Annotated in this window: 74 protein-coding genes and 2 riboswitches (2 of these 76 only partly in view); of the genes, 35 read left to right on the top strand and 39 right to left on the bottom strand. The window is 41.5% G+C overall.

What is annotated here, in order from left to right; all coding sequences use genetic code 11:
* The 6 genes from RB604_RS04040 to RB604_RS04015 all read left to right on the top strand — a co-directional run.
* Positions 1 to 530, top strand: partial view of a polysaccharide lyase family 8 super-sandwich domain-containing protein gene (locus RB604_RS04040; protein ID WP_055293902.1) — the 3' portion only. Its footprint begins 1,858 nt before the window's first position; the window shows 530 of its 2,388 coding nt (coding positions 1,859-2,388); the start codon falls outside the window, past its left edge; the stop codon is at positions 528 to 530.
* A gap of 158 nt (positions 531 to 688) precedes the next feature.
* Entirely contained in the window at positions 689 to 2,506 is a 1,818-nt protein-coding gene (locus tag RB604_RS04035; protein ID WP_309008674.1) for a glycoside hydrolase family 35 protein, read from the top strand.
* A gap of 227 nt (positions 2,507 to 2,733) precedes the next feature.
* Positions 2,734 to 5,820 carry a SusC/RagA family TonB-linked outer membrane protein gene (locus tag RB604_RS04030; protein ID WP_005928075.1) on the top strand — a complete coding sequence of 1,029 codons (3,087 nt, stop codon included), beginning with the start codon at positions 2,734 to 2,736 and terminating at the stop codon, positions 5,818 to 5,820.
* A gap of 6 nt (positions 5,821 to 5,826) precedes the next feature.
* Positions 5,827 to 7,530, top strand: coding sequence for a RagB/SusD family nutrient uptake outer membrane protein (locus tag RB604_RS04025; protein WP_055293900.1), 1,704 nt, complete (start codon positions 5,827 to 5,829; stop codon positions 7,528 to 7,530).
* 27 nt (positions 7,531 to 7,557) lie between these two features.
* Positions 7,558 to 10,545 carry a SusC/RagA family TonB-linked outer membrane protein gene (locus RB604_RS04020; protein ID WP_005928080.1) on the top strand — a complete coding sequence of 996 codons (2,988 nt, stop codon included), beginning with the start codon at positions 7,558 to 7,560 and terminating at the stop codon, positions 10,543 to 10,545.
* A 13-nt stretch (positions 10,546 to 10,558) separates the two neighbouring features.
* Positions 10,559 to 12,301, top strand: coding sequence for a RagB/SusD family nutrient uptake outer membrane protein (locus RB604_RS04015; RefSeq protein WP_005928082.1), 1,743 nt, complete (start codon positions 10,559 to 10,561; stop codon positions 12,299 to 12,301).
* Positions 12,302 to 12,976: 675 nt separating this feature from the next.
* Here the strand turns inward: RB604_RS04015 and RB604_RS04010 are convergent.
* Both RB604_RS04010 and rbr read right to left on the bottom strand, forming a co-directional pair.
* Complete coding sequence (locus tag RB604_RS04010) at positions 12,977 to 17,089, bottom strand: hybrid sensor histidine kinase/response regulator transcription factor (RefSeq protein ID WP_229103641.1); 4,113 nt, start codon at positions 17,087 to 17,089, stop codon at positions 12,977 to 12,979.
* A 174-nt stretch (positions 17,090 to 17,263) separates the two neighbouring features.
* Complete coding sequence (gene rbr, locus RB604_RS04005; RefSeq protein WP_002558465.1) at positions 17,264 to 17,842, bottom strand: rubrerythrin; 579 nt, start codon at positions 17,840 to 17,842, stop codon at positions 17,264 to 17,266.
* 266 nt (positions 17,843 to 18,108) lie between these two features.
* Here rbr and RB604_RS04000 point away from each other — a divergent pair, with 266 nt between their 5' ends.
* Complete coding sequence (locus RB604_RS04000) at positions 18,109 to 19,794, top strand: SulP family inorganic anion transporter (protein ID WP_055293898.1); 1,686 nt, start codon at positions 18,109 to 18,111, stop codon at positions 19,792 to 19,794.
* A gap of 202 nt (positions 19,795 to 19,996) precedes the next feature.
* Here the strand turns inward: RB604_RS04000 and RB604_RS03995 are convergent, their stop codons facing one another.
* Both RB604_RS03995 and RB604_RS03990 read right to left on the bottom strand, forming a co-directional pair.
* Positions 19,997 to 20,770, bottom strand: a complete 774-nt coding sequence (locus tag RB604_RS03995) for a radical SAM protein (protein WP_309008664.1) — start codon at positions 20,768 to 20,770, stop codon at positions 19,997 to 19,999.
* A 131-nt stretch (positions 20,771 to 20,901) separates the two neighbouring features.
* Positions 20,902 to 22,932 carry a helix-hairpin-helix domain-containing protein gene (locus RB604_RS03990; protein WP_055293897.1) on the bottom strand — a complete coding sequence of 677 codons (2,031 nt, stop codon included), beginning with the start codon at positions 22,930 to 22,932 and terminating at the stop codon, positions 20,902 to 20,904.
* 95 nt (positions 22,933 to 23,027) lie between these two features.
* Here RB604_RS03990 and RB604_RS03985 point away from each other — a divergent pair, with 95 nt between their 5' ends.
* Positions 23,028 to 23,633 (top strand): DUF4294 domain-containing protein, encoded by a 606-nt coding sequence (locus tag RB604_RS03985; protein ID WP_005928099.1) that lies wholly within the window; start codon positions 23,028 to 23,030, stop codon positions 23,631 to 23,633.
* 102 nt (positions 23,634 to 23,735) lie between these two features.
* Here RB604_RS03985 and RB604_RS03980 read toward each other — a convergent pair whose 3' ends face one another.
* Positions 23,736 to 24,266, bottom strand: a complete 531-nt coding sequence (locus RB604_RS03980) for an RNA methyltransferase (RefSeq protein ID WP_055294008.1) — start codon at positions 24,264 to 24,266, stop codon at positions 23,736 to 23,738.
* Between the two features lie 455 nt (positions 24,267 to 24,721).
* On the opposite strand from RB604_RS03980, the gene nadA reads away from it, so the two are divergent.
* Positions 24,722 to 25,660, top strand: coding sequence for a quinolinate synthase NadA (nadA, locus tag RB604_RS03975; protein WP_005928104.1), 939 nt, complete (start codon positions 24,722 to 24,724; stop codon positions 25,658 to 25,660).
* A 60-nt stretch (positions 25,661 to 25,720) separates the two neighbouring features.
* Here the strand turns inward: nadA and porZ are convergent, their stop codons facing one another.
* Both porZ and RB604_RS03965 read right to left on the bottom strand, forming a co-directional pair.
* A complete protein-coding gene (porZ, locus tag RB604_RS03970; RefSeq protein ID WP_007479588.1) occupies positions 25,721 to 28,036 on the bottom strand; it encodes a type IX secretion system anionic LPS delivery protein PorZ in 2,316 nt (771 codons plus the stop codon).
* Between the two features lie 68 nt (positions 28,037 to 28,104).
* The gene (locus RB604_RS03965; protein ID WP_007479589.1) at positions 28,105 to 28,689 is read right to left on the bottom strand and encodes a non-canonical purine NTP diphosphatase; all 585 of its coding nucleotides are present in this window, start codon (positions 28,687 to 28,689) and stop codon (positions 28,105 to 28,107) included.
* Between the two features lie 177 nt (positions 28,690 to 28,866).
* On the opposite strand from RB604_RS03965, the gene RB604_RS03960 reads away from it, so the two are divergent.
* The 7 genes from RB604_RS03960 (at position 28,867) to RB604_RS03930 (ending at position 34,928) form a co-directional block, all read left to right on the top strand.
* Positions 28,867 to 29,121: a hypothetical protein gene (locus RB604_RS03960; RefSeq protein WP_007479590.1), complete on the top strand. Its 255-nt coding sequence runs from the start codon at positions 28,867 to 28,869 to the stop codon at positions 29,119 to 29,121.
* A gap of 186 nt (positions 29,122 to 29,307) precedes the next feature.
* Positions 29,308 to 30,129, top strand: coding sequence for a tail fiber domain-containing protein (locus tag RB604_RS03955; protein ID WP_007479591.1), 822 nt, complete (start codon positions 29,308 to 29,310; stop codon positions 30,127 to 30,129).
* Positions 30,130 to 30,181: 52 nt separating this feature from the next.
* Positions 30,182 to 31,273 carry a leucine-rich repeat protein gene (locus RB604_RS03950; protein WP_122282026.1) on the top strand — a complete coding sequence of 364 codons (1,092 nt, stop codon included), beginning with the start codon at positions 30,182 to 30,184 and terminating at the stop codon, positions 31,271 to 31,273.
* 8 nt (positions 31,274 to 31,281) lie between these two features.
* Positions 31,282 to 32,244: a C25 family cysteine peptidase gene (locus RB604_RS03945; protein ID WP_007479593.1), complete on the top strand. Its 963-nt coding sequence runs from the start codon at positions 31,282 to 31,284 to the stop codon at positions 32,242 to 32,244.
* A gap of 79 nt (positions 32,245 to 32,323) precedes the next feature.
* Positions 32,324 to 32,914, top strand: coding sequence for an FG-GAP repeat domain-containing protein (locus RB604_RS03940; protein WP_055293895.1), 591 nt, complete (start codon positions 32,324 to 32,326; stop codon positions 32,912 to 32,914).
* A 139-nt stretch (positions 32,915 to 33,053) separates the two neighbouring features.
* Positions 33,054 to 33,263 (top strand): hypothetical protein, encoded by a 210-nt coding sequence (locus RB604_RS03935; protein WP_055293894.1) that lies wholly within the window; start codon positions 33,054 to 33,056, stop codon positions 33,261 to 33,263.
* Between the two features lie 342 nt (positions 33,264 to 33,605).
* A complete protein-coding gene (locus RB604_RS03930) occupies positions 33,606 to 34,928 on the top strand; it encodes an ATP-binding protein (protein ID WP_055293892.1) in 1,323 nt (440 codons plus the stop codon).
* Between the two features lie 70 nt (positions 34,929 to 34,998).
* Here the strand turns inward: RB604_RS03930 and RB604_RS03925 are convergent, their stop codons facing one another.
* On the bottom strand, positions 34,999 to 35,895 hold the full coding sequence (locus RB604_RS03925) for a YitT family protein (protein ID WP_005928123.1): 897 nt from the start codon (positions 35,893 to 35,895) through the stop codon (positions 34,999 to 35,001).
* A gap of 12 nt (positions 35,896 to 35,907) precedes the next feature.
* Positions 35,908 to 38,739: a leucine--tRNA ligase gene (gene leuS, locus RB604_RS03920; protein ID WP_055293891.1), complete on the bottom strand. Its 2,832-nt coding sequence runs from the start codon at positions 38,737 to 38,739 to the stop codon at positions 35,908 to 35,910.
* Between the two features lie 638 nt (positions 38,740 to 39,377).
* Between leuS and RB604_RS03915 the strand changes: the two genes are divergently transcribed.
* From RB604_RS03915 to RB604_RS03900, 4 genes are all read left to right on the top strand, one after another.
* A complete protein-coding gene (locus tag RB604_RS03915) occupies positions 39,378 to 39,962 on the top strand; it encodes a hypothetical protein (RefSeq protein WP_007479598.1) in 585 nt (194 codons plus the stop codon).
* Positions 39,963 to 39,965: 3 nt separating this feature from the next.
* Positions 39,966 to 40,262: a winged helix-turn-helix domain-containing protein gene (locus tag RB604_RS03910; protein WP_005928132.1), complete on the top strand. Its 297-nt coding sequence runs from the start codon at positions 39,966 to 39,968 to the stop codon at positions 40,260 to 40,262.
* Positions 40,263 to 40,343: 81 nt separating this feature from the next.
* Positions 40,344 to 41,690 carry a cell envelope integrity protein CreD gene (creD, locus tag RB604_RS03905; RefSeq protein ID WP_005928138.1) on the top strand — a complete coding sequence of 449 codons (1,347 nt, stop codon included), beginning with the start codon at positions 40,344 to 40,346 and terminating at the stop codon, positions 41,688 to 41,690.
* A gap of 592 nt (positions 41,691 to 42,282) precedes the next feature.
* Positions 42,283 to 42,702: a DUF3836 domain-containing protein gene (locus RB604_RS03900; RefSeq protein ID WP_007479601.1), complete on the top strand. Its 420-nt coding sequence runs from the start codon at positions 42,283 to 42,285 to the stop codon at positions 42,700 to 42,702.
* Between the two features lie 92 nt (positions 42,703 to 42,794).
* On the opposite strand, the gene RB604_RS03895 is transcribed toward RB604_RS03900, so the two are convergent.
* Positions 42,795 to 43,310: a DUF3836 domain-containing protein gene (locus RB604_RS03895; protein ID WP_373133355.1), complete on the bottom strand. Its 516-nt coding sequence runs from the start codon at positions 43,308 to 43,310 to the stop codon at positions 42,795 to 42,797.
* A gap of 862 nt (positions 43,311 to 44,172) precedes the next feature.
* Here RB604_RS03895 and mutS point away from each other — a divergent pair.
* Positions 44,173 to 46,788: a DNA mismatch repair protein MutS gene (gene mutS, locus RB604_RS03890; RefSeq protein WP_172680663.1), complete on the top strand. Its 2,616-nt coding sequence runs from the start codon at positions 44,173 to 44,175 to the stop codon at positions 46,786 to 46,788.
* A 9-nt stretch (positions 46,789 to 46,797) separates the two neighbouring features.
* On the opposite strand, the gene RB604_RS03885 is transcribed toward mutS, so the two are convergent.
* From RB604_RS03885 to araJ, 6 genes are all read right to left on the bottom strand, one after another.
* On the bottom strand, positions 46,798 to 47,667 hold the full coding sequence (locus RB604_RS03885; RefSeq protein ID WP_055293888.1) for an SDR family NAD(P)-dependent oxidoreductase: 870 nt from the start codon (positions 47,665 to 47,667) through the stop codon (positions 46,798 to 46,800).
* Positions 47,668 to 47,696: 29 nt separating this feature from the next.
* Positions 47,697 to 48,338 carry a chloramphenicol acetyltransferase gene (locus RB604_RS03880; protein WP_005928202.1) on the bottom strand — a complete coding sequence of 214 codons (642 nt, stop codon included), beginning with the start codon at positions 48,336 to 48,338 and terminating at the stop codon, positions 47,697 to 47,699.
* Complete coding sequence (lgt, locus tag RB604_RS03875) at positions 48,335 to 49,198, bottom strand: prolipoprotein diacylglyceryl transferase (RefSeq protein WP_055293885.1); 864 nt, start codon at positions 49,196 to 49,198, stop codon at positions 48,335 to 48,337. The genes RB604_RS03880 and lgt overlap by 4 nt, the downstream gene beginning before the upstream one ends.
* An 18-nt stretch (positions 49,199 to 49,216) precedes the next feature.
* Positions 49,217 to 50,125 (bottom strand): ketopantoate reductase family protein, encoded by a 909-nt coding sequence (locus RB604_RS03870; protein ID WP_005928205.1) that lies wholly within the window; start codon positions 50,123 to 50,125, stop codon positions 49,217 to 49,219.
* A 3-nt stretch (positions 50,126 to 50,128) separates the two neighbouring features.
* Positions 50,129 to 51,232 carry a redox-regulated ATPase YchF gene (gene ychF, locus RB604_RS03865; RefSeq protein WP_005928207.1) on the bottom strand — a complete coding sequence of 368 codons (1,104 nt, stop codon included), beginning with the start codon at positions 51,230 to 51,232 and terminating at the stop codon, positions 50,129 to 50,131.
* A 108-nt stretch (positions 51,233 to 51,340) separates the two neighbouring features.
* Positions 51,341 to 52,483: an MFS transporter AraJ gene (gene araJ / locus RB604_RS03860; protein WP_005928209.1), complete on the bottom strand. Its 1,143-nt coding sequence runs from the start codon at positions 52,481 to 52,483 to the stop codon at positions 51,341 to 51,343.
* Positions 52,484 to 52,822: 339 nt separating this feature from the next.
* Between araJ and RB604_RS03855 the strand changes: the two genes are divergently transcribed.
* Both RB604_RS03855 and RB604_RS03850 read left to right on the top strand, forming a co-directional pair.
* Positions 52,823 to 54,349: an arylsulfatase gene (locus tag RB604_RS03855; protein ID WP_055293883.1), complete on the top strand. Its 1,527-nt coding sequence runs from the start codon at positions 52,823 to 52,825 to the stop codon at positions 54,347 to 54,349.
* A 51-nt stretch (positions 54,350 to 54,400) separates the two neighbouring features.
* Positions 54,401 to 55,600, top strand: a complete 1,200-nt coding sequence (locus tag RB604_RS03850; protein ID WP_007479612.1) for a sugar MFS transporter — start codon at positions 54,401 to 54,403, stop codon at positions 55,598 to 55,600.
* Between the two features lie 271 nt (positions 55,601 to 55,871).
* Here the strand turns inward: RB604_RS03850 and RB604_RS03845 are convergent, their stop codons facing one another.
* The gene (locus RB604_RS03845; RefSeq protein WP_055293881.1) at positions 55,872 to 58,466 is read right to left on the bottom strand and encodes a beta-mannosidase; all 2,595 of its coding nucleotides are present in this window, start codon (positions 58,464 to 58,466) and stop codon (positions 55,872 to 55,874) included.
* A 235-nt stretch (positions 58,467 to 58,701) separates the two neighbouring features.
* Here RB604_RS03845 and cysK point away from each other — a divergent pair, with 235 nt between their 5' ends.
* Positions 58,702 to 59,649, top strand: coding sequence for a cysteine synthase A (gene cysK, locus RB604_RS03840; RefSeq protein WP_055293879.1), 948 nt, complete (start codon positions 58,702 to 58,704; stop codon positions 59,647 to 59,649).
* A gap of 112 nt (positions 59,650 to 59,761) precedes the next feature.
* Here the strand turns inward: cysK and RB604_RS03835 are convergent, their stop codons facing one another.
* Together RB604_RS03835 and rnr are read right to left on the bottom strand one after the other, a co-directional pair.
* Complete coding sequence (locus tag RB604_RS03835; RefSeq protein WP_005928220.1) at positions 59,762 to 60,235, bottom strand: pyridoxamine 5'-phosphate oxidase family protein; 474 nt, start codon at positions 60,233 to 60,235, stop codon at positions 59,762 to 59,764.
* A 145-nt stretch (positions 60,236 to 60,380) separates the two neighbouring features.
* Positions 60,381 to 62,522, bottom strand: coding sequence for a ribonuclease R (gene rnr / locus RB604_RS03830; RefSeq protein ID WP_007479620.1), 2,142 nt, complete (start codon positions 62,520 to 62,522; stop codon positions 60,381 to 60,383).
* 298 nt (positions 62,523 to 62,820) lie between these two features.
* On the opposite strand from rnr, the gene RB604_RS03825 reads away from it, so the two are divergent.
* Positions 62,821 to 63,828, top strand: a complete 1,008-nt coding sequence (locus RB604_RS03825) for an NAD-dependent epimerase/dehydratase family protein (protein WP_007479622.1) — start codon at positions 62,821 to 62,823, stop codon at positions 63,826 to 63,828.
* Positions 63,819 to 64,784 carry a phosphatase PAP2 family protein gene (locus RB604_RS03820; protein ID WP_055293877.1) on the top strand — a complete coding sequence of 322 codons (966 nt, stop codon included), beginning with the start codon at positions 63,819 to 63,821 and terminating at the stop codon, positions 64,782 to 64,784. The genes RB604_RS03825 and RB604_RS03820 overlap by 10 nt, the downstream gene beginning before the upstream one ends.
* 395 nt (positions 64,785 to 65,179) lie before the next feature.
* On the opposite strand, the gene RB604_RS03815 is transcribed toward RB604_RS03820, so the two are convergent.
* Both RB604_RS03815 and dusB read right to left on the bottom strand, forming a co-directional pair.
* Positions 65,180 to 67,000, bottom strand: a complete 1,821-nt coding sequence (locus tag RB604_RS03815) for an LPP20 family lipoprotein (protein ID WP_007479626.1) — start codon at positions 66,998 to 67,000, stop codon at positions 65,180 to 65,182.
* Positions 67,001 to 67,084: 84 nt separating this feature from the next.
* A complete protein-coding gene (gene dusB, locus RB604_RS03810; RefSeq protein ID WP_007479627.1) occupies positions 67,085 to 68,065 on the bottom strand; it encodes a tRNA dihydrouridine synthase DusB in 981 nt (326 codons plus the stop codon).
* A gap of 114 nt (positions 68,066 to 68,179) precedes the next feature.
* On the opposite strand from dusB, the gene RB604_RS03805 reads away from it, so the two are divergent.
* The 6 genes from RB604_RS03805 to RB604_RS03780 all read left to right on the top strand — a co-directional run bounded on the left by RB604_RS03805 (position 68,180) and on the right by RB604_RS03780 (position 78,293).
* On the top strand, positions 68,180 to 69,445 hold the full coding sequence (locus RB604_RS03805; protein ID WP_055293875.1) for a peptidase U32 family protein: 1,266 nt from the start codon (positions 68,180 to 68,182) through the stop codon (positions 69,443 to 69,445).
* 120 nt (positions 69,446 to 69,565) lie between these two features.
* A complete protein-coding gene (locus tag RB604_RS03800) occupies positions 69,566 to 69,967 on the top strand; it encodes an acyl-CoA thioesterase (RefSeq protein ID WP_007479630.1) in 402 nt (133 codons plus the stop codon).
* On the top strand, positions 69,967 to 71,088 hold the full coding sequence (gene dprA, locus RB604_RS03795; RefSeq protein WP_055293873.1) for a DNA-processing protein DprA: 1,122 nt from the start codon (positions 69,967 to 69,969) through the stop codon (positions 71,086 to 71,088). Before RB604_RS03800 ends, dprA begins: the two co-directional genes overlap by 1 nt.
* A gap of 970 nt (positions 71,089 to 72,058) precedes the next feature.
* The gene (locus RB604_RS03790; RefSeq protein ID WP_005928241.1) at positions 72,059 to 72,982 is read left to right on the top strand and encodes a fimbrillin family protein; all 924 of its coding nucleotides are present in this window, start codon (positions 72,059 to 72,061) and stop codon (positions 72,980 to 72,982) included.
* Between the two features lie 150 nt (positions 72,983 to 73,132).
* Positions 73,133 to 73,978 carry a helix-turn-helix domain-containing protein gene (locus RB604_RS03785; protein WP_055293871.1) on the top strand — a complete coding sequence of 282 codons (846 nt, stop codon included), beginning with the start codon at positions 73,133 to 73,135 and terminating at the stop codon, positions 73,976 to 73,978.
* Between the two features lie 1,045 nt (positions 73,979 to 75,023).
* A complete protein-coding gene (locus RB604_RS03780) occupies positions 75,024 to 78,293 on the top strand; it encodes a chitobiase/beta-hexosaminidase C-terminal domain-containing protein (RefSeq protein WP_229103593.1) in 3,270 nt (1,089 codons plus the stop codon).
* Between the two features lie 96 nt (positions 78,294 to 78,389).
* On the opposite strand, the gene RB604_RS03775 is transcribed toward RB604_RS03780, so the two are convergent.
* From RB604_RS03775 to RB604_RS03760, 4 genes are all read right to left on the bottom strand, one after another.
* Positions 78,390 to 79,145: a succinate dehydrogenase/fumarate reductase iron-sulfur subunit gene (locus tag RB604_RS03775; protein ID WP_002558385.1), complete on the bottom strand. Its 756-nt coding sequence runs from the start codon at positions 79,143 to 79,145 to the stop codon at positions 78,390 to 78,392.
* 28 nt (positions 79,146 to 79,173) lie between these two features.
* Complete coding sequence (locus RB604_RS03770) at positions 79,174 to 81,117, bottom strand: fumarate reductase/succinate dehydrogenase flavoprotein subunit (protein ID WP_005928252.1); 1,944 nt, start codon at positions 81,115 to 81,117, stop codon at positions 79,174 to 79,176.
* 38 nt (positions 81,118 to 81,155) lie between these two features.
* Positions 81,156 to 81,848, bottom strand: a complete 693-nt coding sequence (locus tag RB604_RS03765) for a succinate dehydrogenase/fumarate reductase cytochrome b subunit (RefSeq protein WP_005928255.1) — start codon at positions 81,846 to 81,848, stop codon at positions 81,156 to 81,158.
* Positions 81,849 to 81,987: 139 nt separating this feature from the next.
* Positions 81,988 to 82,854 carry a helix-turn-helix transcriptional regulator gene (locus RB604_RS03760; protein ID WP_005928258.1) on the bottom strand — a complete coding sequence of 289 codons (867 nt, stop codon included), beginning with the start codon at positions 82,852 to 82,854 and terminating at the stop codon, positions 81,988 to 81,990.
* 108 nt (positions 82,855 to 82,962) lie between these two features.
* Here RB604_RS03760 and RB604_RS03755 point away from each other — a divergent pair, with 108 nt between their 5' ends.
* A complete protein-coding gene (locus RB604_RS03755) occupies positions 82,963 to 83,586 on the top strand; it encodes a phosphatase PAP2 family protein (RefSeq protein WP_021937310.1) in 624 nt (207 codons plus the stop codon).
* A gap of 204 nt (positions 83,587 to 83,790) precedes the next feature.
* On the opposite strand, the gene RB604_RS03750 is transcribed toward RB604_RS03755, so the two are convergent.
* The 5 genes from RB604_RS03750 to RB604_RS03730 form a co-directional block, all read right to left on the bottom strand.
* Positions 83,791 to 85,413 carry a S41 family peptidase gene (locus RB604_RS03750; protein ID WP_007479640.1) on the bottom strand — a complete coding sequence of 541 codons (1,623 nt, stop codon included), beginning with the start codon at positions 85,411 to 85,413 and terminating at the stop codon, positions 83,791 to 83,793.
* A gap of 40 nt (positions 85,414 to 85,453) precedes the next feature.
* Positions 85,454 to 85,906 carry a pantetheine-phosphate adenylyltransferase gene (gene coaD, locus RB604_RS03745; protein ID WP_005928267.1) on the bottom strand — a complete coding sequence of 151 codons (453 nt, stop codon included), beginning with the start codon at positions 85,904 to 85,906 and terminating at the stop codon, positions 85,454 to 85,456.
* 9 nt (positions 85,907 to 85,915) lie between these two features.
* A complete protein-coding gene (locus RB604_RS03740; RefSeq protein WP_021937309.1) occupies positions 85,916 to 87,787 on the bottom strand; it encodes a DNA topoisomerase IV subunit B in 1,872 nt (623 codons plus the stop codon).
* A gap of 118 nt (positions 87,788 to 87,905) precedes the next feature.
* The gene (locus tag RB604_RS03735; protein ID WP_055293869.1) at positions 87,906 to 89,042 is read right to left on the bottom strand and encodes a hypothetical protein; all 1,137 of its coding nucleotides are present in this window, start codon (positions 89,040 to 89,042) and stop codon (positions 87,906 to 87,908) included.
* Between the two features lie 150 nt (positions 89,043 to 89,192).
* A complete protein-coding gene (locus tag RB604_RS03730) occupies positions 89,193 to 90,881 on the bottom strand; it encodes a putative transporter (RefSeq protein ID WP_005928276.1) in 1,689 nt (562 codons plus the stop codon).
* 152 nt (positions 90,882 to 91,033) lie between these two features.
* Positions 91,034 to 91,239, bottom strand: a riboswitch (cobalamin riboswitch).
* 91 nt (positions 91,240 to 91,330) lie between these two features.
* A riboswitch (cobalamin riboswitch) is annotated at positions 91,331 to 91,551 on the top strand.
* Positions 91,552 to 91,676: 125 nt separating this feature from the next.
* Here RB604_RS03730 and nrdD point away from each other — a divergent pair.
* A complete protein-coding gene (gene nrdD, locus RB604_RS03725; protein ID WP_021937307.1) occupies positions 91,677 to 93,770 on the top strand; it encodes an anaerobic ribonucleoside-triphosphate reductase in 2,094 nt (697 codons plus the stop codon).
* A complete protein-coding gene (locus tag RB604_RS03720) occupies positions 93,754 to 94,236 on the top strand; it encodes a radical SAM family protein (protein WP_055293867.1) in 483 nt (160 codons plus the stop codon). The genes nrdD and RB604_RS03720 overlap by 17 nt, the downstream gene beginning before the upstream one ends.
* Before the next feature lie 210 nt (positions 94,237 to 94,446).
* Here RB604_RS03720 and RB604_RS03715 read toward each other — a convergent pair whose 3' ends face one another.
* From RB604_RS03715 to RB604_RS03675, 9 genes are all read right to left on the bottom strand, one after another.
* The gene (locus tag RB604_RS03715) at positions 94,447 to 94,875 is read right to left on the bottom strand and encodes a hypothetical protein (protein WP_005928285.1); all 429 of its coding nucleotides are present in this window, start codon (positions 94,873 to 94,875) and stop codon (positions 94,447 to 94,449) included.
* Between the two features lie 268 nt (positions 94,876 to 95,143).
* Positions 95,144 to 98,905: a LamG-like jellyroll fold domain-containing protein gene (locus RB604_RS03710; RefSeq protein WP_055293865.1), complete on the bottom strand. Its 3,762-nt coding sequence runs from the start codon at positions 98,903 to 98,905 to the stop codon at positions 95,144 to 95,146.
* A gap of 119 nt (positions 98,906 to 99,024) precedes the next feature.
* Positions 99,025 to 100,968 carry a hypothetical protein gene (locus tag RB604_RS03705; RefSeq protein WP_055293863.1) on the bottom strand — a complete coding sequence of 648 codons (1,944 nt, stop codon included), beginning with the start codon at positions 100,966 to 100,968 and terminating at the stop codon, positions 99,025 to 99,027.
* Between the two features lie 12 nt (positions 100,969 to 100,980).
* Positions 100,981 to 102,735, bottom strand: coding sequence for a SusD/RagB family nutrient-binding outer membrane lipoprotein (locus RB604_RS03700; protein WP_005928293.1), 1,755 nt, complete (start codon positions 102,733 to 102,735; stop codon positions 100,981 to 100,983).
* 32 nt (positions 102,736 to 102,767) lie between these two features.
* Entirely contained in the window at positions 102,768 to 106,238 is a 3,471-nt protein-coding gene (locus tag RB604_RS03695) for a SusC/RagA family TonB-linked outer membrane protein (protein WP_005928296.1), read from the bottom strand.
* Between the two features lie 580 nt (positions 106,239 to 106,818).
* Positions 106,819 to 109,944 (bottom strand): GH92 family glycosyl hydrolase, encoded by a 3,126-nt coding sequence (locus RB604_RS03690; protein WP_055293861.1) that lies wholly within the window; start codon positions 109,942 to 109,944, stop codon positions 106,819 to 106,821.
* Positions 109,945 to 109,970: 26 nt separating this feature from the next.
* The gene (locus RB604_RS03685; protein WP_055293859.1) at positions 109,971 to 111,083 is read right to left on the bottom strand and encodes an ROK family protein; all 1,113 of its coding nucleotides are present in this window, start codon (positions 111,081 to 111,083) and stop codon (positions 109,971 to 109,973) included.
* 34 nt (positions 111,084 to 111,117) lie between these two features.
* Positions 111,118 to 112,848 (bottom strand): class I mannose-6-phosphate isomerase, encoded by a 1,731-nt coding sequence (locus RB604_RS03680; protein WP_055293856.1) that lies wholly within the window; start codon positions 112,846 to 112,848, stop codon positions 111,118 to 111,120.
* Between the two features lie 26 nt (positions 112,849 to 112,874).
* Positions 112,875 to 115,343, bottom strand: partial view of a glycoside hydrolase family 2 TIM barrel-domain containing protein gene (locus RB604_RS03675; protein WP_055293853.1) — the 3' portion only. The gene runs 702 nt beyond the window's last position; 2,469 of the gene's 3,171 nt are visible here — the last part of the coding sequence; its start codon lies beyond the right edge, outside the window; the stop codon is at positions 112,875 to 112,877.

The following is a 115,343-nucleotide window of genomic DNA, read 5'->3' as shown; positions in this document are numbered from 1 at the left end:
GCGAAATGAAATGGCGTCGTGAAGAACGTACTACCGACTGGAAACGGCTTTGCAAAGCCAATACCGAACCGGAAACGACTGTTCCCGTATTCCAGATGGAAATTGTACACGGGCGGGAGATAAAAGACGCTACTTATGCCTACATGGTGAACTGTAAAGGCGAACTTCCCAAAGCAATACCGAACGTACTTGCCAACACCACACAGCTACAAGCAGCAGAAAATCCGGAAAAGACCAAATTGGGTGCCGTCTATTTCGATGCTTCCGCTACAGCCAAAGGAAAGTTGGGAACATTCAGAGTATCGTCACCGGCAGCCCTGTTTGCAGAAAAGAAAGACGGCAAACTGATACTGACCGTTACAGATGCTTTCATGAAGAAAGACTTGAACAACCTGACTGTATATACTTCCGTACCCGTGGCAGGCGAGGAGGTCACCAAACAGAAAAAAGGAGTCTATGAAATCAAAGTGCCCCTCCCGACAGGAGCACAATGCGGACAACCCGCCACCATCACCCTAAAACTCCTCTAACACTCTATAAATCGACCTGTATGGAAAAAACGCACTTTTAAGTGTAATTAATTTCCGCCTTCTATCCTCCGGCTTACGTATCATCCACATGTATCAAGGACAGAAGTGCGGAAATTAATGTACATGAAATCTAATTACCACTAAATAACTATCATTTTATGAAAAAAAAACTTTTCACTTTTCTTATGACACTGATTCTGCTGACAGGCAGCGGTACATGGGCTCAGGCACAGACAAAAGGCACACACACTTTCCGTCTGGGCGACAACCAGTTCTGGCTGGATGACAAACCTTTCCAAATCATCTCCGGCGAGATTCACCCGTCACGTATCCCGGCAGAATACTGGAAACAACGGATACAAATGATCAAAGCGATGGGTTGCAATACCGTAGCCTGCTATATTATGTGGAACTATCACGAAAGCGAACCGGGAGTGTTCGATTTTCAGACAGGCAATAAGAATCTGGAAAAATTCATCCAAACCGTACAGGATGAAGGCATGTTCCTGTTATTCCGTCCGGGACCTTACGTCTGCGGCGAATGGGACTTTGGCGGACTTCCTCCTTATCTGCTCTCCATACCGGATATAAAAATCCGTTGTATGGACACCCGGTATACAGCGGCAGTAGAACGTTATGTAGACAAGATCGCCCCCATCATAAAGAAATACGAGATCACCAACGGCGGTCCTATCATCATGGTGCAGGTAGAAAACGAATACGGAAGCTATGGCAACGACCGTATTTACATGAAATGGATGCACGACCTTTGGCGTGACAAAGGCATCGAAGTACCTTTCTATACGGCAGACGGAGCCACTCCTTATATGCTCGAAGCAGGAACACTGCCGGGAGTAGCCATCGGACTGGACCCGGCCGCCTCAAAAGCAGAATTCGACGAAGCCCTGAAGGTACATCCCGATGCCAGTGTTTTCTGTTCCGAACTTTATCCGGGATGGCTTACCCACTGGCGTGAAGAGTGGCAACATCCGTCCATCGAGAAAATTACCACAGACGTAAAGTGGCTGCTCGATAACGGCAAGTCATTCAACTATTACGTTATCCATGGCGGAACCAACTTCGGTTTCTGGGCCGGAGCCAACTCTCCGCAACCCGGAACATACCAACCGGACGTAACGAGCTACGACTATGATGCGCCTATCAATGAGATGGGCCAGGCTACTCCCAAATACATGGCTTTGCGTGAACTGACCCAGAAATACAGCAAAAAGAAACTGGTACCGATCCCCGACCCTATACCTACCATCACATTCCCGGCCACGGAAACGAAAAGATATACAAGCATCTGGGACAACCTGCCTGCCGCCAAACAAATCGTACAGCCGGTTCCGATGGAAATGATGAAACAATACGAAGGAATGATCTTGTATCGCACCAAACTGATCGGTCATAAAAGCGGTAAGCTCCGTGTAGACGAGGTGCACGACTACGCAACCGTCTTTTTGAACGGACGTTATATCGGAAGCATCGACCGTACCCTGGGCCAGCATACCATCGACCTCCCGGTATCCAATGTAGAAAATCCGGTTCTGGACATTCTGGTAGAAAGCATGGGACGCATCAACTTTGCCGCACAGATGATCGACCGCAAAGGTATTACCGACCGGGTTACCCTGAACGGCATGACACTGATGAACTGGGAGGCATTCAATATACCGATGTCATCGGAATATGTATCCAATCTGAAAGAAAGCGATACGGTTCGTCCGGGCATGTTCTTCAAAACCACTCTGCAACTCGATAAAGCCGGAGATTGCTATATCGACCTGAAAGACTTCACAAAAGGACTGGTTTACGTCAACGGACACAACCTCGGCCGCTTCTGGAATGTCGGTCCGCAGTACCGTCTGTATTGTCCGGGAGTATGGTTGAAAGAGGGTACCAACGAAATTATCATCTTTGATATGCACCAGACAGAACCGGGAGTAATTCAAGGAGTGGAAACATTGGAATAAAATAGTAATAATTGGTTGTACTCTGTTGAAAACCGGTATATATTGTCTTTATTAGGGGGCATTTTTGTCCGAATACACTATTATACCATTTTACCGGTACACAGAGTACAACCCATTGCAAACAAAATGCATTTCATTTGCACAACCGTTCGGAAGAGAGTATGATCCGCCCTTCCCGCATAACGGCAAAATTATCGAGTCATTAATTTTTTAATCTTAAAAAGACTATGAACACAGAAACGTTACATTTTAAATTTCTAAAAGTGTTTTGCTGTGTATTGCTGCTGCAACTTGGCTGGAGCCACGCGCTCGGAGCTGTGACAGAAGCAAATCAGACCCGCCAGATACAGGGTGTGATCACTGATAGCCAGGGAGAAACCTTACCCGGCGTAAACGTAATCGTAAAAGGGACATCTATCGGAGCAATCTCCGATCTGGATGGAAAGTTTACATTACAAGTACCTTCGCCCAAATCCGTATTAGTAATTTCTTACGTAGGATACGAGACATACGAAGTAATCGTGGGCAACAAGACCTCGTTCAACATTGTACTGGAAGATCAGATGAATGCACTGGACGAAGTTGTGGTAGTGGCCTATGGGTCACAAAAGAAACAAACGGTAACCGGCGCCGTCAGTATGATGAAGAGCAGCGAGCTGGTTGCCGCACCGGTAGCGAACGTAACCAATGCATTGGTTGGTAAACTTCCGGGTGTAATCACCCAACAACCGGGCGGACGTCCGGGTGAAGACGCTGCTACGATTCTGATTCGTGGTAAGTCCACATTCAACGATGCTTCTCCCCTTATCATTATCGACGGTGTGGAACAAGAATCATTCTCCCAACTCGATGCCAACGAAATCGAAAGCCTTTCCGTATTGAAAGATGCCTCTTCCACTGCCGTATATGGTATTCGAGGTGCGAACGGTGTTATCCTGATCACGACCAAAAGAGGGAAGGAAGGAAAGCCTAAAATTTCGGTTACCGCCAACTGGGGATTACAACGGCCTACGCAGATTCCGGAATTCTTAGGTTCATACGAACATTTGCTGCTCCGCAAAAAAGCATGGGAAAACGACGGTAAAGATCCGCTGCAACAAGACAACGGATTGCTGACAGACGAATCATTGGAAGGTTTCCGCCTCGGACAAGACCCTTACCGGTATCCGGATGTAAACTGGTATGACGAAATGGTCAACAAGAGCGGTTCTCTCCAGCAACAATACAATATTAATATTTCCGGTGGTACCAAAGTAGTAAGATATTTCATTTCATTGGGATACCTGAACCAGGGGGGTATGTTTAAATATGGCGACTTACAGAAAGATTATAATCCGGAGGTATACTACCGCCGCTTCAATTTCCGGTCGAACATCGACTTGAACATCAACAAATACCAGACCGTATCTGCCAATATCTCCGGCCGTTCCGGTGAGATGAACGGATTCTCGGGTGCATCGGGCAGCTTCTTCCAAGGACTGATTGCCAAAGAACCCTGGAGACATCCGATCTATAATCCGGATGGCACGATTGCCGGTGTGGAAGGTTCGGGCAATCCGCTCTCTACCATTGCATATAGCGGATACGAAAACTCGAAGACCAACTATTATGATCTGGTAGGTACCCTGCACAACGACTTGAGTTTCATCACCGAAGGCTTGTCATTCGATATGAGCATCTCGTTCAACAACAATTTCGGTTCGACCAAAGTCTATACGGACGGTATCGATACTTATTATTACGAACCGAATTCCGGACGTTACGACCAGTTGGGAGAGGATTCTCCGTTCCGGTTCAAAGAAGATAAGAAAACCAACCCGATGAGACGTACGAACCTACAATTAAAGATAGGGTATGCCCGTCGTTTCGGCAAGCATAACATCAACTCCATATTGGTTTATAACCAGCAGAAAACAACCAGTGGAAACAGTATACCAAGCGCATTGATGGGATATGCCGCCCGCGTAGAATATGGATTTGCAGAAAAATACCTGGGTGAAGTCAGCTTAGGATACAACGGCTCGGAGAACTTTGCCAAAGGACACCGTTTCGGATTCTTCCCTTCGGGTTCATTGGGATACGTCATCTCTGAAGAACCGTTCATGGCAAAAGTGAAAAACGTGATTCCTTTCTTGAAAGTAAGAGGTTCAATCGGTCTGGTAGGTAATGACAAATCCAAAGACCGCTTCCTGTACATGGGTGAATATGCTGCCCAAGGCATATATGCCGGTGGCGGAACCCCGAGTTTCGGATTCGGAACCACCAACCCTTCTACCAATGGCGGTATCTATGAAAAGAGAAACGAAAACAAGCTGCTTACATGGGAAACAGCCCTAAAAGGCAATATCGGTCTGGAAGCCCGCCTGTTTTCAAACGATCTGTTGACTTTCACCGCAGACTTCTTTAAAGAACATCGTAAAGATATCCTTCTTCAAGGACGTTCCACTCCACAAATCATCGGTTTGTCGAGCCCTTACCTGAATGTGGGTGAAGTAAAGAACTGGGGATATGAGTTCGAACTATCACATCGCCACCACATCGGAAAAGTAGATTATTACATCCGTGCCAATTACAGTTTTGCACGAAATGAAGTTATAAACTATGATGACCCCGCAGGAACTCCCGATTATCAGAAAATTGCCGGATTCAGAATCGACCAGTTCAAAGGTTACCAAGTTCTCGGATTCTTCCAGAACGAAGAGGAAATCAAGCATTCTCCCGACCAGACAACTTTAGGAGGCCCTATTATTCCGGGCGACTTGAAATACTGGGACCGCAATGGAGACGGCACACTGACAGAAGCGGACAAAGTGGCCATCGGCTATTCCCGCATTCCCGAAATCATGTATTCGGTCACTCCCGGTATCATCTGGAAAGGCCTGGAAATATCGGCACAATTCCAGGGAGCGGCTCATGCCTCTGTACTGTTTGCCGGAAATGCCGGTTATGAATTCGGTGGCGGTGCAGGCGGTGGCCAGGTTTCCAAAATACATCAAGACTATTGGACACCGGAGAACCCGAACGCATCCTATCCGTCACTACACATGGCAACTAAACACAGCAACAAAAACATCAACTCATTGCATCTGAAATCAGCCGCCTACCTGCGTCTGAAGAATGTACAGATTACTTATTCATTCCCTGCTTCCATCTATCGCAAATTGGGAATGACCGGACTGAAAGTTTACTTGAACGGAACGAACCTCTACACATGGTCTAAGATCGATAACTTCGACCCGGAAACCGTAAATGCCAGTGGAGAAGTTTATCCGCAACAAAGTGTCTATAATCTTGGTGTAAACATTAACTTTTAATCGAATATGAAAAAATTATTTATCATATATGTAATAGCGGCATCCATAGGTTTCTCCTCCTGTACAGGTTTGTTCGGAGAAGGACAGTTGGATATGGCTCCGGTAGAAGATATCAACGAAGACAAGATATTTTCGGACTATGCAATGTTCCGTCAGTATGCAGACCAGGCTTATTCTTACATGCCCGGTCATTTGGGACGCCTCTGGAACTCTTTGGTTTCGTCGATGGGTGACGAATCACGCAACAAGGGTGGTTGTACCGCTATCTTCAATAACGGAGCATGGGACGGTACACGAATGGATACCAGTAATAAAATGGTTGATGCCAACAACGAAATTTCGGACATGTGGCAGAATATGTACATCGGTATCCGCAAGGCCAATAAGATCATCGAAAACATAGACCGCATTCCCAACTTCCCGTCCGATGAAATCAAAGACCGTTGTTTGGGAGAGGCTTACTTCCTGCGTGCTTTCTTTTACTTCGAACTGATCAAACGTTGGGGCGGTGTACCTATCATTGATCATACACTGGTATTAAATCAGGATAATCTGGATTTACCCCGCGACACATACGAGAAATGCGTCGAGTTTATCGAAAATGATTGTAAAACTGCTGCCGGCCTGCTGCCCCTGAAGTATGCCGATGCTGACAACGGCCGCGCCTCGAAAGGAGCCGCACTGGCACTGAGATCCAGAACTCTGCTATATGCCGCCCGTCAATTGCACAACCCTACCAATGACATTGCCAAATGGGAAAAAGCAGCCAAAGCAGCCAAAGATGTAATCGACCTGAAACTCTATACGCTCTATCCGGATTATGTAAACATGTTCTTCCAGCCGGTTTGCAGTGAAATCATTATGAACCGTCCGCGCATCAAAATGAATTTTGAACAGGGACATACCAACGGAAGCACTTTCTGGACACGTTTTATTGCCACTCAAGGATACAATGGCTGGGCAGGAGAATGGGTTACTCAGAATCTGGTGGATATGTTTGAAGATTCTAAAGGTTATCCCATCACCAATTCGCAAATTTATAATGACGAAGATCCGTATGCCAACAGAGACCCGCGTCTGGACATGTGTATCTTACGCAACGACCGTTTCTGGTACGACCGTAAACTGGAATTTTGGGTAACAGCCGATGGAAAAGAATCGGGACGCGACAAGGGAACTACCCATATCAATGTTTTGGGATATGCCATCGCCAAATTCTGGCCGGAAACTCACCAGCGATATAAAGGAACTTCCACTTATATGAATTATATTTTCTTCCGTTACGGAGAAATACTGTTGAACTTTGCCGAAGCGCAAAATGAAGTAGGCGGTCCGGAGAGCTCATTGGAAGGACTCTCGGTTAGAGAAGTTCTGACAGAACTCAGGGCACGTGTCGGTCAGGTGCCGATTCCGGAAGACATTTCGGACAGTAGAGAAAGCATGCGCGAACGTATTTATAATGAACGTGCAGTAGAGCTCTGCTTTGAAGAACACCGCTGGTACGATGTACTCTCCTGGCACAAAGGAGTAGAATATTTCAATAAGGATATTTATGGTATCCGTGCCGTGAAAAATGCGGATGGCTCGTTCACTTATTCCCGCGAGAAGTATGAAAGTGCGACATTCAAAGAACACATGCATCTTTATCCGATACCGAATAACGAAGTGTACAAGAGCGCCGTATTGGAACAGAACCCGGGATGGAAATGATGGTATAAACCCTAAAATATGATTCAAATGAAGAGATTTATATATTTGTGCACCGTTCTGTGTACGCTGCTTTTATCGGTAACGCCGGTAAAAGCTCAAAAGACCCAAAAGAACTCGACAGTAACTGTTGAAGGTATTGTGGTCGATGAAAACAATGTCCCCATGCCCGGTATCACCGTAAATGTGCAAGAGAAACAGACAGATGCCGTAACGGATGAGGATGGTAAATTCTATATGTTGCTCGATCCGTCGGATGTATTGGTGGTCAACCTGAAAGGCTACCGTCCGGTAATCAAACGTCTCGACAATCAACCGGTCTATACGCTGAAAATGGTAAAATACCTGACGTATGAAGACGAAATGATCGGTGTGTCTTATGGAGAACAATCCAAAAGAAGCATGACTTCTGCCGTATCGAGCATCGGTACCGATGTAATTGAAAAGAACACGGTGAGCAGTATCGAACAGGCCATGAACGGAACGCTTTCCGGACTCTATTCAATTAAAAACGGAGGAGAAAAATTAGGTAAAAGCAACTATACCTTTTATGTACGGGGTATGGCTACCAATGCCAATGCCAAACCTCTGATCTTAGTGGACGATATAGAAGCCAACATCGACCTGATGGACTTTAATGAAGTGGAAAGCATCTCGGTACTGAAAGACGCATCGGCCCTGGCCATGTACGGCATGCGCGGAGCCAACGGTGTTATTCTGATCAAAACCAAACATGGTAGTGAAGTAAAACACTCGATCAACGTGGATATCCGTGCCGGATTCCAAACCCCCGAATACATGTCCGACCGCTTAAACGCTTACCAATATTCAACACTCTACAATGAGGCTTTGAAGAATGACGGTTCGTCTCCCATGTATAATCCCGATATGTATCTTCGCTCGGACAGAGACCCGTATCTCTATCCGGATGAAAACTACAAGGATCGTTTCATCGGCAACAGTTCTCCTTTCCAGCACTATAATTTCTCTGCTTCGGGAGGTAACGGTCTGGCACGCTACTTCGTGACTGCCGGCTATATGAAACAAGAGGGAATTTTCAAGGATGCAAGTGCCAACAACATTTACGAACGTTTCAATTTCCGTTCCAATCTGGATATCAATCCTATCAAAGGAATGCTGTTCAATATTTTAGTTTCTGCCGCCATCGATAAAAACAAGGCTGCCAACACCGGTTCGGAAGTAGCGGCAGCTACCAACTCTGTGTTTAATACACTGATGACCCTGCCTGCCAATGCTTTCCCGATGTTCAATAAAGATGGCTCGCTCGGCGGTACTTCCGAATATCAGACCAACCCTTACGGACTGTTGAACCGTCACGGCTACCGGAAAGACGAATCCCGCCTGCTCAATGTACAGGTAAAAGGAAAATATGATTTGGATATGCTGTTGCCGGGATTGTCGGTCGATGCTTATTACGGTTTCGAAAACTTCAATATGCAATACTTGAGCATCAACAATACTTATGCCGTATTCCAGGAGAATACAGACGGTACGTATACGCAATTCGGTAAAGACGAGTATAAAAACAGCCGTAGTTCGGCCATGATGGACGGATTCTACCGCTATAACACATTGGGCGCAGGCCTTAACTACAACCACACCTTCGGAAGTGTACACGACCTGGCTGTCCGGCTGTTCTACAATCATTCCAGCGAAACGGTTCCGGGCGATAATCCGGATTATAAATATCAGGGACTGGCCATGCGTGCACAATATGGCTTCAACAAACGCTACTACGCAGAAGTAACAGCTTCTTATCAGGGTTCCAGCAATTACAGAAGCGGAAAACGTACCGGATTCTTCCCGGCCGTCGGATTGGCATGGGTTGCTTCGGACGAGAAATGGCTGCAATCGGCAGAAGCGATCGACTTCCTGAAATTCAGGGTCTCTTATGGTGTGAACGGTAACGACCAGACCGGCGGCCGCCGTTTCCCTTATCGTCAGGAATTCACTTCATCGGGCGGATATGCTTTCGGTAACCCGAACGGAAGCACCGACGGTTCACAGGAAGGAGTATTGGCCAATCCGGACGAAACATGGGAGAAATCATACAAGTTTAACGTAGGATTCGACTTGGAACTATGGAGAGGACTTTCATTTACCATGAACTATTTCAATGAAAAACGCCGGGATGTACTGGTAGATTATTCCAATATCGTTCCTTCATTAATCGGTATCGGCCTTTCCAAATACAACGGCGGATCGATCGATAACCAGGGTATCGACTTCAATGTGCTTTATAACAAGCAATACAAAAACGGCGGATTCTTTGTCGGAGGAAACATGTTGTGGGCAAAAAACAAGATTATCGACCTGAAAGAGATAGCTTACAAATATGCTCATCAATACCGCAAAGGACACTCCATCGGCACACGCTTCGGTTTCGAAACCAATGGCCTGTATACTCATCCCGACCAACTGGTAAATGCCCCTACAGGTTCTTTCGGAAGTCCTGTCTTAGGTGACATCGTTTATAAAAACCAGAATCCGGAAGATGACAATGTAATCGACGAATCGGATATGGTAGCTTTGGGAAATTCATTGCCGGAAATCATATTCGGTGCTACATTGGGAGGTAATTACAAAGGATTCGACATTCAGTGCAATCTGGAAGGATCTTCTTTGTTCTCTACGCATTATATTCCGAACAAGTTTACTCCTTATGCCTATGAGAACCGTTGGAATCCGAATGATCCGGCTGTACAGACAGCCTATCCGGGACTGAGCATCTCCCGTGAATATAACACACAGACATCGGATTTCTGGCAGAAGAAAACCTCTCTGCTCCGCATTTCATCCGCAGAAGTAGGCTATACATTCCCCAAACAACTGATGAAAAAGATCTTCCTTTCTTCATTGCGTGTTTATGTAAATGCCAATAATCTGTTCACTTTCTCAAATGCAATAGATGGCCGTAACCCGGAAGCGATGAATGCCGGATATTCTGAATATCCTTTATTGAGAACATTCTCTTTCGGTATATCTATCAAACTTTAAAAACACTACGATTATGAAAATCAATAAATATATTATAGGTTTAGGCTTGACTTTCTCTTTCCTTTTTGCCGGTTGCGATTCTTTTCTGGATCCGGCAAAAGACGGTAAATTAGGAGAAGAAGATATATGGAATGAAACCCGGCGTGCTTTCGGGTTCTTGAACGATGCATACAACAAGCTGCCAAGCGGATACAATTATATCGACAATGCGATGCTGGCAGCCGGATGCGACGAAGCGGTACACTCGGATGTGACAAGTGACATCAAAGGTTTTAATAACGGTACATGGGATTCTTACTTTTTGGTAGAAAACGTATGGAGCAAAAACTATGAGGGAATCCGCATCGTAAACCGCTTCCTTGAAAGAATCGACGATCTTAAAATGCCGGTTAAACCGACTGTTTCCGGAACGGACGAACAGTTGATCCGTACCCGTGAGCGTATGAAAGGAGAAGCATTTTTCCTGCGTGCCTATTTCTATTTCGAACTGATCAAACGTTACGGCGGTGTACCTTTGTTTACAAAATCATTGACGGTTGAGGAAGCTCAGCAAGCCACCCGCGCTTCGTATGACGATTGCATGAAACAAATTATTGCCGACTGCGACTCGGCCGCCAACCGTCTGCCGGAACAATACAAAGGAAGTTCCGAAAGTGTGGGATTCGACGACAAGAAAGAATTGGGACGCCCTACTACCGGAGCCGCTTACGGACTGAAATCACGCGCATTGCTCTACTGGGCAAGCCCGTTGAACAATCCCGGCAATGACAAAGAACGCTACAAACGCTCGGCCGATGCTGCCCAATTGGTTGTAAAATCGGCCTTCAGATACAAGCTGATGAACTTTACAGACGACAGCGAGTCATTTACCGATTTATATGCCGTCAGCGAAAACTTCCTGCAATATCATCGCGAAATCGTGTTCTCTACCAAGTATAACAATACGGTGTCGGTTGAGCAACAGAACTCCCCGTTGACTATGGGAGGAAAAGGCTTGACCAACCCGACACAAAACTTGGCAGACGCTTTCGGTATGGCAAATGGCAAAGGGATCAATGAACCGGGATCGGGATACGATGAAGATCATCCTTACGTAGGCCGCGACCCACGTTTCTACATGACTTTCGCATATGACGGATCTGAATTCACCGTGAATGATAAAACCCAGACCATTGAAACATTCGAAGGCGGAAAAGATGCCACCGCCACCAATAAGACAGCAACCAAAACGGGATATTACCTGAAAAAACTCCTGTCACCGCAAGCCGTATGGGACGGAAGAACCAATAACATCACCCGTACCTGGATATTGATGCGTTATGCCGAAGTGCTGCTGAATTATGCCGAAGCCATGAACGAATATTGCGAATCGCCGAGTCAGGCACCGAACGACTCAATCTATAAAGTAGTGGAACTGATACGCAAACGTGCAGAATTGAGCCCGTACAAATTGCCTGCCGGACTGACAAAAGAGGAGATGCGCGAAGTAATCCGCAACGAACGCCGCGTGGAACTGGCATTTGAAGAACACCGCTTCTTCGATATCCGCCGTTGGCGCCTGTTAGACGATCCGCAGGAGAAAGCCGACTATCTGAAAATAGAAGGTATGCAAATTGTAAAAGATGATAATGACGAACCTCATTACAGTAAATATACCGTAGAAAACCGGGTATTTGACGAACGGATGTATCTCTATCCGATCCCGAAATCCGAAATATTGAAAGCACCGGGAATTACTCAGAACCCGGGATGGTAAGTAATTAAAAGGAGAATGGAGAGGGGAGAAGTACTATGCAGGGTGATAAGGCTGCGTAGTATTTCTCCCCTCTCTTTTTTATACTATTTCTTTCTCTCTTTTTACATTTAAAGAAATAACAGGTTCCAAATAGCAATATGCCACCTTGATTTTGCCCCCCTTCATCGCCTTCACCTTTTTTCTGTATGGCCGATGAATAAGGGGATAGAGGGTGAAAGGCTGTTCTTTTTCTGAGCACCGTGCAAAGTGAGCCTGAGCACGGTGGCCAAGGAGGATAAGGTCCGTGCTTATGTTCCGTAAACACACTCCTTATGCTCCGTAAGCATATTCCATAGTACGTGCCTTCACCCTGTATATCCGATGAATAAGTCGATTGAGAAAAAAGGTGAAGATGGTGAAGGAGGTAAAAACATATTGAATACAGGTTATTTTAAAGAATAACCCTGCTTATGAAAAGAGACAGCATTCTTTCGGAAAAAGATGTCACGTCTTTTTTTGAAAGATGCTTGTCTTTCCGAAAAAGATGCTACGTCTTTTTTTGAAAGATACTTGTATTTCCGGAAAAGATACTACGTCTTTTTAAGCTCCCCACTCAGCTCAATATAAAAATCACGCTGCATGGCACTTCTCCCCTCTCCATTCTCCCTTCTCCCTTCTCCCTTTAATTAACTCCCCTTAATTAACTCCCTTTCTACAATTCTGGGGTGATACTCCATAGAACGATTTAAAACACTTGCTGAAATAGCGGGGCGATGAAAATCCGAGTTGATAGGATATTTCTGAGATATTCAAATTCGGCTGATTATTAAGTAAGTACATAGCCTCCTCGAGTTTTATTTTCAGAGTCAGTTCGTTAGGGGTAAGGCCGGTAATCTCCTTTATCCTTAGATACAGCTTACTGCGGCCGATACCCAGTTCGGAAGCCAATACGTTCATATCAAAATCTATATCATCAAAATACTTTCTGATGATCGCCGTAGCACGATCTATCAATTCCTGATCCTGCTCATTGACGGCATTAGAAACAAGTGGTGTTTGAGACATATGGTTAAACCTTTCGTAAAGCATCCGACGCGTTCTCACCAAATTATTACAACGCGATATAAGTACTTTGATATTAAACGGTTTAGTTACATAGTCATCCGCACCGAACATATATCCTTCGACGGTATATTCTACAGAAGTCTGTGCCGTAAGCAGAACCACAGGAATATGTGATACTTCCAGGCTGTTTTTAATCTTATGACACATCTCCTTACCGGACATTTCCGGCATCATCACATCACTTAACACGATATCAGGGTGCAACTGACGGGTGGCTTCAAATCCTTCTTTCCCATTAGTAGCTTTATAAACACGATAGATGGGAGAGAAAATATCTTCCAGCATATCCAATATCTCCAGATTATCCTCTACGATAAGGATGGCCGGCTTATTGGCAGAATCTTTCAGTTCATTATCCGCATCCTCCGCTTTTTCCTTATCACCGGTTTCCGGTTCCTTTTCCGATTCTTCGGATATCAGTTCTTCCAAACTCAGTCCTTCCGAAATCTCATCCTTGATCAAATGAAAATTAGATTCATTATCACTCAGCATATCTTTCGGAAAATGCTCATTACCCATCAGCAAAGTAACAATGAAAGCACTGCCTTTTCCTACCTCACTCTCTACGCGGATACTGCCCTTATGCAACTCCACAATCCCTTTGGATACTGCCAGACCGATACCGGTACCCAACGTAAACTCCGAACTTTGCCCGTCAACCTGATAGAAACGGTCGAATATCTTATGAATAGACTCCTCCGATATACCTACTCCATCATCTTCCACCCTTATTTCTACCTCATTCTTCACCTTACGGATAGAAACCGTGATATTGCCTTTTACCTTTGTATACTTAAAAGCATTGGATAACAAATTGAATATCACTTTCTGCAATTGAACCGGATCGAACCATAAGTTCAATTTCTCTTCCATATGTTCGAACTTATAATTTACAGAATGCTTTAAGGCATATTCGTAGAAAGACATGTAGATCTCTTTAGTGAAAGCTACGATATCCATGTATTCCACTCTCAGTTTCAGGAATCCCTGCTCCTGTTTACGGAAGTCGAGCAATTCCGATACCAGATCGCGCATGTGCCGGGCATTCTTATAAATCTTCAATACACGGTTATACACAGACGGATTCAGTTTGTTGAGCTGCAATAACAGCTCCACTTGCACGATAATAAGGGTCAGCAACGTGCGGAACTCATGCGAAATATTGGTAAAGAAACGTAGTTTCGTCTGATTCAACTCTTCAATATATTCTTTTTCTTTCCTTTCGTATTCCAACGAAGCTTTCAGTTTGGCCTGCCGCACGTTAAAACGAAATATGGCATATAAAATACCAACCACAATCAAAGCATAAAGCAGATAAGCCCAGACTGTAGCATAAAATGGCGGATTGATCTTGATATCAAGTTCTATCTGCTTGGTTTCGGCTTTGGAATCTTCCCAGACCTCCCGGACAATCAACCGGTATTTGCCGGGACTCAAATTATTATAACTGATAACATTGGAATGTGCCGGAAACCAAGTATCGTCAAGTCCTACCAGCTTATATTCATACTGGAAATCATTGTTGGAAACATAATTCGAAGTAGCAAATTCCACAAACAGATTGTTCATATTATAATCTAACTCTATCTCTTTACAGTAAGAGAGAGCGGTAGGCAAAATTCCGGATTCATCTCCCGGTTTGACTTCTTTATTATACATCCAAAGTTTGTCAAAATAGAGCTGGTATTCCTTTTTAGTGGTATAGAGCAACTGTTCGTAAAGGGATGTCAACCCATCAATTCCACCAAAGAATACTTCACCGTCTTTTGTGGAATAGACACTCGATCCCTGACTGAAACTCATTTGCGGAATTCCACAAACATGCTTCAGAAGCCTATTCTGCGGATCGAAAAAAGATACGCCTTTATTATGCAATATCATCAGGTAATTATAAGGCGATTCGGTGATGTAATAACAATAATTACTCTGTAAATCCCCCTTCTCCGCCGTAAAATTCCGGAATGTATCCGTATCGGGAAGATAAAGAAACAAACCGGAACCAAGCGTACCGAAAAAAAGATTTCCCTTACTATCCTCCAGAATATGGGTAATCCGGAATTTACCTATCGACGTGGTATCTTCCAATACCGGATTATATTCCTTTATCTTATTATCAGTCAGATTGATACGCACAACACCACCATCCGATTTGGCAATCCACATCCTGTCTTTGCTATCAATCAGAAAAGTTTCATAATAGAATTTACGTTCTACCGCCTGATTTACCTGTTCATCGGTAGACAGCGAAGAAAATGTTTCGTTTTTCAAATCCATTCCATACACTCCTGCCTGCGTCAACACGATAAGCCGGTCTTTATAAAACTGCATGTCATTCACAATATCATTGGGCAGTGACAGAGGATCTCCCGGATTATTTTTCAAAACTCTTATCCTTTGCGACTTTATATCAAAAACATTCAGTCCTCCGGTATGAGTTCCGATATATAGCAGATCCCTGTCTTTCAAGTATCTGATACATTTCAAATTATTATGGCTTATACTTCCGGGAGTACTCCCTTGCATGAAACTTTTAAATTGCTTGGTCTCACGGTTGAAGAAATTCAACCCGCCGCCTTCGGTACAAATCCAGAGATTACCATTTTTATCTTCCACCATCTTGCCTACAAACGGAAAACTGAGATAGTTTGGATTATTTCCTCCCAATGCACCATAAAAGTGATAGATATCGGCCCTCGGATTAAAACGGTTGATACCCCCGAAATAAGTTCCTACCCAAATGTTACCTTGCATATCTTTATACAGGCTGAATACCGAAGAATGGCTCAAACTATAAGGTACATTGTCTATCTGAGTATAGCATTTCCACTTATTGGTAATAGGGTCATATTTGTTTAACCCATAAAAAGTACCGATCCATATATTTCCGAACTCATCCTCTACAACGCTTCTCACATGATCGTCCGAAAGGCTTTCCTTACCGGGCGAATTACGGAAATTGGTCACTTGATTCTGAGAAGATATTCTATAAACTCCGCTCATATCCGTACTCACCCACAAATCATTTCTCTTACTCTTATAAAGATGCTTTACAAAAACATCCGATAATACCAGATGGGGGGCGAAAGGATTATTTACAGAAACCGAAAACAAATTGTTCTCCGTTCCGATCCACAGATATTCTCCATCCGAAAAAATACAGTTTCCATTTCCGAATTTCGGATCGAAATCACAAAATTTATGCAATCCCTCTTTTCCTTCCAGATAATAAAAAACGGTATGATCCGACAGTACCCAAAGAGTATCATTCGCATAATAAATGCCATTGATTTCCTTTTGTGCCAAACAAATGAACTCCTGTGTCAAAACATCGTATTTCACTAAATCGTGTCCGGCGCGCAGATAAATGGCTCCTTTCCGATTGCCATAAATGGAGTAAATTTCATTCTGAGTCAATCCTTTATTATTCTGAGACGGACGAAAGGTAGTAATTTCCCGTCCGTTATACCTGTTCAATCCTTCAAAAGAACCGAACCACATAGCTCCTGTCTCATCCTGATAAAGAGAAAAGATACTGATTTGAGTCAACCCGTCTTTAATCCCCAAATGATGGAAATAAACATCATTGGCCCTGGAAAAGGAAAAAGATAAAAAACACAGAACCGATATCAGCAAAGTTTTGATCGCCGTTTTACTCAATAGATGATTTATTCTTTTTTTTATCATAGTTAGTAAGACATTTTGTCTTTTTAGTATTAGTTATATATAAGAAGCAAATATAAATAAAATATATAAATTATACAACATTACAACTAAGTCTTTAAATCAAACAGACAGCAAAATAAAAAGCGGCCTATCTCTTAGAGATAAGCCGCTTTCCCAAAACCGGATAACGATTTATTAATAGTTTTCTTTTTTTACTTCAAAATAAGCTTGCGGATGTAAACATGCCGGGCAAACTTCGGGAGCTTCCTTGCCGATAGTGATATAGCCGCAATTACGACATTGCCATACTACTTCACCTTCTTTAGCAAAAACAGAAGCTGTCTCAATATTATTTACAAAAGCACGATATCTTTCTTCATGGCCTTTTTCGGCAACAGAAATATTGCGATACATGGCAGCGATTTCATAAAAACCTTCCTGTTCGGCTACATCGGCAAAATGCGGATAGTCTTGCGACCATTCTTCATGCTCACCGGCAGCAGCTTCCAACAAATTGTTAAGAGTAGTACTGATAACTCCGGCAGGATAGCTGGCAGTAATTTCTACCATACCGCCTTCAAGATACTTAAACATACGTTTTGCATGTTCTTTTTCCTGATCAGCCGTTTCAGTAAAAATAGCAGCGATTTGTTCGTAACCTTCTTTTTTTGCAACACTTGCATAATAAGTGTAACGCATTCTTGCCTGTGATTCTCCGGCAAATGATGTCAACAGATTTTTCTCTGTTTGAGTACCTTTAATACTTTTAGCCATAATAGTCTTATATATTTAATTAATTAGTATAATTACGTCAGTGTTGTTTATTTATAACACAAATATACGGATTATGTTCAAAATAAGTATGTTTTTCTTTATTAATAAATTCTATCGGATCATTGATAAATTCTATCTAAATCAAATTATATGCTTAAAAACATACTATTAGATTTATTTTATGTAATTTTGCAACCTCTATTTAGCAAAACTGATAAAATCACATATAATTTTCGTATACATTAACGTATCATAGCATTAATAAAATGAAAATTTTAGCATTCAAACCAAAGCTGTTTTCTACACTAAAAAACTACTCGAAAGAGACGTTCACAGCCGATCTTATGGCAGGTATCATTGTAGGTATCGTAGCTCTTCCATTGGCTATCGCATTCGGTATCGCATCGGGGGTCTCTCCCGAAAAAGGTATTATCACCGCCATCATTGCAGGATTTATCATTTCACTGTTAGGTGGAAGCAAAGTACAGATCGGAGGTCCGACCGGAGCATTTATCGTTATTATTTATGGTATTATCCAACAATACGGAGAAGCAGGACTCATCGTCGCCACTTTAATGGCAGGAGTCATCTTGGTATTATTGGGTATATTCAAATTGGGGGCAGTCATCAAATTCATTCCCTATCCCATTATCGTAGGTTTTACAAGCGGTATCGCCGTAACTATCTTTACCACACAGATCGCCGATATTTTCGGATTGAACTTCGGAGATGAGAAAGTACCGGGAGACTTTATAGGAAAATGGCTGATTTATTTCCGTCATTTCGACACAGTGAACTGGTGGAATACTATCGTAAGTATCATCAGTGTGGTCATCATCGCCATCACTCCTAAGTTCTCAAAAAAAGTGCCCGGCTCTCTGATTGCCATTATTGTAGTGACAATTGCCGTATATCTGATGAAAGTATATGGTGGCATCGATTGTATCGATACCATCGGTGACCGTTTTACTATCAATTCCGAATTGCCTGATGCAGTAGTCCCCTCACTGAATTGGGAAGCCATTAAAAATTTGTTTCCGGTAGCCATTACAATCGCTGTATTGGGGGCCATCGAATCTTTGCTTTCGGCCACAGTAGCCGATGGTGTGATAGGAGACCGGCATGATTCCAATACGGAACTGATAGCCCAAGGTGCTGCCAACATCATAACTCCCTTATTTGGCGGTATCCCTGCAACAGGAGCCATTGCCCGTACGATGACCAACATTAATAACGGTGGAAAAACTCCTGTAGCCGGAATCATTCATGCAGTTGTCCTGTTGCTTATCCTTCTATTTCTAATGCCATTGGCGCAATACATTCCCATGGCATGTCTGGCCGGTGTACTGGTCATCGTTTCTTATAATATGAGCGGATGGCGCACATTCAAGGCATTATTGAAAAATCCGAAATCAGACGTTACCGTATTGCTGATCACTTTCTTCCTAACCATCATCTTTGATCTGACCATTGCTATTGAAGTAGGATTAATCATTGCCTGTGTATTGTTTATGAAACGTGTAATGGAAACCACCAAAATTTCTGTTATTACCAACGAGATAGATCCGAATTCTGAACTCGACATAGCCGTCCATGAAGAACATCTGAGTATTCCGAAAGGGGTAGAAGTATATGAAATCAACGGTCCTTACTTCTTTGGTATCGCTACACAATTCGAGGAGGTTATGGCACAGTTGGGAGATCGCCCCGCCGTTCGTATCATCCGCATGCGTAAAGTGCCCTTTATCGACTCAACCGGTATTCACAATTTATCCAACCTGTGCAGAATGTCTCAAAAGGAAAAGACAACAATCGTACTTTCGGGAGTCAATGAGAAAGTACACAATGTACTCAGAAAATCCGGTTTCTATGAATTATTGGGAGAAGAAAACATATGTCCGAATATCAATGTGGCCTTAGAAAGAGCAAAAGAAATTATTGGAGAAAATTGAGGAATTGAAAGTTAAAAGTTGAGAGTTATGATGGTATATTGCATATAGTCAATTCTCTACTAAAAATAAGGTTGGATAGATACAAACAAACTATTCCAATATAGAAAACATCCCCATGTTGCCGTGCAGAACATGGGGATGTTGTGTAATAAAACATGGGGATGTTATCAGGCAAAACATCCGGATGTTGTCTATCTACGTCTTAATAAGAAGCAGTAGCACGAATACCGGCTTCTGTCAATAAGGATACTATTCTGTCCAATTCTTCATGTGTAGCTTTCTCCAGATCATGATCCGGTGTTTCACGATCGATCGTATATATCATCACTTGCCGGGGAGCTATTGCTTTTACGGCTTCAAGCCAAGGCAAGACATATTTATCAGAAGTATTATCCACATCTTTACCTTGGTAAGTGCCTTTCATAAACATAGTCTGGATAATGCAGCTTCCTTTGAATGCCTTCAAATGTTCCACGATATCGGACACGGTATACTTTCCTGCCGGACGATCTACCAAATGAATATACTCATCATCCACCGTATCGAGTTTCAGTATATTATTATCTATCTTATTCAATGCCTCAAAAACAGCAGGGCGATGAATAAATGTGGAATTACTTAACACACTTACTTTTGCATTCGGAAAATATTTATCACGAAGTGCCAATGTATCTTCTATGATTTCCGGAAAATGAGGGTGTGCCGTAGGCTCACCATTACCGGCAAACGTCAGTACATCGGGAAAAGGACCGTTTACCTGCATATCTTTTAAGCGGGTTTCCAAAGCTTCCCGCACTTCTTCACGGGTAGGTAACGCTTTGGAAGGACGATGATCGGCATTAAAACCACATTCACAATAAATACAATCGAACGAACATACCTTTCCATCGGAAGGTAAAAGATTTATTCCCAATGATACTCCCAAACGGCGGGAATGAACAGGGCCGAAAATAGGAGATGGATAAATAACAGTCATATCTATTTACTATTTGACGATTTGCGATTTTATGATTCAAGACTGATTAATTATTATGTATAGCTTGATGATTTATAAGCGAGCTATGATAATTTATCAAATCAGTCTTACCATATACTTGCACAAATATATTAAAACTTTAAGCGCAATTGCATCTGCAGGTCCGCTTTTTTATTGCTTGCTATCAAATCATAACCCGAACCAATCTCACTGCGGTTCATGTATATAGTCTGGCCGAACTTGGCTATTACCATCCAGTGTGTATTCAAATCGTAACGCAGATTGATGGCTACACGCACTCCTTCTCCTTGAAAAGAAGGGGTATAAAAAGTATAAAGCAGACCTTTTTCTGCAATATACACCCGGGTATCATAATCATCCGTATAAAAATAACTTCCCTGCAATTCTGTTTTCAACGGAAAATGAAGTGGCCTGCAAGTTATTACCTGTGTAAGCTGATAACCTTGGCCGGGTAATTTTCCCAATGAATGAAAATGATTATAATCGGCCGTTGTACGGAAGGAAAACAACTCTCCCGGTGAATAGTTCAGCCGATAGCGTAACCGATGATGATAAACAGGCAATGTTATTTTTCCGTTTGTTCCCGAAACATCCCTTTCTTTCCGCTTGTAACGATAATTCAGATACATAGTAAGATTTTCGTGAGGAGCAAAAGTAACCTGTAGCAATCCGTCCACACCCTGAGAAGGTTTGCTGATCCTGTATTTCCACCAGGGAAAAGAAAATAAATCAATGGAAGCAAACAGTTTCCAATAACGGGATGGAGTTATTTCGCCACTCAGACACCAGCCATTTTCATTTTGAACACTGCTGCTTTCACCAAACGAATGGGCAAACATAGCCCAATAATCATGTGCATAATAACGATAGATAAGCGATAAATGAGCACCCTGCATAGGAGAATACCGTATCTTGTTTAAAGTAGCAAATCCTTTTTTTCCGATAGCCGTTTCACCCTGAAAAGAAAAGCGATGCCAACGGTATCCGTATTCCAATCCGGCATTATAAAATCGATTGCCATGCATATTATATTTTGAATATTCCCACAAATCAGGTTCAAAAGGATGATTAAAGAAATAGTATATACCTGTCAGTCCCAATTTCAGGTGATTGTCCGTGTAAGTTATGTTTCCACCTGCCAATTGCATTGTGAAAACATTCTTCTTGTCGGCCTCTTTCCGGCTACGATGCAAACCGGTTTTATAGATAGAGGTTATTTCTCCTTCTTGAACCACCCCATCCATATGGCGATACGAGTAAAAACCCGACAAAACAAAATACTTATTCAAATTTACGGCGGCAGCTATCCCTCGAAAGTAATTGTATTCATCCGTAGAAGAATGTTTCCGTATGCCGCCACTCCGAAACGTAAATGAAGAAAAGCTTGCTCCTTTACCCATTAAAAAATCGGTACTTATCACCAATCCTTGTCCGAAGCTTAAACGATAATTACCCAAAGCTAAAGTTTTCAACCGGCCTAACCTACTTATGAACAAATAATATGAATAGTAATCATACCCTTGTTTATTGTGCAATGCTCCAAAAGGTTCACCGGCATCTTTCTCACCGGTCATTCCGGCATAAATATGCTCTTTATAGCGGAATCCGTATCGCAGAGAGTGATATATAGGAGGGCCTAAATAAGTTTGTTCATACCCTTTACGGGTATAAAACGGAATATCCATGCGAGTTAATAACTCATGTTTCCCATACTTGAATATGCTTTTTAGCGATGGATAAGCCTCTCTCTTATGAACCGGTTGTACACAAACAAAAGGAAGTAAATAATGAATCGTTTCCCAGTCCATTTCTTCCACCAACTGTAATTCATAAATAGTCTGCATTTGTCCATTGATATAGACGTATGCCAAAAGATTTTCAATCTGGATATCGTTGAGAAAAGGAAATTGTTCCAACTGCTCTTTTGTGGCCGAATTCAAATTGACAGGTTGCTGAATTCGTTCAGAAAGTTCTTCAATGACATTTTCCCAATTTAATTCTTCTTCTTCATCGTTATTAACAGAGATATCCTCCATTACATCATCCAGAAAACTCATAGAAGAGTTTTGAGCATTATTAACAGGTATTATCAACAGGAAGTTAATAACTATGGACAGGCGTAAAAGCCATGTGTTTTTCATCTAATTTTACTTTTACAAGACAACGAAGATACTTTAAATAGGTTAACACTACAAGGAATTGAACAAATAATAAAATAATCTTGTAATTTTGCAGTATGAATATAAGGCCTAACATAGTAATACTTACGCTGTTCGCTCTGTTTTTTGTATCTCTATCCAGCCGGGCACAAGAGAAGCAAAACAATGGCGGATATCTTGTTCCGGTCTGTATTTACGAAGGAGATACCATTCCTTACGTTCAACTACGAACTGTCTATATATTCAAACCGCTAAAATTCAAAAATGACAAAGAACGGAGAGAATATTACAAATTGGTGAGAAATGTCAAAAAGGTGTATCCCATTGCCCGTGAAATAAACCGGACCATCCTCGAAACATACGAATATCTACAAACCCTGCCGAACGAAAAAGCCCGGCAACGTCACATCAAAAAGGTAGAGAAGGGCCTCAAAGAACAATATACGCCACGCATGAAGAAATTAACTTTTGCACAAGGTAAACTGTTGATAAAGTTAGTGGACCGACAAAGCAATCAAACCTCGTTTGAACTGGTCAAAGCCTTTATGGGCCCTTTCAAAGCAGGTTTCTATCAAACATTCGCCGCTCTTTTCGGTGCCAGTCTTAAAAAGGAATATGATCCGGCAGGAGAAGATAAACTCACTGAACGGGTGGTATTGCTGGTGGAAAACGGACAAATTTGAGAGAGTTGAAAGCCTTTTTTAGTTGAGAGTTGAAAGTTGAAAGTTACTATGCAGCGTGTATGTATAGCGCAGCTAACTTTCAACTCTCAACTTTCAACTAAATTAAGCTTTCAACTGAATAAAGAGTTCCCATATCACAATTCCTGCCGTCACAGATACGTTCAGTGAATGTTTCGTACCATATTGAGGAATTTCAATGCAGCCGTCCGAATGATCGATCACTTCCTGTTGCACTCCTTTCACTTCATTTCCCATGACAATGGCATATTTCTTCGTTTTATCCAATTTCAATTCATCGAGCATGATACTTCCTTCAGCCTGTTCCACCGAATAAACGATATATCCCTCTTTTCTGAGGTTATCAACAGCATCAACAGCGTTATTAACATACTTCCAGTTTACAGTGAATTCAGCACCTAAAGCAGTTTTATGCATTTCCGGATGCGGAGGAGTGGCCGTAATACCACACAAATAAATACATTCAATACGAAAAGCATCCGATGTACGGAATACAGAACCGATGTTATGCAGACTTCTGATATCATCCAATATCACTACCAAAGGCAGTTTATCAGCCTTTTTAAATTCTTCTGCACTGATCCTGTTCAGTTCGGTTATCTTCAATTTTCTCATATTCTTCTGTTCTTTATGCAAAGGTAATTCTTTTCTGTTAACATGCCTGTTTATAACCGTTGAAAACCTGTCAAAACTTTCGGCAAAGATTTTGAAAACTATCTCTTGCATTATTCAGAAGAAGGTATAAAGAAGCTGTGGAATGAACAATCCAAAAAAGTTAATATAAACTTTCGACATATTCTTAAACATATTTTTCAGTACATAATGCCCTGTTTATATCCATAAAGTTTTTAACTTTGCACTTTATCAACAAGATGTTAATAGATAGCAAAAGATAGCTTATTATCAATCAATAGACTCTGTTCAGTCCGTTCATAACCTACTGATAATCGTTTATTGGAGACTAATAACTAATCTGGCAAGAAAAATCGCTTTTATTTGCTAACACTATTAACAGGTTATTATCACTAACAAAGAATTTCTTTCTAAAAGGAAGAGAAAATAAAATTATTATGAATGAACTCATAAAAGCTATTAACGAGCTGAAGAAAGAGAAAAATGCAATCATTCTGGGTCACTACTACCAGAAAGGTGAAATACAGGATATCGCTGATTACGTAGGTGACAGCTTGGCTTTGGCTCAATGGGCTGCCAAAACGGAAGCGGATATCATTGTGATGTGTGGTGTTCACTTTATGGGCGAAACGGCCAAAGTACTCTGTCCGGATAAGAAAGTGTTGGTGCCCGATATGAATGCCGGTTGTTCATTGGCCGACAGTTGTCCGGCCGATCAGTTTGCACAATTTGTCAAGGAGCACCCGGGATATACGGTGATATCCTATGTAAACACTACGGCAGCCGTAAAAGCGGTGACCGATGTGGTAGTAACCTCCACCAATGCCAAGCAAATCGTGGAAAGCTTTCCCAAAGATGAGAAAATTATTTTCGGGCCCGACCGTAATTTAGGGAATTATATCAACTCAGTTACCAACCGGCAGATGTTATTATGGGACGGTGCCTGCCATGTGCATGAACAATTTTCGGTAGAAAAGATTCTGGAACTGAAAGCGCAATATCCCGATGCTGTCGTACTTGCACATCCCGAATGTAAAAGTACGGTGTTAAAGTTGGCCGATGTTGTCGGTTCTACAGCTGCCCTGTTGAAGTATGCTGTTAACAGCAGTGAACAACGGTTTATTGTAGCCACCGAATCGGGTATTCTGCATGAGATGCAGAAGAAATGCCCGGAAAAGACGTTTATCCCCGCTCCTCCGAACGATAGTACCTGTGCATGCAATGAGTGTAGCTTCATGAGATTAAATACGCTGGAGAAGCTCTATGACTGTCTGAAGAATGAAGCACCGGAGATATTAGTCGATCCGGAAGTGGCGGAAAGAGCGGTGAAGCCGATAAAGAGGATGTTGGAGATATCGGCGAAGTTGGGATTATAGATTATAATAAAATCAATAATGGCTTGCAAGTTGGTTCTTCGTTGCAAGCCATTATTGGTTTTATCTTATGAACAGTATTTTAGTAGCTATTCCTTCTTTTCCTTCTGCATTAGCGGCTAATACGAAATAAACTCCTGAAGGAACTCGTTTTCCTTGTTGATTTTTCCCGTCCCATGTGAATTGCCCTCCAACAGAAGTTCCCTCATGAATTAGTTTACCACTGACATTGGTTATTTTTATATCAGTATCTTGTACAAGTCCTGTGATAGTAATAACTCCTGTATAATCTGGTTTTACGGGATTAGGGTATGCGTATACATTATCTTCTACAAAATTATCTTCTGGTTCTGTTGCATCGCTTTGATAAGATACTAACCCTTTACTTGTACCAATAAAAACTTCACCAGTATGTGGATGGATGGCAATAGATTGTATATTATTTGATAAAAGAGGGCTATTTTCTGCTGTAAAATGATGAATTGTTTCCAAACCATCAGGACTTAATAAGTATATTCCATTCATTTCTGTTCCTATCCATTTACGATTTCCACCATCTACGGCAATTGCATTTATTTTATCATTTGCTAATAGAAAATCTGCCAGATTAGTTCCATCATCACGTGGAACCTTTATTTGTGTACAATAAAAATCATCTTCAAAAAAATTAGAAGGATTATTAAGTATGATAGGTCCTTGTCCTGTACCTATCCAAATAGCTCCATTTTTATCTTCTGTAATACAATAAATGCCATTATGGCTGAGTATTGTACCGTCTTGATTAGTAAAATTCTTAATAAATTTATGCTTATCGTCACTAGAATCTTCTAAAGTTCCTTTTGTGTCTAAACAAAATACTCCATAATCTGCTATCCATGAAGAAATAACCCAAAAATTTCCCCTTTTATCAAACATAGTACGCTCCAAATTATTAAGTCCTGCAATTTCTGGATAACGTAAACTTATCCATTTTCCATCTGACTTTAGTATTTTAATTGGATTTAATACTCCTTCGGTTTTATCTTTACCACTATTGGTCATCCAAAGATTGTTATCATTGTCGTATTTTAATCCATTAATTCGTACAAATGTATCATATCCATTTGCTGTTTCCAGTGGACTATTATGTAAACTATATTGATTAATAAAGTTTTTGTTGTTGAATTCATATAATCCTTCTCCAGCAGAAGCTGCAAAATAGTGTTCAGGATCGGTCGGATCTTGTACAACACAATTAATATCTTTATATGACTGTCCTGTTTGTTCTTTTATTCCGTCTTCTTGAAAGCTACTCCAAGTATTATTACTTAATTCCATTATAGTACCAACATAATTTAATCTGTCTCCAACCATCCCTCCACCTGCAATGAGTAAGTTTCCATTTTTTTCAATATTCATGTAAAAATTATAATTCCTTTTAGGGCTATTGGGAATAATAGACGGTGTTGTTATTTGCATTACATTATTATTATCAAATTTTAGACCTATAAGTCCATTTTCTTTGCATCCTGCCCAAAAAAATCCATTTGCATAAGAAAAATATGATGTATTAAGATTGTGATTTAAAGAATGAAACTCATTTATATTATTAAATAATCCTAATGAATTATCATTGCTAGCTATTAATTTATCTTCATAAACATACATGAAAGTATAATGTCCTTTTACGAGTTGCGAGTGGTTGTAATCAGATTTATTAATTAAATAAATCCCTTGATAAGAAATATTTCCTACTAAATTATTATTATAGTTTGATAAATTAGAATATTTAGTATCGGATACTTTATTCCAATTATTGGCATCTAGTAGATTTTCAGTTAATAAACCTGTAAATAATCCTTCCGAAGATGCAGCATAAATTTTAGTATCATCTACAGCACAAGCGTTTATTTGTTTGTTAAGAATATAAGTATTAGTAATTTCTCTTCTTTTTAAATTTAAAACAATTACTCCAAATGAAGTAGATAGATAAGCATATTCTTTAGCAAGGCATATATGATTAACATTTTTATTTTGAGTCATATTTTTATTCATATAATCTGGAAGATTATATACTATATTGTCATTGACTAGTAGATCTATATTTGCATTAGAATATATTATTATTAGTGTTTTATATTCTTTACTATAGACTATGTATGAAATATCTGTATCACTTAAAAGATAATTTTTCCAATAGCACTGGACACTGGAATCTTCTTTATCATAAGAGAATAAACTCCCGTTTCCTACAGCATAGATAATGTTACCGGCAGGTTCTGTGCGGGTAACATTGTGGTAAGATAAATAATTTTGCCAGCTACCAACTGCATGTTGTGCATATAAAAATGGCGCGATAATCAAGAATAAGACACAAATATAGATTATTTTCTTTTTCATAAATTATTGATTAAAAAAAGCACATAGATTGTCTATATGCTTTTTATATTAACTTGTTTATAACCTGTTTATTGTATGGAAAACAGGAATTTACATAGTTTATTAACAGCTTGTGCACGATGGCTTATTTTATTTTTTATTTCATCGCCAAGTTCGGCAAAAGTTTTATGATATCCTTCCGGAATAAAAATCGGATCATATCCAAATCCTGATAATCCTCGTTTTTCTTCTATTATTTGGCCTTTTATTATTCCTTCAAACTGATAAGTGTTTTCATTAAGTATGAGTGAAATAACAGTGCGAAATTGTGCATTACGATTTTTCTTTCCTTCCATATCTTGAATCAATTTCAGCATATTTGCTTCTGAGTTGTGTGTATCACTTGCATAGCGGGCAGAATATACTCCCGGTTTGCCATTCAAAGCTTCTACTTCCAATCCGGTATCATCTGCAAAACAATTAATTCCATAGTGACTATGAATAAATTTAGCTTTAAGCAAAGCATTTCCTTCCAATGTATCAGAGGTTTCCGGGATATCTGTGTGACAATTGATATCGTTTAGACTGAGTAGTTCTATTTTATCTCCTAAAATGGCAGATACTTCTTTTAATTTATGAAGATTATTAGTAGCAAAAACCAGTTTCTTTTTCATTTTTCTGAATTTAATAATAGACAAATATACACTAAAATAATCATATAGTTTTTTGAAAGTGATGATTTTATCGTCATAATTTATTTTCTAATATAATGTATGTTAAATAAAATCTTTTTATATACGAGTTGTTTTTAATTTATTTATTTTTAATAATTTTTTAAAACTAAGATTGCCATGGAAACAAAAAACTATTTTATTACATTATTGCTTTCTCTTTTTTGTATACCAATGAATGCACAATTAAAAGTTCTTTCAAATGGAAAAGTTGGAATAGGTACTACTAATCCTCAGTATGGTTTTTTAGAGATTGGAAAGTCTGGTGTAAATAATGGATTGGCTATATATGATAGTTCATTATTGACTCCACCATTAAAGTTGTATACTTCTGGCGAAGTGGGATATTTGAATTTTGATGGAATACCAGCATAAGGTATTGCAATAAAGAAAAATGGACATGTCGGATTTGGATACAACCCGAACATTTATGCATCTCTAAATCATTTTATTACTGTTCATATTCATCCTTCAAATCCAGCTGCTGCATTTGTTACTTATGTAAATTTCCCATTTGATTATGGGGATGTAATTTCTGTTGTTGCGAGAAGAAAAACAGATATGGCATACGTTGTTAGAAGTGGTACAACCGGTAATAATGAAATAGTTTATTATGCTAGAGGTGATGGTGAAGTATATGCTAAAGGAAGTTTTCTTACAGCATCCGATGGATCTTATAAAGATAATATAGCTAATATAAGTAATGGATTAGATAAAATAAAGGGAATTAGAGGAGTTACTTATACTTTAAAAAATCAGGATAATGCATTATTAACTCAAAATGATGTGGAAAGAAATATTTCACTTGATACTAATAGTATTTCAAAGTCTTCTGTATCGGCTGAAATTATTAATACTATTAAAGCTGAAAGATCAAGAAAGAAAGCCGGTTTTATAGCTCAAGAATTAGAAAAAGTTTTTCCGGAAGCTGTATATACTTTGCCTAATGGAAAAAAAGCGATCGCTTATTTAGAAATTATTCCTTTGCTTGTGGAAGCCATCAAAGAACAGCAAAACGAAATTGATGAATTAAAACAAGCTAAAACTGTTCAAACCAGATCAGTTATCGGGGAAGATGAGGATAAACAATCGGACATGAATTCATTGATGGATGGGAGGTTGAAAGCTGAATTATATTCTAATATACCCAATCCCTTTAAAGAGCAGACTACCATTTCTTTTTTCATCCCTGAAACGGCTTATGGGGCCAGCATTCATATTTATAATTTGCAGGGAAAACAGATAAAACAAATCAATATCGGGGAAAGAGGAAATGGTTCTGTTATTATCAATGGTTATGAATTGACTCCGGGAATGTATATGTATACGTTAATTGTGGATGGAAAAGAGATTGATACGAAGAAAATGATATTAACTGAATAGATGTAGGGTAGTTGTAAAAAAATCATGTTATTAAATCGAATATAAAATAGTTATGAGTAAAATAATACAATTTTTAATTTTTATATTTTGGGGTACTTTATTGTATTCACAAAATGTAGTGATTGATGGTGTTACTTTTTCGACTGATAAAAAGACTTTGATAAAGTATCCGAAAGATAAAGTGGATAAAGAGTATGTGGTTCCGGAAGGGACACAGATAATTGAAACAAAGGCTTTTGATCAAGTAGAATTATTGTCACATATCATTTTACCTTTTTCTTTAAAAGAGATAAGAAATAATGCATTTTTTAAATGTTTTGTTTTAAACGCTGTGACTTGGAGTAATTTTCCCTCGATTGTGGGTAGGGATATTTTTTATGAGTCTCCAATACGGAAATTTTATGTCTCAGATGGTGCTGATTGTGTAGTGGTAAGCAATGTTCTTTTTTCTATGGATCAAAAGAAGCTGTTACGTTATCCTCCAAGAAGAGAAAAATCACAAGAAGAATCTGAAAATCCTACATATTTCACAGAATATGTAATTCCGGAAGGTACTGAAGTAATAAATAGATTAGCGTTTGATAGAACTTTTTTGTATAGTGTAACTTTACCGTCAACTCTAAAAACAGTAGAGGAAGGAGCTTTTTGGGTAGAACCACGTGTGCCTGTCGGTAGAAATAATCAAGAAACCAATCGTGATAATGATTTTGATTGGGATTTGGAATATCGGGACATGGATGTAGTTGTTTGTAACGCAATTGTACCTCCTGTGCTGATTGGCTATCCATTTGCAGACACATACTGGACAAGATTGTATGTTCCTGAAGAAAGTTTCGATGCTTATTGTTATGCACCGGGCTGGACGAAGTTTAGGGATATAAATCACAAACTCAATCCGGCTTCGGTTAATAACATTTCATTATCTGGTTTGAGAGTTTTTTTAAATGGTGACAACTTGAATATAACGTATACGCGGAAAATATCAGAAGTAAGATTATATGCATTAAATGGCATTTTATTATTAGAAGAAATCATAAATGATAATTCGTGTAATTTAAAAACAGATAATCTCTTACATGGATTATTACTCTTAGAGGTGGTTTATGAAGATGGAACGAGGGAAAAGATAAAACTCCATAAATAAATTGATTTATGAAAAAAATATTAGTTTGTTTGATAACCATTGTAGTTGTCATGAATTTAAGTGCCCAAGTGGAAGGTACGATACAATGGCAGCCGGAGATAGATTTTACTTATCAGATAAATGGTGAATATATAGAAATATTGTCTGAAACCGGATATGTTGATGAACCGGGAATGCCTCAGATTCCATATTGTGTGAAAACATTTCTTATACCTGTGAATGCTCAGCCGGTGATACAGGTAAAGTATGTAAATAGAAAACTACAAAAAAAGGACGTTTTATTGTATCCGGTCCAACCGCCAATTCCTATTGGAGAAAGTAGTTTATCATGGGTAGAGCCCAATAATGATATTTATAACTCATCAAATCCTTTTCCGGGAAAGTATGCCGAAATTGTATCTTTTAGAAAAGGGCGTTTGGGCGCAATGGTAGACGCAGCAGAAAAAAATGTTAATTCAGATGTGGATAATTATCTGCCGGAGTATCTGATTATAACGAATGAAGCTTTGAAAGATAAATTTCGGATATTGGCTGACTGGAAAACTAAAAAAGGAATACCTGCTATTATAGAAACAGTAGAGGAAATTTCTGCTACATATGCAGGAAGTGATATTCAAGAAAAAATACGTAACTATTTGGTTGATGTTAAACGTAACTATGGTTCTATGTTCGTATTACTTGGAGGAGATACAAATATTATACCCGCTCGTGTAAAGAAATCAAGATATTCGAAAAATAAAGATTGGGTTGCTGTTGATTTTTATTATACTTGTGTAGATAATGGAAATTGGAATAAGAATGGAAATAATATATATTATGAAGCTGATAAAATAGATTTTGAGGATAGTAAAGATTGGGGAGTATCATTTAAATTAGGGAGAGCCCCAGTGGAAACATTAGAAGAAGCAGAGGTATTTGTGAATAAAGTAATTCATTATGAAAAGGCAGATTTAAATCATAGCGTCATATGATTCTTTAGGGATTTATATTTGGCGGCAGGATGGAACTCCTTTTACTACGAATCCATTTTGGAGAATTGGCGATATTAATTTGTCATCTGCACCTGTGGTGTGTGATTTGAATGAAGATGGGAAAAAGGAATTGATCTTTTCTCAGCATAATGTAGATGTCAGCCATATTTATGCTATTAGTTTAGAGGGAGACAAAACAGTTACCGGTTGGGATGGAAGTCAAACAATTCCTTATACGAATTCTTATTCTTTAGATCATACCCTGTCTGTAGGTGATATTAATAATGATGGTCATTTGGAGGTTGTGATATTAGGTCGCGGATGTGTAAAAGCTTGGAAACATACGGGAGAAGAAATTTTTAATAAACCTATTGATGGATTGTTACCACAAATAATCTGGGCAGCTAATATGAATACTCCAATTTTGGCTGATGTAGACGGAGATGCTGTGCCGGATATTGTGTTCTGTTGTAATAATAGTATTTATGCTTTACATAATGATGGCAGTGATATTGTTGGATTTCCTATTATATCTAACTCTGAATTTCAAGATTCTCCATGTGTGGCAGACATTGACAGTGATGGTAAAAATGAGCTAATAGCAGGTAGTCAGGATGATTTGTATGTCTGGAAAACTGATGGTATTCCTACAGCTATTGAGTGGGGGTGAAATGTGGAAATCCACAAAATACAAATGAATATTTCGTCAGCCAACACTGATAAATTCCAATGAAGTATGGGACGGAGAATCACCCTGTGGAAATGTATTGTTACAATCGGGACGATTGGTTGTTCCTGTCGGTAAAACAATGACGTTGAATAATACTTCTGCTGTGATCGTCCGTTCGGGAGCCGTACTTGAAGTGGATGGGGGAAGTATTCAGAATGCAAGGCTCGTGGTACAGAAAGGTGGTACGGTTATCCTCAAGAATAACGGTTTGATTAAGTTACGAAACAAAGGTAATTTTGAAATGGAGCAAGGGGCAATGCTGGATTTACCTTATGGAGAGATTAAATAAATCTTTTTAAACTAAAGAAAGCGAGCCGGTAGTTATATTTTAATTCTTTCCCGTAAAGATAATAGCAGGGAATCAGCTAAGATCATAGTTTTATAGGAGATAATAATGAGCTAATTTGCCAATATGCCAATGCTATGCAGTACACAGCACAGCCAATTGGCACATTGGCAAATTATTCAAAGCTGAATTGGAAATGAACTTATTTCATAAATAAACGTTGTGTTACGGTCGTAACAGTTACCGCAAGAACAAAATTGGCAGAAAAGAATTTATAGGCTCAAACTTTTTGTTAACTTTGTAACCGCTGTAACTATTACGAGAATAACTAAAGGAAAGAATGATATGGAATTTTATGATCGAACCAATGAATTGACTGAACTTCAACGGATACAGAATTTATCGTTCAGTGACCATTCCCGGCTGACAGTGGTAACCGGACGGCGGCGTATCGGTAAAACGAGTCTTATCATGAAATCGGTTGAAGGTTTGCCGACGGTCTATCTGTTTGTAGGTCGTAAAGCAGAAGCAACACTTTGTTCGGAGTTTATTCCGGTCATTTCCCAATCGCTCGATACGTTTGTTCCGGCAGAGATACGTACTTTCCGCTCGTTGTTTCAATATCTGATGGAGTTGGCTTCAAACAAGGCATTCAATCTTGTTATTGATGAGTTTCAGGAGTTTTATAACATCGACGAATCTGTATATAGCGATATGCAAAATATTTGGGATGCTTATCGCAGGAAATCAAAAATGAACCTGATCGTTTCCGGCTCTATTTATTCTTTAATGCAGAAAATATTCCAGAGTAAAAAAGAACCTTTATTCGGCAGAGCGGACAATATCATTAAATTGTCGGCATTTGATTTATCTACTCTTAAAGATATAATGCGAGATTATAGATCGGGATATACAAATGACGATCTGCTGGCTCTTTATTCTTTTACAGGTGGTGTTCCTAAATATGTGGAATTGTTTTGTGACAATCAGATGTTGAGTGTGGATGAAATGATTTCGTTCATGGTTCGCGAAAATTCTCCTTTTACTGACGAAGGGAAAAATCTGTTGATAGAGGAGTTGGGAAAAAACTATGCTACTTATTTTTCTATCTTAAGTGCCATTTCGGGCGGAATCAATACACAACCCGGAATAGAAGCAGCATTGGGAGATAAAAGTATTGGCGGTCAAATTAAACGCTTGATTGAAGATTATAATATCATTGTTCGCCAGCGTCCGATATTGGCCAAAGAGGGAAGTCAGACTGTCCGATACGAAATACAAGATAACTTCCTCCGGTTTTGGTTTAATTATTTTGACCGTTACCGTTCTTTAATCGAGATCAAGAATTTTGTAGGCTTACAGTCTATTATAAAAAAGGATTATCCTACTTATTCCGGTATAATGTTGGAAAGGTATTTCAAACAACAGTTTGCCGAAAGTTTTCAGTATCGCGCTATCGGTTCATGGTGGGAGCTTAAAGGATATCAAAATGAAATAGATATTGTCGGGTTAAAACTGGAAAAAAATCAGGCGGTTGTTGCTGAAGTAAAACGACAAAAGAAGAACTTTAAACCGGAATTGCTGGTTGCAAAAACGGAACATCTGAAACAGAAGTTATTGCCTAAATACCGCATAGAAATGCGTTGCCTTTCATTGGAAGACATGTAAGAAAAAAACAAGGAGCAAACAGGTTATCATTAAAATCTTGTTTGCTCCTCATTTTTTATGGTTATATGTCTTATTTCACCCTCAGCCTGTCGAAACCTTCTCCGTATACTCCGATTACCGAGCTTTGAGAGATGAACGCATTCGGATCGATATCTTTCACCAATCGGAATATCTCTACCGATTGGCGCTTATAGGCAAGCACTACGAGTACTTTTACATTGTGCTTGCTATACCATCCCACGCCATCAAGTACAGTCACTCCGCGATGCGTCTCTTTGGTGATACGATCGGCAATCTTTTCATACTCTTTGGAAAAGATGAAGAACTGTACGGACTGGCGGGCGCTGTTTACGATATAATCCAGTACGAAGCCGATGATAAGCAGGGTTACAAAACCGAATATTACCCTTCGCCAGTCGTTGAAGATGAAATAGCAGGAGCTGATAATGACGACGTCGCATATCATAATCATACGTCCTAAAGTGACATCTTTATATTTATTGACAATGGCGGCAATGATATCCGTACCGCCGGTGCTTCCGTTGCAGTTGAACACTACGCCTAAACCTATACCACACATGGCAGCTCCTATCAGACAAGCCATGAAGTCCTGTCCTTCACCCAATACCTTGGGAGGAACACCGTCTGCTCCGTTCACCACCAATTGCAGAAACCACAAAAGGAAAGTGAGCATGAAAATGGCATACGTGGTCTTGATGCTGAATTTCGGGCCAAGTATTTTGATGGCAAATGTCATCAGTACGGCATTGATGATGAAATATGACCACTGGATGGGAAATCCGGTGGCATAATAGATAATGGCACCAATACCTGTCGTTCCTCCGGTAGTAATCTGATACGGGATCAGAAAAGCAGCCCAACCGAGAGCATAACTGAATAATCCGAGCGTGATGAAGATATAATCCCGGGCTTCCCGCATCACTTCAGCTTTTGTAGGTTTATGCATACAGATTCTATTTTAAATCACAACGTTTACGATCTTTTTCGGCACTACGATCACCTTTTTCGGTGTTTTGCCTTCCGTCCATTTCTGAGAGCGTTTGTCGGCCAATACGGCATCCTGAATGGCATCGCTGGCGGCATCAGCCGGGAATTCCATGTTGAAACGGGCTTTACCGTTGAAAGAGATGGTATAATTTATCACGTCCTCTTTCAGGTATTCTTCATTGAAAGCGGGCCATTGCGCATCACAAACGGAAGTGGTGTGTCCCAATGTATCCCATAGCTCTTCGCATACGTGCGGTGCAAAAGGTGCAAGAGTGATAATCAGTGGTTCCAATATCTCTTTCTTGCTGCATTTCAATGTGGAAAGCTCGTTGACGCAAATCATGAATGCACTGACTGAAGTGTTGTAGGAGAACTGTTCGATGTCTCCGGTCACTTTCTTGATCAGTTTGTGCAGGGATTTCAATTCGTCTTTTGTAGCTGGTTCGTCCGTTACGGTATATTCTCCGTTACGGTTGTAGAACAGTGACCAGAATTTACGGATAAAGCGGTGTACACCGTCGATACCGTTTGTATCCCAAGGTTTGGCCTGCTCTACCGGGCCGAGGAACATCTCATACATACGAAGGGTGTCGGCACCGTATTTTTCAACGATCATATCCGGATTGACAACATTGAACATCGATTTACTCATCTTCTCTACTGCCCAGCCGCAGATGTATTTGCCGTCTTCAAGAATAAATTCTGCTGTCTCGTATTCGGGACGCCAGGCTTTGAAGGCTTCTAAATCCAAAATATCATTCGATACGATGTTCACATCTACGTGGATGGGAGTAGTATCGTATTGATCTTTCAGATTCAAGGATACGAACGTATTGGTATTCTTGATACGGTATACGAAATTACTACGTCCCTGTATCATTCCCTGGTTGACGAGCTTCTGGAACGGTTCTTCCGTGATGGAAACACCCATATCATAGAGGAACTTGTTCCAGAAACGGGAATAAATAAGGTGGCCGGTAGCATGTTCGGTACCGCCGACGTAAAGATCGACGCTCTGCCAATACCGGTCGATAGCCGGGTCTACAAGTGCCTGGTTGTTGTGTGGGTCCATATAGCGCAGATAATAGGCTGATGAACCGGCAAATCCCGGCATTGTATTCAGTTCGAGCGGGAAGATGGTGACGTGGTCGATTTTCTCGTTTTCCACTACGCAATGATGGGTAGTATCCCATGCCCATTTGGTGGCATGTCCTAATGGCGGCTCGCCTGTCTCGGTAGGCAGGAACTTGGCTACTTCGGGGAGCTCGAGCGGCAGATATGCTTCTTCAATGGTACAAGGCATACCGTCTTTATAGTAAACCGGGAACGGTTCACCCCAGTAGCGCTGGCGGGAGAAGATGGCATCACGAAGACGGAAGTTTACTTTTACACGTCCCAATCCGGTGGTTTTGATGTATTCCTTTGTTTTGGCTATGGCTTCTTTTACTGTCAAACCGTTTAATACCAATCCGCCTTCGGGAGTGCCCGGACGGGGAGAGTTCATCATGATACCCTCTTTGGCATCGAAACTCTCTTCACTGATATCGCATCCTTCGATCAACGGACGGATTTCAAGGCCGAAATGTTTGGCAAAAGCATAGTCGCGGCTGTCATGCGCAGGTACGGCCATGATGGCCCCCGTACCATAACCGGCCAGTACATAGTCGCTGATCCATACGGGGATAGCTTCATTGGTGAGCGGATTGATGGCATAACTTCCCGAGAATACACCACTTACGCTACGGTCGGCGATACGTTCGCGTTCTGTACGTTTCTTGGTACGTTCCAGATAAGCGTCTACTTCTGCCTGTTGTGCAGGAGTGGTCAGTTGCGCTACTAATTCGCTTTCCGGTGCAAGTACCATGAAGGTTACCCCGAACACTGTGTCGGCACGGGTAGTGAATATGGTGAATTCAATATCGGAATCTTTTACTTTGAACTGCATTTCCGCACCTTCCGAACGGCCAATCCAGTTGCGCTGGGTCTCTTTTAGAGATTCTGTCCATTCTACGGTGTTCAGTCCGTCGAGCAGACGTTGTGCATAAGCAGATACACGCAGGCACCATTGACGCATTACTTTCTGAATGACCGGGTAACCGCCACGTTCGGAAACGCCGTCCACTACTTCATCATTGGCAAGCACGGTTCCTAAATCCGGACACCAGTTTACCATTGTATTGCCAAGATAAGCGATGCGGTAGTTCATCAGGATTTCCTGCTGTTCCTTTTCGCTTTTTGCTTTCCACTCGTCGGCTGTAAAGCTGAGTTCTTCGCTGCAGGCAACATTCATACCTTCCGTACCGGTGGTTTCGAAAGCGCTGATCAGTTCTTCGATCGGGCGGGCTTGTTGTTCGTCGTTACAGTAATAGCTGTTGAACATCTTGATGAATGCCCACTGCGTCCAATGATAATATTCCGGGTCACAAGTACGTATTTCGCGGCTCCAGTCGAAAGAGAATCCTATTTTATCGAGCTGTTCACGATAGCGTTCGATATTCTTAACGGTGGTAATCGCAGGGTGCTGTCCGGTTTGGATGGCATATTGTTCGGCAGGAAGCCCGTATGCATCATATCCCATCGGATTCAGTACATTGAAACCTTGCAGTCGTTTGTAGCGGGCATAAATGTCCGAAGCAATGTATCCTAACGGATGTCCTACGTGCAGGCCTGCTCCCGACGGGTAGGGGAACATGTTGAGTACATAGAATTTTTGTTTCGATTCATCTTCTTTCACCTGGTAGGTTTTATGGTCTACCCACTGCTTTTGCCACTTCTTTTCAATATCCCTGAAATTATATTCCATAGCGATAATCCTTTTGTTTAGAGTGATTTATTATGTAATGTTATTAATTAGGGAACAAATTTACGTGATTATTTTCAGATAACCACAAAGTTAAGTGAAAATCAATGTGCAGTTGGTGTAGTTGGAGAGAGTGTAAATGAAAGGTAATGGTAACGTATGGGCATAAAAAAAGGAGCAACGCCTTGCTCCAACCTTTGTTAACCTTAAATCTAATACTATGAAAAACACGTTGCAAAGATACGGACATTAGCGAAATCTGCAAATTATCCAAGCAAAAAAGTATGTTTTATAACATCGTTTAAGAAAAGATATTCTCTTGTTAATACTTGGTAAGAATTATCGGGAGGTTTTTATCATTTGATAATAAAACCTGAATGATTCATGATCAGTAGTATGTAGATCAGTAGTCAAGTAGTAAGTAGTCAAGTAGTAAGTAGTCAAGTAGTTAAGGAAAATGCATCAGACAAGTCATTTCTACTTACTACTTATCTACTTATCTACTTGACTACTTACTACTTGATTACTGATCATAAATCATTCAGGTACAATTGTATTTTTGTGTTTTATGTATTTTTTCTGTTATTTCCTTTGTCCTTTCATTATTTCTATTTTACTTTGTGGCGCAAAGTACTTTTTATATGGATAAGAATAAGGCATTAGAATCGGTTAATGAGATAAAGGAGTTGATGGAGAAGTCCTCCAAGTTTGTATCTCTCAGTGGAATAACAGCTGTAATGGCAGGTGTATATTCATTTGTTGGCGCTTATGTAGTGGGCCGGGTTTTCAATTCAGAGGCTTCTTTGGCGGAGATGGTTGTTGTGGCTTCGCTGATACTGATGGCCTCGGTTATTACGGCTTGTGTGCTTTCCGTATATAAAGCGAAGAAGACCGGGACAAAGTTATTCAGTCGATTGACATACCGGACTGCCTGGAACTTTTCGCTTCCGTTACTTGTGGGTGGATTGTTCTGTATAGCCTTGCTTTTGCACGGGAATTATGGGGTGATTTCTTCAGTGATGCTGTTGTTTTACGGATTGTCTCTGGTGAATGTATCCAAGTTTACTTATTCCAATGTGGCATGGTTAGGATATGCATTTCTTGTTTTGGGTGTGATAGATTGTTTCTTTGAGGGACACGCACTGATGTTCTGGACCATCGGATTCGGAGGCTTTCATCTGTTGTATGGTATATTGTTTTATTTGCAGTATGAAAGGAGCAGATGATTGATGTTAGAAGGATTCCAAAATATAAATAAAGCTTTTGAAAGCAAGGTGCGGTTGGGGGTTATGGCGGTCTTGATGGTGAATGATGAGGCTGACTTCAATATGCTCAAAGAACTGCTTTCACTGACGGATGGTAATTTGGCGAGTCATACCCGCGCTTTGGAGGAACTCGGCTATATTATCTGCTCGAAAACTTTTGTAGGGCGAAAGACAAAAACTTCTTTCCGGGCGACACCTCAAGGGAGAACAGCTTTTAAAGAGCATATCGCGGCATTGGAGAGCCTGTTAAAATCTACTTAATACATTTTCTTTCACTTTGAGAAGGTAAACTATATAGAAAACTAAACCAGACTTAATTAATTTACTAAACACTATTCTACTATGGACAATTTGAATGAGAATTTAAACGGAATGGAGAAGCCGGCAGGATGTTTTCATCGTTTCTCTAAAACAATCAAGGTGGTGGTTATTGCCGTATTGGTACTGCTGCTGTTGATACCGATGGTGATGATTGAGGATATGATTAGGGAGCGCGGACGGACACAAGTAGATGCCATCGAAGAGGTTAGCCAGAAATGGAGTCTTGCACAGACCATAACAGGTCCTTATATCAATTTGCAATATCCTGTGGTGTCGGTGGATAATGGAAAACAGAAGGTAAGTATCGGTAATGTACTGCTGTTTCCTGATGAATTGTTTATAGACGGACAGTTGCGTACGGAGATTTTAAAACGGGGTATTTATGAGGTAAACGTTTATCAGTCGGAACTGGTTTTTAAAGGCTCATTCAGTCTGGAGGAGCTTAAGAAAAGCGGAGTGGATCTGGACGCGATGAGGTTTGATAGAGCTGCTATCTGTTTTAACTTGACGGATATGAGGGGAATCAACGAGCAAATCAGCATCATGTTGAATGATTCGGTCTATATGTTTGAACCCGGGATGGACGGACGGGGAATAAAAGGTACAGGAGTACATGCCGTTGCCGATCTTACTGCTTTGAAAGAGAATAAGAAGCTTCCGTATGAGATGAAAATTAAATTGAAAGGTTCGCAATCCATTAATTTTAGTCCGCTTGGGAAAACGACTAAAGTGAATCTGAAAGCCAATTGGGGTACGCCGAGTTTTACCGGTAATTATTTGCCGGATAATCGGAATGTTACTGAAAATGATTTCTCGGCACAATGGCAGGTTTTAAATCTGAACCGGAATTATTCGCAGGTGATAGTGGATTATCGGAATACGAGTGCACGGGATATTGATGATTCTAATTTCGGAGTTAATCTGAAAGTACCCGTGGAACAGTATCAGCAGTCTACACGCACTGCTAAATATGCTATTCTTATTATATTGCTGACGTTTACAGTAATCTTTTTTACGGAAATAATGGAAAAGACACGCATTCATGCATTACAATACTTATTGGTGGGGTTAGCGCTGTGCCTGTTTTATAGTCTATTGCTTTCTTTGTCCGAACATGTAGGGTTCAATATCGCTTATCTGGTTTCGGCATTACTGACCATTGGTTTGGTGGGTGGCTATATGTTAGGCATTATCCGGAAAAAGAAGCCGGCCTTTATCATGTCGGGGTTGTTGAGTGTGTTGTATATCTATATATTCATTCTTATTCAGTTGGAAACTTTTGCTCTGCTTGCCGGTAGTTTGGGACTGTTTGTCATATTGGCAGCCGTAATGTATTTCTCTAAAAAGATTGATTGGTTTAATGAATAACTAAACAGACTATTCTATATTTTTGATTTGGATGCCTGAAGAGAAGCGTAAAAGCGACTTTTCAGGCATTTTTATTGCTCATATATCTGTATAGAAAAAAAGGAATAACTGGGGTATGGATATAAAAAAAGGAGCAACGCCTTGCTCCAACCTTTGTTAACCTTAAATCTAATACTATGAAAAACACATTGCAAAGATACGGACATTAGCGAAATCTGCAAATTATCCAAGTAAAAAAGTATGTTTTATAACATCGTTTAAGAAAGTGTATTCTTCAATTAATACTTGATAAGAATTATAAGAGTACTTTGCTTCATTATGATCTGAAAATACTTATAAGGCAAGAAAAGTAAATGAGAGGTTTATATGTTATCTCAACGTTATTTTTACGTTAACGCGGCATATTTTAGCTCCATTGTTCGTTTCTGTACGGACATCTGTCCGGAAACGAACGTATTCTTAAAATAAATATTTTCTGATAATCAGTTGTTTATGATTTTGGCACAGCTCTTGACTATATAAAAGCGAAGGCGGTTGATAAAACCCTCCGCCGATAGTCAGAGGAAATAATAACAATAAAAAAATAACGATTATGAAGACAAATGTATTTTTCAAAGCAGTGGTAATGGTAGTAGTGGTAATGGCAAGTGTAATGAGTGCAAATGCAGGTAATCCCACCAATTATGTGAAGAATGATGAGATGAACGGTGAGCAGTTGGTAGCTAAAACGATCTATCGTAATGAAGACGGTCATCTGTTCCGCCACCTCCGCTACACGTATACTTATGATTCCGAGAACCGGGTGGTCTGTAAGGAAGCTGCCAAGTGGGACAGTGTAAAAGCATGCTGGACTCCTTATTTCAAACTTGACGTATCCTATCATTCCGATGCCGTAGAAATGAATTATGCCCTCTGGAATACAAAGAGTAATTCTTTCGATAAGAATATGGAAAAGAGCACTTATGATTTGAATAGTGGTGGTATGACCCGTCTTCTGGCAAGTGCGAAATAAGAGAATACGAAACGGGTACATATGTAATACGGCTGCGAGGGGCAAACCTTTCGCAGCCGTATTTTTTGTTAGAGTTTTTATAGAGAGAGAATTTATTTGTCGGCCATCAGGGCGTTGTCTCCATAAAGGATGGCGTGTTCTTTTGCTAAATTCCAGTTATTTTCTTTCTTGTTCCATTCGTAGCTCAGATAATTAAAGCCTTGTCCGGCATTCGTAGTCTGATACACGGCTTTGGCTCTGGAATCGGAGTATGCCCCTGTTTTGTTATCCCATGCGGTGTATTCGATGCTTGTTTCCTGCGCATTGTACGTAATATTCAGGCAATATTGCTTTTCGAAAACTTTTGTGATCTCATTCCATTTCAGAACCTCTTTCTGTGATACATTTCCTTTATCGTCATAGGTATAGTTGTACTTCAGATGTTGTTGGAGATACTTTCCGTTTTTCACTGTATATACGGTCTGACTTTCTACTTTTTCTCCGTCTGTAGTGGTGTTATAAGCAAACTGGGTAAGATTTCCGTTACTGAATGCATTGAATACGGATGTCATTGCGATTACTACTGATACTACTAAAGTTTTCATATGGCTCTTGTTTTTATGGTTTATATTCGATTCTTGTTTCTTTCGATGTTGCAAAGATAGGGTGGCTCCGGATCATAGTATGTTATCGTGATGTTATCTTTACGTTAATAATGATTCCTCTTCTTTTCTTTTGCGTTAGGGAGTACGATATGATTGCAAATCAGAGATAATCAGGATAAAGAAGAATATTACTATTTGTAATTTTTTCGGATGATTTCAAATTGCAGATAAATGAATAAATTGTATTTCTTGTATTGAAAATAAATAACAATTGTAAGCCTTTGTAAAACGTTGAATATGAGTGCGCTATATTGGTGACTGTTTTCTCTACGAGGATTGAAGCGAAACTCGTAGAGGAACGGGTCTAAACTCGTAGAGAAACCGAACGAAACTCTACGAGAAATAAATTGAATATTTATAATATGCAACAATCGTAGTGGGCCGAAAAGTGGGATTATTATCTCTTTGTAATAAAAAAGAAACAGACTGGAAAGGTAAGCGGAATAAAGGAAATCTGACTCTAAGCGGATTTAGTGGAAATGAAAAAGTAACGTATGGGCATAAAAAAAGGAGCAACGCCTTGCTCCAACCTTTGTTAACCTTAAATCTAATACTATGAAAAACACATTGCAAAGGTACTGCTTTTACGGATATCTGCAAATAATCCAAATAAAAACATGTGTTTAATAACATGTTTTAAGAACAATACGTAGGTTATTAATACTTAGGAAAGGTCTTTAAAGACTTTTTTACTATAGAATACTTTGAAGAAATCTTGCCATCGCCGGGATGGTAGATTTACAGGAAATCAGTATCTTTGTGCACTGAATCATTGAATTTTGAATCACTGGATCATTGAATTAAAAGAAAAAAGGAGACTACACCTGTGAACAACGATATCGAACTGACCCCCATGATGAAACAGTTTCTCGACCTGAAAGCAAAACATCCCGATGCGGTGATGCTGTTCCGGTGCGGAGACTTTTATGAGACTTATTCGACAGATGCGATTATTGCGGCGGAGATATTGGGCATCACGCTGACTAAGCGTGCCAATGGAAAAGGCAAAACCATTGAAATGGCCGGATTTCCTCATCACGCATTGGATACGTATTTGCCTAAACTGATACGTGCGGGCAAGCGTGTAGCTATCTGTGATCAGTTGGAAGATCCGAAGATGACAAAGAAACTGGTGAAGCGCGGCATTACCGAATTGGTTACTCCGGGTGTTTCCATCAACGATAATGTCCTCAATTATAAAGAAAACAATTTTTTAGCAGCTGTACATTTCGGAAAAACGGGTTGTGGCATCGCCTTTCTCGATATCTCTACCGGTGAATTTTTGACGGCGGAAGGCCCTTTTGATTATGTAGATAAATTGCTGAATAATTTTGGTCCGAAAGAGGTGCTTTTCGAACGTGGCAAACGGGGTATGTTCGAAGGGAATTTCGGAAACAAATTCTTTACTTTCGAACTGGACGATTGGGCTTTTACGGAGACCAGTTCACGCGAGAAACTGTTGAAGCACTTTGAAACAAAGAATTTGAAAGGTTTCGGAGTAGAGCATCTTAAAAATGGTATCATTGCTTCCGGGGCTATTCTGCAATACCTGGATATGACGCAGCATACGCAAATCGGACACATCACGGCATTGTCGCGTATTGAAGAGGACAAATATGTGCGTTTGGATAAATTTACCGTGCGCAGCCTGGAGCTTATCGGTAGCATGAACGACGGTGGAAGTAGTCTGCTCAATGTCATCGATAAAACCATCAGTCCGATGGGTGCCCGTATGCTGAAACGTTGGATGGTGTTTCCTCTGAAAGACGAGAAGCCTATTAATGACCGTCTGAACGTAGTGGAATACTTTTTCCGCGAGCCGGAATTTAAGGAACTGATCGAAGAACAACTGCATCTGATAGGCGATCTTGAACGCATCATTTCCAAGGTGGCGGTGGGGCGTGTATCTCCTCGCGAGGTAGTGCAGTTGAAGGTTGCCCTGCAAGCGATCGAGCCTATAAAAGTGGCTTGCATGCAGGCGGATAATGCTAGCCTGAACCGGATAGGAGAGCAGTTGAATCTTTGTATTTCCATCCGCGACCGGATAGATAAAGAGGTGAATAACGATCCTCCTTTGTTGATAAATAAAGGTGGGGTTATCAAGGACGGGGTAAATGCCGAACTGGACGAACTGCGTCAGATAGCCTATTCGGGTAAGGATTTTCTTTTGAAGATACAGCAGCGTGAAAGCGAACAGACGGGAATACCGAGTTTGAAGATTGCTTATAACAGTGTATTTGGCTACTATATAGAAGTACGTAATGTACACAAAGACAAGGTACCGCAAGAATGGATCCGCAAACAGACACTTGTGAATGCAGAACGCTATATCACCCAAGAACTGAAAGAATACGAGGAGAAAATCCTCGGAGCGGAGGATAAGATTCTGGTACTTGAAACACGGCTTTATACGGAATTGGTACAGGCATTGAGCGAATTTATTCCTGCCATTCAGATCAACGCCAATCAGATTGCCCGCATCGATTGTTTGTTGTCATTTGCCAATATAGCCCGTGAAAATAATTATATCCGCCCGGTTATCGAAGATAATGATGTGCTGGACATTCGTCAGGGACGCCACCCGGTTATTGAGAAGCAGCTTCCCATCGGTGAGAAATACATTGCCAACGATGTAATGCTGGACAGTACGACGCAGCAGATTATCATCATTACCGGTCCCAACATGGCGGGTAAGTCGGCGTTGTTGCGGCAGACGGCATTGATCACCTTGCTGGCTCAGATCGGTTCGTTTGTTCCTGCCGAGAGTGCCCGTATCGGATTGGTTGATAAGATATTTACCCGCGTGGGCGCCAGTGATAACATTTCGGTGGGCGAGTCTACATTTATGGTAGAGATGAACGAAGCGGCAGATATTTTGAATAATGTTTCTTCGAGAAGTCTTGTGCTGTTCGATGAATTGGGGCGCGGTACTTCTACGTATGACGGTATTTCGATAGCGTGGGCAATTGTGGAGTATATCCATGAACATCCCAAGGCGAAAGCGCGTACACTCTTTGCCACGCATTATCATGAGCTGAATGAAATGGAGAAATCTTTCAAGCGGATCAAGAATTACAATGTATCGGTGAAAGAGGTCGATAATAAGGTGATTTTTCTCCGCAAACTCGAACGTGGGGGTAGCGAGCACTCTTTCGGTATTCATGTGGCCAAGATGGCGGGTATGCCGAAAAGCATTGTAAGGCGTGCCAACGAAATTCTGAAACAGCTTGAATCGGACAACCGCCAGCAGGGCATCTCCAATAAACCGTTGAATGAAGTGAGTGAAAGCAGGGGAGGGATGCAGCTAAGCTTCTTCCAACTGGATGATCCCATCCTTTGTCAGATCCGGGATGAAATACTGAATTTGGACGTGAACAACCTTACTCCGATCGAGGCGCTGAATAAGCTGAATGATATAAAGAAAATAGTGAGGGGGAAATAAACAATTTTTTTATTCGGTATAAATCATCTTCTTCGTTATTCCCCCGTCGATTGTGATATTCTCACCATTGATAAAGTCATTTTCTTCCTGGCTGAGAAACAGGCACATCCGGGCGATATCTTCCGGCTTGCCTACCCTTCCTGAAGGGTGCTGTGTGTGATCTTCCGGCCGGAGTTGTTCATAATGATTGTTCTGTATCCAGCCCGGTGCAATGGAATTGACCGTGATATGCCATTCGGAGAGCGAGAGTGCCAGCGCATGTGTCAGTGAGTAAATGCCGCCTTTGGATGCTGCATATCCTTCACTTCCCGGCTCGCTCATCAGATAGCGGGTTGAACAGATATTGATGATCCTGCCGAATGGATTGGCAGTGGATTGAGACTTACGGTGAATGGCCAATAACCGGGAGGTGATAAATGCCGGACGTAAGTTAACTGACAGAATCTTATCAAAATCTTCTACGCTCGTTTCGGTGATAGGGGAGAATTCGCTGATACCTGCGTTATTGATAAGAATATCGATGTCTCCCCAAACCAGAAAGATACGTTGCATGCAGTGTTCAAGGGCCTCTTTGTCGCTTACATCGGCCCGATAGAATACTGCTCCGGTATCTTTTGCAGTCTGTTGGCCTGCCGTTTCGTTTCTGTCGCAAAATGCTACCCGATATCCCGCACGGCAGAATGCTTCTACAATGGCTCTACCTATCCCTTCGGCTCCTCCGGTAACGAATACCCGCTTTTTCTGTTCTGTGGCCGATGGTGCCGGTTTATTCTGCTGAGTAGTACCTGTTACCGGCCGGCCATATTTTTTAGCCCTTTCCCAAGCGGCTTTTCTGGCTTCATACTGCTCACGTTGTTTTTCTATATAGTTGTCTGCCATGGTCGAGTCTGTTTATTGAGGAGTACTCTTTATTTCAGGAACTCTTCTACCTTTTTATAAAAGAGTGAAAGATGATGTCCGTCTATAAATCCGTGATGAATGGTCATGGCGATCGGCATCACTAATTTTCCTTCTTTCAGTATTGCCTTCCCGGCGTTCATTAACGGATAATTGCTGCCGTGGCGATGTTCTTGCGTACAGGTCAGTGAAGTGAAGTATAAATCGGGAGTGGCGCTTAGCAATATGACATCGAGCAGATCTTTACCGCCTACCTTCTCCATATCATAAGGATTCCCATTAGGATCGATATCATTGATAATTGCTTTTGCTGTCGTATAGAAAGTCTGGAAATCGGTGTTCCACGGCAAGCGGATGGTGAAGAAGCGTCCGTTTTCTTTTACCTTTATGGGAGTCAGCATATCCACATGATCAAAATAGACCACTCTGCCTTCTGCATCTATACGAAAGCGAAACTCCGGAATTTCATTAACGGCACGTAGTACCGCATAAAGATAATGGAGGAAGAATGATTCGCCGGCAGCTTTGGCACGTGCTTTTGCTCCGGCACACTCTACTTCAGAAGTGATAGAGATTGTAGGGTTTTGAAAACCAAGAAAGAATTCGTAATTCTCTTTCCGTTCCCAGGTATTTATGTCTATGATATGTTTCATTTCTTGATTGCTTCTTTATTTTCTTTCTTCGTTTTTCTATCGTAAAAGAACATGAAGTAAACGCCGATGATAACGAACGGGATACTCAACCACTGTCCCATGTTGAGACTCATATTGTTTTCAAAGCTGACCTGATTCTCTTTGAGGAATTCTACAAAGAAACGGAATGTGAAAATAGCCGTCAGGCAGAGTCCGAAGAAGAAACCGCGATACAGCTTTTTGCTGTAATTCTTATAGAGATACATCATTACGAGGAAAAGCAGGAAGTAGGCAATTGCTTCGTACAGTTGTGCCGGATGGCGGGGAAGCATGTCTACCCGTTCGAAGATGAAAGCCCAGGGCACATCGGTCGGCTTACCGATGATTTCCGAATTCATCAGGTTGGCCAGACGGATGCAGCAGGCGGTGATAGGAGTGGCTACGGCAATCATATCCACTACATCCATGTAGTGCATTTTGGTCTTCCGGCAGTAGAGCCAGAGGGCGATCATCAGCCCCAATGTACCACCGTGGCTGGCAAGTCCTTCATAACCGGTGAATTTCCATCCTCCGTCGGGCAGAAATCTGACAGGAAGTATCATTTCCCAAAATCCTTTGAAGCTGGTCAGGTAGGTTTGCGGATCGTAAAACAGGCAATGACCCAGTCGGGCACCGATAAGGATGCCGAAGAAACAGTAGAAAAACAGGGGATCGAACTTCTTCTCATCTATCTTTTTATCACGGTATTGATAATGAACGATGATATAAGCCAAAAAGATGCCAACCGCCCATAGCAATCCGTAATAACGGACGGGGAGTCCGAAAAGATTGAACAGTTCGGGACTTGGGTTCCAATTGATAGATAATAAGAAAGTGTTCATAACTTATAAGGTTTAATTTTATGATCTGAATTTTTTAGCGACTTCCCGATAAGTGGGTACATCTATTCCTTGCTCTTCGGCGGCTGTTATCATGTCGAAGAGTAACCCTTGCACTTCGGATTCATGACCTTTTGCCATGTCTTTCTGCATGGAAGCAGTGCTTTGAGGGTCGAGTTTATCGATTACTTTAAGGTTGTAACCAACGGGATCTTCGGGAAATTCTATACCGAGTTTTTTGCCCAATGCAGCGCTCTCCGTAGAAAGGCCGATGAAGGTGTCGCGTATTTTGCCCGGTTTCTGTACTTCACCCATTGGGACGTCGTAGTAGGCACCGGTGACGGCCATTGCCGAGATGAATGACCATTTGATGAATGTATCCCGCTGAATGTCAGGCGATAGGTCTACTTTGATTCCGCTTTCCACCAGTTCGTCGCGCACGGCTTCAAGCAGTTCGGGAGATACGTCTGTGCCTTTATGTGCTCCGTATACCAGGCGGAAAATGGTTCCCATCTGAGTGATTTCTCCCGGTGCGGATACAAAGCCTACGATGTAGATGCAACCGTCCAGAACGGTAACTCCCGGCACAAGGCGTTGGATGCGTGGTCCTGTGCCATACACATTTAATATGGGAATGACAATTGTTTTTTCGTGGGCGGCACGCTTTATCAGTTCTGTAATGGAATCGACGGAATAACCTTTTACACAAACGAATATTACGTCTGCCTTTTCGTCGTATTCTTCTGCCGTACAGGCTTTCACAGCGATGGTATGATCCCCCTTCAAGTCTGATTTTAGTTTCAGACCGTTTGTTTGTATCGCTTCAAGGTGTGCCCCGCGAGCTATACAGGTAACATCTTTTCCCGCCAGAGCAAGAAAAGCGGCAATACTGCCTCCTACACCTCCGGTTCCTGCTATGAGATAATTCATAAATTATACGTTAAAGCGGAAATGCATGATATCTCCGTCTTGTACTATGTATTCTTTTCCTTCTACACCCAACTTGCCTGCCTCTTTCACGGCAGCTTCCGAACCGTATTGGATGAAATCGTCGTATTTGATGACTTCTGCACGGATAAATCCTTTTTCAAAGTCCGTATGGATCACTCCGGCGCATTGGGGAGCTTTCCAGCCCTTTTCGTATGTCCAGGCCCGTACTTCCTGTACACCGGCCGTGAAATAGGTTTCCAGATTCAATAGCTTGTAGGCTGATTTGATAAGACGGGCTACACCCGATTCCTCCAGACCTACTTCGGCAAGAAACATCTGACGGTCCTCATAAGTCTCCAGTTCGGCAATGTCCGATTCTGTTTTGGCGGCCACAATCAGAATCTCTGCATTTTCGTCCTTCACAGCTTCACGTACCATGTCTACGTATTTGTTTCCGCTTACTGCGCTGGCTTCGTCTACGTTGCAGACATACATCACGGGTTTGCTGGTAAGCAGGAAAAGTTCACGGGCAATCTTTTGCTCGTCTTTTGTTTCGAATTGTACGGTACGGGCTGATTTCCCTTGCTCCAATGCCTCTTTGTATTTCACCAATACGTCGTAGGCCTGTTTGGCTGCTTTATCTCCACCGGTCTGTGCCTGTTTCTGCACTTTCTGTATGCGGGCGTCGATGGTATCGAGGTCTTTCAGTTGTAATTCGTAGTCGATGATTTCTTTGTCGCGTACCGGATTTACACTTCCGTCTACGTGTGTCACGTTATCATCGTCAAAGCAACGGAGTACGTGCAGGATAGCATCTGTTTCGCGGATGTTAGCAAGAAATTTATTGCCCAATCCTTCTCCTTTACTGGCTCCTTTTACCAATCCGGCGATATCCACGATTTCTACCGTAGTGGGTACGATTCGTTGCGGATGTACCAGTTCCGCCAACTTATTCAGACGTTCGTCCGGGACGGTAATTACGCCTACATTCGGTTCTATTGTACAAAAAGGGAAGTTTGCCGCTTGTGCTTTCGCATTTGACAAACAGTTGAAAAGTGTCGACTTACCCACGTTCGGCAGTCCGACAATACCACATTGCAATGCCATTTATCTATTTTGTTATTTTATTTATTATCAATGCACATTAAACAGTACGTACTGTTTAGAATATGGGCGCAAAGATAACTATTCTTTTGCAGGCAAGCAATTATGTTCTCAATTTTCATATTTCTTGTGAAATACAGTCAGCAGTATAAATCCTGCAAAAGCGAAAGGGACACCTATCAATGCAGGATATTGATAGCCAAGTCCTGCTTGCAATGCCAATCCGCCGGAGTAAGCACCGATTGCGTTTCCCAAATTGAATGCCACCTGTACGCTGGCTGCTCCCAACATCTCTCCTCCTTTTGAATAACGTATCAGCAAGACTTGTTGCGGACTGGAGAGGGCAAACAGTCCTGCCGTACAAAGACACATCAGCAATACGGACAGCCACGAAACGGATGATAAAAAGAAAATTAGCAATAGTGTGACGCAGATGCATGCCTGTACGGTAGCTGCCACTCTTCCCGGTTTGTATTTATCGGACAAACGTCCACTGGCAAGATTTCCTACAACCATACCGAAACCGGCAAGTACCATTAGAAAAGTAATGCTCTGAGGATGGAATCCGGATACATGGGTCAGTAGCGGATTGATATAACTGTACCAGCAGAATACGCCGCCGTTTCCCAACAGGGTTGCTCCTATCAACAGCCAGGGGGCGGGAGATTTAAGAAAGCGGAACTGTCCTTTTAATCCTGTATCGGGCAGGCTTTCTATTTGTGGCACCCAGCGCCAGATGTAGTAGAGTATAATCATTCCCCAACAGCCTACCAACAAGAAAGTTACACGCCATGAAATAGCGGCACTCAATGAAGTTCCCAATGGGACACCGAAAAGATTAGCTATCGTCATCCCAGCTACCATAATAGAGACGGCTTCCGAACCTTTTCCTTTATCTGCCAATTTTTCGGCAACAATAGAGCCTACTCCGAAATAGGCGCCATGTGGAAGTCCGGAGATGAAACGGGCCAACAACAGTATCCAATAGTTAGGTGCCAGAGCCGCACTTATATTTCCTACCATGATCAGCGTGACGAGTATCAGAAGAATACGTTTCAACGGATGTTTGCGGGCAAGTATCAGCATAGGTGCCCCTACGCATACTCCCAGCGCATAGGCAGAAATAAAATGTCCTGCCTGGGAGATACTGATACCGAAATCATGCGCCACATCGGGCAGAATACCCATCATGACAAATTCTGCGATACCCAATCCCAAGGTACCGAACGCCAATGCGATAAGACTTTTCTTCATATTAACTATACCAATCTTTTTACCGGCGGCAAAATTACAACAATCATGAAAAACAGCGATCAGTGCTCTCTTGTTTTTGAGCTTATCCCCTTTTTTCTTGATTTATGTCATTTTTTACATTTCGTCTATTCGGTCTTTTTGTTCTGTCTGAAAACGGCCGATTGCTTATTTTGTAGACTGAAGAAAAAGGTTTCTTATGCTCCATATACTACTTTTTGTTTATCTTTGTTGAAAATATCGTTTTGGACGGTGACTTGATGACCGGCTCTTTCTTTTTTGTAAAACAGCCTTTTATGATTTGTGCTAAAATTATGATTATATAAATTAACCTTTGTGACAATGAAAACACTTCCGATATTAAACAGTATGTTAGTGCTGGCTTCCGGGGCCGGACTTTCGGCTCAGCAGGCAAATGCTCAGCAAAAACCTCATATTATTCTGATCATGTCCGATCAGCACCGTGCCGATGCTTTGGGATGTATGGGAAATGAATCCGTCATCTCACCCAATATAGATCAGTTATCCCGGGAAGGGACCTTGTTTTGTAACGGCTATTCTTCGACACCGAGTAGTACGCCGGCACGCGCCGGGCTATTGACCGGTATGTCTCCTTGGCATCACGGTATGCTGGGTTATGGAAGGGTGGCCGAAGAGTACAAATATGAAATGCCCGCCATGTTGACGGAACAAGGCTATTATACATTCGGCATTGGAAAGATGCATTGGTTCCCGCAGAAGGCTTTGCATGGTTTTCAGGGGACATTGATAGACGAGAGCGGGCGTGCCGAGTCAAAAGACTTTATCAGTGATTACCGGTTATGGCTACAGCTTCAAATGCCGGGTGGAGATCCGGATTTGACAGGTATCGGTTGGAACGAGCACAGGGCAGGCATTTACAAATTGCCTGAAGAACTGCATCCCACAGCCTGGACAGGTAAGATGGCCTGTGAATTGATCCGGAATTACGATAACGAAAAACCGCTTTTTCTGAAAGTTTCTTTTGCACGGCCGCATAGTCCGTACGATCCTCCCCAACGGCTCTTGGATGAATATTCGGATAAAGAAATTCCGGCACCTTATATGGGGGATTGGTGTGACAGGTATGCTGCCCTGCTTGATCCGGCGAAAGCGGATAAAGACGCTCCATTTGCCAACTTTGGGACGGAATATGCCCGGAATTCCCGCAAGTACTATTATGCAAATGTGACATTTATTGATGAGGAAATAGGTAAAATAGTACAGGTCTTGAAAGACAAAGGGATGTATGACAATGCTTTAATCTGTTATGTCTCCGATCATGGGGATATGTTAGGTGATCATTATCATTGGCGGAAGACCTACCCTTATGAAGGTTCTACACATGTGCCCTATATTGTGAAATGGCCCGATTCGTTTGGTGTAAAAAAGGGAGCCCAAATAGATGAGCCGGTAGAGTTGCGGGATTTTCTGCCTACTTTTTTAGAAGTTTCCGGCGCACAGGTTCCGCAGGATATGGACGGACTTTCTTTATTGGCTTTGATGGATGAAAATAGAAAACCCGGCTGGAGACAGTACATTGATTTGGAGCATGCTACCTGTTATGCTAAGGAAAACTATTGGTGTGGTTTGACGGACGGTAAGATGAAATATATATGGAATTTCCATACAGGTGAGGAACAGTTGTTTGATCTGGTAAAGGATAGGGGAGAACAGAAAAATCTTGTGTCGGAGAAACGCTATAAACATAAACTGGAAGAATTGCGTGAGGCAATGGTGAAACACTTGAGTGAACGGGGAGAAGGGTTTGTGAAAGATGGAAAATTGGTGGTTCGGAAAGAAACTTTGCTTTATAGTCCCAATTACCCCAAGACAGAGGCAAGTGAATAAGATTGGTTTTTATATTTTGTCTATCTTTGCACGTCCATTTAGTTTGAAATTATGCAAAAGCAGAGATATGCATTGGTGAAAAAGGAATATAGGATTCCTTTTATCCTGGTTACTTCTTTATTTTTCTTATGGGGGTTTGCCCATGCCATTCTTGATGTGTTGAATAAACATTTTCAGGATGTAATGGTTATTAGCCGGGCCCATTCGGCATGGGTGCAGGTGATGTTTTATTTGGGATATTTTGTTATGGCGATTCCGGCCGGACTGTTTATTAATAAATACGGTTATCGCCGTGGTGTTGTCTTCGGATTACTGCTTTACGGGCTCGGTTCTCTATTATTTATTCCCGGAGAATATTGGATGTCGTTCAATTTCTTTCTGTTTTCTTTGTTCGTCATCGCCTGTGGTTTGGTTTTTCTGGAGACTGCTGCCAATCCCTATATGACAGAGTTGGGGGACAGGGAGACTGCTGCCAGCCGGTTGAATCTGGCCCAGTCATTCAATGGCTTGGGGTGTATCTGTGGGCCGTTGGTAGGCGGATTATTATTGTTCTCAGAAGACGGATCACCCGCCATCGCTTTGCCCTATACGTTGATGGGTATTGTGGTATTGTCAGTCGCTATGGTTTTCTCTAAGATCAGGTTGCCGGAAATAGTTCATGAAGAAGAAAACAAGGAACAGGAAAAGGTGGGAGGATTATGGTCGCATAAACTTTTTATTTTGGGTGTTGCCGCCCTGTTCTGTTATGAGATAGCTGAGATTTCCATTAACAGTTTCTTTATCAATTACGTGGTAGACGATGGCTGGATGAATGCCCGGGATGCTTCTGTCGTGCTCTCTTTCGGAGGATTGGGCCTGTTTATGTGCGGACGTTTTGCCGGTAGCTGGATTATGCAGCGCATTTGTGCAGAGAAAGTATTATTATTTTGCACCATATGCACGGTGATCACTTCTTTATTGCTTGTGCTGAACTTGGGGATGGTTTCCCTGATTGCCCTTTTCTTGGGTTATGCATTTGAAGCTATTATGTTTCCTACTATTTTTGCCCTTTCTTTGAGAGGATTGGGGAGACATACGAAGCGCGCTTCCTCATTTTTGATGATGTCACCTGTCGGTGGGGCGGTAGGCCCGTTAATGATGGGATATGTAGCCGATCAAACTACGATGTCTTTCTCTTTTATAGTGCCTTTACTCTCTTTTATGGTAGTTATGTTGTATGCTTGGAGAGTGAATGTGGCAAAATCATATTGAGCTTTTATCAAGAACCATTGTATATAATTTGACAGGTTTATCATTATAAAACATCCGGATGTTGTTAATGAAAACATGCCCATGTTGTATAAGACAACATGCCCATGTTCTGACATAAAACATGGGCATGTTTTTACTTCTTGATCCTATAGGGAAGAGAGACAGAAGTATACTTTTAAGTAGTAAAAGAGTATACTATGCTTATTTATAATAATATTAAGGAATACTTTTGAAAGACAACCAAACGGGTTTGCTTCAATCTTGGTTTCTATTAATACTCGTCACTGAGTAATATTACTTTCAGTTGCTTTTCCAACATCGACTGCGATAAAACGGTATAAATAACAACCGATACGGGAGTGCCCGGCAGTATGTCAAAGTAATTGTCGCTGAAAGAGCTTTCTGCATCACCTGTACTTAAAAATACAGCCCGTGCAAAATAATCACTTTTCAGGGTTACCTCGAAACCTCCTTCTACCGGTTTAATGTCCCGTGTAATCGATACTTTGGGATAATTGACCTCTTTTTGCTTGACTAAAAAGTATTGATTCGAATAAATGTTTTTATTCTTATCTGTAAGCTGGGCATAAATGAAAACGTCTTCTTTAGGGATATTTTTTAGTGCTTTGTCCAGTTCAATGGAAAAGAGCTTGCGGCTCGTATTGGCGGCTATCTTTACGGTTTGCCGGAAGTCGCTGATGATTTCACCTGTCAGTTTGATAACTTTTACATCGAGGGTACCGCTACAAGAAGCCGGGCGGTCGGAAACCACATAGATGTTCAGCATACCTTCCTCATCGGCAATGGGGGAGACGAGCAGATCACGATAGGCCTGACGGGCAAAGTAGTGTTGCGCTTTCCAGCGTCCGTAATAGTCGCGGCTTGCCCAGGAGGCCACCGGCCAGCAGTCGTTGTGCTGCCAGAAAAGTGTTCCCATGCAATAAGGCATGTCCCGTCGGTGGGCTTCAATAGCCGTTTTGATGGCATCTCCCTGTAATACATGATTCATGTAGAGGAAAGCTTCGAAATCTTTCGGTTGACGATATTCGTTCAACAGATATGTTTCGATCAGTCCGTTGGCATGCGCGCCACCGCGTTGGTGAGACATCATTACCTCCGAGTAGATGTCCCAGTCTTCCGGGTAGGGAGCATAGCGCTTTACCGATTCAAATTCCGGAAACGACTGGAAACCATATTCGCTGAAAAAGCGGCTGCGTGCTTTGTTGTAGCTGTTGATCGGTTCTTTGGAATGCCATACGTTCCAATAATGACGGTCGCCGTTGCGATCGTCGCTGCCGCCGTCATAACGGGCAAAAGGAGAAGAGGGCCAATAAAAACTTTCGGGAGCATATTCTTGAACGACTTCGGGAAGCGTCACGTAATATTGATCGGTAAATTGCTTCCATATCCGTTGCTCGTACTCCGGATTCTGCTGGGTATATCGCCTTTGCCATCCCCAGTTGAACCAGGCATCATTGCACTCATTGTTACCGCACCAAAGGGCGATACAAGCATGATTGCGCAGGCGCTTTATGTTGTCGATCGCTTCCTGGCGGATATTTTCAAGAAATTCGCCTTCGGCAGGATAAAGGCTGCATGCGAACATGAAATCCTGCCAAACCAGTATACCATATTGGTCGCAAAGATCATAGAAGAGGTCGTTTTCGTAAATACCTCCTCCCCAGATGCGCAGCATATTCATATTGGCATTGACTGCGTCGAGAATGGTTTTCCGGTATCTTTCTTCTGTGACGCGTGGCAGAAAATTGTCCTGAGGAATGTAATTGGCGCCTTTTGCAAAAACGGGTTGCCCGTTTAGTTCTACATAGAATGTCTTTCCGTCCTTGTCGGGTTTATTGATAATCTTTAAGGAGCGGATTCCTATTTTCTCTGTTTGGCTGTCTGTAAATCGTTCGTTGATAGATAAGTCTGTCCGGAAGTCATAACGGTACGGCTCTCCCAGTCCGTTGCTCCACCAAAGCTTCGGGTTTTTGAGGACGAAAGAAACGGTTGCTTTGCTGAGCCCTTTTTTGAGAGATAATCTTTGTTGTCCCAGCACTCTACCGGATTTATTATCCGTAATGGAGACAATGGCTTGGTCGAAATCTCTGTCTGCTTCTATTTCTACTTCTCCGGTGATGGTTGCCCGGCTTTTGTTTACTTCTTTTTGCCGGATAAAGATATTGTGAATATGTGCATCGTCCCATGCTTCTATAAAAACGGGGCGCCAGATGCCCGATGTGACCAGACGCGGTCCCCAATCCCATCCGTAATGATAGCCTGCCTTGCGGGCGAAGACGCTGACCTTCTTATCGAATACTCCGCCATTCTCCGATTGGTCATTGGATGCTTCGTAATGATAGGGAAGCGCATCCCATTTAGGGATATCCATTTTGATGGGTGAGTGGAAGTAAACTTTCAGCTTATTATCATCCGGCAGCAGATAGGGTTTTATATCGACTTGCCACTCACGGAACATATTATTGGCTGCCAGTATCTTTTTTTCGTTCAGGTAGACATCTGCATAGGTATCCAGTCCTTTGAATATGAGTCTGATAGTTTGTTTCTGCATGATTTCTGCCGGGAGAGAAAAAGTGGTTTCATAGATCCAGTCTTCTTTGTCGATCCATTGCAGCCCTCTTTCGTTGAGCCGGAAGAACGGATCTTCAATGATTTTATTAGCCAGCAGATCGGTATGTATCACACCCGGTACGGTGGCCGGATACCAGTTGGTAAGTCTTGCCTGTTTGAATTTCCAGCCTTCATTCAGTTCCTTCCGGAACGGGACGGCCATCAGTAAAGCACTGCATAGGAGTGATGAGGCCAGTAAGCCGGTACGTTTCACGGTTGATTTCAGTTCCTTCATAATATATTCGTTCTATGTGTTGTGGACTTCTATTTGCAAAAGTATGGAAAATTACCTTTATCGAATGATGAAATTTTATTGAATGCTGATACTATTCTGAATATTAGGGGCTGTTTTTCGTGTTTATACCTTATTTGTAGTACGAATTTACCACAAGTGTGGTATTTCCGGCGAACTAAAACCTCCCTATCTTTGTCGTATAATAAAAGAATGGATATTTAAATACAATATAAGTATGGCAAAGATAGCGAAAAAGCTGACGGACCTTGTTGGCAACACTCCGTTGTTGGAGTTGAGTAATTACAATGCAAGTAAAGGATTGAAAGCCCGCGTGGTAGTAAAGTTGGAGTATTTTAATCCGGCAGGAAGTGTAAAAGACCGCATTGCGCTGGCAATGGTGGAAGATGCGGAGGCGAAAGGTGCTTTAAAGCCCGGTGCCACTATTATTGAGCCGACCAGTGGAAATACGGGGGTAGGACTGGCTTTTGTTTCTGCTTCTAAGGGATATAAACTGATTCTGACGATGCCGGATACCATGAGTGTAGAACGACGGAATTTGCTGAAGGCTTTAGGGGCCGAGTTGGTATTGACTCCCGGTGTCGACGGAATGAAGGGTGCTATCGCCAAAGCGGAAGAATTGAAAGCAAATACTCCCGGTGCAGTGATATTGCAGCAGTTTGAGAATCCTGCCAATCCGGCTGTGCATGTACGGACTACCGGACAGGAAATCTGGGCCGATACGGATGGCAGGGTTGAGATATTTGTGGCTGGAGTCGGTACAGGGGGGACAGTAAGCGGCGTCGGTAAGGTGTTGAAAGCTCATAACCCTTTAGTAAAGGTAGTGGCTGTGGAACCTGCGGATTCTCCGGTTTTATCCGGCGGTAAGCCTGGTCCTCATAAGATACAAGGTATCGGTGCAGGATTTATCCCGAAAACTTATGATGCTTCGGTAGTAGATGAAATAGTACAGGTACAGAATGACGATGCTATCCGGACCAGTCGTGAACTGGCTACAAAAGAAGGATTACTGGTAGGTATCTCTTCGGGAGCTGCCGTATACGCTGCTACCAAACTTGCCGAACTTCCGGAGAATGCCGGTAAAACAATAGTAGCACTACTGCCTGATACAGGAGAACGCTACTTGTCGACGATTTTATATGCTTTTGAGGAATACCCCCTTTAAGAGTTGAAAGTTGAGAGTTGAAAGTTACTATGCAGTGCGTGTGTATAGCGCAGCTAACTTTCAACTCTCAACTTTCAACTTTCAACTCTCAACTTTCAACTAAATAAGGCTTTCAACTATTATGCGGGGCAGCATATTCTTTGGCTGTCACGCTATCAATAGGTATTTCCCATATTTTCACATTTCTTACAGCCGGGTCGGAGTATACGAATTCCCGGCTGCTATAATGTTTCATGATGATATTCAGTGCTTCCCGTTTACTGTCCATATCTTCGATGAATCCTACCTTTCCACGGCAAATGACGCTCTTGGCTTTCATACGGTAACTGCAGGCTACTTTGGGATGCTGGAATACCAGTTCGTGATCTGTGCTGAAAGTGATACACACATGGTTGTTTTGCGCCAGCATATCGATACTGCTTCCGGTAGGGCCGGAATGCAGATAGATAACTCCCTCCTGATAACCGAAATTCATGGGTATTACGTATGGATTTCCTTCCAGATCGGTGATGCCGACAAAACAGATATCGCAACGGGAGATGATCTCTTCCACTCGTTGTCTGTCTTCTATGATAACAGTTTTCATTTTAAATAATTCAATAATATATCAAATCAATAATGTGCCAATTAAATAATGTGCCAATGTGCCAATATGCCAATGTGCCAATTGCCATTCGGCTGGACAGCGCAGCTAATTGGCATATTAGCATATTGGCACATTATTCACATTATTAAACTAATGCAAAGTCGAGTTGTTTCTTTTCCAAATTGGCTCGTGCCACTTTAACAGTGATGGCATCTCCCAGGCTATAGGTGTGATTTTTACGACGTCCCCGCAGGCAATAGTTCTTTTCGTCGAACTCATAGTAGTCATCATCCAAATCGCGCATCGGTATCATACCCTCGCATTTATTTTCGTTGAGTTCTACATAAAGCCCCCATTCCGTAACTCCGGAAATTACTCCGTCGTAGGTCTGACCTACCCGTTCACTCATAAATTCCACTTGTTTATACTTAATGGAAGCACGTTCGGCATTGGCGGCAATTTGTTCCATGTTCGAGCTGTGGTCGCACAGGTCTTCGTATTTACTTTCCGAAACACTTCTTCCACCATCGAGGTATTTGGTAACTAACCGATGAACCATCATATCCGGGAAACGGCGGATGGGTGATGTGAAGTGAGTATAATAATCGAATGCCAAGCCGTAGTGGCCGATGTTGTGCGTTGAATAACGGGCCTTCTGCATGGCACGGATAGAAACTGTTTCGATCAGGTTTTCTTCTTTTTTTCCCTGTATATCATCCAACAGGTGATTGATGGATTTCGAAATATCCGTTTTAGTACCACTGGTACGCAGTTTGTATCCGAAACGCGCAATGAACTGATTCAGGTTGTCTAACTTTTCCGGATCGGGCAGGTCGTGAATACGGTAAGGCAGGACTTTGGCCTTTTTGCCTTTAGGTACACGGCCTATCTGCTCGGCTACCGTCCGGTTGGCAAGCAGCATAAACTCTTCCACTAACTTGTTGGCATCTTTTGATTCTTTGAAATAGACGCTGACCGGTTTTCCTTTCTCATCTATCTCGAATTTTACTTCGTAACGGTCGAAATTGATGGCACCGGCGGCAAAACGCTTTTCTCGTAAAGCTTTGGCAATCGTATCCAGCATCAGTACTTCATCTTTAAAGTCACCGTTTTTGGTTTCGATGATCTGTTGTGCTTCTTCGTAAGTGAAACGACGGTCAGAATAGATCACTGTATGTACGACACGGGAATTTTTCACATCTCCTTTTTCCGTGATGTCGAAGATGACGGAAAATGCGAGTTTCTCTTCGTGTGGACGCAGGGAGCAGAGGAAATTGCAGAGACGTTCGGGCAGCATCGGTATGGTACGGTCTACCAGATAAACGGACGTTGCGCGTTTCTCGGCTTCCTTATCGATGATACTTCCTTCTTTTACATAATGGGTCACATCGGCTATATGTACGCCTACTTCCCATAAATTATCTTTTAGTTTACGGATAGAAAGCGCATCGTCAAAGTCTTTGGCATCTTTCGGGTCGATGGTGAAAGTCGTTACTTTACGGAAATCTTCACGTCTGGCTATCTCTTCTGCCGTGATCTCCGCCGGGATTTTATCGGCAGCTTTCTCTACAGCCTGCGGATAAACGTAGGGCAGGCCGAATTCCGCCAGGATGGCATGCATCTCGGTTGTGTTATCCCCTGCTTTTCCTAAAATATCGATCACCTGTCCGATCGGATTTTTGGCTTTGTCCGGCCATTCGATCACCTTTACCACTGCTTTGTCTCCGGTCTTTCCACCTTTCAGTTTGTCTTTCGGAATGAAAATATCGTTGGCCAGTGTCCGGTTTTCGGTTACCAGAAAAGCATAAGACTTCTCTACTTCCAGCGTACCCACAAAGGTGTCGTTGGCGCGTTCCAGAATTTCGATCACTTCCCCTTCGGCATCATGGTGCTTGCGTTTGGCAAAAAAGGCTATCTTTACTTTATCATTATTCATGGCATGGGCCGAATTGCGTTCGGCTATGAATATGGGTTCGCCTCCGCCTTCGGGGATAAATGAGTTCTTTCCATTGCTTTTCCGTTGGAAAGTCCCTGTCATCTCGATACCGTGATTGTTGAGTTTGTATTTGTTTTTATCGACTTCCGTTATGTAGTCGTCTGCCAGCATATCCGCGAGAATATCCATGCACAGCATTTTCAGGGGATGTGTGGTAAGGTGTAATTCCGCGAAAAGATATTTAAGGCTGATAACCTCTTCCTGTTTGGTATGGAAGAAATCCATTAATATGTTTGCCAGTTCTTTTTTCTTCATTCGTTTACCGGCTTTCTTTTCTTTCTTTTTCGCCATATTTTTTAAATTATAAGTTTAGTATGCAGGCCAGGTGGTAAGTGCGTATCTTATACGCTGGTTTCTAATTATTAATAGATACAAAGTAAATGATTAAATATTAATAATTCAAGATTTTCATGTACATTTGCCCGCGAGTTGATTAATATTATAACAAATTGGGGACAGAAAATCCTACTCGGAATGAAATTTAATAATATGTCAATGTGCCAATATGCCAATGTGCCAATTACCATTCGGATAAACAGCGCAGCCAATTGGCACATTGGCATATTGGCACATTGAATAATTATCTCTTATGGCAAGTATCTTAATAACAGGAGCAAGCGGATTTATCGGCAGTTTCATTGTGGAAGAAGCATTGAAGCGTAAATTTGCTGTGTGGGCAGGTATTCGTTCGTCGAGTAGTAAGAAATATTTGCGTGAGCGTAAGATCCATTTTCTGGAATTGGATTTTGCCCATCCCAATGAGCTGAGGGCACAGTTGTCAGGGCATAAAGGTACTTATAATAAGTTTGATTACATTGTACATTGCGCCGGGCTGACCAAGTGCAGGGATAAGAAAGAATTCGATCTTGTCAATTACTTGCAGACGAAGTATTTTGTCGATACGCTACGGGAGTTGAATATGGTTCCCAAACAGTTTATTTATATCAGTACGTTGAGTGTTTTCGGACCGGTGCACGAGAAAGATTATGCTCCGATAAAGGAGACCGATATTTGTGCTCCGAATACTGCTTACGGGCTTAGTAAACTTAAAGCAGAATTGTATATACAGAGTATTCCCGGTTTCCCTTATGTCTTTTATCGTCCTACGGGGGTATACGGTCCGCGTGAGATGGATTATTTCCTGATGGCGAAATCGATTCGCAACCATATGGATTTTTCGGTTGGCTTCAAGCGCCAGGATCTTACTTTTGTATATGTGAAAGATATTGTTCAGGCCATTTTCTTAGGGATAGAGAAACAGATATCCCGTCGTGCTTATTTTCTTTCTGATGGAAAAGTCTATAAAAGCAGTGCATTTTCCGATCTGATACGAAAAGAATTGGGGAATCCATACGTTATTCGATTGAGATGTCCGTTAATTGTCCTTAAAGTTGTATCTTTGCTCGCTGAATTCGTGGCTACCCGTTCGGGAAAGAGCAGTACACTGAATTCGGATAAGTATAAGATAATGAAACAACGAAACTGGCAATGCGATATAACTCCTGTCATGAAAGAACTGGGATACGTTCCGGAATACGATCTTGAAAAAGGAGTGAAAGAGGCCATTGCCTGGTATAAGAATGAAGGATGGCTCTAGATTTATTTAAACGTGTAGAGACCCGCAAGGGACTGTTCGCTGTCGAGAAGGTGACACTGATATATAATTTGTTAACTTCCATATTGATTCTGTTCCTTTTTCAGCGGATGGATCATCCCTGGCATATGTTGCTCGACAGGGTTATGATTGCCGGTATGACGTTTCTGCTGATGTATCTCTACCGGCTGGCACCTTGTAAGTTTTCCGCATTTGTGCGTATTGCCATTCAGATGAGCCTGCTTTCTTATTGGTATCCGGATACTTATGAATTTAACCGTTTCTTTCCCAATTTAGATCATATTTTTGCTTCGGCCGAACAATGGATGTTTGGAACTCAGCCTGCCCTTCATTTTTGTTATCTTCTTCCGCAGAAATGGATGAGCGAGGCTTTTAATTTAGGCTATTTTTCTTATTATCCGATGATTCTGGTAGTTACACTGTTTTATTTCATTTACCGGTTCGAGTTGTTCGAAAAGCTTTCTTTTGTATTGGTTACTTCGTTTTTTATCTATTATCTGATTTATATATTTATTCCGGTTGCAGGTCCTCAGTATTATTTCCCGGCCATCGGGTTGGAAAATGCAGAACACGGGACATTTTTTGCCATCGGTGATTATTTCAATTATCATCAGGAGTTACTTCCCGGTCCGGGATATGAGCATGGCTTCTTTTATAATTTGGTAGAGGGGTCGCAGCAGGTCGGCGAACGGCCTACGGCTGCTTTTCCCAGTTCGCATGTGGGGATTTCTACTATCCTGATGATTATGGCATGGCGTGGCAGCAAGTGGTTGTTCGCTATTTTGATGCCGTTTTATGTGCTGCTTTGTTGTGCTACTGTCTACATACAGGCCCATTATCTGATTGATGCGGTTGTCGGGTTTGTTTCTGCATTCGTGATGTATGTCCTTGTGACGAAGATGTTCAAGAAATGGTTTGCGGTGCCGATGTTCAAGTAAGGTGAACAGGGAAGAGAATGCCGTCCATAAAAAATAAATAGTAATCGATGCTTTATTTTATTTAAAGCTCCCCCGGCATTTGTCGTTAGAATGCCGGAGGAGTCTCGCCTTATGTAGAGAAGATTATAGGGTTTTATTGTTAAGAGTACGGAGGATAATGTAATGGCAAAGATCGTTGGATTATTCTTCGCAAATATAATGAATGTTTGTATTTCCGGTTTAATTTGGCAAATAAAATGATGGGAAATGATTAAATTTTAACTTATAAAATCAATACGTGTCACGGTTTTCAGTGACAAAACTTTTTAAGGGAGATGTAAAAGTTGAGGTACGATGTGAAAGGGTATGATAAAGAGTGCGGCCCGCATGGAATTTCCGTGCGGGCCGCCTGTTATTTAAAAATGACTTAAATCGATCAGTCCGAAGTTCGGGTCTTTTTCCGGTTGCCATGTACGTACATGGATAATCGGTTCTTTGGGATTATTGAGATCTACCATCAGGAAAAGATACCCTGTGTCGCCGTAACTGGATGAAAAGTAGTCCTGTTTGATTTGGATGCCATAGATTTCTCCTCCTACTCCGGATTTACGCACTTGATTATCAGCAAAACGGATGTTGATATACTCGTTGCCTGCGAAGATGTGTTTCAGTCTTTTCATGAATTCGCTTTTCGTCTGACGGGTATATTTGACGGCATCTTTGCTCATTGGCTGGTTTTCGTTCGCCACTTTGTGTTTCAAGACGGAACCGGTGATAATCAGAGCATCATCCGAGAAGATGCTGTTGATGTAATCGTAACGTTTCAACGCATAGGCTGTTTTGTAGCTCTCGAGGAAGTTTATCAGTACCTTACGCACGTCGTCTCCCCAAGAGGTTTGATTCATGATGTCGTCAACGGCCGCTTTGTTGAGTCCGAATGAGATCGCGTCTATTTTCCCCTCTTTAGTCAGGGTGAATACAACGTCCTCGACGAATGTGCGCCGGTTGCCGTTGAAACTGAAACTCATAGGAAGGCTGCGGCAGGTGATTTCACCATTGCATTCCAGGTATTTGAGTTCAGGCTCTTTTATTATTTTGGCATTGCCATATTTGATAAGTTGATTGAACATGGAAAAACCTTCCGGCGTGCATATGGATTGTATGTTCGTATAGTTCTTAGAGCGGATTGCCTTTTCTACTTCGTCTATGGTGTTTTGGTAAATGGTGGTGGCTTCGTCGGCGAGGTAATGCATGGCGGATTCTGTCTGTTTGGCACTATCACCGGAGACAGCTTGCAGGGGCTCTTCAGAGGCGGATTCTCCCGGTTTGGGTTCGTCACCTTCCAGTTTTAAATAGCAATTGCGCATAGGGATCGGGTTTACCGATTGCATCACTTCTGCCAGTTCATTGTCGATGTTCGATTCGCCTTCGAACATGTATTCTGTTTTGATCTGCATTCCTTTGGCATTGGCTACGGCCGGCATTTCGATGATGCCCAGTCCGTCTTTTGCCGAAAAGATGTTCGACCAATCGCGCCCGTCAAAATAAGTGTAGTCGTAATTGCGGGCGGGTTTGCCTTTGTAGAGTACTTTCAGATCGATGGTTTTCAGATCCCCGTCGATATGCACCTCGTTGATAGAGACTTCCAGATGCGAAAAGATCTCATTCATTTGTTTGGGAATCCAATTGCATAGTAATTGCTCTTTGCCTTCTTCGTCTTTCATGGTGAGGAAATTGCCGTCCGGATAACTTTGCAGCAAGATAAGAGCCCAGTAATAATAACGTAGGGCATCGGCTACCTGTGCCTTTTTCTCGGCTTTTATCGCTTCTTGGGTAAAGTCGAGCAGTTTGGTTTTGCGGCCTTCGAAAATACGTTGTATCTCGCTCACTTTGATGTAGCGCATGACAGCTGCTTCCGGTTCGTTTTGTATGACGATGCGACGGGTGTTGTTCAGGGTAGCCCGTGAATAGGTGTTGATGACCGATTTGAAGGTCTCGTCCACCGTAGCCTTGTCTCCGTCTGTCCCTCCTTCGGTGAGCTGGCTGAATTGGCTGGATACATTGGTGGAAATCTGGCTGATTAATGCAGCCAGAGCTTCATTGTCGGCTTTCTTGAGCGTGGAAGCGTTTCCTGTTCCCCAAATATATTCTTTGCTGTTCTGTATTTCTTCTACAGATTGTGCACGAAGCAGTGGGAGACTGAATGTCAGCATAACAAGAAATAGCAGTTTTCTCATATTGTTTGTTACGTTATAAGAGGTTCATTTTCTTGCAAAAGTAATAACTTTTTTATAATTATGCGATTAAAGTCTATCTCTTTTTTATTCACCTTCCGGCTTTATTTTGTCGAAAATTTGGAAAAGTTCTTCTACCGATTCTGTTCTTAGCATGGCAATGCGGGTTTCCCGGAAATTTGGAATGCCTTTGAACAAGGGTGTTGCAGCCAGATGGCGGCGTATGTGTATGATGCCCCGGCGTTCGTCCAGGCGGGCTACACTGTTGAGTACCTCTTCGCGGAGTACGTTTAGATACCATTCGAAAGTTTCGGGCGGCAGTTCGTTACCTGTTTCTAAGAAGTGTTTTACTTCGCGGAAAATCCACGGCCGGCCGATGCTGCCGCGACCGATCATGATGGCATCCACTCCGTAGCGGTCAAGGCATTCCTTTGCCCGTATGGCCGAGGTGATGTCACCGTTGCCAATGATCGGGATGTGCATGCGCGGGTTGTTTTTCACTTCGCCGATCAGCGTCCAGTCGGCTTCTCCCGTGTACATCTGTGCACGGGTACGTCCGTGGATGGCCAATGCGGCAATGCCGCAGTCTTGCAATTGTTCGGCCAGATCGACGATGATCTTATGGTCGGCATCCCAGCCCAGCCGGGTTTTTACGGTAACCGGTATTTTCACGGCATCTACTACGGCACGGGTGATTTCAAGCATTTTCGGAATATTCTGCAACATTCCGGCACCGGCGCCTTTTCCGGCTACTTTCTTTACGGGGCATCCAAAGTTGATGTCCAGTATGTCGGGACGTGCTTCTTCTACGATTCGTGCGGCTCCTACCATGGCTTCGGTGTCTTTACCGTATATCTGTATGGCAACGGGGCGTTCTTCATCGCAAATCGTGAGCTTCTGCGTGGTTTTATTGACCGAACGTATCAGTGCGTCGCTCGAAACGAACTCGGTGTATACCATATCTGCTCCAAACTTTTTACACATCAGACGGAAAGCGGGATCGGTCACATCCTCCATCGGGGCTAAGAAAATAGGGTGTTCACCCAAATCTATATGGCTTATTTTCATTTGTTGTTTACTTAATTATGCGGTTTACGATTGAAGTAACTTTCTTTATCGCTGCAAAAATACGGATTAAATTGTACCTTTGCATCATGATAAATCTATTTTCAATCGTAAATTATGAATATAAATGACTTTGAGATAATGGCTCCGGTGGGTTCCCGTGAGTCGCTTGCGGCAGCTATTCAGGCGGGAGCCGATTCCATTTATTTTGGTATTGCCAATCTGAACATGCGTGCCCGTTCGGCCAATACTTTTACGATTGACGACTTGAGGGAGATTGCCCGTACCTGTGACGAACATGGGATGAAGAGTTATCTGACGGTAAATACGATCATATATGATGACGATCTGGAGCTGATGCGCACCATTGTGGATGCGGCAAAGGAGGCCGGTATTTCTGCCGTGATTGCTGCTGATGTGGCGGTGATGAGCTATGCCCGTCGGATCGGTCAGGAGGTGCATCTTTCTACTCAGTTGAACATATCGAATGTGGAGGCGTTGCGGTTTTACGCACAATTTGCCGATGTGGTGGTGCTTGCCCGTGAATTGAATCTGGAACAGGTGGCCGATATCTACCGTCATATCCGGAAAGAGAATATTTGCGGTCCTTCGGGGGCACAGATACGCATCGAGATGTTCTGTCACGGTGCATTGTGCATGGCGGTTTCGGGCAAATGTTATCTTTCATTGCATGAGATGAACAGTTCGGCCAATCGGGGTGCTTGCATGCAGGTGTGCCGCCGTTCTTATGCGGTGCGCGATAAGGAGACCGGTGTGGAATTAGAGGTTGATAACCAGTATATTATGTCTCCTAAAGATTTGAAGACCATCCACTTCATGAATAAGATGATGGATGCCGGTGTGCGTGTATTCAAAATAGAAGGCCGTGCTCGCGGGCCGGAGTATGTACGTACGGTGGTGGAGTGCTATAAGCAGGCCATTCAAGCCAATCTGGAAGGCACGTTTACCGATGAGAAGATCGCTGAATGGGACGAACGTCTGAAAACAGTGTTCAACCGTGGCTTTTGGGACGGTTATTACTTAGGGCAACGCTTGGGTGAATGGACGAAAAATTATGGTTCGGCCGCTACGGAACGCAAAATTTATGTGGGGAAAGGAATCCGGTATTTCAATAACATCGGGGTTGCGGAGTTTTTGGTGGAAGCGGCTGAGCTGAATGTGGGTGATAAGCTGTTGGTGACCGGTCCGACTACCGGTGCGCTGTTTGCCACACTTGAGGAGGCTCGTGTAGATTTGAAGCCCGTGCAGACCGTAAAAAAAGGAGAGCGTTTCTCCATGAAGCTGGATAAAGTACGGCCGAGTGATAAGCTCTATAAACTCGTTTCAACGGAAGAATTGAAGAAATTTAAAGGAATTGAATAATAATGTGTCAATGTGCCAATATGTCAATGTGCCAATTTTCCCTGCGGCATATGTTATGACAGCGTAGCCAATTGGCACATTGGCATATTGGCACATTATTTAATTGACAAATTATTTTTTATGGATAAATATATTTATGAACTGGAGATGAAGGTGCGCGACTATGAGTGCGACCTGCAGGGCATTGTTAATAATGCCAATTATCAGCATTATTTGGAGCACACCCGTCATGAGTTTCTTTCTTCTGTCGGAGTTAGTTTTGCCGTACTTCACGAGCAGGGTGTCGATCCTGTTGTAGCCCGTATCAATATGGCTTTTAAAACTCCTTTAAAGAGTGGTGATGAGTTTGTCTCTAAACTTTATATGAAGAAGGAAGGGATCAAATATGTATTCTATCAGGATATCTTTCGTAAAAACGATCAGAAAGTAGTGGTGAAATCAACGGTTGAGACGGTCTGTGTGGTGAACGGACGTTTGAGTAACAGCACATTGTTTGATACCGTTTTTGCACCTTACCTCTGATGAGTAGTCCTGAAGAGTGTATTTGCAGCATTGCCTTGACGCAGATTCCGGGAATTGGGCATATTTGGGCCAAGAAGTTGCTGGATGGGGTTGGAAATGCTGTTGATGTGTTTCGCTATCGAAAAGAACTTCCCGATCGTTTGCCCGGTGTCAATAGCCGTGTGGTAGAGGCTTTAGATTGTCCGCAGGCTTTGTCGCGTGCTACACAGGAGTTTGAATTTGCAGAGAAGAATCATATTTCGTGCCTTGCTTTCACTGACGAGCGATATCCCTCCCGTCTCCGTGAATGTGATGATGCTCCTGTCGTACTCTTTTTTAAAGGTGCGGCCGATTTGAATTCTCTGCGTGTCATCAATATGGTAGGTACTCGTAATGCTACCGATTATGGAAAACAGCTTTGTGCTTCTTTTCTTTGTGATCTGAAGATCCTCTGTCCGGACGTACTTGTGGTAAGCGGCCTTGCTTACGGTATCGACATTCATGCCCATCGCGCTGCTTTGGCCAATGATCTTTCTACGGTCGGAGTATTGGCACACGGTCTCGACCGTATTTATCCTTCTGTCCATCGGAAGACGGCTGTTGATATGCTGCAAAAAGGCGGTCTTTTAACGGAGTTCCTTACCGGAACCAATCCTGATAAGCATAACTTTATAAGTCGTAACCGTATTGTGGCAGGTATGTCCGATGCCACAATTGTGGTGGAATCTGCTTCTAAAGGAGGCTCGCTGATTACTGCCGACATTGCCGAGAGCTATCATCGCGACTGTTTTGCTTTTCCCGGCCGTACGATGGATGCCTCTTCTATCGGCTGCAACCAGTTGATCCGGGATAATAAAGCGGCTCTTCTTCTATCGGCCGAAGATTTTGTAAAGGCTATGGGCTGGGGAGTTTCCCCTGTCTTTTCAAAAACGGAAAGTATTCAACGAAGTTTGTTTCTTGAATTGTCGGAAGAAGAACAACAGGTTGTTTCTATTCTTGACAAGCAGGGCGATCAGCAGATAAATACGTTAGTGGTAAAAGCGGATATTCCTGTGCATAAGATGAATGCCATACTTTTTGAGTTAGAAATGAAAGGGGTGATACGTGTATTGGCAGGCGGTATGTATCAACTGCTTCGGTAAAGAGCAAAAAAAAGGAGCAACGCCTTGCTCCAACCTTTGTTAACCTTAAATCTAATACTATGAAAAAAATCACATTGCAAATGTAAAGTTTTTGCCTGTTCCCACCAAATTTTATTCTTGATATTGGTTCTCTTTTAATTTCTTTCACGGTTTTTCACTGTTATCGTACACGAATGCACTCAGGATAGGTATATTCAATGTAATTTAAGCTCTTTATCCCGAAGAATCGGGAAAGGTGAATGTGCATAAGAACATCGTTTATGGAGGATAAATACAGTTTGATTTGCGAACAATAGTCCTATGGCAGGGTTGCGTACAAGTCTGTTTGAGAAATGTTGTGATTTCAGATACGTGTAAGTGCATGGAGACGGAAGGGCGGGAACGGCCCTTCACTCTGTATCACCGATGAATAGGGAGTTTGATTAAAAAAGGTGAAGCCTGTGAAGGGGGGCGAAATATATAGAATAAGCATGCTGAAAAATAAAAAACGTTTGCCGGAAAAAAGATGTTACGTCTTTTTTTGAAACTTGTACATCTTTCTCTTGAAACCTGCTACATCTTTTTTTGAAAGATGCTACGCTTTTTAAAAAAGATGCTACGCTTTTTCACGCAGAAAGTTAACGGGCTGAAGTTGTAAAGTTGCAAATATCTTCCAATCGTTTCACGAACCCTTTCAGTACCGTAAAATAGTTGCCGGAGTGTTGCTTAAGTTCATTTTCATCTTCTATATTTGTTGCATCGAGATAATCGGTAGATGCAAAACAAGAGAAATTTATTCATGAAAAAGTAATGTCTTTCGTATTGTATTGGAGGAATCTCTTTTTGGGTAGATATGGCATTTATTAAAGATAAACGCGACTGTTACGGCAATGAATTGGAGGGCAATGAATTGGAGAATGAAACAGGATGTATGTACCGGTGGAATTTAGAAACAAATAAAACAATAATATAAACTTTAAAAACAAGAAGTATGAAGACATTTATTTTTTCAGCATTGGCATTGGGAGTGATGGCTGGTTGCTCAAATACAGAGATTGAGGATGTGGTTGATAGTGGGGAACCGGTAGCGATTACACTGAATGCAGGAGTAGAAACAGCAGTAGTGGTAGGGACGAGAGCTGCTATTGGAACAGATGAGCTGTTTAAAGCTACAGTATTGGGATGGGAAGGTGATAATGTTGCTGATTATAAGGTCGCACCTACATGGACGGCAATATCCAGTGATATAAAAGCGTCTTCTGAAGTAACTAATAATATAACTTTAACGAATACTCAATATTATAAATCAGATGGAACCCATACTTTTATGAAAGCTTTTTATGTAAATGGTGAAACTCCTGTTGCTGATACTGATAGTTGGATTTATAACTTGACAAAGAAAGATGGAACATTAGACATCTTAATGGCATCTGCCATTAACGGTGATAAAAATACGCCTGCTGCTTCATTTGCTTTTAAGCGGCCGTTGACAAAATTGATATTTAAGGTGGTTGCCGGTGATGGATTAGCTGATAATGTAACACTTACCTCTATTGAGGTAAAAGATATGTGTGTACCTGAAAAAATAAATCTTGGTACTGATGAAGTTGTTTTTGGAGAAACGCTTGCTACGCCTTTGTCTATAGGTGTTACTGCAAGTACTTCAATAACTGCAACTGAAACACCGGTAGGGCATGCCATCATGGTAAAACCTATCGCAGGTACATTTGTTATTAGTGTGACAACAAGTACAAAAACTTATGATAATGTTACTGTAACTTTAAATTCTGTGGCAGAGCATTTAGACGGCGCAGGTGTTGCATACACTGTAACTTTAACATTTAAAGAACAGATTTCGGTCAGTGCTTCTGTTGCTGATTGGAGTGAAGGTACAGGTTCTGCTACTATTGGATAATTGTTTTTATAAATGTAGTATAACCATCTAATGAATTCCTCAAGAAAAGTTTTTATATCTTTTCTTGAGGAATTTTTTATATAATGCTTTGTGTGTAAAAATATTATTGTACTTTTGTGGAAAACATAAACAAATAAATAATATATCGTTATGTCCGGCCTCTCCACTTGTGGAGTCACGATGAACTGTTTGGAATGTCCCAAGGCAGTGACAAATTCTATTGTTCATGCTTCTCATCCGAGAGGGTTTCACAAGCCGGCTCAGAAGTGTGAAGAGAACATTATTATTTTTTTGCTTAAAGGTGAAGTTCTTGTCAATAGTCAGGAATATGCCGGTACTACATTGCGGGCCGGCGAATTTATTCTTCAGGCAATCGGTTCGAAGTTGGAGTTGCTTGTTATGGAAGACGCTGAATGTGTATGCTATAGCTTTAATAAACCTGAATTCTTTTGTGAGGAGCGTTATAATCATATAAAAACTCAAGTGACTCCTCCCTTGATCTTTTCTCCATTGAAAATAGTGCCGGAATTGAAACATTTTCTTGAAGGTTCTGCCAGCTATTTATCTAAAGACAAGATATGTCGCGAGCTATTGTCACTCAAGAAAAAAGAACTTGCTTTTATTCTTAGTTCCTGTTATTCCGATTATGAGTTATCCACTTTAGTACATTCATTGGCCAAGTATACCAGTAGTTTTCAATACTTTGTCCTCGGCAATCATACGAAAGTAAAAACAGTGGAAGAATTTGCCCACTTGGGTGGATATACGGTTACTACTTTTCGTCGTATATTCAATTCTGTATTTCATGAACCTGTCTATGAGTGGATGATGAAACAACGTAAAGAAGGGATCATTTACGAACTTCGCTATACGAAAGCTACCATTTCTGAGATTTGTTACAAATACGGATTTGAATCTTTACCTCATTTCTCAAATTTCTGTAAGAAAAACTTTGGAGCTTCTCCTCGCAGCATACGTTTAAGCGAATCGCAGTAAGTTTTGGGAGTATAAAAAAGGGCATCGCTTCACAGCGACACCCTGCCTAAATGGACACTCAGCAGTCTATAAAGATACACACTTGTACTTTTTGTTTATTGACTACCGGTATCCTCTCTTACATAAGGGATGATAAAATTCTATTAACGATTGGACGGAATTGTTAGCTTGTTTAAATAATTTATATTCATAATCATTTTTTTCTTTGTGTGTAACTTATTAATATAATTCCTATTACATGTGAAAACGAACAATAATATGTAATATTTAGTCGGAGTGCCGATAATATAAGAGCGTGAGACCGAAACATTACTCCTAAACGAGGCTCGACCAAAAGCCTAACTCTGGATCAATGAGTCAGCCCACACTCCCTTTATTGGTATATACGGGGAATTTATCTGTACGTATAAAAGCGTGTAGATATAACATATATATGCAATAAAGGTTGCGGGACTTTCTCTGTGCCAGAGTTCCAGAAATGAAATTGGTCGATTTCGTTTAGGCACAAATATTAGTTCGCAACAGAAGATGTACTACTGATAGTTAACGTCACCTGTGCTTGTATACGTTATGCATCTCCTTTTCCATTTGCAAATATAATGCATTAATATTATATTACAACCGATAATAATCTATTTATTTTCTTAATTCCTAAGAAAAATGGTTAACCTTGTTTTTAAGAAAACATCTTTTTCTATCATAGAGACAAGTTTATAGGTGAAATAGAACAGGAATATATGCTTATTTTCATGAAAGAAAGTGTCTTGATTTTACGATGAAAAGCTTATACGAATCCGTAGCGGCTATTCTATGGATTAGTGAATATTCAAAGTTTTTTCGGTCGGTTCTATTTGATGCGGAAGTAAAGGACTGGTCCTAAAGAAAGAACTCCTTTAAATGTATTTTGCAATCTTTTAAAATCATTTTAGAAAGTATTACCGTCAATGCGAATAGCAAGTTTTACGTGATTTCTCTCTTTATTTGCAAACTCTGAATGGTTAATCCTGAAAGACAGTATCCTATGTTGAATTTTAAATTTAGTATTATGAGACATTATTTTACAAGTAGATTGTTTCTATTTTTGTTTGTTCTATTCGGCTGCGTGATGGCAACCAACGGGCAGAGTCTGAAAACCGTTAAAAATTGGAATTTCTTATCGTGGAGTGAAACAACTTTAGCTAATCTGGGGGCAGATGCCACCAGCTGGGAAGCAGAAATTGACGCTGATACGCAAGTTCTTAAGCGTTATAAGAATTTAGAGACGGTGGATGCCAAAAATGTCCTGAAAGCTAATGGGGTAGTGATTGCAGAGACCGATGGCATTCTCTTTCCTGCACTGACCAAAGGAAATTTGAGTCTTCGTATAAATATGGGTGATGATGGTATCCAGTTAGGAAGTAAGAATCTGGAAGTGACAATCAAAGAGCTGAAAGCTGGACAGCATGTTACCATTATTCTGAAAAGTGCGAATGCGACAAGTGGACGCGGTATCAGCGCCATAACGAACATGACAGGTACGGTGGGATCTGACACTTATAAGACCGGCAATGATGGTGAGAATACTTATGAGTTAGTAGTCGCTGCGGATGGTGATGTGAAGTTCAAATACAATGAAGGTGTTATCTTGAAAAGTATTACAGTATCCGAAGAAACGGTTGCACGTAAAGTAGCTTATATTTATGATTCTTCTTATGCCGGTTATGTACTCGATGAAGACCCTGTACATGCTGCATTGATTGACGCCTATGAGGTAACGGATATCGATGTGAAATCTTTAGATGGTTCTACGGTAAATGAATTACTTGGTTATGATCTGGTATTTTCTTCTGAGGCTGTTGGTGGTAAACATGCGTATGGGTTGAAGTTGGAGACCGTTGTAAATAAAGTGCCTATGCTCAATCTGAAGTCATTCTATTATTCTTCAGACCGTTGGGCATGGGCTACGGGGCAGAATCCGGATAAAGGAACTAATACGATGATTATATTGGAAGCTTATCGTAATCATGCTATTTTCAATGGAGTGGCCATCGCAGAAGACGGTACATGTGTTATTTTTACCGAGAGCGATGCCAGCAACAATCAAGTGCAAGCTTATAAAGATCCGGGTGCAATCATTGCTGATGACATTGTTATGGCAAAAGATGGAACAGGCACTTATAATACCATTCATGAACATGGTACGACAAATAAGTATATGTTGATACCGTTTGCCAGTAATCTGATCAGGGGGATTGATGCCAATGCAATTAGATTGTTGCTGAATGCGGCCGATTATCTGATTGCCACGAAGGAAGTATATGTTGAGCCGTCGGATCCGGTAGCTGCTCCGGTTATTTCGGATGTTGTTAATGGAAACGCTAAAACAGTGACTATTACTACTGCAACAGAAGATGCCGCAATTTACTATACTTTGGACGGTACTGTTCCTACTATTGAAAGTATCCTATACACGCAACCATTTGATGTTTTGAAGCCGTGTTCGGTAACGGCTTTTGCTGTGAAAGAAGGAATGCTCGATTCAGAAGTAGTGTCGAAGGATATTGAGAACGAAAATTATATTGCACGAAACAAAACGTTGTTATGGGCCAATTTCAAGGATCAGCCGGAAGAATGGGGAGTAACCGGGGATATAATCGGTTCCGGAAAGACGGATGAAAAGACAATCGCAGGATTTATAATCGGAAGCAAGGGGCAGCGTGTTAATCTGCAGGCTACAGGTGTGTCCGAAAAGATCGGTGATACTTACGGTCCCGCTACAGAAGAAGATATGGGAGCGACAAGCTATGCAATGTCTTTCCTTACAGGCTCTGCCAGTGGCTATATAATTACTCCGTCTGTAGTAGCCGGACCTTTTGATGTTGCTATTTGGTGGTGTACGGCAAAGAGTGCATCTTACACTGAGAAATTGACTATATCTGTGAAAACTGCGGATGCAGAGGAGTGGACAGAACTTGAAACGATCTCTAATAAAAGCTATAAGAGTGTTCGTAAGCAAATTGTATCTTATGATGGAACAGAGCCTGTACAAGTTAAGATAACTTGTGCTTCCGGAAACGGCTCTAACAACAATGCGATGATATTCGATGTTAAGCTGTTGGGTGAAGGGGCAGATCCGGTAGCTACTCCGGTTATTTCGGCAGAAGCAAATGGAAATGCCAAGACAGTAACCATCACTACGGATACGAAAGATGCTATTATCTATTATACGATTAATGGAACAGATCCTACGATTGCCAGCACGCAATATACAGAACCTTTTGACATCTTGAAGCCTTGTACAGTAAAAGCATTTGCCGTGAAGAAAGATATGGCAGATTCGGATATAGCTTCGGAAGATATTGAGAATGAAAATTATATCGCACGGAATAAAACCCTGTTGTGGGCCAATTTCAAGAACCAACCGGAAGAGTGGGGAATAACCGGGGATATAATCGCTTCCGGAAAGACGGATGAGAAAACGGTTGCAGGATTTATAATCGGAAGTGAAGGCCAGCGTGTAAACCTCCAAGCTACCGGTGTTTCTGAAGAAATAGGCGGAAATTATGGTCCGGAGACAGAAGCCGATGCCGGTGCGTCGGGTTATGCTATGTCATTCTTGACAGGAACGGCCAGCGCTTATATGATTACTCCTTCTGCCGTAGCCGGACCGTTTGATATTGCTATCTGGTGGTGTGGTGCAAAATCAGCTTCCAATACGGAGAAGTTGACCGTATCGGTGAAAACGGTGGATGCTGAAGAATGGACAGAACTGGGAACACTTTCTAATGATGCTTATAAGAATATCCGTAAACAAGTGATTTCTTATGAAGGAACAGAACCGGTATTGGTTAAGTTTGCTTCTGCTTCGGAAAACGGAAAGAACAATAATGCGATGATATTCGATATTAAATTATTAGGTGAAGGTGAAGATCCGGTACTGCCGGTGGCTACTCCGGTCATTACGACAGAAGATACTGCCGATGGGAAAATGGTCACGATTGCTTGTGAAACAGAAGATGCGGCTGTCTACTACACTTTGGATGGCACTGAACCTACAGTAGAAAGTAGTCTTTATGCAGAACCGTTTGAGACGAAATCATCTTGCACAGTGAAAGCTATCGCAGTGAAAGAGGGTTTCCCCGATTCGGAAATTGCCGAACTGGATATTACTATCGCTACTTCCATTATTTCTGAAACAGTTTCTAAAGTTATCTTATCCCGCTCTTATTTCACTGTTGGTGGAGTGAAGCTTGAAGCTCCGGTAAAAGGATTGAATATCGTAAGAACGGTGTTTGAAGACGGAGTGATCGAGATGTCCAAGGTAATAGTGGAATAGTTCACAATTTCTCTTATTCAATAGGTATATATAAAAATCCCTGCCGGATGACCCGGCAGGGATTTTCTGTTATTAATCAAATGCTAAGTTATACGCTTAGTCTTTCAGTTTTGCGAGGATGAAATCGCGGTTCAAACGAGCGATGTTGCTGATAGAAATGTTCTTCGGACATTCAGCTTCACATGCACGGGTATTTGTACAGTTACCGAATCCGAGTTCGTCCATCTTAGACAACATGGCTTTTGCGCGGCGGGCAGCTTCTACCTTTCCTTGCGGAAGCAGGTTCAACTGGCTGACCTTTGCCGAAACGAACAACATAGCCGAACCGTTCTTACATGCAGCTACACAAGCACCGCAACCGATACATGCAGCAGCATCCATAGCTTCGTCAGCAATGTCTTTGGAAATCAAGATAGCGTTAGCGTCTTGTGGAGCGCCGGTATTTACGCTTACATAACCACCTGCCTGCATGATTTTGTCATAAGCAGAACGGTCTACCATAAGGTCGCGGATTACCGGGAAGCCGGCGGAACGCCAAGGTTCTACAGTGATTGTATCGCCATCTTTGAAACGGCGCATATACATCTGGCAGGTAGTGGCGCCTGTTGCAGGACCATGTGGATGTCCGTTGATGTACAAAGAGCACATACCACAGATACCTTCGCGGCAGTCATGGTCGAATACGATCGGTTCACCGCCATCGTTAATGATTTGTTCATTCAGGATATCCAGCATTTCGAGGAACGAAGTATCGCCCGGGATATCTTTCATTTGATATGTTTCAAAAGCACCTTTTGCTTTCGGGCTTTTCTGACGCCATACCTTCAGTGTGAAACTTATATTTTTATCCATTTTTGTTTTCCTTTAATTGATTAGCCGATTAAGATTTGTAGTTACGAGTCTGAACTTTCACGAACTGATAGTTCAAATCTTCTTTGATCAATTCCGGTTCTGAATCTTCACCGGTATATTTCCAGCAAGATACGTAAGAGAAGTTCTTATCGTCACGCAAAGCTTCGCCTTCCGGAGTCTGGTACTCAGTACGGAAGTGACCGCCGCAAGATTCTTCACGGTTCAGAGCATCGCGGGCCATCAACATACCTACTTCGATAAAGTCGATCAGACGGAGAGCCTTTTCAAGTTCTACGTTCAGTTCGTTTACTTCACCCGGGATGCGTACGTTGGTCCAGAAGTCTTTTTTCACTTCTTGGATACCGCTCAAAGCTTTCTGCAAAGATTCTTTGGTACGAGCCATACCTACAAAATCCCACATGATGTGACCCAATTTCTTGTGGATGGAGTCAACAGAGTGTTTACCGTTAACGGCTTTGATTTTCTGAATCTTATCCTTGACAGCTTTTTCGGCTGCTACGAATTCCGGAAGGTCGGTAGAGAAACGCGGAACCTGGATTTGATCGGCCAGATAGTTTTGGATAGTGTATGGCAATACGAAATATCCGTCGGCCAGACCCTGCATCAACGCGGATGCACCCAAACGGTTGGCACCGTGATCGGAGAAGTTGGCTTCGCCGATAGCGAACAGACCCGGAATAGAAGTCATCAATTCATAATCTACCCAAATACCACCCATTGTGTAGTGGATAGCGGGGAATATCATCATCGGAGTTTTATATGGATTCTCGTCGGTGATTTCTTCGTACATATCGAAGAGGTTACCATAACGGGCACGAACCACATCCTCACCCAGACGATCGATGGCATATTTGAAATCAAGGAAAACGGCCAAGCCGGTATTGTTTACACCGAAACCTGCATCGCAACGTTCTTTGGCAGCACGTGATGCCACGTCGCGAGGTACGAGGTTACCGAATGCCGGATAACGACGTTCCAGATAGAAGTCACGATCTTCGTCGGGTATATCATTCGGTTTTTTAGTTCCTGCCTGCAATGCTTTGGCATCTTCGATCTTTTTCGGAACCCAGATACGACCGTCGTTACGGAGAGATTCAGACATCAGCGTCAGCTTAGACTGTTTGTCGCCGTGAACAGGGATACAGGTCGGGTGGATCTGTGCAAAACAAGGATTAGCAAAATAAGCACCCTTTTTGTAGCACTGGATGGCAACAGAACCGTTGGAGCCCATTGCATTGGTTGAAAGGAAGAAAGCATTTCCGTAACCGCCTGTACCGATAACTACGGCATGAGCAGCGAAACGTTCAATTTCCCCGGTTACGAGGTTGCGGGCAATGATACCACGGGCGCGTCCTTCGATTATAACAAGGTCGAGCATTTCATAACGGGTGAACAATTTTACAGTACCTTTCTGTACCTGACGGCTCAATGCTGAATAAGCGCCCAGCAACAACTGCTGTCCGGTCTGGCCACGGGCATAGAATGTACGTGATACCTGCGCACCACCGAAAGAACGGTTGTCGAGCGTACCACCGTAGTCACGGGCAAAAGGAACACCCTGAGCTACACATTGGTCGATGATGGCATTGGATACTTCTGCCAGACGGTAAACGTTGGCTTCGCGTGCACGATAGTCACCACCTTTGATTGTATCGTAGAAAAGACGGTATACAGAGTCGCCGTCATTTTGATAATTCTTAGCTGCGTTGATACCACCTTGTGCTGCGATGGAGTGAGCACGGCGTGGAGAATCCTGGATACAGAAGTTGAATACTCTGAATCCCATTTCACCCAGAGAAGCGGCTGCAGATGCGCCGGCAAGTCCGGTTCCTACAACGATAATGTCGAGACGACGTTTGTTGGCAGGATTAACAAGTTTTTGGTGAGCTTTATAGTTACTCCATTTTTCGGCTAACTGGCCTTCAGGAATTTTAGAATCTATTTGAGTCATAATGCTATTTACGATTTAATCATTTACAATTTTAAAATTTAGCAAGAAGCGCCGCATAACGATTGAACGTAGAATACGACTACTACCAGTGCAAAGCAGATGACAACGATTGTTGAATAGATGTTAGAGATGCATTTCCAACGATTGATCCAAATCTTGTTGTTCCAGCCCAGTGACTGCATAGAACTCCAGAAGCCGTGAGTCAGGTGGAACCAGAGAGCGGCCAGCCAGATAAGATAAAGCACTACGTATACCGGATTAGAGAAAGTGTTGGTGATGTGATAAACACCGTCGGCAGCATAAGTAGTATCTACTACTGCACCCATGTTGTGCATCAATTCGGGGAGCTGCATTTTAGCCCAGAAATTGAACAGGTGAAGACCTAAGCCCAGAACCACGATGATACCTAAAACAAGCATGTTTTGTGAAGCCCATTCCACAGTTTTGGGTTTATCTACTACGGCATAGCGTTCGCTGCCGCGTGCTGCACGATTCTGAATCGTCAGCCAGAAGGCATAGATAATGTGAATCACGAAGAGGGCAGCCAGTCCTAAGGTAGCCACCAACGCGTACCAGTTTGCTCCCAGGAACTCACAAACCAAGTTGTAACCCTCAGCCGAGATGATCGCAACAAGGTTCATCGCCATGTGAAACGTTAGAAACAGGACAAGGGCGATACCTGTAACGCTCATCACCACTTTCCTTCCTACAGATGAATTACTTAACCACATAAATGATTGATTTTAAATTATTTAATTGTTAGAACTATAATTTCTTTTTTACATGCCTATTTCTCTTCGTGCAAAAGTACAGGAAATACATTGATTAACCAAAGAATTAAAGAAATAATTCTTTAATGAAAAGGGGGTATTATTTCTTACTAATATTCTCCCCTTTGGCTGCACGTGATCTCAGAGCACGGGGAGAATCTCCGAAAGAGGCTTTACAGAAATGGGCAAAATGTGACAAGGAGTCGAATCCGTAACGCGTGCTGATGTCGGTAATTCGCTCTTTGGTATGTTGCAGATCGTCAAGAATTCCCTCACGCTTTTTGTCGAGTATCCATTCGTACACCGGTACTCCATACATGTTTCTGAACAGGCGCCGGAAGGTAGTAACGGTATATCCGCCCAAATGGGCGAATTCTTCTACATTCTTTACCTTATTATAATTCTGCATGATGAAGTACTGGAAACTTTCAGTATACGTACTGATGGGATAAAAAAAGTTACTTAGTTGGGGGCGCGGATAGTAGCAGGTAAGAAGGAATACGAGTTCCTGACTTTTAATATCGATAAAAGGTCCGCATGAAATGCCTTCTGTTAAGTATTCTCCCAAGTCCGTTATGAACCGGCTGAGCCGGTAATTCATCACCAAGGGAGTATAGGTCAGCGGGGCTTCGGAAGTATTTAAGATTTCGCGGTAATAACTTTCACAAATTTGTGGCAATTCATTGAACCAGTATACGATGTATTCCACTTCTGTCAGTGCCAGTAATTCGATTTTGGAGCCGATGGCCTGAAGGATAAACTGCCCGTCACGTAAGCTGGTTCCGGGGTATTCCTGGCTATTCACGAGGAGTTCTCCCTTTATCATAAACAGTATGCAGTTTTGTGTGCACTTGTCGGCAGGGAAGTGTTGTCCCCTGGGAAAGTTCCTATAGACAAATGTACCTTGAGCAGCTTTGGGGCATTGTGCACAGTCGGTAAATCTTTTACAATAACTGTTTTTTATCATGAATTAAAGTGAGAAGCTATGGTTGTCAGGCAACAAAGATATGATATTTTTTATGAAAACTCAATATTTTTGCTATATCTTTGTCTTGTCTAATAAATGAAAATGGTGATGAGGAAATTAATGATTGCGTGTGTTGCAGTGTTCTGTACTATGGGAATTCAGGCACAAAACTGGGATATAAATACGTTGCATAAAATTAATAGTATGGACGGGAAATTTGTGCGGAATTATAGTAAAGCATTTTCTCGCTCGGCTCCTTATATTTCGGTGGGAGTGCCTGTCGCTATGGCAATTTATGCCGGTATAGGGAAGGACAAGGAGTTGTTAAAAGATGCCGTATATATTGGTACGAGTGTGGCCGAAGCTGTGGTGCTGACTTATGGCATAAAACACATGATCGGTCGTGAGCGGCCGTATGACCGATATCCCGGGCGGGTATATCCGTATAGTACGGAAAGCAGTCCTTCGTTTCCGTCCGGCCATACGGCGGCAGCTTTTTCGTTGGCTACTTCACTGAGTATTAAATACCCCAAATGGTATGTGATTGCTCCTTCGGCTGTTTGGGCCTGTTCGGTAGGTTTTTCCCGAATGAATGAGGGGGTGCATTATCCTTCGGACGTGATAGCAGGAGCGGCTATCGGCGCAGGTTGTGCAGTCGTTAATATTTATGTCAATCGTTGGTTGAACAGTTGGCTGTTCGGAGAAAAAAAGCAGGTCGCTTTTACCTATTAAAAGCCTGTTTTTAATTTTCACTTATAAATAAAAACGGGGATGTAAATGTGTCAAAACTCCCCTTTTATCGAAATCACCCTCGCTACAACTGCTTGAGCTGCACTCCTAAAGTTTTATGTCCAACTTTTGGGGTGCAGTTCATTTTTAGTTTATGAGAATTTCGACACACCCTCATTTTCTTGGAGGGGGATATGCACCCTTCATTTATTTCAGCATTTGTTCGTACTCCTTTGAACTTAATATTTCCAGTGCCCGTTCTACACTTTTATTTGTTTTATTCATTACTTGGAAATATTCGTTCATATCCCATAGATCGCGGGCAATGAGTGCTTTCAGTTGGGTCTTGATAAGAGGCAGAGCCTTGTTGTATTGCTCTTCGTTGAATTCGATTTTCTCTTGATCTGCCATTTCACGCATCGTTTTCAGCAATTCATCATCTACTTCGAATTTCTCATTGAAAGTTTCAAACTTTTTGTATTTATTCAATAATTCTTTCCGATGCTTTTCGATGTATTTCATGGTCAGTTTGATAATTACCCCTTTGGCCACGAGATTGCGGTGATAATCCGTATACAGAGTGGTATCGATCGGCACAAAATAATCGGGCATGATACCTCCGCCGCCGTAAACGGTACGTCCTAATTTTTTAGTCTGGCATTTTAGTGAATCCGGAAAGTGGATACTGTCTGCATTCATCAACTCACCACGATTGAAACGGTCTATCAAATCCTGATTATATTTCTTTTGATTATTCTCACTGTCACTGTTCCTGCCTGATAATTTGGTATCTGCTGTGCTATCGTAAGGTTTTTGAATGCAACGGCCTGCGGGAGTATAATACCGTGCTATGGTCAATCGGATCATTGAGCCATCGGGCAGGTCGATAGGACGTTGAACCAGTCCTTTTCCGAAAGAGCGTCGTCCTACAACTACACCTCTGTCCCAGTCTTGGATGGCTCCGGTCACAATTTCACTGGCTGAGGCGGAATATTCGTCTACCAGTACGACCAAGCGTCCTTTACGGAAATTTCCTGTACCTTTTGCGAAAAATTCACTGCGCTGTGCCGTTCTTCCTTCTGTGTATACAATCAGCTCTTTTTCCCCGAGGAATTCATTGGCAAGGTCGATAGCTGCGTTCAGATATCCTCCTCCATTACCTTGAAGATCGAGGATAAGGTCTTTCATACCTTTGCTCTGCAACTCTTTCATTGCTTTTAGAAATTCTTCAGCGGTGGTAGCTCCAAAACGGTTGATACGGATATAGCCTGTTTTCGGTTCGATCATATATGCGGCATCCAGACTAAGGATGGGGATTTTGTCGCGTTTCACTGTGAAAAGTAACGGGTCATTTACTTCCCGTCGGAGGATGGTCAGGTTTACTTTAGAACCTTTCGGGCCACGAAGACGGCTCATGATATCTTCCGTACTCATTTTCACTCCGGCAATAGCCGTATCGTTGACTGCTATGATACGGTCTCCGGCGAGAATACCTACTTTCTCGGAAGGTCCGTTACTGACAGGTTGTACGACCAATAGGGTATCTTCAATCATCTGAAACTGAACGCCGATACCTTCAAAATTACCCTGTAAGGGTTCATTCATCTTTTTTACCTCTTCCGCATTCGAATAAGTGGAGTGTGGATCGAGTTGTGCCAGCATTTTGATGATGGCTTCTTCTACCAGTTTATTTTCGTCTACTTTGTCTACATATAAGTTGGCGATAGCGAATTCGGCCATTTGCAGTTTGCGCATGGCAGGAGAACCGAAGTTCTGTGCCTGTGATGTGATAGCCCACAGGCAGGCTAAGAATATATATATTTTTTTCATCATCTTGATTTACTAATCACTAATCATTTATTACTCGTTATTAAATTTCCATCCCTTCCGGAATAAACATACTGATATCTTTATTATAGCCAAGAAGTTCGCGTACGATGGTAGAACTGACGCAAGTGAGTTCCGGCTCGGTGAATAGTAATATGGTTTCGATTCCGGCCAGTTTGCGATTGATGTCTGCAATGGTCTCTTCATATTCGAAATCTTTTACCGTACGTATGCCGCGAACGATAAATTGCGCACCTACTTGCTGGGCGAAGTCGATGGTCAGACAATCATAAGACATTACTTTTATTCGTGGTTCGTTTTGGTAGAATTTCCGGATCATTTCCACACGCTTCTCTATCGGGAAATAAGTGTTTTTGTTTTCGTTGATACCTATTCCGATGATTACCTCATCCATAAAAGTCAGGGTACGGGTTACTACCGAATAATGTCCGATAGTAAACGGGTCGAACGTGCCCGGGAAAATAGCTCTTCTCATTTTTTTGTTTTATGCTATGTCTTCTTCTATAACCAGATTGTCTATAATAAAGTTTTGCCGTTCCATGGTGTTTTTACCCATATAGAATTCGAGTAATTCTTTTACAAGATCGGTTTTACGCAATGACACTTGCTCCAGACGCATGTCTTTCCCTATAAAGTGTTTGAATTCGTCCGGGGAGATTTCTCCTAAACCTTTGAATCGGGTAATTTCCGGATTGGGGCTTAACTCCCTGATTGCTTTCTGGCGTTCTTCGTCACTGTAACAATAAAGGGTCTTTTTCTTGTTGCGTACACGGAACAGAGGTGTTTGCAGGATATAGACGTGCCCTTTTTTAATCAGGTCGGGAAAGAACTGAAGAAAGAAAGTAATAAGCAGCAAACGGATATGCATACCGTCTACATCGGCATCCGTAGCTACGATTACTTTGTTGTAGCGCAATCCTTCAATGCCGTCTTCAATGTTTAATGCAGCTTGAAGCAGGTTGAATTCTTCATTCTCGTATACCACTTTTTTGGTCAGCCCGAATGAATTTAGCGGTTTACCGCGCAGGCTGAATACTGCTTGTGTGTTGACATCGCGGCTTTTGGTAATAGAACCACTGGCAGAGTCTCCCTCGGTGATGAATATACATGAATCTTCTTCGAGTCCTTTACCTTTGGGGTCATTCAGATGAATGCGGCAATCACGGAGTTTTCGATTGTGCAGATTGGCTTTTTTAGCGCGTTCACGTGCTAATTTGGTTACACCGGCAATGGCTTTGCGCTCTTTCTCGGAGTCTTGTATCTTTTGCAGCATGATTTCTGCTACATCACCGTGTTTGTGCAAAAAGTTGTCTACTTCCTGTTTGACAAAATCGCCGACAAATTTGTTTACAGTTATGCCACCGGGTGACATATTGGTAGAACCTAATTTGATTTTTGTCTGGCTTTCGAACATCGGCTCCTCAACGTTGACGGCAATGGCAGCTACCAGCCCGTTACGAATATCGGTATAATCTTGATTTTTATTATAGAATTCTTTGATCGTACGGGCAATGTGTTCTTTGAAAGCACTTTGGTGAGTACCTCCCTGTGTCGTATGCTGTCCATTGACAAATGAATAATATTCTTCGCCATACTGTCCGGTATGTGTAAAGGCGATCTCGATGTCTTCCCCTTTCAGATGTATAATAGGGTAAAGCCCGGTAGCAGTCATGTTGTCATTCAGCAGATCGACTAATCCGTTTCGGGATAAAATTCGTTGTCCGTTATAGATTATTGCAAGGCCGGTATTGAGATAAGTGTAGTTACGCAGCATCGTCTCGATAAACTCAGGACGGAAGCTGTAGTTCAGGAACAGGGTAGCATCCGGTTCGAAGAAAATATATGTTCCGCTTTCTTCTTCCGTATCCAGTGTTTCGTCTGTAAGCAGATTGCCTTTAGAAAAGGTGGCAATGCGGACTTTACCGTCGCGATAGCTACGTACTTCGAAACGGGAGCTCAATGCATTGACGGCTTTTACACCTACACCATTCAGGCCGACACTCTTTTTAAATGCTTTACTGTCATATTTACCACCGGTATTCAAGACACTGACGGCTTCTACCAGCTTTCCCTGTGGGATGCCTCGTCCGTAATCTCGTACACTGACACGCAGATTTTCTTCGACAATGATTTCTATTTTCTTACCGGCTTGCATCTTGAACTCGTCGATACTATTATCTAACACTTCTTTCAAAAGGACATAAATTCCGTCTTCGGAATGTGCACCGTCGCCAAGCTTTCCAATATACATGCCGGGACGTGTACGGACGTGTTCCATGTCGCTCAGATGGCGGATGTTGTCATCTGTGTATTCTACAGGACTGTTGTCTAAAGGTATCAGTTCGCTCTCTTCCATAAACAATAATTTTTTAATGTGCCAATATGCCAATGTGCCGATTGGCTACGCATGCAACTACGCTATGCTAAAGCACCGTTCGGAAACTGGCACGTTGGCATATTGGCACATTGTTCCATTATTCTATCTTTTTTGTAAACGCACGACGACGTTTATGTTGCTCGGTTTTGAAGTATTCCCATTGAGCCTGGACTTTTCCGTTTTCTTCCAGCTCCGGGTTGCTTTCTGCAAATATAAAACCTAATTTTTGATAAACCGGAATTAAATCGGAAAATAACAAAGCGTTAACACCTTTATTCTGGTATTCCGGTTTCACGGCTACAAGCAGCAGATCGAGCATTTTTGCCCGTCGTTTCATGAACAGGGCTTTCAGAAGATAATACCAGCCAAAAGGTAACAGACGCCCATGTGACTTTTGCAGAGCTTCTGATAATGAAGGCATTGAGATACCTACTGCAATCAGTTTGTCATCGGCATCCGTGATAAGGGTTACCATGCGCAGGTCGACGATCGGCAGATACATTTTAACGTACTGGTCTATTTGGCGTTGTGACAGTGGGGAATAACCGTACAACGGACTGTAGGCTTCATTCATTAACTCAAAAATGGCCTGTCCATAGTCTGCGGCAATCTTTTTGGCGGAGGTATATTTCTTTATTTTGAGATTATATTTCCGTTGGATGAGATCGGAGATACGTTTATGCTTTTCCGGTATAGCGTCCGGTATGTAGATTTTATATTCTACCCAGTCAGCATCTTTTTCGTATCCCAACTTCTCCATGTGTTGGGGATAATAAGGATAGTTGTAGATTGTCGCCATGGTGCTGAGCTGGTCAAATCCTTCTATCAGCATACCTTCTGCATCGAAGTCGGTAAATCCCAATGGGCCTTGGATGTCTGTCATGCCTTTGGCTTTGCCCCATTCTTCTACGGCTTTCAGCAATGCAGAAGATACTTCTATGTCGTCAATGAAATCTATCCAACCGAAACGTACATCTTTTTTATTCCATTTCTCATTGGCTTTATGGTTGATAATGGCTGCTACACGGCCTACCAGTTCATCATTTTTATAAGCCAGAAAGTATTCGGCCTCACAAAATTCAAATGCAGCGTTTTTCTTTTTGTTGAACGTATTAAGCATATCGTCATAAAGATCGGGAACAGAATAAGGGTTACCCTTATACATCTTGAAATTGAAACGAATAAACTTTTTTAGTTCTTTTCTTCCAGATACTTTTTTGATTGTAATAGCCATAATTTGTATTTATTTGAGTTTGCAAAGATACGTGATAATCTTTAAATTACAACGGGGAAGTGGCAAAAACTACTGTAATCGCCATTCCCCGTTTTGTGTAAATACAAAGTGGTATCTTTTATGATTTGAAAGGTATGTATAATGTTGTATTTATGATAATGAAAGTATCAGTAGCTGTGCCGTAAGTACGCGCAGAAACATGGCCAACGGATATACGGTAGCATAGCCTACGGCGGGAGCGTCGCAAGAAGTCAGGTCATTCGAGTAGGCAAGAGCGGGTGGATTGGTATTGGCTCCGGACAATACTCCGATGAGCGTATAGTAGTTCAATTTACAGCCATAACGTCCGATAAGCCCCGTTATTAATAATGGGATAACAGTGATGATGGCCCCATAACCGATCCAAACATAACCTCCTTCGTTCACAACAGTTTCTATGAATCCCTTACCGGCTCCTAATCCTACACAGGCAAGAAAGAGTGAAATGCCTATTTCTCTAACCATCAGATTGGCACTCATGGTGGTATAAGTAATCATTTTGTATTGTGGGCCGAAACGGCTGATAAGGATCGATACGATGAGCGGGCCTCCCGCAAGTCCCAGCTTGACCGGTTGAGGAATGCCCGGAAACATAAATGGAATACTTCCTAAGATACATCCCAAAGCGATACCTATAAATATCGGAATAAGATTGGGATGGTTCAGTCGTTTCATTGAGTTTCCCAAGACCTTCTCGGCATGTCCTACAGCCAGTTCGCTACCGACTACTGTTACACGGTCGCCCATCTGCAATTGCAGGCTCGGAGCGGCTACAAGGTCTACTCCCGAACGATTGATGCGGGTGATATTTGCGCCGAAATTATTTCGTATTTTCAGTTGTGACAGCGTTTTTCCATTCAGTTCGGGTTTGGTAATCAGGATACGTCTTGAAATCAGATTCTTACTAACCTGTTCCCATTCTACCTCCACTTGTTTACCGAAGAAGACCGTGATAGCCTCAATATCTATCGGATTGGAGATAATTAAAATCTCATCATCCAAATGCAGGATAGTACCCGAGTTAACCAATTCCGTCTCTTTGTTTCCTTCATGATAACGTATACGCGAAATAACAAAATTCCGGTTTACCAACGGGCGTATATCTTTAATTGCCTTTCCGTTTATCGCCTCATTTTTTATAACTAAGGTGACGGGACGTACAGTCAGTTCTTGTAAGTGTCCTAATCCTTTTTCCGCATCGGCCTCTTCTTTGGTCGTATTGATATTTAAAATATACTTCAAGGCAAGTAATGAAAGGATAGCACCCACCACTCCGAGTGGATAGGCTACGGCGTATCCCATTGCTATCTCAGGCGCATCGATACCGTTCAGGTCACTGTTGGCCTGTTGGGCAGCACCCAATCCCGGGGTATTGGTGACGGCACCGGAAAGAATTCCGACCATTGTTGTGATGGGAACGCCTGTGGCGAAGTGTAGGATGATGGTAATAACAACACTCAGAAAGATAGTTGTCATGGCGAGCATGTTCAGTGTAAATCCTCCCTTTTTAAAAGCGGAAAAGAAACCAGGCCCTACCTGTAAACCGATGGAGTAGACAAATAATATCAATCCGAATTCCTTTAGGAAGTGTAGCAGATGTTCGTCTAAGCTCAGGTTGAAATGCCCGAATACGATACCGACGAAAAGTATCCATGTGACACCCAATGAAATTCCGGCTATCTTTATTTTAGCCAGTATGATACCGAAGGCTATAACCAACGATAAAATAAGTACGGAGTGTGCCACTCCACCACCCCAAAGATTGGGGTATCCTTCGAAAAGGTTTCTGAGAAGTTCCATAATATAATAAATTTGTCTTTAATGTATCAACCACAGAACCTCGATTAATTGTATCACAACATAGACATACCCATATTTACAGGTATCTCTTTCGCAGGTTCTTTCATTGGATTCATCTTCTTTCACACTGCTTTCCTAATCCCACGAGTAAAAACAGCCTTTGATGAATGGCAGGTCTTCTGACTGACTCCTTATCTTGAAGCCTTCCCGGTTCTATAAAAAGAACCAGTGGCAAAGGTCTGTTTTCAAGATATTAGCAGAGTTTCACAGCAGCGGGACTGTCCGGGATTTTCACCCGATTCCCTTTTAATCCGAATAGTCGAAATGTCTATCCGCAACCAATTCGGGGCAAAGATAGTCGATTTTATAATTCAATGGGGAAGAAACGAAGAAAAAAGATACGGCTGAATATTTTTTCCTTTTCAAGTTGAATTCTTGATTTAATTTCTAACTTTGTCAGCAATATCGGTTTCTGAAGTAGCTTCAATGCGAACCGGAATTAAAAGGGAATCCTGTGAAAATCAGGGACTATCCCCGTAGCTGTAAGTTTTATCTCTTGCATTTGAAAGAGAAATGTTACAACAATCTTTGCCACTGGTTATTTTTATAGAATCGGGAAGGCGTTGTAATAAAAACAAGTCAGAAGACCTGCCGGTTTCATTACCTCATTCAAGGCTTTCGGGTGAAAGGCGATGGAGTGGATTCTACCGATTTCATTTTATTACTGACCTCCGTGAATTGTCGTATTTGAATAGCTTTATGATGAATTTATTTGTTAAATCTTAATTTATAAGTATGATTAGTTCGGAGATATTCATTATCAAAAGAGATGGGAAAAGAGAAGTGTTTTCTCTTGATAAGATTAAAAATGCGATTGCCAAAGCTTTTTTGTCAGTAGGGAGTTTTGCTACACAGGATGTCATTACCAATGTATTGAGCCGTGTCAGTGTCAGTGATGGAACCAGTGTGGAAGAAATCCAGAATCAGGTGGAAGTAGCTCTGATGGCAGAGCATTATTACAGTGTTGCAAAAGCATATATGCTGTATCGTCAGAAGCATTTGGAAGACCGTGAAGTCAGAGACAAGCTTAGATTCTTGCTTGATTATTGTGACGCTTCCAATCCTGCTACCGGCAGTAAATATGATGCAAATGCAAATGTGGAGAACAAGAACATCGCTACTTTGATAGGTGAATTGCCAAAATCGAATTTTATTCGTTTGAACCGCCGGTTATTGACGGATCGTTTGAAAGATTTGTATGGTAAAGAAGTCTCCGACCGCTATCTTGAACTTTTGAATCATCATTTTATTTATAAGAATGATGAGACTAATCTCGCCAATTACTGTGCAAGTATCACCATGTATCCTTGGTTGATAAACGGCACTGTGGGTGTGGGAGGCAATTCGACGGCTCCGACTAATCTGAAATCTTTCTGTGGAGGATTTGTCAACATGGTATTCATTGTATCCAGTATGTTGAGCGGTGCATGCGCTACTCCGGAGTTTTTAATGTACATGAATTATTTTGTAGGCTTGGAGTATGGACAGGATTACTATAAACACGCTGACAAGGTTGTTGATTTGTCTGCTAAGCAAAGAACGATCGATAAGATTATAACGGATTGTTTTGAACAGATAGTGTATTCTATTAATCAGCCTACGGGTGCACGGAATTTTCAGGCGGTATTTTGGAATGTAGCCTATTATGACAAGTACTATTTCAATAGTCTTTTCGAGCATTTTGTTTTTCCCGATGGAAGTAAACCCGATTGGGATTCTTTGAGTTGGTTGCAAAAGCGCTTTATGAGGTGGTTTAATAAGGAACGCACACGGACCGTTTTGACGTTTCCTGTCGAAACAATGGCATTGCTGACCAAAGATGGTGACGTATTAGATAAAGAATATGGAGATTTCACTGCCGAAATGTATGCCGGAGGGCACTCTTTCTTTACCTATATGAGTGATAATGCCGATTCCCTAAGTAGCTGTTGCCGTTTGCGTAATGAAATACAAGATAATGGTTTCAGTTATACGTTAGGTGCCGGCGGGGTTTCTACCGGTTCGAAGAGTGTATTGACTATTAATCTGAATCGTTGTATCCAGCATGCAGTGAAGTCGGGTATGCTTTATCCTTTCTTTCTGGAAGAGGTCGTCGATTTGGTTCACAAAGTACAACTGGCTTACAATGAGAATCTGAAACAGTTGCAGGCAAAAGGTATGTTACCTTTGTTTGATGCCGGTTATATCAATATGAGTCGTCAATATTTGACTATCGGTGTCAACGGTTTGGTTGAAGCAGCTCAGTTTATGGGAATCGAAATCAATGATAATCCCAAATATGAAGCATTTGTGCAGGAGATTTTGGGTATGATAGAAAAATATAATAAGAAGTATCGTACAAAGGAAGTTTTGTTTAACTGTGAAATGATCCCTGCCGAAAATGTAGGCGTGAAGCATGCCAAGTGGGATAAGGAGGCCGGTTTCCAAACTTTTCGTGAATGCTATAACAGTTATTTCTATATCGTGGAAGATGAGTCATTGAATATTGTCGACAGGTTTCGTCTTCACGGGCATCGCTATATCGAGCATCTTACCGGTGGCTCTGCTTTACATATGAATTTGGAGGAGCATCTTAGTAAAGAACAATATCGGCAATTGTTACGGGTAGCTGCTATAGAAGGTTGTAATTACTTCACATTCAATATTCCGAATACTATTTGCAATAAGTGTAAGCATATCGATAAGAGATATCTACACGAATGTCCTGAATGTCATAGCGAGGACGTAGATTATCTGACTCGTGTTATCGGTTACATGAAACGTGTCAGCAATTTTTCACAAGCCCGGCAGAAGGAGGCTGCTCAAAGATATTATGCTCCGGTACGCTGATTATGATATTGTTTTTCAAGAGATACCGGGTGAGGTTACTTTGGCTATCAATCTTTCTAATTGTCCGAACAGGTGTAAGGGGTGTCATAGTCCTTATCTGATGGATGACATAGGTGAATTCCTAACTGAAGAAAGTCTTTCATGGCTTTTGCAGAAATATGGTAAAGCTGTGACTTGTGTCTGTTTTATGGGTGGGGATGCTTATCCGTTAGAAGTAGAGCGATTGGCACAGTTTCTCTGTTGCCGTCAGTCCATAGCTCCGGTGAAAGTGGGTTGGTATTCCGGAAAGTCGGAGTTACCTGCCGACTTTAATATGAGTTATTTCGAATATATAAAGTTGGGACCTTACGTGGAAGCGTTGGGTGGATTGAAATCTGCAAAAACAAATCAGCGTTTGTATCGTATTGTCAATGGGAAAATGGAAGATATTACTTATCGGTTTTTGTCAAATCAATTGTTTGTTTGAAGGGATTTCCATGATCACTTTTTATATTCTATGATAGGAATACCTGGATATTTTCATGTATGAAAAAATCACCCTTACTACAATTGAACTGCACCCCAAAAGTTGGACATAAAACTTTAGGAGTGCAGTTTAAACATGGTTAGAGTGAGGGTGATCTCATAATTATTAAGACTTTTTGAACTGCTATTTATCTAAATAATTTTTTGATAATCAGTAGTGTCCTTTGAAATATGCTTTTAAAGGGAAATGGCTGCTGGGGGTACATTCTACGATTAATATTGGATCTGTTTCATCTTCTGGAATTGTTAATGAAATTACATTAGTATTACCTGTGCCATTTTTGTAGCCCCAAATTGAAAGTACGCCACCTGGATATACATCTATTTCTGATGTGCGTTCAATGAAATTCTGCCCTGCCAGCAACAGTATGCCCTGATCATAATCCGTGCACAATAGTTTTCCATCTAATGCTATACTCACCATTCCATCCCAACCAGGATTAGAAACTTGGATTTTCATGTCTTTAATGACTCTGTTTTCCGAAGTAAGGTTTTGCTTCCCATTTTCGTTTAATTGCGCCCATACATTAGATGTACATAAAAAGACGAAAAGTAATAACACAATTTTTGTAATTTTCATAAACGTAAAATTTAAAGGATAATATAATGATTTTTGTATTAAAATATTTAAAGACCTAATGGTACTAATTAGCAGTCTATTGAATTTTAGATCGACTAATGGAAAGTAATTCGATTACTATATATTAAGAAATAATGTGTTTAGAAGGAAAGAGCCCAGTATTATACCAGGCTCTTATGCAAGTTATAAATATTAACTTGTCCAATTTGTTAGAAACGTTTTAGTTTCTTTTGGTTATAATATATACTTTATACCTATTTCTAACAGATCATTTCTTAAGAACTTTTATTGTACGAACCTCTTTGCCGTCTTTTATTACTTTCACTAAGTAAATGCCATTAGTTCCAAGGGTAATACGCATATTTTGACCGGCATAAAGAGTTTCTGTTTTTTGAGCAGCAAGCATACCGGATACTGTGTATACAGAAACTTGGTAGTTACCGTCTTCTGCAAATTCTACAAAGAGAATGTCTTCTACAGTATAAGTACGTAATTCTCCAGTTGCGTTTGTATCTTCAATACCTACAGGATCATAGATTGTGAATACAGGGTATTCTTTAGAATCTGAGCCTAATGTATTTGCGAGTGTTAAAGTAACAGTACGGTCATCAGGTTTAGCATAGGACAGTTTTGCGCTACCAGCAGTGGCATTGCCAGTAGCTTCACTGATTACGGCACGTTTGGCAGTCCATGTAGGCAGTGTCTCAATTTTATAAGCAGATCCGGCAATGAACGGAGTACCGGAGATATAAAGGGGTTGTTGAGGGGTTTGAGTTCCAGAACCTTCATTTACTCCTGCTACAATTTTGAAAGCACAAGCTTGTGCTTCTGTCTTAGTGCCTTTAGCTGTAAAATAATGACTGTCATTAGCATCTGTATCAAAATCCCAGTAAGCTAATATATTAGTTGGAAGATTATTTGCATCAAGACCTGCCTTTGATGTCTGTACATCTGCTTCGGTCATAGCTCCATCCCAAATTTGCAACTCATCTATTATACCATTGTTGAAAGTAGCTCCTTCACCACGACCTCCACCGAAACCAAACCAGTAGTCAGACGGGAGGGCAAAGCGTATAGAACACCAATCTTCTGTTGTTCCGCTTGTACGGCCAAATATCCATGTTGATTTCTGAAGAGTGCCGTTAACATAGAATTTAGAACGGAACTGACCATTTTCGTTGTATTCAAATACCAATGCAACGTGATTCCAGGAATTAGGTACAATAACAGTTTCCGGGAAAGTGTATTTAAGTTCATCAGAACCACCTGCAGTAGCACTACGGAATGTATAAGAATCTAATTTACCTTTAGAATCAACATTAGACCAGAACCAACCCCAGTTATTTACAGGCCAAGTACTGGCACGATTTTCAATACTGAAGAATGCCGTACTACCGGGCAATGAATTAAATAGTATCCATGTAGAAACAGAGAATGATTTATAAGAAGCAATGTCTAAAGGTGCGACTTTACCACCTACCCAGCCTTCGTCTATTTCAACACCGCGTGATGCAGCGCCATCTGCTTCTCTACCTGTATAGCCTAAAGTCAACTCTTTTCCTATTTCAATTTTAATAGGTGATGCTCCCTCTTGCACTGTTTCTCCGTCGATTGTCAAAGTCTTGATTTGGGGCAAAGCGCCTGATCCCCAACTTGTAATCTGTACATAAGAATTGAAGCGGCGAGTAGTATCGGATTCAGTAATTTCGAGATCATAAGCACCAACCTCTTTGATACCTTCCGTTACAGAGAATTTTACAGTATTGTTCGCCTCTTTAACTACTTCACCCTCGGCATTGTAAAGTTTCCAATCAGCCGGATTGTGACGCGGATCTACGTAAGAAATTTCAAAATCTTCTTCCGGTTTAATTGTTGTCTTATCAATTTGGACATCATTAATGGTAAAATAATCACCAAAACCATCTATGTAATTGCTCCATTTAATATCAGAATCAGAGTTGGTATCCACTGAAACTGCAGCAACACCAAGACGTATCCGTTGTGCTTTATCTGCATCAACAGGAATAGAATAGTACATACCTGCCCAAGAAGTAGTGATACCCATAAATATAGGATCTCCACCTTCTTGTTGTGCATAAAGTTTAAACATGGAAGCGTTCACATCAAGATTGTAAACAGGAGTTCCTGCTTCCTTATTATTAGGCATATTAAAAATTACCTTGGCATCAACACCTTTATAATGATTACCAAGAGTTTTTGCTACAGTAATTTCAGGAGCTGAAGGAGTAGAAGTCGTACCACGGGTAATAGAAAATTCTCCAAGATAAAGATCAAGATCTTGGGCATTCATAAAGTGCAGACCAATCATTGCAATCTCTTTATTGCTAAGTGTGGTGAGAAGCCCGCTGACTTTGAACGTTTTTTCAATCCAAACCTCATCATCTGCGACTTCTGAAGTTGTTATTACTTTAAGGTTGCTCTCACGCAAAATTACAGTTTCATTACCTTTGGCAGATAAAATAAGATTTATATCAGACTTACCTTTCACTAATTTATAACGAACTGTAATCACATCATTCGTTTTCAAAGCGAAATCTGTTTTGAAAAGATGTAAATATTCATCAGCTGTCGTGCCGAAAATACGAAGACAAGAACCGCCTACATAAGCATCATCCCACGTAAATTGAGCATCTAACCCATTAGTCAATACATCAGTTGCTTTTTTACCCATGAACGAGGAAGCAAACCAATAACGCCATGTAGGAAGATAATCTTGTACACCTATATTATACCATTCGTTGTTATTTTGACGTTTACCTTTCCAATTGAAAAAACGGCCGTTACCTAAATTAAAGAATGTTATAAAGGGCTCTTCGGAAAGATCCCAGCTCAAAGAACTGCGTGCGGACATATATGCTGACATACCAAACCACTTTTCATCAGGGAAATGACTACCGGCATTATAGATATCGATTGATTTTGCCGGGTTACGATTTCCGTTAGTAAAGAACATTTCGAGAACATTCTGATAGGTTGTCTGTTTGGCTATATCCGAACTGCCCTGTTTTGCGCGTCCGGCCCAAAGCATATTACGTTCATGTGCACCCCACAAGCCGATAGACATCGGATAATCAGCAAGGGTAGTCCATGTGGAAGGATCTCCTCCTTGCATATTAAAACCAGCATAAATATCCAATGGATTACGCCCGGGAGCAACATTCTGGAGATTAGAGAGAGAATTTAACACATTTGAACGATGCCAGTTGTAATTAAAGAAGAGTGAGGTACGTATATGCTCGCCGTTTCCGAATGTTTCTTTATTATGGCTACCAATACCACCATCAAAGGAGATACCACCGTTATCGTTTGTTCCGTCATACCAGAAGTTTTCTGCCAAATTATTTCCCTGTTCAACAAGATATTTATGAATAAATTCATGTTGAGTGCGAAGAGCGGGCAGATCAGCGCTCATGCCGTAAAACTCAGCATTATAACCTAAGCCGTCTACTCCATGATAATGAAGGAATTTAGCCAATTTTTCATTGTCAAGAGCTACTTGTTCATGCAAAGCTTGTCCCCAAGCTCCATCATTAGCGTTAATACTTGCATTAGGAATGGAAGCAACACCAGACACCCCTACACCATTTTTATGGGCAACATCTGCAAAACCGCCGGGAACCCAACCATGTGGTGAAGTCCAGTCCCCATAATGGGTTACATAAGACCATGTACTAAATACTTCGCCATCGAACACGCCATTAGGACGTGCATTCGGGCTACCTCCTGCAGCATTACCTACGGGAACCCAAAAAACAAGTTTTTTGTCATTTGCCTCATTTAATGTCTCATTAATTTGAGTTGCAGCATTACGGAAACGCTCTTTTGGTTTCACACGAGAGATGTAAAAATTCTCATCTTCAAACAAAGGAGTACCTGGGGTCCATTCAGTCACATAACCGGGCAGACCTCCACTATTAGGCCATACCATGTAGTCTTCTTTCAATTCTTGTGCATTAGCAGAAAGAGAAAGAACTGCAATTCCGGAAAGTAAAAGTAAATTTCTTTTCATGGAATGTGTTTTTAAAGTTAAAAAAATAATTTATATAATTCACAAATTGTTTGTTAGTGATTAACATCTTATGAGACAAGAAGCTTGAAGCTGAAAGCTTCAAACTCCTTGTCGATATTTTATTGAAGCCCCACTACGTTATCTGCTTTAAGCGTAAACGTTTTGTCACTGGTTACTGAAACCATAAGATCAAACGAGATCAACACATTACCATCGTTATCAGAAGCAAGAGTCACATATCCTGAGGTTACAGGTGCCTCTGCTTCATCAATATTTACACTTGCCGGATAGCTACTGACCTGATAGGTACCGTCATAGCTACCACCGGAATATGCACCAGTTAATGTAATGGTAAGTTTTTGTCCAGATATTAGAGCGACATACACTAAAAGGTCCCTTTCGTTTTCGGCAGGTATTACAATAGTATTATCATAGTCTGTATTAGAGGAAGTATACGTCTGATCCGCCGGTAAATCAATTACCTTAACAGAAACGTCATCGGAACGAACATTGGCCACTTCTGCTATAATTGTGGCTGTTCCTGATGTTACAGCAGTAATTATACCTTTGGTATTATCTTTGTCTACTTGTGCAGCTTTCAGTATGGATGTATCAGATGATATCCATTTTACCTCATAAGGATTCGGACCGTCTGAAGTTGTCCTTGCATCGACTCCCCACTGAACAGATTGGCCGGCAAACAAAACACGTTGATTTCCTTTTTCCCACAACACACTTTTTATACCTTCGGTAATTGTTACCGGTACTTCAAGTTGTTTGCCATTAGATGTCAATATAAGTTTGGTTTCACCAATTTCCAAACCTTTAAGAATTATCAGATTACCATCATATTCACCAACTTCTATAATATTGGGATTTTCTGCTACAACTACCGGTTTGTGGTAAGCATAAGAGGCGATTGGTTCAACTCCCGTTGTGAACATGATAAAATCACCTACAGGCATCTTTATAGACTCATGACTCACTGTTATTTTGTCTACAGGATAACGGTTCTTATAATCCTGAACACTGAAAGTTGCCACAAGAACAGTATCCGAAGTAATACAATGAAATTCCGCCTCTCCTTCTTCAATACCCGCACGTACAGTTAATACGGCATCAAATCCTTGATTCTCTACAAACTCCTCATATTTTTCAGAAATGACGACTGCGCTACCGGATATTGCTTCCCAATGATATGAACTATAAGCTGCTTCAATGTCTTCAAGAGCACCGCTCTCTGTATTGATAGCAACACGTATAGTCATTTCTGAGTTTATGTCCATACTTGATTCATTTGTATAAGCAAACCATTGCGGCAAAACACTTCTATCTGGTCTGGTACCTAAATACGGCATCTCGGCAAATTTTTCACCATAGAAAGTAGCCAGAAGTTTCGGTGCCGATACTACAGTACAACTTGCAGTTTTGGCAGAGGACCCATCACCTATGGAAACAGTTATCTTTCCTTCTCCAGCGGCGCGTGGCGCAGAATAGTGTACAGCTACCAACCCTTTATCTTTATATACAGTCATCGGAATTCTAAATGGTTCAAGTCCTTCAATTGTATACTGAGGCTCAAAATCCTCAAGGAGTTCTTTAGGAGAAACAGCAAATAATACAGAATCATGGGTGATGTTATAACTATGTTTAGAAGAAATTATAGCCCCACTTTCGTCTATAGGAGTAATACCTTCCGGAAGATTTGTTGTGACGGTAACATTAGTCAGGGCATACTTACCATTCACAAGCTCTGCCTTTAGTTTTGTCTCTTTTCCTTGTGCATCTGTTACACAGACAATCGCCGTATCGCCCAACACCTTTGCCACATCTTCGTCCAATACCGTCCAAGTAATAGGTGTTTCTATACGATTACCACTCAAATTAGTAACTACAGCCGAGATTTTTATTGTATCGCCCACTCTCAAAGTGATATCCATAGGATTAAGGGTAATATATACCTCAGACGCACCATCTAGCGTTTCATCTTCATTACATCCGACAAAAACACCCATACATAAGATGGCTATCAAAAAGAATATTATGTTTCTATATAGTTTCATCTTAAAAAATTATTAAAAGTTTACCGGAATTACCAAATTATATTTATTATCTGGACTTTTTTCACCACGCTGTTCGGTAGGTACATCCCAAAATACTCGCGTACTACCCTGATTGGGTGCTCCAAGAGCCTCTTCAAGTGAAGCTATCTCAAGCGTATTATTGGTTGTTTTTACCAAAGGTATTCGGCGAAGCTGAAGTTCCAAATCAACATCTTCCATGTCACCGTTAAGATAAACAGGGAATAAACGCGGATACCCTGTACGACGGAATGTAGTCCATGCTTCCCCGCTCATCGGGAAATTAGCGATGTACTTTTGAGTGATAATTTTTTCCAGTTTCAACTCATCAGTATCTGCTTCATTCCACTTCACATCCACTTTTACACGACCTTTGATGTTATGAATTCCGTTAAACGGATCTGTATAGTCTACATCTTTTACCTCTGTCCGGTTGATATATTCGTCAATTATACTTTGATCAGTAATCCCATTTTCCTCAAAAGCCAAACGAATGCCGGATTCATAAAAGTCTTTGGCAGTTCCGCCCATCGACCAACCTCTAAGAGCACCTTCAGCACGGAGGAATAAGCACTCGACACGTTTTAAGAAAGGCTGATGCATGAATTTATATTTATCGGTTAATACCGCAAAAGGACCATACCCACTTTTTCTATCTGAAGTATTTATCTTCCTCATATCAATACCAGCACGCATACCGTATACATCAATCGGGGCCACAATACCAGAATTTTTATCTTTAATAGGACTGGGGTTTGAATCAAACCATTCTGTCAGCAATGGATTCTCAAAATGCTTAAGGATGTTTTCCAATGATGCATTCAAGCGGAGATCATTCCAAGTATTACAAATTTTCCACAAACAGCACACAGTCTCACCGGCTGGGTAGTAAGCTATATCTTTATCGTCATGTTCGGTAAGCACACCTATCTCATCAGCCACAGCTTCTTCGGCTTTTTGTTGAGCCTTGCCTGCGTCATATTTCACTATATTCATTGCCATACGAAGTTTGATGCTATTAGCAAACTTCACCCAACGCCGCCAATCGCCATAAGAAATGTTCTTACCATTGCTATCCTCTATTTTCTCTAATTCTGTTTGCGAAGGCTTCCGCTCTTTTAGGATAACAATAGCTTCATCCAAATCATTAAAAATCTTGTCATAAATATCAGCCCCTTTCTCATAAGCCAACGGCGGAATGCGTTTTACATTACGCCAATCTGTGAAAGGAGCAGCACCATAGAAGTCAACAATTTCATGACCGGCATATGCTTGGATAATCAGAGCTACAGCACGCCATTCGGGCTTTCCAAGCTCTGTAGCATGTAAAATAGCATTCACCGATTGTGTGAAAATTTGATTGCTATTTGCACCACCCAAATAGTCATTAGGATACGTATATAAAGTAGGTAACGGCCCTCCAAATGTAAAAGTACCTTTTGAAGTAGTCCAATACCCGGAATAGTTATCAATATTATTAGCACGACCATATTGATAGTCATGAGGTTCCCAATTACCACCCGGTTCATGCGAATAATTAATCATAAAAGGGATAGCACCACGAAGTTCTTTTTCAAGAACCGTAATGTCAGTAGCTCCTGCACCTTCCTCATTGGTATTATCCATCTCTTCCTGTCTGCCTATCATCCATGGGTATTCTTCCGGAAACTGATCACCGCAACTGATAAATATACCCGTTGACAATAAAGACCCGGCAATGAGAGCAATCGAACATATTATTTTCTTCATTTTCATAATTTATTAAGGAGATATGCTTTATTTTAAAAGTTAAATTTTAGAGTCAATGCATAACTACGTGTAGTAGGCAATGAATAGCAGTCGATGCCGGAAAAACCGTTAGCAGCCGATACAGAAATATCCGGATCTACCGGTGAATCTTTATAGATAAAGAATGCATTCTTTACAGAAAACTGTGCTGTCAATCCTCGATTCTTACCAAATAAGTTGTTGAAATTATAACTCAAGGAAATATCACGTACACGGAAATTGGTAGCGTTATAAACATAATCCTCCATCGGGGAAGCACCAATGGTCATGTAATAATTCTCAACGGAGACTTTGTTTCCGGAACCATCAGGAAGCTCTTTAAGAATATATTCTTTACCGTTTTGTGTAACGCGTTCACCATTTAAACGTTCTTGAGCCGAACGTTCTGAAAGGCCAAACAAATCAAGATCTGGTTCTGTTAAAGACATTACCTTACCACCTACACGTCCATCAATAAGAAAATATAAAGTAAGATTCTTCCAAGAAAGGGTGTTATTCCATCCGAGAGTGACAGGAGAAGCCGTATTGCCTACATAAGTTTTATACTCACCGGATTCCATTTGAGGCACAGCAGTTTCATAATCGTCAGCTCCACTGATTTTTATGTGTCCATTTTCATCACGGACAAAGGAATTAACATAAATATCTCCATAGCGACCTCCTTCGATATATTTAACTTTAAACGCATTGGTTCCCATTTCTACAATGTAAGGTGTCCCGCTTTCTGTTTTATAAGTTTCTAAGATTCGATTGTCGTTCCAAGCAATATTAAATCCCGTTTGCCAACGCCAATCACGACCAATATTCCAGCGATATGCCGCAGAAAACTCAAGGCCATAATTACGGATCTTACCTGTATTTACAGGCTTAGATTCCCCATTGGCTGTAGTGACATTAAGGAACTGATTACGAAGAACAGAATTATAATATGTAAGATCGAAATTAAATTTATTATCGAACATCCATACATCAACACCTGTTTCAAATGAAGTTGTAGTCTCCGGTTTCGGATCATCAAATAATGGTGGACGAGTATTTACAGTACCATTACTGAAATCATAACTTTGCCGAGCAAAAAGAGTATTAGGAATCGGATTACCTACCACAGACCAACTGCCACGCCACTTCAATTGATTGAGCCAATCTAATTTCGGTAAAAACTTATCAATAAGTATATTGATACCAGCTGAATAGTAATCAAAAGAACTGTATCCACTCCCTTGAGTAAATTGTTGAAATGATTGTGACCAATCTACGCGATAACTACCGTCAAGGTATACCCTATCGAACAACCCGATAGAAGCTGTTGCGAAAAGAGCAGTACTCCAGTCGGAATAGTTCCAACTATCATAGGCAGATGTTGCACTACCATTGGGATTAGTGGGACGACTTTTCTTGCTGTTTTGAGGAACGAATGCATTAGGTAAACCACAAGTATCAATATTGGTAGTAATGGATGTATTGCGACTATAGTGTCGAGTAAAACTGGTACCCACTGCCGCATTGATATCAATTTTATCATCAAAGCGGTCATTGTAAGAAACCATATGGTCGTTATAAATGTCACTTGTACGTGAGTCACTGGAATAATACTTGCCACCTACATAATCAAAACCTGTACGATTCATTCCGGCATATTCTTCATTTAGATTATTTTGAAGTACATAGTCGATACTGAGACGTGTTTGATATTTGATGTTTTTCCAGATTTTGGCCTCCAAAGTGATGTTACCCATCAAGCGATCGCGTTTCAACACATCGTTATACATATTAGCCACCCAATATGGATTATTTAGATATTGGTCGTACCAATACCACGTTTGTACTGGCTGTCCGACTAATTTGGGATTTCCTTTTGTCGGATTACTAACAATATCGTCTGCCATCGTACCGGCATGTTGATAATTATGTTTAAAATAGCGCATGTCAATATCTGCCGGAGTACGATATAGTGGATAAAGAGTGCTCAAAGCCTTTCCAACTACTGGAGCATTGTTTGTTTTTTGATGTATCCAATTAAGACTTGTACTGATATTAACGCGTTTGTCAAACAAAGAGAATATTTCCTTGAACATCACATTATTACGTCGGAAATCGTTATTGGGAATCTGTCCGGTTTGATATGTGTTATTGTAAGAGAAATACGTACGGGAATTTTCTGTACCGCCGCTAAGTGTTATACCGTTATTAAGTGTAACACCTAAATTAAAAAAATCTTTTACTGCATTACGAGCAGAACTCATCAGATAAGGTGCAGATGCCAGCTCATCTGCCGAACGTGTACCGATCTCAGGTCCCCATGCCGACCATTGATTATTGTCGCTAAGACCAAAAGTTTGCTGGGTTTGAGGATACATTGCCATTGTTTCAACAGAAGTACTGCTGGAAATATCCACTTTAACAGTGCCAGAAACACCCGATTTCGTTGTAATAACAATTACACCATTATTGGCAGCACTACCATAAAGCGCAGCAGCATTCGGCCCTTTAAGAATGGTCATGTTTTCAATATCTTCAGGGTTAATAGTAGATAGAAGGTCATCTCCACTACGTCCACCACCATAAGCGATACCGTCGGTTACTTGACTTCCCATACCGTCTTGCATAGGTACACCGTCAATTACAATTAACGGTTGATTGGTTCCGAGAATAGAGGTGGAACCGCGAAGCACTATTTTAGAAGCTCCACCGCCCGCACCGGTATTGTTAGGAGTAATGGTAAGACCTGCACTCTTGCCTTGAAGTGAATTAATAAAATTTGTTTCTTTAATACGAGTTACTTCATCGTTTTTGATAGTTTGTGCAGCATAAGTTAGAGTTTTGGCTTCACGGGTAATACCCATAGCTGTAACAACCACTTCGTTCAGAACTTGGGCATCTTCTTTTAGAATAATATTAAAAGAAGTGGCACCAGATATTGATAATGTTGCTTTTTGATAACCAATATAACTGAATTCGAGTATGGCATTGTCATTGGGAATTTCGATAGAGTAATTTCCATCGATATCAGTAATGGTTCCTGTGGTAGTTCCTTTTACCAATACACTTACACCAATCAGAGGTTCTCCAAATTCATCAGAGATCAAACCTTTAATGATACGTTTGTTTGATTGGGTTGTTTCATTTACCACATCAACATCTTTAGAGGAATAGAGTACCAGATAGTTGTCCTTTATAGTAAATTTTGCATTTGTGTTTTTCAGCAAGTTTTTCATGACAGAAGATAATTTCTGATAATCTACTTTCACTGATACAATTTGGTCGGGATTTACATCTTTTGTATTGTAAACAATACGCAATGAAGTTTGACGACCAATCTCATTTAAAACTTTACTTAAAGGAACATTGGAAAAATCCAAACTTATGGCTACATCATTTTGCGCTGTAGCATGCATAGAGAGTGGAACAAAAAGAAATAGGGAAAACAACAAGAGTTCGATCTTGTACTTTAGATTTTTTTTCATTTAGCATTTTTTTATGTTAACAAAATACTGGTTACTTTAGCTGTAAATGTGCACTTTGCATCAAATACAAATTCTTTTCCATTAGCTTTTTTTGTTCATGTTCTTCATTAATTCTATATAAAACAACATATATTAATTTTAATTCTTATTTTAAGGCTATCTATTAATATTACAATTCAAGCGTAAGTCTTACTAAATAAAAAAAGTATTTTATTGTGTTTTTTTTATTTAAGCTTAATAATTCATGGATAATAGACCTTAATTAAATAAGAGGATAAGTTTCTATATTACATGAAGCTTATTTCATACCTACAAAACATCCGGATGTTTTGTACTACAACATCCCCATGTTTTCATGCAAAACATGGGGATGTTCTTGGGGTAAAACTATATACTTTGATTTAGCTTAAATATATATGGTATAAATAGAGTAGTATTGTCTCTCTTTGGTGGCTATATTACCTTACAGTAAAGCCCTCTATAAACGATTGTACGATTATAGAAGGCTTATAATCTTGATATATTCTATTGCTAACAAGAATTTACACTGTAAGCAATATATAGTTACTTATTTTTTGTTTTAATTACACGTGGGTATTCCCCAAGATGTATTAGGCTTGTCACCCATTTCCAAAATCAGTTCACCGCCTTTTAGTAATTCGGAAGCCGGAAAGAAGAATTCATTCAGTACTTTACCATTTAGCATGGCACTTTGAACATATTTATTTTTTCTGGAAACGTTCTTTGCTTCGATTGTAAATGTTTTGCCACGATTATAACGTTCTCCCAAGTCGATAATGACTTTCTCATAAAGCGGGCTGGCTATTTCGTAGATCGGATCGATGCGGCATCCGCCATCTGTCTGGAACAGACCTAAGGCGGCCATTACAAACCATGAGCTCATTTGCCCTTGGTCTTCGTCACCTAAGTAAGCATTGGCGATGCCTGTTCCATAGTACTTATCAATGATGGATCGTGACCATTTTTGCGTGAGCCAAGGCTTCTTCGCCCAATTGAACAAGAAGGCAAAATGCATAGACTGTTGATTACCCTGTACTACAGGATAGTCCCAATACTGATCGTTCGGTGCATTGTACCTCCAAGGTTCACTGGCTTCAAAGCCCCAGTTCAGACGATCGATAAAAGTTTCTTCACCGATTGTTTCTATTAATGCCGGAACATCTTGGGGGACAAAAAAACTGAGTTGCCAGGAATTACCTTCTACATAATGATGATCACGTCCGCTTTGGAAGGGATCAAAATCAGGGATAAACTGCCTTGTCGTATCGCGCATGTGTGCATATCCGTTTTGGGGATTAATGGCATTTTTCCACCAACTTCCACGGTCATTGAATATATCGTACTCGGTATATTTTCCTAATGCTTTTGCCATTTGTCCTACCGTCCAGTCATCATATGAGTATTCCATTGTATTGGAGAAACGTCCCTTTTCGATGGGTACATATTTATATTTAAGGTAAGGCAGCAAATCACGGTTACCGGCAAATCCGCCGGCAACACGGGTAGCAGGCGTAGTTTGCATTTTTTTTATCGCTTCAAATGCTTTTTCGACATCATAGTCCCGGATGCCCATTTGATACGCAGAGACTATTAATGGTATTTCGTGCTCTGCCACCATTACGGGGATATACTCCATGCCGGCGGGGCCCTTTGCCAGCCAACCGTTGGAATCGTACATGGCCAGTTGTGAATTTACCCATTTGGAGGTCCATTCGGGAGTTACCAGGTTCCAGAATAGATTGAGATTCCAAAATGAATTCCAGAATGCATCACAACCTAAGGCGACATGATCCGGGTTAGTAAACTTACGTACTTTTTCATCCGGGGACATCCACTCTCCGTTTATATCGCTCCACATATTGCGGCAAAGTGCACGGAACATATTTGTGTAGAAACGTACTTTTTCGATCCGGTCATTGGATGTGATGGTCAGACGATTCAGAATCTCGTTCCATACATCTTTCTGGTTTTGTACAACTGCATTGAAATCCCAGCCAAATTTGTCGCTTATCTCTTTTTGCAGATTTTCTGAGGCATTGGCTATGCTGACCAAAGAGATGCCAGTACGGACTTGGACTACGGGATGCTTTTTCGTATCGAATTCGACATATAATCCGGCGTCTTTTAAATTCTTTCCTGTTATCTGTTTTGAGTCCAGTACCTGATCGTTTTTCCAGCCACCGGTTTTCTTTATGGGGGCATCGAATTCAATGACGAAATTTACAACATACTCCTGATCGGCGTCACCACTCCATACCTGTGGGGAAAACTGATGGCAGAATCCTTCTATTCTGTAGTCGCTTACCTGCTTCATTTCTACTTCACGCAGATTGTAATCATACTCAGCCTGAATATGTAAATCAATCATAACCCGGCCGTCTTTATCTTTCGGGAAAGTATATTTCTGGAAACTGGCTCTTTCTGTAGCCGTCACTTCTGCAAGAATCTTTGTATCGGTAAGGAATACTTTATAGTAGCCTAAAGGGGCTTCTTCCGTCCGTTTATCAATGCGTGAACGATAGCCTTCATCGGGACAGAATTGATCACCTACTGTTGTGAACAGTTTTCCATTGGTCGGCATCATGCCTAATCCTCCCATGGTCCACTCGTGAATATGGCTGAAGCAACCCAATGTTTCAAAAGTGGGTTGATAACCGGCCTGCCATCCCATATTCTGGTTGTCCGGGCTCAGTTTTACCATGCTGAAAGGCATCCATGGGCCGGGAGCTATCATCCATCGGGAGTGTGCAGTGCCTATTTTGGTGTCTACATAGTCCGCCAGTGTCTGTAGAGCCTGGGGGGAACGCAATACGATACCCTTTTCTATCAACTCATTGTTTACCAACACTTGATACATACTTTTCCTGTTTTTTTTAACAGCAGGCATAGGAGCTTCGAAAATAGACCGTGAGGTATCCAGCTTAGCAGCAAATATATCCGTGCCGTCCAGCTTCACTGTTAACTGTGGGGTACCGTTCAGGTGTTCCACATCAATTAAAAGCGGTTGTACTCTTTTGCCTTCCAGTTCTGTTTCATAAGCAGCAGGTGCTACATTGCGTAGAAAAGCGTATTTGTTATTGTCCCCTAATGTAACACGATCCGATCCTTCCAGTAAGATTTGGTCGAATACGATCCAACCACCTTCGAGCACAGAGATAGTAACAATATTACCGCCTTCTTTCAGGTCGGCAGTAGAAAAAGGAAATTCCAGAATCTGTTCTTTGGCATTTTGTACATTGCCTTCCAGTGCCTCTTCGGAATGGCCTTTGATCTCGAATTTCTTTTCTATAGAATTAATTGTGACTTTTACCACCGAGCGATTCGGATTTGAATCTACCAGATCGATAATCAATTTGCATTGTCCGTTTTTAGGTTTTTGGGAGATATTGAACAGAATGTTTGCATCATGTGTTCTCCAACCGGAAGTCCTCCAAGTACCTCCCCAAGTATCATCCGGTCCGGGCATCACATATGGGAAATCTGTTTTATCAGAAGAAGTCCCGATCAGAAAGAACCGGTCTTCATACCCGAAATCGTTAGCTAAAAATTTCTTATAATCAGAGGGGCCTAATGCCAGTTCGGAACCGGAATTATCTCCGTTGCCAATTGTCCATATTATTTTGGCTGTGGCTGTAAAGGTGGAGAAGTAAACCGATAGAAAAAGGAATAATAGCTTTCTGCTCATAGTTGCACTTTCTTTAATTTATGATTTTATTGGATAAGGCTTGCTGCATCTATCTGTTGCAATGCAAAAGTATATGCTCCTAATGCAATGGCTTTATTGGCACCCAATGAGGATACAATTACCCCGATACGTTTATTGCAATCATATAGAACCTTTTTGTCGGTAGAAGGCACTTGGATATGGACGGCTCTGTTTTCCATAAACCTCCTGTAATCGTTCGCGTCCTCCAGATTGCAGACATCCATCTGTAAACAGGGAAATTCCTGCCCTGCAAAAGTGGAGACGGATTGTTTCATCTCTCTCATTATACCCGGCAGAATGTATTTAGCGGCTCCCGCTATGCCGCCACCGATTACTACCAACCCATCGACAATGTGAAGCGCTTGGGTAATGGCTGCTCCGGCCATTTCGCCTAATTCTTCAAAGCTTCTCACGGCCGCCTCACGATTTCCGGAATGCAGGCCTTCTGCAATATCGTAGATATCTTTAGGAGTCAACTTTGAAGCATCTTCACCGCTAAGTTCGGTATATACCCGGCGGACGGCTCTGATACTTACACTTTCTTCTGCTATCAATCCGGGATATTTTTTATTGCGCATGATCCATACGTCACCACCACATCCGTTGTCGCCCGTCAGCAGGCGATTGTCGATAACCACTCCTGCACCGAACCCTGTTCCCAAAGTGATTCCCAATAAGTTTTTATATCTTTTAGGACTACCGACGGCAGCAAGTTTTTCGTTTATGGCAGGTAATGCACCGGCCAGTGCTTCACCATACGCAAATAAGTTACCATCATTATTAATAAAAACGGGGATTTTAAATTTCTCTTCCAGATATGGTCCTAAAGCTATTCCTCCCCGGAAAGCCGGGAAGTTGGGCAAATCTCCAATGATCCCGTTTTTATAATCGGCAGGCCCCGGAAAAGCAAAGCTAATTGCAACCGGGGTGTCTTCCAACTGATCTTTAACCAAGCTAAACCCTTTTAGCAATGCAGACAAACATTTATCCAGGTTATCAGAAGCAGCCGGAAGACAGACCGGAGTTACAATTTCTTTACATTCTCGAATGGCAGAGAATACAAAATTGGTACCCCCTGCATCCAGAGTCAGTACAATACGCTGATCATGTTTATACATATGATAATAGAATTAAGTTAACCTTACGTTTTTATCAGAATCTCACATAAGCTTTAATAGTCGCACATTCTTTACCGGCAGACTTGCCATAAGGGGAAATGATGTATTCGTTTACATTTGCCGGAATGATAAATGTTTCGGCATAATGAACCACAAATGGCTTAAACGCTCCGTTGGGACTTTCGATGATGGCTTCTTCGCCTTCTATCAGATTCAAGACATTCACACTGTTGTTCGTATGGTGTGTCACAGGTTTGGTAAACCAGTGGCGGCGGGTTTCGATGAATTCATTCGGGTGCAGCCCTGTTCTTTCTTCTCTCCAGCCGTCTCCTTCGGAAATCTTTGTCAGATGGTTGGCCAAATGCTGTTTGACATATTCCGTATCACGTTTCCAGTCGATAACTTCTTTTCCTCTTTCTACGTTTATGGGGCGTGGTTTTCCATCTAATCCTAAACGCTGCCAGTCCCATAACTTGAAAGTAAACAGGTTAGGAGTAGAACTGATTTCAAGTACCAATGCTTCTGAGCCGGAACAATGTACGGTTCCGCCCGGAATCAGATAATGATCGTGTTTCTTTGCGGGCAGTTTATTCACGTACTTCTCCGTATTGAATACTATTTCTCCTTTTTGGGCTTTCCGCAAGTCTTCAATCATTTCATTTTTATCGATACCCGTCTTCAAACCGAGGTAAACGGTAGCACCTTCTTTGGCATCCAATAGATAATAGCTTTCATCCTGTGTGTAGTACATGCCAAAGTTTTCGCGAATGAATTGTGTCGTGGGATGTACCTGTACACTTAGATTACCGCCACCTACCGTATCGAGAAAGTCGAAACGGATGGGAAAGTCTTTTCCGAAACGCGCTTCTACCGGCTCACCCAACAATTCTCTTGTTTTTAAAAGTACGAGATCTACCGATGGCAATTCGAATCGTACACCATTCACTTCAAAATAGAGGCTGTTTTCTTCGGGAACACAATCGAAACACCAACCGTAATTTTCTTTTTCCGGATCGAGATCGCATACTTCTTTCATCCATTGACCGCCCCAGGGAGCCGGATCAAAGAAAGGAACTACGCGGAAAGGAGAATGAACCGTCTCTTCGATTCCTTTGAAAAAAGTGGTTTGATCAATCATTTTAGGCTCAGTTGCTATGTGGGTGTCTAACCAGAAGTCAACCTTGTCAAACAAACTTTCCTTGTATTTATCGCATACTCTCCAATCATTGAAGTAGCCTCTTTTATATTGCAGGGATACTGCGTCTTTCCGGTTGTCTATCCCCAATGCTTTCACTTCATGACGGCGGAAACGCTGTTGGATTTCCCAACGCGTCATATCTGCATAAACCAATACGGCTTCGGCAGGGACTACCATGGCGGCTCCGCTTCCCACAACCACTACTTTTCCTTTTGTCGCAATTACTTCCTCACGCGCTTTCTTCAGTTTGTCCTGGTCAAAATAATCGTTTAGCGTGATATTAGTCACGTAGCCAAATAAGACGTCATCCGTCATAAAGCGGGCTGTCATAGCTTTAATCTCACTTTCCGGTTTCATCAGGTCGCGGGTATCGATAAATAGGGCGGGGGATAAGCGATGGAGTTCATTTATTACTTCTTCCTCATATACCCCTGTATAAAAATCAACGGCTAAAGCCGGATAGGCCTTTAAATGTTCTTCCAGTAGAGAACAGATATTCTCCCATCCTTGAATTACAGTTCCCGAAATTTTAGTAGATGGAAACCGGTCATAATTTGCTTTTCTCATAATGATGTGTATTCTTTATAATTTAATTATAGTTCCGGTTGCAACCAGAAACTATAGGCATGATATCTCAGTAAAACCAAATATTCGGAGTGCACCGGCTTTCCCCAAGAGTTATCGCCACCCACTCCCTTTTGTGCATAGTCAATATTCAAATAATAATTTTGCTCTTTTACCATATTGACGGAAGAGCGCATCCGGGCGCCGTCATTAGTGAAATATCCATCTTGTCCGGTGAACTGAATGTTAAAACAGAATATCGGTTCACCTGTTATTTTCAGTGCATGGCCATCGGGGCTTTTTAATTTCAGCCACCGGACATCCGTGCGATAACCATTCTCCTGAGGACGGATGTAGTTGTAAGGAAGTTCACTGACGGGCATTTCGTATTCCCCTACTAATGCGGAGGTTTTACGGTCTGAGTAGTTTTCCCAAGGACCACGGCCGTACCATTGAGCCAATGATAATTCAGAATTCATATTCACTACCTGGCCAATTCTGGGTATGGACATATTGGATTCTCCGTTGTAATAATTCGGTGTAAAATAGTTATCTACCCGGATGCTTCCATCGGCATGTACAGTGTAGTCCGTATCGAAGAAAATGGTATGCTGCGGCTTTTCCGAAACGGTAAATTGTGTTTTAACGTGCACTTTTATCTGTTCGTATTTTTTCTCCTTTTTAGAAACGGCAGTGGCAGGTTCTACCGTAACTTGCAATACTTGCATTTTGGAAATAGCATTCTTCCAGACATTATTCTCGCTGTCCCAATCGTCATTGTCGGTATTTACACGCCAAAAATCCGGAACAAGAGATGATTTCAGATAATCGAAGCCTTCATAACGAAAAGAACTCAGTCCTCCTTTCCGTTTGTCGAAGATTAGGTTTAATCCGCGTTCTCCTTTTATATCGATTATCGTATCGTTCTCTTGATAGGTCAATGTTTTGTTTAAAGTATTACCGACAGTTATTTTTCTGACCGGATGATTCAAAGCGATCTGATCATAGGCTATTGTCCAACCTTTGGGTAACAGATCCTCCGCTTCTTTCAACTTGAATTCAACGTTTAAGAAATATTCATGACAGTCAGAAAGGGCTGTCTGATAGGGTATGGTCAATAATCCGGCGGAATGAGGAGCAAGGGCGAACGGTATGGTACCGTTTTCTACAGTTTGTCCGTCTTGCAAAAGGCTCCATGTCAACTGATACTTATCTGCATTGGTGAATGAGAATGTATTCGTGACTTTAAAGACCTTTTCTCCCAGTCCACTCTTTCGTACCCGTAAACTCTGCAATACTTTTTTAGCTTCATACGCGTGCGGGTTGGGTTTTCTGTCCGGAGAGAATAATCCATTGATGCAGAATGCACCGTCGTTACGGATCTTTTCCTGTCCGAATCCGCCACCATATTCATAATAATGCACTCCATTGTGATAGGCATCCATTCCTTGATCTACAAAGTCCCATATAAAGCCTCCTTGTAATACCGGATAAGTTTCTATCAAATCCCAGTAATCCTGGAAGTTTCCAAGACTGTTGCCCATTGCATGGGCGTATTCGCATTGGATAAGAGGTATGCGTGCATCCGGCGATAAGGCATAATTTTTCATCATTTCCCCTTTCATATACATGGGGCAGTAAATATCCGTATGTGGTAATGTACCGGCCTGTTCGAACTGCACTAACCGGCTTTTATCCAGTGCCTTCAACATTTTGTAGCCTTTGACAAAGTTGACTCCGTCACCACATTCATTACCCATAGACCAGATAATGACTGACGGATGGTTTTTATCTCTTTGGAACATACGGTTCATGCGATCCAGGTGAATGTCTGTCCACTCCGGATCACAAGCGATATGTTTTTGCGGATCTATTACATTTTGTAGAGCCGCCCCTAAACCATGCGATTCGATATTGGCTTCATCCACAACATAAATCCCGTATTTGTCACACAACTCATAAAAATAAGGGTCGCACGGATAGTGGCAAGTGCGAATTGCGTTGATATTAAATTGTTTCATTAATCGGACATCCTTCTCCATCGTCTCACGAGGAATATAATGTCCGTATTTAGGATGGTGCTCATGTCGGTTAGCCCCTTTGATGTAAACAGGAACTCCATTGACCAGAAGTTGTGCATTCGCTACTTCCACTTTACGGAATCCTACTTTACATGAACTGTATGTCGTATTGCCGTTCGCTTCTTCGACACCGATCAGCAATGTATATAGATTGGGTGTTTCTGCTGTCCAGTGTGAACAGCCTTCGATCACCTGCTTCAGATTCATAGTTTGTTCTTTCAGTCCGGGCAACACTATCTTTTGCTGCTCTGTCCAGATCTCTTTATTTTCCTTGTTGAGTAAAGAAAAAGAGACATTGACTGATGTTTTGCGTTTTTGGGTATTTTTGAGTGTATAGTTCAACTCCAGTTCCCCGTTCTTGTATTGTTCATCCAAATCGCCTATAGCGAAGAAATCTTTCAGGAATACCGGAGAGGT

The organism is Bacteroides salyersiae (assembly GCF_031172035.1).
Classification (GTDB): Bacteria; Bacteroidota; Bacteroidia; order Bacteroidales; family Bacteroidaceae; genus Bacteroides; species Bacteroides salyersiae.
Note: the sequence above shows the minus strand (reverse complement) of the source record. Positions and strands in the feature narration are given on the sequence as shown.

What these genes read in the sequence shown, in the direction of transcription:
- RB604_RS04035 (WP_309008674.1), top strand. Translation starts at nt 689, where the DNA reads ATGAAAAAAAAACTTTTCACTTTTCTTATGACACTGATTCTGCTGACA.
- RB604_RS04030 (WP_005928075.1), top strand. Translation starts at nt 2,734, where the DNA reads ATGAACACAGAAACGTTACATTTTAAATTTCTAAAAGTGTTTTGCTGT.
- RB604_RS04025 (WP_055293900.1), top strand. Translation starts at nt 5,827, where the DNA reads ATGAAAAAATTATTTATCATATATGTAATAGCGGCATCCATAGGTTTC.
- RB604_RS04020 (WP_005928080.1), top strand. Translation starts at nt 7,558, where the DNA reads ATGAAGAGATTTATATATTTGTGCACCGTTCTGTGTACGCTGCTTTTA.
- RB604_RS04015 (WP_005928082.1), top strand. Translation starts at nt 10,559, where the DNA reads ATGAAAATCAATAAATATATTATAGGTTTAGGCTTGACTTTCTCTTTC.
- RB604_RS04010 (WP_229103641.1), bottom strand. Translation starts at nt 17,089, where the DNA reads ATGATAAAAAAAAGAATAAATCATCTATTGAGTAAAACGGCGATCAAA.
- rbr (WP_002558465.1), bottom strand. Translation starts at nt 17,842, where the DNA reads ATGGCTAAAAGTATTAAAGGTACTCAAACAGAGAAAAATCTGTTGACA.
- RB604_RS04000 (WP_055293898.1), top strand. Translation starts at nt 18,109, where the DNA reads ATGAAAATTTTAGCATTCAAACCAAAGCTGTTTTCTACACTAAAAAAC.
- RB604_RS03995 (WP_309008664.1), bottom strand. Translation starts at nt 20,770, where the DNA reads ATGACTGTTATTTATCCATCTCCTATTTTCGGCCCTGTTCATTCCCGC.
- RB604_RS03990 (WP_055293897.1), bottom strand. Translation starts at nt 22,932, where the DNA reads ATGAAAAACACATGGCTTTTACGCCTGTCCATAGTTATTAACTTCCTG.
- RB604_RS03985 (WP_005928099.1), top strand. Translation starts at nt 23,028, where the DNA reads ATGAATATAAGGCCTAACATAGTAATACTTACGCTGTTCGCTCTGTTT.
- RB604_RS03980 (WP_055294008.1), bottom strand. Translation starts at nt 24,266, where the DNA reads ATGAGAAAATTGAAGATAACCGAACTGAACAGGATCAGTGCAGAAGAA.
- nadA (WP_005928104.1), top strand. Translation starts at nt 24,722, where the DNA reads ATGAATGAACTCATAAAAGCTATTAACGAGCTGAAGAAAGAGAAAAAT.
- porZ (WP_007479588.1), bottom strand. Translation starts at nt 28,036, where the DNA reads ATGAAAAAGAAAATAATCTATATTTGTGTCTTATTCTTGATTATCGCG.
- RB604_RS03965 (WP_007479589.1), bottom strand. Translation starts at nt 28,689, where the DNA reads ATGAAAAAGAAACTGGTTTTTGCTACTAATAATCTTCATAAATTAAAA.
- RB604_RS03960 (WP_007479590.1), top strand. Translation starts at nt 28,867, where the DNA reads ATGGAAACAAAAAACTATTTTATTACATTATTGCTTTCTCTTTTTTGT.
- RB604_RS03955 (WP_007479591.1), top strand. Translation starts at nt 29,308, where the DNA reads ATGGCATACGTTGTTAGAAGTGGTACAACCGGTAATAATGAAATAGTT.
- RB604_RS03950 (WP_122282026.1), top strand. Translation starts at nt 30,182, where the DNA reads ATGAGTAAAATAATACAATTTTTAATTTTTATATTTTGGGGTACTTTA.
- RB604_RS03945 (WP_007479593.1), top strand. Translation starts at nt 31,282, where the DNA reads ATGAAAAAAATATTAGTTTGTTTGATAACCATTGTAGTTGTCATGAAT.
- RB604_RS03935 (WP_055293894.1), top strand. Translation starts at nt 33,054, where the DNA reads ATGACGTTGAATAATACTTCTGCTGTGATCGTCCGTTCGGGAGCCGTA.
- RB604_RS03930 (WP_055293892.1), top strand. Translation starts at nt 33,606, where the DNA reads ATGGAATTTTATGATCGAACCAATGAATTGACTGAACTTCAACGGATA.
- RB604_RS03925 (WP_005928123.1), bottom strand. Translation starts at nt 35,895, where the DNA reads ATGCATAAACCTACAAAAGCTGAAGTGATGCGGGAAGCCCGGGATTAT.
- leuS (WP_055293891.1), bottom strand. Translation starts at nt 38,739, where the DNA reads ATGGAATATAATTTCAGGGATATTGAAAAGAAGTGGCAAAAGCAGTGG.
- RB604_RS03915 (WP_007479598.1), top strand. Translation starts at nt 39,378, where the DNA reads ATGGATAAGAATAAGGCATTAGAATCGGTTAATGAGATAAAGGAGTTG.
- RB604_RS03910 (WP_005928132.1), top strand. Translation starts at nt 39,966, where the DNA reads ATGTTAGAAGGATTCCAAAATATAAATAAAGCTTTTGAAAGCAAGGTG.
- creD (WP_005928138.1), top strand. Translation starts at nt 40,344, where the DNA reads ATGGACAATTTGAATGAGAATTTAAACGGAATGGAGAAGCCGGCAGGA.
- RB604_RS03900 (WP_007479601.1), top strand. Translation starts at nt 42,283, where the DNA reads ATGAAGACAAATGTATTTTTCAAAGCAGTGGTAATGGTAGTAGTGGTA.
- RB604_RS03885 (WP_055293888.1), bottom strand. Translation starts at nt 47,667, where the DNA reads ATGGCAGACAACTATATAGAAAAACAACGTGAGCAGTATGAAGCCAGA.
- RB604_RS03880 (WP_005928202.1), bottom strand. Translation starts at nt 48,338, where the DNA reads ATGAAACATATCATAGACATAAATACCTGGGAACGGAAAGAGAATTAC.
- lgt (WP_055293885.1), bottom strand. Translation starts at nt 49,198, where the DNA reads ATGAACACTTTCTTATTATCTATCAATTGGAACCCAAGTCCCGAACTG.
- RB604_RS03870 (WP_005928205.1), bottom strand. Translation starts at nt 50,125, where the DNA reads ATGAATTATCTCATAGCAGGAACCGGAGGTGTAGGAGGCAGTATTGCC.
- ychF (WP_005928207.1), bottom strand. Translation starts at nt 51,232, where the DNA reads ATGGCATTGCAATGTGGTATTGTCGGACTGCCGAACGTGGGTAAGTCG.
- araJ (WP_005928209.1), bottom strand. Translation starts at nt 52,483, where the DNA reads ATGAAGAAAAGTCTTATCGCATTGGCGTTCGGTACCTTGGGATTGGGT.
- RB604_RS03855 (WP_055293883.1), top strand. Translation starts at nt 52,823, where the DNA reads ATGAAAACACTTCCGATATTAAACAGTATGTTAGTGCTGGCTTCCGGG.
- RB604_RS03850 (WP_007479612.1), top strand. Translation starts at nt 54,401, where the DNA reads ATGCAAAAGCAGAGATATGCATTGGTGAAAAAGGAATATAGGATTCCT.
- RB604_RS03845 (WP_055293881.1), bottom strand. Translation starts at nt 58,466, where the DNA reads ATGAAGGAACTGAAATCAACCGTGAAACGTACCGGCTTACTGGCCTCA.
- cysK (WP_055293879.1), top strand. Translation starts at nt 58,702, where the DNA reads ATGGCAAAGATAGCGAAAAAGCTGACGGACCTTGTTGGCAACACTCCG.
- RB604_RS03835 (WP_005928220.1), bottom strand. Translation starts at nt 60,235, where the DNA reads ATGAAAACTGTTATCATAGAAGACAGACAACGAGTGGAAGAGATCATC.
- rnr (WP_007479620.1), bottom strand. Translation starts at nt 62,522, where the DNA reads ATGGCGAAAAAGAAAGAAAAGAAAGCCGGTAAACGAATGAAGAAAAAA.
- RB604_RS03825 (WP_007479622.1), top strand. Translation starts at nt 62,821, where the DNA reads ATGGCAAGTATCTTAATAACAGGAGCAAGCGGATTTATCGGCAGTTTC.
- RB604_RS03820 (WP_055293877.1), top strand. Translation starts at nt 63,819, where the DNA reads ATGGCTCTAGATTTATTTAAACGTGTAGAGACCCGCAAGGGACTGTTC.
- RB604_RS03815 (WP_007479626.1), bottom strand. Translation starts at nt 67,000, where the DNA reads ATGAGAAAACTGCTATTTCTTGTTATGCTGACATTCAGTCTCCCACTG.
- dusB (WP_007479627.1), bottom strand. Translation starts at nt 68,065, where the DNA reads ATGAAAATAAGCCATATAGATTTGGGTGAACACCCTATTTTCTTAGCC.
- RB604_RS03805 (WP_055293875.1), top strand. Translation starts at nt 68,180, where the DNA reads ATGAATATAAATGACTTTGAGATAATGGCTCCGGTGGGTTCCCGTGAG.
- RB604_RS03800 (WP_007479630.1), top strand. Translation starts at nt 69,566, where the DNA reads ATGGATAAATATATTTATGAACTGGAGATGAAGGTGCGCGACTATGAG.
- dprA (WP_055293873.1), top strand. Translation starts at nt 69,967, where the DNA reads ATGAGTAGTCCTGAAGAGTGTATTTGCAGCATTGCCTTGACGCAGATT.
- RB604_RS03790 (WP_005928241.1), top strand. Translation starts at nt 72,059, where the DNA reads ATGAAGACATTTATTTTTTCAGCATTGGCATTGGGAGTGATGGCTGGT.
- RB604_RS03785 (WP_055293871.1), top strand. Translation starts at nt 73,133, where the DNA reads ATGTCCGGCCTCTCCACTTGTGGAGTCACGATGAACTGTTTGGAATGT.
- RB604_RS03780 (WP_229103593.1), top strand. Translation starts at nt 75,024, where the DNA reads ATGAGACATTATTTTACAAGTAGATTGTTTCTATTTTTGTTTGTTCTA.
- RB604_RS03775 (WP_002558385.1), bottom strand. Translation starts at nt 79,145, where the DNA reads ATGGATAAAAATATAAGTTTCACACTGAAGGTATGGCGTCAGAAAAGC.
- RB604_RS03770 (WP_005928252.1), bottom strand. Translation starts at nt 81,117, where the DNA reads ATGACTCAAATAGATTCTAAAATTCCTGAAGGCCAGTTAGCCGAAAAA.
- RB604_RS03765 (WP_005928255.1), bottom strand. Translation starts at nt 81,848, where the DNA reads ATGTGGTTAAGTAATTCATCTGTAGGAAGGAAAGTGGTGATGAGCGTT.
- RB604_RS03760 (WP_005928258.1), bottom strand. Translation starts at nt 82,854, where the DNA reads ATGATAAAAAACAGTTATTGTAAAAGATTTACCGACTGTGCACAATGC.
- RB604_RS03755 (WP_021937310.1), top strand. Translation starts at nt 82,963, where the DNA reads ATGAGGAAATTAATGATTGCGTGTGTTGCAGTGTTCTGTACTATGGGA.
- RB604_RS03750 (WP_007479640.1), bottom strand. Translation starts at nt 85,413, where the DNA reads ATGAAAAAAATATATATATTCTTAGCCTGCCTGTGGGCTATCACATCA.
- coaD (WP_005928267.1), bottom strand. Translation starts at nt 85,906, where the DNA reads ATGAGAAGAGCTATTTTCCCGGGCACGTTCGACCCGTTTACTATCGGA.
- RB604_RS03740 (WP_021937309.1), bottom strand. Translation starts at nt 87,787, where the DNA reads ATGGAAGAGAGCGAACTGATACCTTTAGACAACAGTCCTGTAGAATAC.
- RB604_RS03735 (WP_055293869.1), bottom strand. Translation starts at nt 89,042, where the DNA reads ATGGCTATTACAATCAAAAAAGTATCTGGAAGAAAAGAACTAAAAAAG.
- RB604_RS03730 (WP_005928276.1), bottom strand. Translation starts at nt 90,881, where the DNA reads ATGGAACTTCTCAGAAACCTTTTCGAAGGATACCCCAATCTTTGGGGT.
- nrdD (WP_021937307.1), top strand. Translation starts at nt 91,677, where the DNA reads ATGATTAGTTCGGAGATATTCATTATCAAAAGAGATGGGAAAAGAGAA.
- RB604_RS03720 (WP_055293867.1), top strand. Translation starts at nt 93,754, where the DNA reads ATGCTCCGGTACGCTGATTATGATATTGTTTTTCAAGAGATACCGGGT.
- RB604_RS03715 (WP_005928285.1), bottom strand. Translation starts at nt 94,875, where the DNA reads ATGAAAATTACAAAAATTGTGTTATTACTTTTCGTCTTTTTATGTACA.
- RB604_RS03710 (WP_055293865.1), bottom strand. Translation starts at nt 98,905, where the DNA reads ATGAAAAGAAATTTACTTTTACTTTCCGGAATTGCAGTTCTTTCTCTT.
- RB604_RS03705 (WP_055293863.1), bottom strand. Translation starts at nt 100,968, where the DNA reads ATGAAACTATATAGAAACATAATATTCTTTTTGATAGCCATCTTATGT.
- RB604_RS03700 (WP_005928293.1), bottom strand. Translation starts at nt 102,735, where the DNA reads ATGAAGAAAATAATATGTTCGATTGCTCTCATTGCCGGGTCTTTATTG.
- RB604_RS03695 (WP_005928296.1), bottom strand. Translation starts at nt 106,238, where the DNA reads ATGAAAAAAAATCTAAAGTACAAGATCGAACTCTTGTTGTTTTCCCTA.
- RB604_RS03690 (WP_055293861.1), bottom strand. Translation starts at nt 109,944, where the DNA reads ATGAGCAGAAAGCTATTATTCCTTTTTCTATCGGTTTACTTCTCCACC.
- RB604_RS03685 (WP_055293859.1), bottom strand. Translation starts at nt 111,083, where the DNA reads ATGTATAAACATGATCAGCGTATTGTACTGACTCTGGATGCAGGGGGT.
- RB604_RS03680 (WP_055293856.1), bottom strand. Translation starts at nt 112,848, where the DNA reads ATGAGAAAAGCAAATTATGACCGGTTTCCATCTACTAAAATTTCGGGA.